The 115,343-nt window shown below is 62.4% G+C and carries 99 protein-coding genes and 1 other RNA gene (1 of these 100 running past the window's edge); 46 read left to right on the forward strand and 54 right to left on the reverse strand.

The features are described 5' to 3' along the window. Positions 1-305: 305 nt before the first annotated feature. The 5 genes from AADW18_RS06745 to cysD form a co-directional block, all read right to left on the reverse strand. The gene (locus AADW18_RS06745; protein ID WP_337342583.1) at positions 306-851 is read right to left on the reverse strand and encodes a GNAT family protein; all 546 of its coding nucleotides are present in this window, start codon (positions 849-851) and stop codon (positions 306-308) included. Further along, positions 844-3,978: an efflux RND transporter permease subunit gene (locus AADW18_RS06750; RefSeq protein WP_337342584.1), complete on the reverse strand. Its 3,135-nt coding sequence runs from the start codon at positions 3,976-3,978 to the stop codon at positions 844-846. The genes AADW18_RS06745 and AADW18_RS06750 overlap by 8 nt, the downstream gene beginning before the upstream one ends. Positions 3,979-3,983: 5 nt before the next feature. Continuing rightward, positions 3,984-5,063, reverse strand: a complete 1,080-nt coding sequence (locus tag AADW18_RS06755) for an efflux RND transporter periplasmic adaptor subunit (RefSeq protein ID WP_337342585.1) — start codon at positions 5,061-5,063, stop codon at positions 3,984-3,986. 234 nt (positions 5,064-5,297) lie between these two features. After that, a complete protein-coding gene (cysN, locus tag AADW18_RS06760; RefSeq protein WP_337342586.1) occupies positions 5,298-7,172 on the reverse strand; it encodes a sulfate adenylyltransferase subunit CysN in 1,875 nt (624 codons plus the stop codon). 466 nt (positions 7,173-7,638) lie between these two features. Next, on the reverse strand, positions 7,639-8,550 hold the full coding sequence (gene cysD, locus AADW18_RS06765) for a sulfate adenylyltransferase subunit CysD (protein WP_337342587.1): 912 nt from the start codon (positions 8,548-8,550) through the stop codon (positions 7,639-7,641). A 209-nt stretch (positions 8,551-8,759) separates the two neighbouring features. On the opposite strand from cysD, the gene AADW18_RS06770 reads away from it, so the two are divergent. Genes AADW18_RS06770 through AADW18_RS06780 form a run of 3 tightly spaced genes read left to right on the forward strand, consistent with a single transcriptional unit; the run spans position 8,760 to position 13,129 of the window. Continuing rightward, on the forward strand, positions 8,760-10,610 hold the full coding sequence (locus tag AADW18_RS06770; RefSeq protein ID WP_337342588.1) for an assimilatory sulfite reductase (NADPH) flavoprotein subunit: 1,851 nt from the start codon (positions 8,760-8,762) through the stop codon (positions 10,608-10,610). Between the two features lie 57 nt (positions 10,611-10,667). Next, on the forward strand, positions 10,668-12,407 hold the full coding sequence (cysI, locus tag AADW18_RS06775) for an assimilatory sulfite reductase (NADPH) hemoprotein subunit (protein WP_337342750.1): 1,740 nt from the start codon (positions 10,668-10,670) through the stop codon (positions 12,405-12,407). Further along, positions 12,404-13,129, forward strand: coding sequence for a phosphoadenylyl-sulfate reductase (locus AADW18_RS06780; RefSeq protein ID WP_337342589.1), 726 nt, complete (start codon positions 12,404-12,406; stop codon positions 13,127-13,129). The genes cysI and AADW18_RS06780 overlap by 4 nt, the downstream gene beginning before the upstream one ends. A 676-nt stretch (positions 13,130-13,805) precedes the next feature. Here AADW18_RS06780 and AADW18_RS06785 read toward each other — a convergent pair. Continuing rightward, complete coding sequence (locus tag AADW18_RS06785; RefSeq protein WP_337342590.1) at positions 13,806-15,470, reverse strand: amidohydrolase; 1,665 nt, start codon at positions 15,468-15,470, stop codon at positions 13,806-13,808. Between the two features lie 804 nt (positions 15,471-16,274). On the opposite strand from AADW18_RS06785, the gene AADW18_RS06790 reads away from it, so the two are divergent. Genes AADW18_RS06790 through AADW18_RS06800 form a run of 3 tightly spaced genes read left to right on the forward strand, consistent with a single transcriptional unit; the run spans position 16,275 to position 18,709 of the window. Continuing rightward, positions 16,275-17,534, forward strand: coding sequence for a sensor histidine kinase (locus AADW18_RS06790; RefSeq protein ID WP_337342751.1), 1,260 nt, complete (start codon positions 16,275-16,277; stop codon positions 17,532-17,534). Beyond that, complete coding sequence (locus tag AADW18_RS06795) at positions 17,524-18,294, forward strand: LytTR family DNA-binding domain-containing protein (protein WP_337342591.1); 771 nt, start codon at positions 17,524-17,526, stop codon at positions 18,292-18,294. Before AADW18_RS06790 ends, AADW18_RS06795 begins: the two co-directional genes overlap by 11 nt. Before the next feature lie 43 nt (positions 18,295-18,337). After that, a complete protein-coding gene (locus tag AADW18_RS06800; protein WP_337342592.1) occupies positions 18,338-18,709 on the forward strand; it encodes a hypothetical protein in 372 nt (123 codons plus the stop codon). A gap of 190 nt (positions 18,710-18,899) precedes the next feature. Here AADW18_RS06800 and AADW18_RS06805 read toward each other — a convergent pair whose 3' ends face one another. The 5 genes from AADW18_RS06805 to AADW18_RS06825 all read right to left on the reverse strand — a co-directional run bounded on the left by AADW18_RS06805 (position 18,900) and on the right by AADW18_RS06825 (position 22,223). Continuing rightward, a complete protein-coding gene (locus AADW18_RS06805) occupies positions 18,900-19,295 on the reverse strand; it encodes a GFA family protein (protein WP_337342593.1) in 396 nt (131 codons plus the stop codon). Positions 19,296-19,396: 101 nt separating this feature from the next. Next, complete coding sequence (locus tag AADW18_RS06810; protein ID WP_337342594.1) at positions 19,397-19,927, reverse strand: nuclear transport factor 2 family protein; 531 nt, start codon at positions 19,925-19,927, stop codon at positions 19,397-19,399. 81 nt (positions 19,928-20,008) lie between these two features. Then, positions 20,009-20,479, reverse strand: a complete 471-nt coding sequence (locus AADW18_RS06815) for a group II truncated hemoglobin (protein ID WP_337342595.1) — start codon at positions 20,477-20,479, stop codon at positions 20,009-20,011. Positions 20,480-20,789: 310 nt separating this feature from the next. After that, complete coding sequence (locus AADW18_RS06820; RefSeq protein ID WP_337342596.1) at positions 20,790-21,125, reverse strand: hypothetical protein; 336 nt, start codon at positions 21,123-21,125, stop codon at positions 20,790-20,792. A gap of 114 nt (positions 21,126-21,239) precedes the next feature. Beyond that, the gene (locus tag AADW18_RS06825; protein WP_337342597.1) at positions 21,240-22,223 is read right to left on the reverse strand and encodes a LysR family transcriptional regulator; all 984 of its coding nucleotides are present in this window, start codon (positions 22,221-22,223) and stop codon (positions 21,240-21,242) included. 503 nt (positions 22,224-22,726) lie between these two features. Between AADW18_RS06825 and cobA the strand changes: the two genes are divergently transcribed. Then, positions 22,727-23,920, forward strand: coding sequence for a uroporphyrinogen-III C-methyltransferase (gene cobA / locus AADW18_RS06830; protein ID WP_337342598.1), 1,194 nt, complete (start codon positions 22,727-22,729; stop codon positions 23,918-23,920). A gap of 22 nt (positions 23,921-23,942) precedes the next feature. Next, on the forward strand, positions 23,943-24,902 hold the full coding sequence (gene cysK, locus AADW18_RS06835; protein ID WP_337342599.1) for a cysteine synthase A: 960 nt from the start codon (positions 23,943-23,945) through the stop codon (positions 24,900-24,902). A 360-nt stretch (positions 24,903-25,262) separates the two neighbouring features. Here cysK and AADW18_RS06840 read toward each other — a convergent pair whose 3' ends face one another. From AADW18_RS06840 to gap, 13 genes are all read right to left on the reverse strand, one after another. Next, positions 25,263-25,721, reverse strand: a complete 459-nt coding sequence (locus AADW18_RS06840; protein ID WP_337342600.1) for a hypothetical protein — start codon at positions 25,719-25,721, stop codon at positions 25,263-25,265. Between the two features lie 44 nt (positions 25,722-25,765). Further along, a complete protein-coding gene (locus AADW18_RS06845; protein WP_337342601.1) occupies positions 25,766-26,152 on the reverse strand; it encodes a VOC family protein in 387 nt (128 codons plus the stop codon). A gap of 160 nt (positions 26,153-26,312) precedes the next feature. After that, a complete protein-coding gene (locus AADW18_RS06850; RefSeq protein WP_337342602.1) occupies positions 26,313-27,860 on the reverse strand; it encodes an MDR family MFS transporter in 1,548 nt (515 codons plus the stop codon). Between the two features lie 55 nt (positions 27,861-27,915). Beyond that, entirely contained in the window at positions 27,916-29,010 is a 1,095-nt protein-coding gene (locus AADW18_RS06855; protein ID WP_337342603.1) for an HlyD family secretion protein, read from the reverse strand. A gap of 3 nt (positions 29,011-29,013) precedes the next feature. Then, positions 29,014-29,490: a MarR family transcriptional regulator gene (locus AADW18_RS06860; RefSeq protein WP_337342604.1), complete on the reverse strand. Its 477-nt coding sequence runs from the start codon at positions 29,488-29,490 to the stop codon at positions 29,014-29,016. 270 nt (positions 29,491-29,760) lie between these two features. Next, complete coding sequence (locus AADW18_RS06865; protein ID WP_337342605.1) at positions 29,761-30,765, reverse strand: class I fructose-bisphosphate aldolase; 1,005 nt, start codon at positions 30,763-30,765, stop codon at positions 29,761-29,763. Positions 30,766-30,926: 161 nt separating this feature from the next. Continuing rightward, positions 30,927-32,393 carry a pyruvate kinase gene (pyk, locus tag AADW18_RS06870; protein WP_337342606.1) on the reverse strand — a complete coding sequence of 489 codons (1,467 nt, stop codon included), beginning with the start codon at positions 32,391-32,393 and terminating at the stop codon, positions 30,927-30,929. 230 nt (positions 32,394-32,623) lie between these two features. Next, positions 32,624-34,885, reverse strand: a complete 2,262-nt coding sequence (locus tag AADW18_RS06875; RefSeq protein WP_337342607.1) for a hypothetical protein — start codon at positions 34,883-34,885, stop codon at positions 32,624-32,626. An 8-nt stretch (positions 34,886-34,893) separates the two neighbouring features. Continuing rightward, positions 34,894-36,927 (reverse strand): DUF3857 domain-containing protein, encoded by a 2,034-nt coding sequence (locus AADW18_RS06880; RefSeq protein ID WP_337342608.1) that lies wholly within the window; start codon positions 36,925-36,927, stop codon positions 34,894-34,896. A 99-nt stretch (positions 36,928-37,026) separates the two neighbouring features. Continuing rightward, positions 37,027-38,220: a phosphoglycerate kinase gene (locus AADW18_RS06885; RefSeq protein WP_337342609.1), complete on the reverse strand. Its 1,194-nt coding sequence runs from the start codon at positions 38,218-38,220 to the stop codon at positions 37,027-37,029. A gap of 219 nt (positions 38,221-38,439) precedes the next feature. Continuing rightward, complete coding sequence (locus tag AADW18_RS06890; protein WP_337342610.1) at positions 38,440-39,795, reverse strand: DUF3999 domain-containing protein; 1,356 nt, start codon at positions 39,793-39,795, stop codon at positions 38,440-38,442. Further along, positions 39,792-42,485, reverse strand: a complete 2,694-nt coding sequence (locus AADW18_RS06895) for a DUF2339 domain-containing protein (RefSeq protein WP_337342611.1) — start codon at positions 42,483-42,485, stop codon at positions 39,792-39,794. Before AADW18_RS06895 ends, AADW18_RS06890 begins: the two co-directional genes overlap by 4 nt. Before the next feature lie 345 nt (positions 42,486-42,830). After that, entirely contained in the window at positions 42,831-43,835 is a 1,005-nt protein-coding gene (gene gap / locus AADW18_RS06900; protein WP_337342612.1) for a type I glyceraldehyde-3-phosphate dehydrogenase, read from the reverse strand. A gap of 161 nt (positions 43,836-43,996) precedes the next feature. On the opposite strand from gap, the gene AADW18_RS06905 reads away from it, so the two are divergent. From AADW18_RS06905 to AADW18_RS06935, 7 genes are all read left to right on the forward strand, one after another. Beyond that, on the forward strand, positions 43,997-44,620 hold the full coding sequence (locus AADW18_RS06905; RefSeq protein WP_337342613.1) for an OmpW family outer membrane protein: 624 nt from the start codon (positions 43,997-43,999) through the stop codon (positions 44,618-44,620). Positions 44,621-44,705: 85 nt separating this feature from the next. After that, the gene (locus AADW18_RS06910; RefSeq protein ID WP_337342614.1) at positions 44,706-45,509 is read left to right on the forward strand and encodes a S1/P1 nuclease; all 804 of its coding nucleotides are present in this window, start codon (positions 44,706-44,708) and stop codon (positions 45,507-45,509) included. 24 nt (positions 45,510-45,533) lie between these two features. After that, the gene (modA, locus tag AADW18_RS06915) at positions 45,534-46,304 is read left to right on the forward strand and encodes a molybdate ABC transporter substrate-binding protein (RefSeq protein WP_337342615.1); all 771 of its coding nucleotides are present in this window, start codon (positions 45,534-45,536) and stop codon (positions 46,302-46,304) included. 20 nt (positions 46,305-46,324) lie between these two features. Beyond that, the gene (locus AADW18_RS06920; RefSeq protein ID WP_337342616.1) at positions 46,325-46,573 is read left to right on the forward strand and encodes a hypothetical protein; all 249 of its coding nucleotides are present in this window, start codon (positions 46,325-46,327) and stop codon (positions 46,571-46,573) included. A gap of 9 nt (positions 46,574-46,582) precedes the next feature. Further along, positions 46,583-47,275, forward strand: a complete 693-nt coding sequence (gene modB / locus AADW18_RS06925; RefSeq protein ID WP_337342617.1) for a molybdate ABC transporter permease subunit — start codon at positions 46,583-46,585, stop codon at positions 47,273-47,275. Beyond that, positions 47,275-47,892 carry an ATP-binding cassette domain-containing protein gene (locus AADW18_RS06930; RefSeq protein ID WP_337342618.1) on the forward strand — a complete coding sequence of 206 codons (618 nt, stop codon included), beginning with the start codon at positions 47,275-47,277 and terminating at the stop codon, positions 47,890-47,892. The genes modB and AADW18_RS06930 overlap by 1 nt, the downstream gene beginning before the upstream one ends. 105 nt (positions 47,893-47,997) lie before the next feature. Then, positions 47,998-49,944, forward strand: coding sequence for an acetyl-CoA hydrolase/transferase C-terminal domain-containing protein (locus AADW18_RS06935; RefSeq protein WP_337342619.1), 1,947 nt, complete (start codon positions 47,998-48,000; stop codon positions 49,942-49,944). A 199-nt stretch (positions 49,945-50,143) separates the two neighbouring features. On the opposite strand, the gene AADW18_RS06940 is transcribed toward AADW18_RS06935, so the two are convergent. The 15 genes from AADW18_RS06940 to AADW18_RS07010 form a co-directional block, all read right to left on the reverse strand. Then, positions 50,144-51,523, reverse strand: coding sequence for an AcvB/VirJ family lysyl-phosphatidylglycerol hydrolase (locus AADW18_RS06940; RefSeq protein WP_337342620.1), 1,380 nt, complete (start codon positions 51,521-51,523; stop codon positions 50,144-50,146). Next, positions 51,520-54,105 carry a bifunctional lysylphosphatidylglycerol flippase/synthetase MprF gene (mprF, locus tag AADW18_RS06945; RefSeq protein ID WP_337342621.1) on the reverse strand — a complete coding sequence of 862 codons (2,586 nt, stop codon included), beginning with the start codon at positions 54,103-54,105 and terminating at the stop codon, positions 51,520-51,522. Before mprF ends, AADW18_RS06940 begins: the two co-directional genes overlap by 4 nt. A 136-nt stretch (positions 54,106-54,241) precedes the next feature. Next, positions 54,242-56,257: a transketolase gene (tkt, locus tag AADW18_RS06950; protein WP_337342622.1), complete on the reverse strand. Its 2,016-nt coding sequence runs from the start codon at positions 56,255-56,257 to the stop codon at positions 54,242-54,244. 212 nt (positions 56,258-56,469) lie between these two features. Next, positions 56,470-57,777, reverse strand: a complete 1,308-nt coding sequence (locus AADW18_RS06955) for a dicarboxylate/amino acid:cation symporter (RefSeq protein WP_337342623.1) — start codon at positions 57,775-57,777, stop codon at positions 56,470-56,472. 205 nt (positions 57,778-57,982) lie between these two features. Further along, positions 57,983-59,665: a BatD family protein gene (locus tag AADW18_RS06960; RefSeq protein ID WP_337342624.1), complete on the reverse strand. Its 1,683-nt coding sequence runs from the start codon at positions 59,663-59,665 to the stop codon at positions 57,983-57,985. After that, positions 59,662-61,440, reverse strand: a complete 1,779-nt coding sequence (locus AADW18_RS06965) for a tetratricopeptide repeat protein (RefSeq protein ID WP_337342625.1) — start codon at positions 61,438-61,440, stop codon at positions 59,662-59,664. Before AADW18_RS06965 ends, AADW18_RS06960 begins: the two co-directional genes overlap by 4 nt. Next, a complete protein-coding gene (locus AADW18_RS06970; RefSeq protein ID WP_337342626.1) occupies positions 61,437-62,477 on the reverse strand; it encodes a VWA domain-containing protein in 1,041 nt (346 codons plus the stop codon). The genes AADW18_RS06965 and AADW18_RS06970 overlap by 4 nt, the downstream gene beginning before the upstream one ends. Continuing rightward, on the reverse strand, positions 62,474-62,926 hold the full coding sequence (locus AADW18_RS06975; protein WP_337342627.1) for a DUF4381 domain-containing protein: 453 nt from the start codon (positions 62,924-62,926) through the stop codon (positions 62,474-62,476). Before AADW18_RS06975 ends, AADW18_RS06970 begins: the two co-directional genes overlap by 4 nt. Next, positions 62,926-63,822, reverse strand: a complete 897-nt coding sequence (locus AADW18_RS06980) for a DUF58 domain-containing protein (protein WP_337342628.1) — start codon at positions 63,820-63,822, stop codon at positions 62,926-62,928. Before AADW18_RS06980 ends, AADW18_RS06975 begins: the two co-directional genes overlap by 1 nt. 168 nt (positions 63,823-63,990) lie before the next feature. Beyond that, positions 63,991-65,007 carry a MoxR family ATPase gene (locus tag AADW18_RS06985; protein WP_337342629.1) on the reverse strand — a complete coding sequence of 339 codons (1,017 nt, stop codon included), beginning with the start codon at positions 65,005-65,007 and terminating at the stop codon, positions 63,991-63,993. Between the two features lie 257 nt (positions 65,008-65,264). After that, positions 65,265-67,205, reverse strand: coding sequence for a type IV pilus secretin PilQ family protein (locus AADW18_RS06990; protein WP_337342630.1), 1,941 nt, complete (start codon positions 67,203-67,205; stop codon positions 65,265-65,267). Positions 67,206-67,219: 14 nt separating this feature from the next. Next, complete coding sequence (locus tag AADW18_RS06995) at positions 67,220-67,759, reverse strand: pilus assembly protein PilP (protein WP_337342631.1); 540 nt, start codon at positions 67,757-67,759, stop codon at positions 67,220-67,222. Further along, a complete protein-coding gene (gene pilO, locus AADW18_RS07000; RefSeq protein ID WP_337342632.1) occupies positions 67,756-68,421 on the reverse strand; it encodes a type 4a pilus biogenesis protein PilO in 666 nt (221 codons plus the stop codon). The genes AADW18_RS06995 and pilO overlap by 4 nt, the downstream gene beginning before the upstream one ends. 10 nt (positions 68,422-68,431) lie before the next feature. Continuing rightward, positions 68,432-69,208 carry a PilN domain-containing protein gene (locus AADW18_RS07005; protein ID WP_337342633.1) on the reverse strand — a complete coding sequence of 259 codons (777 nt, stop codon included), beginning with the start codon at positions 69,206-69,208 and terminating at the stop codon, positions 68,432-68,434. Then, positions 69,208-70,266, reverse strand: a complete 1,059-nt coding sequence (locus AADW18_RS07010) for a pilus assembly protein PilM (RefSeq protein ID WP_337342634.1) — start codon at positions 70,264-70,266, stop codon at positions 69,208-69,210. The genes AADW18_RS07005 and AADW18_RS07010 overlap by 1 nt, the downstream gene beginning before the upstream one ends. A 217-nt stretch (positions 70,267-70,483) precedes the next feature. On the opposite strand from AADW18_RS07010, the gene AADW18_RS07015 reads away from it, so the two are divergent. Together AADW18_RS07015 and AADW18_RS07020 are read left to right on the forward strand one after the other, a co-directional pair. Further along, on the forward strand, positions 70,484-72,907 hold the full coding sequence (locus AADW18_RS07015) for a penicillin-binding protein 1A (RefSeq protein WP_337342635.1): 2,424 nt from the start codon (positions 70,484-70,486) through the stop codon (positions 72,905-72,907). A 110-nt stretch (positions 72,908-73,017) separates the two neighbouring features. Beyond that, positions 73,018-73,680: a hypothetical protein gene (locus tag AADW18_RS07020; protein WP_337342636.1), complete on the forward strand. Its 663-nt coding sequence runs from the start codon at positions 73,018-73,020 to the stop codon at positions 73,678-73,680. 89 nt (positions 73,681-73,769) lie between these two features. On the opposite strand, the gene AADW18_RS07025 is transcribed toward AADW18_RS07020, so the two are convergent. The 7 genes from AADW18_RS07025 to AADW18_RS07055 all read right to left on the reverse strand — a co-directional run bounded on the left by AADW18_RS07025 (position 73,770) and on the right by AADW18_RS07055 (position 83,921). Continuing rightward, on the reverse strand, positions 73,770-75,059 hold the full coding sequence (locus tag AADW18_RS07025; protein ID WP_337342637.1) for a citrate synthase: 1,290 nt from the start codon (positions 75,057-75,059) through the stop codon (positions 73,770-73,772). Between the two features lie 248 nt (positions 75,060-75,307). Beyond that, on the reverse strand, positions 75,308-75,550 hold the full coding sequence (locus AADW18_RS07030; RefSeq protein ID WP_337342638.1) for a type B 50S ribosomal protein L31: 243 nt from the start codon (positions 75,548-75,550) through the stop codon (positions 75,308-75,310). A gap of 84 nt (positions 75,551-75,634) precedes the next feature. Then, positions 75,635-76,573 carry a nucleoside hydrolase gene (locus AADW18_RS07035; RefSeq protein ID WP_337342639.1) on the reverse strand — a complete coding sequence of 313 codons (939 nt, stop codon included), beginning with the start codon at positions 76,571-76,573 and terminating at the stop codon, positions 75,635-75,637. A 253-nt stretch (positions 76,574-76,826) separates the two neighbouring features. After that, positions 76,827-78,932 carry an ATP-dependent DNA helicase RecG gene (gene recG, locus AADW18_RS07040; protein WP_337342640.1) on the reverse strand — a complete coding sequence of 702 codons (2,106 nt, stop codon included), beginning with the start codon at positions 78,930-78,932 and terminating at the stop codon, positions 76,827-76,829. A 104-nt stretch (positions 78,933-79,036) separates the two neighbouring features. Beyond that, complete coding sequence (locus AADW18_RS07045) at positions 79,037-81,472, reverse strand: TonB-dependent receptor (RefSeq protein WP_337342641.1); 2,436 nt, start codon at positions 81,470-81,472, stop codon at positions 79,037-79,039. A 52-nt stretch (positions 81,473-81,524) separates the two neighbouring features. After that, on the reverse strand, positions 81,525-82,688 hold the full coding sequence (locus AADW18_RS07050) for an SO2930 family diheme c-type cytochrome (protein WP_337342642.1): 1,164 nt from the start codon (positions 82,686-82,688) through the stop codon (positions 81,525-81,527). Positions 82,689-82,691: 3 nt separating this feature from the next. Then, complete coding sequence (locus AADW18_RS07055) at positions 82,692-83,921, reverse strand: parallel beta-helix domain-containing protein (RefSeq protein WP_337342643.1); 1,230 nt, start codon at positions 83,919-83,921, stop codon at positions 82,692-82,694. 154 nt (positions 83,922-84,075) lie between these two features. Here AADW18_RS07055 and AADW18_RS07060 point away from each other — a divergent pair, with 154 nt between their 5' ends. Beyond that, positions 84,076-85,122 (forward strand): AraC family transcriptional regulator, encoded by a 1,047-nt coding sequence (locus AADW18_RS07060; RefSeq protein WP_337342644.1) that lies wholly within the window; start codon positions 84,076-84,078, stop codon positions 85,120-85,122. A 130-nt stretch (positions 85,123-85,252) separates the two neighbouring features. Here AADW18_RS07060 and AADW18_RS07065 read toward each other — a convergent pair whose 3' ends face one another. From AADW18_RS07065 to AADW18_RS07085, 5 genes are all read right to left on the reverse strand, one after another. Then, positions 85,253-85,636, reverse strand: coding sequence for a RidA family protein (locus AADW18_RS07065; RefSeq protein ID WP_337342645.1), 384 nt, complete (start codon positions 85,634-85,636; stop codon positions 85,253-85,255). 171 nt (positions 85,637-85,807) lie between these two features. Continuing rightward, positions 85,808-87,979: a bifunctional (p)ppGpp synthetase/guanosine-3',5'-bis(diphosphate) 3'-pyrophosphohydrolase gene (locus AADW18_RS07070; protein ID WP_337342646.1), complete on the reverse strand. Its 2,172-nt coding sequence runs from the start codon at positions 87,977-87,979 to the stop codon at positions 85,808-85,810. Between the two features lie 119 nt (positions 87,980-88,098). Beyond that, complete coding sequence (gene rpoZ, locus AADW18_RS07075; protein ID WP_097121050.1) at positions 88,099-88,398, reverse strand: DNA-directed RNA polymerase subunit omega; 300 nt, start codon at positions 88,396-88,398, stop codon at positions 88,099-88,101. 246 nt (positions 88,399-88,644) lie between these two features. Then, positions 88,645-89,262: a guanylate kinase gene (gene gmk, locus AADW18_RS07080; protein ID WP_337342647.1), complete on the reverse strand. Its 618-nt coding sequence runs from the start codon at positions 89,260-89,262 to the stop codon at positions 88,645-88,647. Beyond that, complete coding sequence (locus AADW18_RS07085) at positions 89,259-90,119, reverse strand: YicC/YloC family endoribonuclease (protein WP_337342648.1); 861 nt, start codon at positions 90,117-90,119, stop codon at positions 89,259-89,261. The genes gmk and AADW18_RS07085 overlap by 4 nt, the downstream gene beginning before the upstream one ends. Positions 90,120-90,242: 123 nt before the next feature. Between AADW18_RS07085 and rph the strand changes: the two genes are divergently transcribed. The 15 genes from rph to AADW18_RS07160 all read left to right on the forward strand — a co-directional run bounded on the left by rph (position 90,243) and on the right by AADW18_RS07160 (position 102,683). Next, positions 90,243-90,968 carry a ribonuclease PH gene (gene rph / locus AADW18_RS07090; protein WP_337342649.1) on the forward strand — a complete coding sequence of 242 codons (726 nt, stop codon included), beginning with the start codon at positions 90,243-90,245 and terminating at the stop codon, positions 90,966-90,968. 85 nt (positions 90,969-91,053) lie between these two features. Then, positions 91,054-91,467 carry a VOC family protein gene (locus AADW18_RS07095; RefSeq protein ID WP_337342650.1) on the forward strand — a complete coding sequence of 138 codons (414 nt, stop codon included), beginning with the start codon at positions 91,054-91,056 and terminating at the stop codon, positions 91,465-91,467. Then, a complete protein-coding gene (rdgB, locus tag AADW18_RS07100) occupies positions 91,464-92,060 on the forward strand; it encodes an RdgB/HAM1 family non-canonical purine NTP pyrophosphatase (RefSeq protein WP_337342651.1) in 597 nt (198 codons plus the stop codon). The genes AADW18_RS07095 and rdgB overlap by 4 nt, the downstream gene beginning before the upstream one ends. Positions 92,061-92,082: 22 nt before the next feature. Beyond that, positions 92,083-92,379 carry an antibiotic biosynthesis monooxygenase gene (locus AADW18_RS07105; RefSeq protein WP_337342652.1) on the forward strand — a complete coding sequence of 99 codons (297 nt, stop codon included), beginning with the start codon at positions 92,083-92,085 and terminating at the stop codon, positions 92,377-92,379. Further along, positions 92,373-93,527 carry a radical SAM family heme chaperone HemW gene (hemW, locus tag AADW18_RS07110; protein ID WP_337342653.1) on the forward strand — a complete coding sequence of 385 codons (1,155 nt, stop codon included), beginning with the start codon at positions 92,373-92,375 and terminating at the stop codon, positions 93,525-93,527. Before AADW18_RS07105 ends, hemW begins: the two co-directional genes overlap by 7 nt. 147 nt (positions 93,528-93,674) lie before the next feature. After that, entirely contained in the window at positions 93,675-96,092 is a 2,418-nt protein-coding gene (locus tag AADW18_RS07115) for a DUF1631 domain-containing protein (protein ID WP_337342654.1), read from the forward strand. 13 nt (positions 96,093-96,105) lie between these two features. Further along, on the forward strand, positions 96,106-96,453 hold the full coding sequence (locus AADW18_RS07120) for a PilZ domain-containing protein (protein WP_337342655.1): 348 nt from the start codon (positions 96,106-96,108) through the stop codon (positions 96,451-96,453). A 370-nt stretch (positions 96,454-96,823) separates the two neighbouring features. After that, positions 96,824-98,179 (forward strand): Xaa-Pro dipeptidase, encoded by a 1,356-nt coding sequence (gene pepQ / locus AADW18_RS07125; RefSeq protein WP_337342656.1) that lies wholly within the window; start codon positions 96,824-96,826, stop codon positions 98,177-98,179. A 12-nt stretch (positions 98,180-98,191) separates the two neighbouring features. Then, entirely contained in the window at positions 98,192-98,515 is a 324-nt protein-coding gene (locus tag AADW18_RS07130; RefSeq protein ID WP_337342657.1) for a low molecular weight protein tyrosine phosphatase family protein, read from the forward strand. 556 nt (positions 98,516-99,071) lie between these two features. Next, positions 99,072-99,656 (forward strand): GNAT family N-acetyltransferase, encoded by a 585-nt coding sequence (locus AADW18_RS07135; protein ID WP_337342658.1) that lies wholly within the window; start codon positions 99,072-99,074, stop codon positions 99,654-99,656. Positions 99,657-99,686: 30 nt separating this feature from the next. Further along, on the forward strand, positions 99,687-100,223 hold the full coding sequence (locus tag AADW18_RS07140) for a hypothetical protein (RefSeq protein WP_337342659.1): 537 nt from the start codon (positions 99,687-99,689) through the stop codon (positions 100,221-100,223). Positions 100,224-100,300: 77 nt separating this feature from the next. Beyond that, on the forward strand, positions 100,301-100,726 hold the full coding sequence (locus AADW18_RS07145; protein ID WP_337342660.1) for a VOC family protein: 426 nt from the start codon (positions 100,301-100,303) through the stop codon (positions 100,724-100,726). Between the two features lie 132 nt (positions 100,727-100,858). Further along, positions 100,859-101,221, forward strand: a complete 363-nt coding sequence (locus tag AADW18_RS07150) for a VOC family protein (RefSeq protein ID WP_337342661.1) — start codon at positions 100,859-100,861, stop codon at positions 101,219-101,221. 78 nt (positions 101,222-101,299) lie between these two features. After that, positions 101,300-101,962, forward strand: a complete 663-nt coding sequence (locus tag AADW18_RS07155) for a hypothetical protein (protein WP_337342662.1) — start codon at positions 101,300-101,302, stop codon at positions 101,960-101,962. 73 nt (positions 101,963-102,035) lie between these two features. Further along, positions 102,036-102,683 (forward strand): DUF2306 domain-containing protein, encoded by a 648-nt coding sequence (locus tag AADW18_RS07160; protein ID WP_337342663.1) that lies wholly within the window; start codon positions 102,036-102,038, stop codon positions 102,681-102,683. 229 nt (positions 102,684-102,912) lie between these two features. Here the strand turns inward: AADW18_RS07160 and AADW18_RS07165 are convergent, their stop codons facing one another. After that, on the reverse strand, positions 102,913-104,238 hold the full coding sequence (locus tag AADW18_RS07165; protein ID WP_337342664.1) for an aminopeptidase P N-terminal domain-containing protein: 1,326 nt from the start codon (positions 104,236-104,238) through the stop codon (positions 102,913-102,915). Between the two features lie 44 nt (positions 104,239-104,282). Further along, positions 104,283-104,822, reverse strand: a complete 540-nt coding sequence (locus tag AADW18_RS07170; RefSeq protein WP_337342665.1) for a UPF0149 family protein — start codon at positions 104,820-104,822, stop codon at positions 104,283-104,285. A gap of 132 nt (positions 104,823-104,954) precedes the next feature. Between AADW18_RS07170 and AADW18_RS07175 the strand changes: the two genes are divergently transcribed. From AADW18_RS07175 to AADW18_RS07215, 9 genes are all read left to right on the forward strand, one after another. Beyond that, entirely contained in the window at positions 104,955-107,216 is a 2,262-nt protein-coding gene (locus AADW18_RS07175; RefSeq protein WP_337342666.1) for an EAL domain-containing protein, read from the forward strand. Positions 107,217-107,435: 219 nt separating this feature from the next. Continuing rightward, positions 107,436-107,657, forward strand: a complete 222-nt coding sequence (locus AADW18_RS07180) for a TIGR02449 family protein (RefSeq protein WP_337342667.1) — start codon at positions 107,436-107,438, stop codon at positions 107,655-107,657. Further along, complete coding sequence (locus tag AADW18_RS07185; RefSeq protein ID WP_337342668.1) at positions 107,654-107,950, forward strand: cell division protein ZapA; 297 nt, start codon at positions 107,654-107,656, stop codon at positions 107,948-107,950. The genes AADW18_RS07180 and AADW18_RS07185 overlap by 4 nt, the downstream gene beginning before the upstream one ends. 101 nt (positions 107,951-108,051) lie before the next feature. Then, a non-coding RNA gene (ssrS, locus tag AADW18_RS07190) (6S RNA) lies at positions 108,052-108,238 on the forward strand. Between the two features lie 240 nt (positions 108,239-108,478). Continuing rightward, entirely contained in the window at positions 108,479-109,066 is a 588-nt protein-coding gene (locus AADW18_RS07195; RefSeq protein ID WP_337342669.1) for a 5-formyltetrahydrofolate cyclo-ligase, read from the forward strand. Continuing rightward, a complete protein-coding gene (locus tag AADW18_RS07200) occupies positions 109,063-109,533 on the forward strand; it encodes an EVE domain-containing protein (RefSeq protein ID WP_337342670.1) in 471 nt (156 codons plus the stop codon). Before AADW18_RS07195 ends, AADW18_RS07200 begins: the two co-directional genes overlap by 4 nt. A 4-nt stretch (positions 109,534-109,537) precedes the next feature. Beyond that, positions 109,538-110,206: a ribose-5-phosphate isomerase RpiA gene (gene rpiA, locus AADW18_RS07205; protein ID WP_337342671.1), complete on the forward strand. Its 669-nt coding sequence runs from the start codon at positions 109,538-109,540 to the stop codon at positions 110,204-110,206. Positions 110,207-110,391: 185 nt separating this feature from the next. Then, the gene (locus AADW18_RS07210; protein WP_337342672.1) at positions 110,392-110,841 is read left to right on the forward strand and encodes a DUF192 domain-containing protein; all 450 of its coding nucleotides are present in this window, start codon (positions 110,392-110,394) and stop codon (positions 110,839-110,841) included. A gap of 130 nt (positions 110,842-110,971) precedes the next feature. Further along, positions 110,972-111,820 carry a SirB1 family protein gene (locus AADW18_RS07215; protein WP_337342752.1) on the forward strand — a complete coding sequence of 283 codons (849 nt, stop codon included), beginning with the start codon at positions 110,972-110,974 and terminating at the stop codon, positions 111,818-111,820. A 129-nt stretch (positions 111,821-111,949) separates the two neighbouring features. On the opposite strand, the gene AADW18_RS07220 is transcribed toward AADW18_RS07215, so the two are convergent. Then, positions 111,950-112,177, reverse strand: coding sequence for a rubredoxin (locus AADW18_RS07220; RefSeq protein WP_337342673.1), 228 nt, complete (start codon positions 112,175-112,177; stop codon positions 111,950-111,952). Between the two features lie 44 nt (positions 112,178-112,221). Between AADW18_RS07220 and thiE the strand changes: the two genes are divergently transcribed. The 4 genes from thiE to AADW18_RS07240 form a co-directional block, all read left to right on the forward strand. Beyond that, positions 112,222-112,899 carry a thiamine phosphate synthase gene (gene thiE / locus AADW18_RS07225; RefSeq protein WP_337342674.1) on the forward strand — a complete coding sequence of 226 codons (678 nt, stop codon included), beginning with the start codon at positions 112,222-112,224 and terminating at the stop codon, positions 112,897-112,899. A 105-nt stretch (positions 112,900-113,004) separates the two neighbouring features. Continuing rightward, positions 113,005-114,294: a glutamate-1-semialdehyde 2,1-aminomutase gene (hemL, locus tag AADW18_RS07230; protein WP_337342675.1), complete on the forward strand. Its 1,290-nt coding sequence runs from the start codon at positions 113,005-113,007 to the stop codon at positions 114,292-114,294. 52 nt (positions 114,295-114,346) lie between these two features. Next, positions 114,347-114,964: an HAD-IA family hydrolase gene (locus AADW18_RS07235; RefSeq protein WP_337342676.1), complete on the forward strand. Its 618-nt coding sequence runs from the start codon at positions 114,347-114,349 to the stop codon at positions 114,962-114,964. Positions 114,965-115,089: 125 nt separating this feature from the next. Then, a protein-coding gene (locus AADW18_RS07240) for a LuxR C-terminal-related transcriptional regulator (RefSeq protein WP_337342677.1) crosses the window boundary here: on the forward strand, positions 115,090-115,343 show its beginning. The gene runs 2,488 nt beyond the window's last position; only the first 254 of its 2,742 coding nucleotides appear in the window; it begins with the start codon at positions 115,090-115,092; the stop codon falls past the right edge of the window.

Here is a 115,343-nt window from a genome sequence, read left to right on the forward strand (position 1 = left end):
TTGATCACGTGTGCTGAATGGCTATGGAGGCGCGGAGCGGCGTCCCGCCGCGAGCTCTTCCTGACAGATCGCGGTAGAAGCGAAAAGCAGCGTGTTCGCCACCCGGACGCGCTGCGGCGCGCTCTTGATCGCGCGTGCTGAATGGCTATCGAGGCGCGGACGCGCTGCGGCGCGCTCTTGATCGGGTGTGCTGAATGGCTATCGAGGCGCGGAGCGGCCTCCTGGCCGCGAGCTCTTCCTGGAATGTCGCGATAGAAGCCAAGAGCTCGCGGTGGGGACGCCGCTCCTACAAAAATGGAGGCGATCTACAGCTCTCGCAACGTGGCGAACATGCGCAGGTCGTGCAGGCCGTCCTGCTTCATCACGACGCTGCGCAACACGCCTTCTTCGCTGAAACCGTTCTTCAGCAGCACTCGCGCCGACGCCGGGTTGATGTCCAGCACCGTGGCTTGCAACCGCAACAGGGACAGCTGATCCATCACCCAAGGCGCATAGATCGCCACGATGCGCGTCATCAGTCCCTGGCCCCAATGGGTGTGGCCCAGCCAATACCCGAGTTCGGCGCCGTGGCGGCGCTCGCCCGAACTGGGGCGAACGCCGATGCCGCCACAGGCCTCGCCGTCGATCTCGATGGCGAGCACCGGATCGCTCATATCCACCACCTTGCCCGCCAGGAAATCCTCGCCATCCTGGCGGGTATACGGAAAGGGAAAGCGATCACTGGTGCCACGCGACACCCTGGCGTCATTGGCATGGCGAAGCAGCGCTTCCAGGTCTTCGCCACGCCAGCGTCTCAGCACGAAGCCCTCGCCCGCCAAACGGACGTCCTTCCATGCTGACACCTCAGCCATGTCCACCCACCGAAGGCGTCTCCGCTTCCAGCTTCTCCAACTGCTGCGCTACCGCTTCAGGCGAACGCGTGAACGGCGCCAGCAGTGCGTAGAACGCCGGCACCACATACAACGACAGCAACGTGGAAAACGACACGCCGAAGATCACCACCACGCCAATGGTGGCGCGACTGGCCGAACCTGGCCCGCCTGCCACCACCAGCGGCAAAGCGCCCATCACGGTCGCCACCGACGTCATCAGGATCGGGCGCAAACGTACTTTCGCCGATTCAGCGATGGCCTCCGTCACGCTGCGGCCATCGTCGCGCAGCTGGTTGGCGAACTCGACGATCAGGATGCCGTTCTTCGCCGCCAGGCCGATCAGCATCACGATGCCGATCTGACTGAACAGGTTCAACGTGCCGCCAGTGACCCACAAACCGATCAACGCACCCAGCACCGCCAGCGGCACCGTCAGCATGATCACCAGCGGATGGATGAAGCTCTCGAACTGCGCCGCCAGCACCAGATAAACGATCAGCAAAGCCAACCCGAACGTCAGCAGCACCGCGCCACCGGCTTTCAAGTACTCGCGCGATTCGCCTTTCCAATCGACCTGCGCGTAGTCGGGCAGTTCTTCTTGCGCCACCTCCTGCGCCCAGGTCATCGCCTCGCCCAGCGTGTAGCCCGGCGCCAGCGACGCACTGAGGGTGATGGCACGCAGGCGGTTGAAGCGGTTATAGCTGCCGGGTTCGGCGACTTCCGACAATGTCACCAGGTTGGACAGCGGGATCAGCTCGCCAGCACCGCCGCGTACATACGTGTTGGCAAGATCCTCGGGCGAAGTGCGCCGGCTGCGGTCCGCCTGCATCAGCACGTCGTATTCCTCGCCGTTGTCGACGAAGGTGGTGACCTGCCGCGAGCCCATCATGGTTTCCAGCGTGCGGCCGATCTCCTGCACCGGCACGCCGAGATCCGCTGCACGATTGCGGTCGATGTTCACCCGCATTTGCGGGCGCGTTTCCTTGTAGTCCGAATCCACGCCATACAGCTGCGGATTCTGTTCCATCCTTTGCATCATGCGGTCGCGCCATTGCGACAGCTCGTTGTAGTCCGGCCCGCCCAGCACCATCCGGAACGGTTGTCCGCCACCGCGCACCAGGCCAGTACGCTGCGAAGGCTGCGCGCGGATACCGGGCATCTTGTCCAGTTGGCCGCGCACCGATTCCAGCACTTCGGTGGTACTGACATCGCGCTTATCCCAGTCCTGCAGGAATACGATCACCTGACCGGTATGCATTTCCTCGCTGGCGCCGAAACTACCCGGCACGCGCACGTTGGCGCGCTGGATCGGTTTGTCGTCGCCTATCAAGGTTGTGAACAGGCCTTCCACCTGCTGGATCTGCTTGACGGTGTAGTCGAAACCGGCGCCTTCCGGCCCCTGGATGGAAACGAAGAAGGCACCGCGATCCTCCTGCGGCGCCAATTCAGTCGGCACCCGCGAAGCCAACAGGGCGGTCAATCCAAGGCAAGCGATCATGGTGACCGCCAGCACGATCAGAATGCGTCGCGGACGCGTGGCGACCAGTCGCGCGATCTGCCCGCCGTAGCCGTCGCTCAGGCGGCCAAGCTGCCGGTTGATCCAGGCGTTGAGACCTTTTGGCTTGGTATGCGGCCTGACCAGCTTGGACGACATCATCGGCGTCAACGTCAACGCGACGAAGGCGGAAATCGCCACCGCCGCAGCCAATGCCACCGACAACTCGCGGAACAACCGTCCGGTATTGCCTTCCATGAAACCCACTGGCAGGAACACCGCCACCAGAACCGCCGTAGTTGCGATCACCGCGAAGGCCACCTGCGTGGTGCCGCGACGCGCCGCGACCAACGGCGGTTCGCCCAGATCCGCGCGACGCTGGATGTTTTCCAGCACCACGATCGCATCGTCCACCACCAGTCCGATACACAACACCAGTGCCAGCAAGGTCAGCAGGTTGATCGAAAAGCCGAACGCATACAGCGCGATGAAGGAAGTGATCAAACAGACCGGCACGGTCACCGCCGGGATCAGCGCCGCGCGCAGGCTGCCCAGGAACAGCCAGATCACCGCGAACACCAGGATCATCGCTTCGATCAACGTCGCATACACGCGCTCCACCGAGGCTTCGATGAAAACCGTGCTGTCGTAGGCAACGAAAATATCGGTGCCCTGCGGCAATGTGGGTCGGATGCGTTCGGCGGCGGCGCGTGCCGCGCGTGCGACGTCCAGCGCATTGGCGGTGGATGTCTTGACGATACCCAGGCCGACGTTGGGCTGGCCATTGCTGCGGAAATAAGCGCGACGTTCTGCGGTGGTCAGCTCCACCTTCGCCACATCGCCCACGCGCACCACGTAGCCGTCCACGCCCTTGACCAGCGGCATCTGCGCGAACTGCTCGGCGGTCATGTAGCCACGTTCGACGCGCAGGGTGAAATCGCGCGCGTCGGATTCTATGCGCCCGGCCGGTAGTTCGACGTTCTCGCGTCGCAGTGCTGCTTCCACGTCGGCGGCGGTAATCCCGCGCGCGGCCATGGCACCGCGGTCCAGCCAGACGCGCATCGCATAGCGTTGCGCACCGCTGATCCGCACCTGCGCCGCGCCGTCCAGCGCCGACAATTGGTCGACGATATAACGCTCGGCGTAGTCGGTGAGCTGCAGCGTGTCCATCTTGGTCGAACGCATGTTCAACCAGAGGATGACGTCCGCATCCGCTTCGACCTTCTGCACTTCCGGCGGGTCGGCCTCATCGGGCATGCGGTCCACCACCCGGCTGATCTTGTCGCGAACGTCGTTCGCCGCGGCTTCTATGTCGCGAGTGAGCTTGAACTCGATAGTGATCTGGGAACTGCCGTTCTGGCTGCGCGATTCGATGGTCTCGATGCCTTCGATACCCGCCAGCGCGTCTTCCAGAATCTGGGTGATGCGGGTCTCCACCACCGCCGCCGAGGCGCCGGGGTAGTTCACCTCCACCGACACCACCGGTGGATCGATATTGGGCAGTTCGCGCAGCGTCAGGCGCATGAAGGACATCACGCCCAGCACGATCAGCAACAGGCTCATCACCACGGCCAGCACCGGCCGCTTGATGGAAATGTCCGAAAGATTCATCGCGGTCAGCCCTGCTTGGCGGCGCCGCTGGCCGCGGGCTGCGGCTTGGCTTCGACCACCTTCATGCCAGGACGCAGCTTACCGCTGCCATCGACGACGATGCGGTCGCCGGCGGCGACGCCGCTGGTGATTTCCACTTTGCCGCCGCGACGGCCGCCGGTGACCACGTCGGCTCGCGCCACGCTGCCGTCGGCACTGACGCGGTACACGAAGGAATCGCGCCCCACCTGCACCACGGAGATCTCGGGCAGGACCAGTGCCTGGCGTTCTGGCCGGAACATCCGGACCTCCAGCAGCAAGCCGGGACGCAGGCTGTGGTCGGGATTGGGGAAGTCGGCGCGCACGGTCACTGCGCGCGTGGTCGGATCGATGCGTGCGTCGACCGTCGTGACCTTGCCTTCGAATTCGCGTCCGGGGTATGCCGCGGTGGTGGCGGTGACCACGTTACCGACCTTCACCGATCCCAATGCCGCTTCCGGCACCTGGAAATCCACGTACATCCGCGAGATGTCGTCCAGCGTGGCGATCACGGTGGTCGGCGTGATCAGCGAACCCGGGCTGACCTGGCGCAGGCCCAGTACCCCGGCGAATGGCGCACGAACCGTGCGGTCGCCGATGTCGGCACGCATCTGCCTCACTCGCGCCTCGGCGGCATTGCGCAATGCCTGCTGCGTGTCGAGCGCGGAGCGCGCGACCAGCTGTTGATCGGCGAGTTCCTTCTGGCGGCGATACAACTGGTCGGCTTCCAGGAATGTCGCTTGCGCCTGCACCAGCGCCGCCTGCTGGGCGTCGCCTTTCAGCGTGATCAGGCGTTCACCGGCGGCGACTTGCTGGCCGCTTTCAAAGTGCACGTCCTGGACGATCTCGCTGACCTTGGCGGTCAAGGTCACCGATTCGCGCGCCTTGGCGGTGCCCAGCGCCTCCAGCGTGTCATTCCACGCCGTTAGTTGAACCTTCTGGGTCGTGACCGAGACCGGCTTGTCGTCGCCACCCGCTTTGGCGGCATTCCCGTCCTTGCCGCAGGCGACAAGCAGGAACACCGACAAGACGGCCACCGCCGCAGACAAACCCGACCGGCTCAACATGGACAACCCCGTAATTTTCGTTATCCGGGAGTTTACCGGCCCTACCCTGTATCGGTGTTGCCGATCTGGGCCGGGGAGCCATGACTAATGGGCCTTGTTGCGGCGTAGTGGCTCCTCAGGGTCCTGAAGGCGATCCAGCAGGAGCGGCGTCCCACCGCGAGCTCTTTCTGTCAGACCGCGATAGCAGCGAAGAGCTCGCGGCGGGACGCCGCTCCTACACGAGCAAAGGCGCTCTTAATCCAATCCCAACTTCTCCAGCACGCGCAAAGCCAGCTGCTCCGGGCTTTCCTCGCCCGCCTGCAGGTGCAGGTCCGGATGCTCCGGCACTTCATAAGGCGAATCGATCCCGGTGAAGTTGGGAATCTGTCCAGCACGCGCCTTGCGGTACAGGCCTTTGACGTCACGCTGCTCGGCCACCGCCAGCGGCACGTCCACGAATATCTCCAGGAATTCGTCTTCGCCGAAGCGCTCGCGCGCCATCCGCCGTTCCGCACGGAAGGGCGAAATGAAACTGACCAACACGATGAGGCCGGCCTCGGTCATCAGCTTGGCGACTTCGGCGACGCGGCGGATGTTCTCCACGCGGTCCTCGTCGGTGAAGCCCAGGTCGCGGTTGAGCCCATGACGCACGTTGTCGCCGTCGAGCAGGAAGCTGTGATACCCCAGTGCGTGCAGACGCTTGTCCACCAGATTGGCGATGGTGGATTTGCCCGCGCCGGAAAGACCGGTGAACCACAACACCCGCGGCTGCTGGCCCTTGATGCGTGCACGCGCGGCCTTGTCGACATCCAGATGCTGCCAATGCACGTTGCCCGCACGTCGCAAGGCGAAGTCCAGCGTGCCCGCGGCCACCGTGCCATTGGTCTGCCGATCGATCAGGATGAAACCGCCCAGCGCGTGGTTGTGCGCATAAGGCGCAAACGCGATCGGTTCTTCAAGACTCAGGTTGCAGTAGCCGACCTCGTTCAAGCCAAGCCGCTTGGCGGCCAAATGCTCCTGCGTATTCACGTCGATGCGGTGCTTGATCTCGCTGACGTTGGCCGCCACGGTGCGCGTACCGATCTTCAGCCAGTACGGCCGGCCCGGCAGCAGCGGCGTGTCATCCATCCACAGCAGATGGGCGGCGAACTGGTCGGCCGACTCCGGCGGATCGTCGGCCGCGGCAATCACGTCGCCACGGCTGATGTCGATTTCGTCATCCAGCGTCAGCGTGACCGCCTGCCCCTCGCCCGCGCGGGATATTTCGCCGTCGACACCCAACACCTTTGCGATGCGCGACCGGCGCCCGGAGGGCAGCACGATGATCGGATCGCCCGCCTTCGCTTCGCCGGCCGCAATCGTGCCGGCGAAACCACGGAAATTCTGGTTCGGGCGGTTAACCCACTGCACCGGCAGCCGTAAACCCGCGCCAGTGTCTTGCCGGGAAATTTCCACCGTTTCCAGATGCTCCAGCAAACTGGGACCGGCATACCAAGGCGTGCGCTGCGAACGCTCCGACAGGTTGTCACCGTCCAACGCGGACAGTGGAATGCAGACCACATCCGGAATGCCCAGCTGTGTGGCCAGCGCGCGATATTCCTCGGCAATGCGGTCGAACACCGCCTGGTCGAAATCCACCAGATCCATCTTGTTCACCGCCAATACCACTTGGCGGATGCCCAGCAACGACACGATGTAACTGTGCCGATGCGTCTGCGTCAGCAGCCCTTTGCGTGCATCCACCAGCACCACCGCCAGGTCGGCCGTGGAAGCACCCGTCGCCATGTTGCGGGTGTACTGCTCATGCCCAGGACAGTCGGCCACGATGAACTTGCGCTTCTCGGTATCGAAGTAGCGATAAGCCACATCGATCGTGATGCCCTGCTCGCGCTCGGCCGCCAATCCATCCAGCAGCAACGCGTAATCAATCTCGCCGCCGCGGGTGCCATGACGCTTGCTGTCAGATGCCAACGCAGCCAGTTGATCGTCGAACAGACGCTTGCTGTCGTACAGCAGCCGCCCGATCAACGTGCTCTTGCCATCATCCACGCTGCCGCAGGTGATGAAGCGCAGCAGCGGCTTGGTTTCGTGCTGCTTGAGGTACGTAGCAATATCGGTGTTCGCGGTCATAAGAAGATTCCAACAAATTCCCGCGACTGTCCCTCAGCATGCTTGCTGTTGCTGTTGCTGTTGCTGTTGCTGTTGCTGTTGCTGTTGCCCTTACTCCCTCCGCGCTTTAGAGCGAACCGAGCATCGCAAGAGGGCGAGGCCGAAGAGGCGCCCTTGTTTGAGCGCAGCGAGTTTGGGCGCCGTGCCTCGCACTCTGAGAAGCGCAGGGAACCGGGACCGCTTTTTGGTCCCGGGTCGCGTCCGGCGCGGGCGCTTTTGGTTACTTTTGGCAAGACAAAAGTAACTCGCGCACCAGCGCGAAAGCTTCTGCTTTCGCTTATGCCGTCGTTGTCCCACGCCAGCACAGCAAACCGAGAAGCGAAGAGCAAATCCCCCTCAATCCCCCTTTTTCCAAGGGGGAGGTAGAAGCTGGACGGCAATCGGGCTGTTCCCATTCCCGATTCCCCATTTCCCATTCCCGGCTTCATCAAAAATACCCCTCCAACTTCTTCTTCTCCATCGAAGCCGTGGGATCCTGATCGATCACCCGCCCTTGGCGCTCCGAACTGGTCGCCACCAGCATCTCGGCGATGATCTTCTCCAACGTGTCCGCCTCCGACTCGATCGCTCCCGTCAACGGATAACAACCCAGCGTACGGAAGCGCACCTGCCGCAACTGCGGCACCTCGCCCGGGTGCAATGGCAGACGCTCATCGTCGACCAGGATCAACGCACCGTCGCGCTCCACTACCGGCCGCTCGGCGGCGAAATAGAGCGGCACCACCGGAATATTCTCGCGATAGATATAGAGCCAGATATCCAGCTCGGTCCAATTGGAAAGCGGGAACACCCGCACGCTCTCACCCTTGTTGATGCGCGCGTTGTACACGTTCCACAACTCGGGGCGCTGGTTCTTCGGGTCCCAACGGTGGTTGCCGTTGCGGAACGAGAACACGCGCTCTTTGGCGCGCGATTTCTCCTCGTCGCGGCGTGCGCCGCCGATGGCCGCATCGAAGCCGTATTGGTCCAGCGCCTGCTTCAGGCCCTGGGTTTTCATCACGTCGGTATGGACGGTGGCACCGTGGCTGATCGGACCGATGTCCTGGGCGATGCCGTCCGGGTTGATATGAACGCGCAGGTCCACGCCAGTCTCGGCAGCGCGGCGGTCGCGGAAGGCGATCATCTCGCGGAACTTCCAGCGCGTGTCCACGTGCAGCAGCGGAATCGGTGGCGGACCGGGTGCGAACGCCTTCAGCAGCAGGTGCAGCAGCACCGAGCTGTCCTTGCCAACCGAGTACAGCAGCACCGGATTGCGGAACTCGGCCGCGACTTCCCTAAGAATGTGGACGCTCTCGGCCTCCAGGCGGTCGAGGTGGGATAACGGGGGGGAGGCACTCATCAAAGGTCGGATCGCAGAAAGGTCGGCATCTGGGCCAGGAAGATTATCAGCCCCGGCCCAGCGCCGGCCGGGAAGGAGCAGCGAGTATTCCGGTTTTATGGGGTCCGGCAGAAATAAGCCACAGCGATAAGGCCATAACCACAAGTCCTTTCTGCTGACCTCCCCCTATAACTAGCCTAGGACCTCCTCCACCAGACCCAGGCCGGTCCGTGACCGCTTCCCAACCCGCGCTAGCCCCCAGTCCCTTGCCCGAAGAACGCAAGGCGTTACTGGCGCGGGTGGTGGATGGACTGGATGGCGCTTCGCTGTGGTGGCTGTCCGGTTACGCCGCCGGGCTGGCCCAGGTACAGCCCGCCGTGCAAGGCTCCCGGCCCAACCATGCGCTCCCCAATGCCGCCGCGGCGCCCGGCCAGCGGTTGACCGTGGTCTACGGCAGCCAGACCGGCAACGCCAAACGAGTAGCCGAAAAGCTGGCCCAGGATGCTGAAGCCGCCGGCCTGCAGGTGCGTCTGCTGCGTGCCGACGCCTACCCCCAACGCGAGCTGGCCAACGAGAGGCTGCTCTACGTGGTCATCAGCACCCAGGGCGAAGGCGACCCGCCGGACGACGCTATCGGCTTGGTCGAATTCATCGCCGGCAAGCGCGCGCCCAAGCTGCCGGAACTGAAATACGCCGTGTTGGGCCTGGGCGATTCCAGCTATGCCGACTTCTGCGGCATCGGTCGACGCCTGGACGCACGCTTGGCCGAATTGGGCGCCAGCCGCCTGCTTCCTGCTGGCGAAGCCGATCTGGACATCGACACGGTGGCAGCGCCATGGCGCGATCAGGCGTTGGAGCGTGCCCGCGATCTGCTGAAGAGCACGCACGCGCCGCTGGCCACCGTCACTCCGCTGCGTCCAGCCGCCGCATTGCCGGCGTGGTCGCATGACAAGCCGTTCGCCGCCGAACTGCTGCTCAACCAGCGCATCAGCGGCCGCGACTTCAAGGGCAGCCGGTTCCTGGAGCACGGCCCGTCCAGCAAGGACGTGCGCCACTTGGAGCTGTCATTGCAGGGCAGCGGCCTGCATTACGAGCCCGGCGACGCGCTGGGCGTTCGCCACCGCAATTCCGGCGCGCTGGTCGACGCGGTGTTGCAAACGTTGAAGCTGGATGGCGAAACCGCCGTCTCCGAGAAGGACGAAACACTGCCCTTGCGCGAATGGCTGGCCGCCCGCCGCGAACTGACCAAGCTGTCGCGCCCATTCCTGGCGACCCATGCGGCGCATGCGCGAGCGGACGAGCTGAATGATTTGCTGGCACCCACACAAAACGTCGGCCTGGCCGTGTTGCTCAACAGCCACCAATTGATCGACGTGCTGCGCCGCTGGCCTACGCAGTGGGAAGCGCAGGAACTGGTCGCCGCGCTGCGACCGCTGGCGCCGCGCTTGTACTCCATCGCCTCCAGCCGCAAGCGTGTGGGCGAAGAAGTGCACCTGACTGTCGACGTGCTGGACTACGAAGCCTTCGGCCACGCTCACTCCGGCGCTGCCAGCGGCTTCTTGTCGGCGTTGCAGGAAGGCGACACCGCGCCCGTCTACATCGAAGCCAACGAACGCTTCCGTGTTCCCGCCGATAGCGCGCGCGACATTCTGATGGTCGGCCCCGGCACCGGCGTCGCGCCGTTCCGCGCCTTCGTGCAGGAACGCGCGGAAGCCGGCGCCAAGGGCCGCAACTGGCTGTTCTTCGGCGCTCAGCATTTCAACCGCGACTTCCTCTACCAGACCGAATGGCAGGACGCCCTGCGCAAGGGCGAACTGCACAAGCTGGACCTGGCGTTCTCGCGCGACCAGCAGAGCAAGATCTACGTCCAGCAGCGCCTGCGCGAACAAGGCCGCGAAGTCTATGAGTGGCTGCAGAACGGCGCCCACTTCTACGTCTGCGGCGCCATCGCCATGGGCAAGGACGTGCACACCGCGTTGCTGGACATCGTTTCCCAGCACGGCGGGCTGGATGCCGAAGGCGCCACCGAATACCTGAGCCGCTTGCAGTCGGAGGGACGCTATAGCCGTGATGTGTATTGAGCGGAAGTTTCCTTGTAGGAGCGACGTGAGTCGCGATCACCCTTCCTGCCGCATGCCATCGCGACTCACGTCGCTCCTACAGAACAAAACACCATGAGCACCCACTCCGTAGAAGACATCAAATCCGAAAGCAAGCGCCTACGCGGCAGCTTGCTGGATAGCTTGGCCGATCCGGTCACGGGCGCCCTGCGCGAGTCGGACCAGACGCTCATCAAGTACCACGGCAGCTACCAGCAGGACGATCGCGACCTGCGCGACGAACGCCGTCGCCAGAAGCTGGAACCGGCCTATCAATTCATGATCCGCACGCGTACGCCGGGCGGCGTGGTCACGCCGGAGCAATGGCTGAAGCTGGATGACATCGCAACCCGCTACGCCAATCACTCGCTGCGCATCACCACCCGCCAGGCCTTCCAGTTCCACGGCGTCATCAAGCGTGAACTGAAAGCGACCATGCAGGCCATCAATGCCGCATTGATCGATACGCTGGCCGCGTGCGGCGACGTCAATCGCAATGTGCTGGTCGCGGCCAATCCGCTGGAATCGCGCGCGCATGCGCAGGTCCAGGGTTGGGCGGCGAAGCTATCGGAACACCTGCTGCCCAACACCCGCGCCTACTACGAAATCTGGCTGGACGAAGAACGCGTGGCCGGCAGCGGCGAAGAAGAAGAGCCGGTCTACGGCGCCACCTATCTGCCGCGCAAGTTCAAGATCGGCTTCGCGGTGCCGCCGGTCAACGACGTGGACGTGTTCGCCAACGACCTGGGCTTTGTCGCGGTTATCGAAAACGGCGAACTGATCGGCTTCAACGTCACCATCGGCGGCGGCATGGGCGCCACCCATGGCGATGCCGAAACTTATCCGCGCATTGCCAACGTCATCGGCTTCATAACACCGGACCAGTTGCTGACGGTCGCTACCGCGGTGGTCACAACCCAGCGTGATTTTGGCAACCGCGTGCTGCGCAAGCGCGCCCGCTTCAAGTACACCATCGATGACCACGGACTGGCTTTTGTTGTGGAACAGATTGAAAGCCGTGCCGGGATCTCTCTCCAACCGGCACGCGCTTTCCGTTTCGATCACAATGGCGACCGCTACGGTTGGGTCGAAGGTGAGGACAGTCGCTGGCACCTGACGCTGCACCTTTCCGCCGGCCGTATCGCTGATCGGCCGCATGCGCCTCATCTCACCGGCTTGCGCGAAATCGCCAACGTGCATCGCGGCGAGTTCCGGATGACCGCCAACCAGAACCTGGTGATCGCCGGCGTGCCGGCGGGCGAACGCGACCGCATCGACGCGCTGGTGCGCGCGCATGGCTTGGACACTGGCCTGCGCACCGGTACCGCCTTGGCGCGCGCCGCTGCGGCATGCGTGGCACTGCCTACCTGCGGATTGGCGATGGCCGAAGCGGAGCGCTACCTGCCCGATTTCACCACCAAGCTAGAGCCGCTGCTGGAAAAACATGGGCTGCACAACACTCCGATCCTGCTGCGCATTTCCGGCTGCCCCAACGGCTGCTCGCGTCCGTATCTGGGCGAGATCGCGCTGGTGGGCAAAGCACCCGGCCGCTACAACCTGATGCTGGGTGCCGATCACCGTGGCCAGCGTCTCAACACGCTGTACCGCGAGAACATTACCGAAGCCGAAATCCTCGACGCGCTAGAACCGCTGTTCGCGCGTTATGCGACCGAACGCGAAGACGGCGAAGGCTTTGGCGATTACCTCCATCGCAGCGGCATCGTCGCTCTACCTCCCTACCCCACTCACCGACAGATCGCACTGGAATTGCACGCATGAGCGCCACCCAACCAGCCACTGGGCCGTACGAAAAGGACAACACCGCGGAACAGAACGCCTGGCTCGAAAGCCGCACGGCGGAAGAGCGCGTGGCATGGGCACTCGAGCACGGGCAAGCCAATCCGGCCATGTCCTCCAGCTTCGGCGCGCAAGCCGCGGTTCTTTTGCACATGGTGACGCAACAGAAGCCGGACATCCCGGTGATCCTGATCGATACCGGTTATCTATTCCCGGAAACGTATCGCTTCGCCGACGAACTGCACGAGCGCCTCAAGTTGAACCTGCAAGTATTCCGCCCGCTGGTCAGCCGCGCCTGGATGGAAGCACGTCATGGCCGCTTGTGGGAACAAGGCCTGGTGGGTATCGAGGAATACAACAACCTGCGCAAGGTCGAGCCGATGAAGCGCGCCCTGGAAGAACTGGAAGTGAAAACCTGGTTCACCGGTTTGCGCCGGAGCCAGTCCAGCAGCCGGGCCAACACTCCCGTGCTGCAGCTGCGCGGCGAGCGCCTCAAGGTCAATCCCATCGCCGATTGGACCGACCGCGACATCTGGGTCTACCTGAAGAAGCACGACTTGCCTTATCACCCGCTATGGGAACAGGGCTATGTCTCCATTGGCGACTTCCACACCACGTCCCGCTGGGAACCCGGCATGCGCGAAGAAGACACCCGTTTCTTCGGCCTGAAGCGCGAATGCGGCATTCACGGCGAAGACCTGTAAGCGAACGAGAGCGATAGGTGTTCGGCGATACCACCCTGTAGGAGCGGCGTCCCGCCGCGAGCTCCTCTTATCAGATCGCAATATCAAGCAAGAGCTCGCACCGAGACGGCGCTCCTACAAAAAATCGGGTGCTTCGCAACCGAACTCAACGCAGTCGCTTCTCGTAGAGCCGAGCTTGCTCGGCTGCTCTTCGCGACGACGCATTGACCCCTAGCCTGCGAGGAAAGCAGCGGAGCAAGCTCCGCTCTACGCAACATCCGAAGCGGGCAATAAAAATTAAACAGGGATAGATCCCTTGTGGGAGCGACGTAAGTCGCGACGTTGATGTTTCCGGTCGCGACTCACGTCGCTCCCACAAGGAGATCATCCGTGCTTTCGTAGAGCCGAGCTTGCTCGGCTGCTCTTCACGACGATGCGTTGACCCCTAGCCAACGAGGAAAAGCAGCGGAGCAAGCTCCGCTCTACGCAACATCCGAAGCGGGCAATAAAAATTAAATAGGGATAGATCCCTTGTGGGAGCGACGTGAGTCGCGACGTTGATGTTTCCGGTCGCGACTCACGTCGCTCCCACAAGGAGATCATCCGTGCTTTTGTAGAGCCGAGCTTGCTCGGCTGCTCTTCGCGACGACGCATTGACCCCTAGCCTGCGAGGAAAGGCAGCGGAGCAAGCTCCGCTCTACGGGGCACGGCGGCGCGATGGCATGCAAGGCGCTCTAGGCGGCGGTGGGCTACCTACCTGATAGACCGTCTTACCTTCTTTGATGGTCTCCACGACCTTGATGTCGTCAATCCGCGGAGTGTTCTGGTCCAGTGGACTCCTGGAAAGGATCACCAGGTCCGCCAGCTTTCCAGCTTCCAACGAACCTTTCCTGGCAGCTTCGAAATGCTGGTGGGCGGGCCACAACGTCATGGCCTTCAACGCGACCGACGGCGCCACACGATGTGGCCGACCCAGCACATAACCAGACCGGGTCGTGCGGTTCACGGTGCTCGACATGACACGTATCGAATTGGGCAACGCCACCGGTGCATCATGATGTGTGGAGAACATCATCTCGCGCTGCACAAGCCAGCCCGTGGGAGAAATGTTCTCCGCTCGCTGTGGACCGAGAACGGACTGACGATGCCAGTCTCCCCAATAGAACGTGTGCATGGGAAACAACGACGGGAAAACGCCCAGGTCCTTCAGGCGATCAACCTGGTCTTCCCGCAAGGTCTGCCCATGGATAAGGACCGGCCGCACGTCATCCCCTTCCACGACCGATTGGGCTTCTTGCAGACGGTCTAGCATCTGATCAATCGCGCGATCGCCGTTGGCGTGTATCAGGATCTGCCAGCGATTGCGCAGCGCCATGGTGATCGCGGCAAGCGCCTGCTCGTCCGATACGACGCCGTGTCCCGCATAGTCCGGATCCTCGCCCGCCGGTGGCTTGAAATAAGGGCGAGTCAACCATGCGGTCTTGCCTTGCGGGGATCCGTCCAGGGTTAGCTTGACACCGCCTATTCGGAAACCGGAGACATATTCCGGCGGTTGCGAGACATCACGAAACCAGGGTGGCGCCATTAAAGCCGGAGTCGCCGGGTCGAACACATCGGGGTAAGCCACGATATCCGCTTTGAGCAGCTTGTCCCGCGCGGCCGTCTTCGCCACGGCGATTTGAGCAGCGCTGGCGCGCCCGTCTTGAATGGTGGTATAGCCGTAGCTCAGATAAAGGTCCTGCCCGGCGATAAGCATCGGCTGCGCCAGGTCTGGGCCAACGCCAGCGAGCAACGTGGACAGTGCATAGAAAAATGCGGCTTCTTCCACGACGCCGCTGGGCTCTTGCGAATCTGGCTCACGCCAGATTTTGCCGCCTGGCGGATCTGGCGTATCGGCGTTGAATCCCACAATCTCAAGCGCCTTGCTGTTGAGCGAGCCGAGGTGAAACGATTGGTGGATGGTCAGGATAGGCATGTCGCGGGCAACTTCATCAAAATCCCGGCGCGTCGGGTGCCGTCCTTCTGAAAGCTGCGAATCGTCATATCCAAACCCCACCACCACACCCAGGTCCTCCGGCATGGACGAATCTTCCATGTGCCGACAGAGCGTTTCATTCAAAGCAGCAATCGAGTTGCCCTGGCCATCCGGTGCCGGCAAAAGATTGGCCGATGCAGCCTGCAGCCCCACCAAGCTGACATGACCGTGCGGATCTATGAAGCCCGGCAAGAGTGCCTTTCCTTCCAGGTCGATCATGCGCGTTGACGGACTGCGATGAGTCAGCACATCGCTCGATGCGCCAACCGACATAATCTCGCCGTTGGCGACAGCCAAGGCTTCCGCCGTTGGTTGCGCGTCATTCATCGTCAAGATCGGACCGCCAAAATAGATGGTGTCCGCAAACGAACTGGCTCTTACCGGCCCGGGAAAAATCGCACTGAGAGCAGAGCCCATGGCGACCGCTGTAGCGAGTAGATGTTGTTTCATGTCGTTATCACTCCATCGATAAACCGACGCGATCTGTTCCAATACTAGATGCGCTTTGTAGCGCAGAGCTTGCTCGGCTGCTCTTCAGTCGCTTCTCGTAGAGCCGAGCTTGCTCGGCTGCTCTTCGATACGCGCGTGCAAATCAAAAGCAGCGGAGCAAGCTCCGCTCTACACTACGTCGCTCGACGAATAGAAGACGATGGTCGCACCCTGCCGCGGGGGAGGTACAGCGCGATCTCCCTTCCATTGATCACGCGCTGTACTTTGGCAGGAAACTCCTTTTCCACCATGCTGTTTTCCGACCCCAATTCGGGCCAGCATCCTTGCCGGCCCCGTGGGGGAACGCGGGCGGCGGAGCCGCGCGACACCGCGGCATTCCTGACAATCTCGGCCGCCGATCAAGAGCTCGCGGCGGGACGCCGCTCCTACCAAGCAGGCGCACAAGCGGCCGCGAGCTACGAGATGCTGGAACCATGTAGGAGCGGCGTCCCGCCGCGAGCTCCTTGCTCTTCGCCCCATCCAACCGAAAGCGGCTGCCCGCCGTAAACACTCCCAACCGCCCGGATTCACTCCCAAAACCCGGCGTTTCGTCGCCAGAATCCAAACCTCGTCGCTTCACCAGACACAGCGTCCGCGCGGCCCGTTATGCTCCCCAGCAATCCAGCAATGCCGGTACCTTCCGTGTTCGCCAGTCTCTTCCTCGTTGCTCGCATCATCGCCGCCTGGGTCGCCGCCATCATCGTGGCCGCTTTCCTGTGGAGCGGCGTCTTCAGCGGCATGGACGAATCACCCGGCTGGTTCTTCGGCCTGCTGGCCATGCTGGTCATGGTGTCGGTATTGATCAGCACCATCTCCCACCTGCGCCGGGTCTGGCTGGTGGCGGGCCGTTTGGATCACGGCACCTTGTCCAGCCGCCAGCGCCGCCAGATCGAAGTACCCTTCGAGGCTGGCGCGGCGTTCGACCTACTGGACGCGGCCATCCGCGAGTTGCCGCGCAGCGAGGATATTGAAAGCGCTCGCGATAGCTTGCAGGTCAGCGCCAAGGTCAAACGGGTTGACCCGTACGGTGGCAAACCACCCTCGCGCTTCAATGTATTTGCCCGTTTCGCGGTTACTCGCAACCAGGTGCTGGCGACCGTCACGCCGCGCAATGGCATCAGCAGCATCCTGTTGATCTGCGGTCCCGACGCCGACGCCTGGACCGACCTGTTTACCCTGGACGACGGCAGCAACTTGGAAAACGCCGAAGCGCTTACCCGCGCCCTCACCCGCCGCGTGGCCGAACACCGCCGCGGCGAGCAGGCTGCCGCCGAGCAGACCGCCACCGAAAAGGAACTCACCGTGGCGCGCCTGAACTTGTTGCATGCGCAGGTCGAACCGCATTTCCTCTACAACACGTTGGCCAGCGCCCAAGTGCTGACCCGCACCGATCCCGCGCGCGCCGACCAGATGCTGGGCCATCTCATCCAATACCTGCGCAGTTCGTTGCCGCGCACCGAGGATTCGCTTTCAACCCTGGGCGATGAACTGCAACTCACCCAGGCGTACCTGGAAATCCTGAAGATCCGCATGGGCGCGCGATTGAACCTGCATATCGAGGTGCCGGACTCGCTGAAGGCGCTGCCGTTGCCGTCGATGATGCTGCAGACCCTGGTGGAAAACGCGATCAAGCATGGCCTGGAGCCCAAGCCTGGTGGCGGCACCGTCTGGATACTGGCGCGCCAGCATGACGACCACGCCACGCTGACCGTGGCCGATGACGGCCAAGGCTTCAATACCCAGAGCAGCGGTACCGGCATCGGGCTGAAGAACCTGCGCGAGCGCCTGCGACTGACCTATGGCCCCGCCGCCTCCTTCGCCATCGTCTCCAATTTTCCGAACGGCGTAGCGGCCACGCTGACCCTTCCGAAGCCGGCCGAAGGAGCGCGCCATGTTGCTTAAGTGCGTCATCGCCGAGGACGAGGAACTGCTGCGGACTGCGCTGGCTTCGTTGTTGCGCGAGGTATGGCCGCAACTGGATATCGTGGCCGAATGCGAAGACGGCGCATCCGCGCTGGAAACCATTGCCGAGCATCAGCCCGATGTCGCATTCCTGGACATCCGCATGCCAGGCCTGACCGGTATCGAAGTGGCGCGTGCGATGAGCGAAGCCAGCCCGCGGACGCAGGTGGTCTTCGTTACCGCATACGATCAGTACGCCATCGATGCTTTCGAACAAGGCGCGGTGGACTACCTGCTCAAGCCCATCGCACGCGACCGGCTGCTGGCGACCGTGCAACGTGTACAGGCGCGCGCCGCCGTCGGGCATCCGGACGCCGCCACGCTGGACGCGCTGCTGCGTCATCTTTCTGCACGCCTGCCCAACTCCTCCAAACCTCCGCTGGTGTGGATCACCGCCAGCACCGGCAAGGAAACACGGCTGATCATGGTGGACGACGTGGCTTACTTCCAGGCCGACAACAAGTACACCACCGTGATGACCGCGGACGGCGAAGCACTGCTGCGCACGCCGATCCGCGAGCTGCTCGACGCACTGGACCCCAACACCTTCAAGCAGATCCACCGTTCCACCATCGTCAACCTGAAAGCGATCGCGTCAGTCACTCGCGACGACACCGGCAAGGGCAAGGTGAAGTTGAAAACCCGGCCGGAAACACTAACGGTCAGCCAGCCGTTCATGACCCTGTTTCGAAACATGTAAACCGCGGCACTCTGCGCCGCCCTCGTCAGCTCAAGGAATCGCCATGCGTATCATCACGTCCCTGATGTCCTGCCTGATGACTTTGGCCGGATGCAACGAAAAACCCAGCATCACCCACATCACCCGCACCAGCGGCGGCGATGCCGGCGCTATCTTCAGCAAGGCCACCCAGGTGGATGGCGTGGCTACCTTCCAATGTTTCGAAAGCGACAGCGGCCGCTGCCATTACCTGATCTATGCGGAACGCTGTCCAAAGGCCGCGCCAGGCGAGAACCCGAACTGCGCACGCGAGACGCTGGATCAGTTCGCACTGGCACCGGGCGAGCGCCGCGAAGTTCATGGCTTGCCTTCCGGTTTCCGGCTGTGTGTTGATCGGCGAGAATTTTCTGCGGCAGCTTCAGGCTGCGGAGGTTGATTACAACGGCCGCCATCCTAGGTGACACTCGAGACTCATTTCTCCCACCGGGGTGAAGGCATGCCGCCTGCGCGCCATCGGCTCGTGCGTGCCTGAACGCTCTGCGTGCTGCGCAGGGCTGGGGTGCGACGCGAGGTGGCGCAGCGATGAATGGGTAAATGGATTGTCCGCTTGACCAGCCACGCTTCACCTACCGATCCGCAGGATGATTGACGCCATCATTGGTAGGCACGTCCGCGATATCGAATGGATTGACGCCCTCCAGACAACCTACGTTGAAACCGTACTGCTCGGGATTTGATCGGCGCTGATGGTGGGTATAGATACCGCAGTTCGAGCAAAAATAGTGCTTCGCCGTGCGGGTATTGAATTGATAGAGCCTCAGGTTCTCCGCACCTTTGACGATGCGTATGCCGCTCAACGGCACCGAAGCGACGACAGCTCCCTTGCGCCTGCAAATGGAGCAATCGCATCGCCTGGGATTCACGATGCCATCGGGAAGATCCAGCTCAATCTCCACCGATCCGCAGTGGCAAGTCGCACGATGTTTAGCGCGTATCGGTACTCCACCCACTTCCTTGAGCATGCTCAGCCTGCCGAACTACCTGGAATGATTTCTTAGTTTAAGGCCGAAGCCCCAAGTTCGATTGGTGTGCTCACGAACATCAAGACATCTGCGGCGGGAAGTCAAGGTGCCGGTCCATGCGCGTAACTCATGACCCGCGATAGCTTCCATTCTCCATTCACCTGCTGCCAGACGTGGGAAAACTTGGCAACACCGGCGAGCGATTCAGGACCATCGCCCCGACGCTCGTAGAAGTGATGTGTTCCCACCTCCATCGCGCCGTAGCCGGGAATCGGGTAGACCTCCTGCGAGCTCTCCACCAGCTCGCGCCGCGACCGATAGCTGTCGGGCGCCTTCTGGCCTGTGCAGCGCTTTTCGATCGCACCGACGAACTCGCTCCCCGACCGCGCCACCACGCCGCCCTTGTCGTGATAGAACTCCATGTCGTCGGCCACCAGCGCGCGCAGCGCGACTAGATTGCAGGTTTCAAATGCCGCATCGAACACCGCCTGACTGCGAGCGCGAATGGAAGCCTTCAGCTCTGCTGGGGATACGGTTGGACTGGCGGCGGTCACGGGATCGGCGGCTTCTTCTGCCAGGCAAACCATGGGCAGACACAACATTGCTGACAGCAGCGGGACATGGAAATTCATGGCAGACCTCGTCGGAAAATCTGGAGCGCCGACGAACCACGGCCGGCATTGATTCGGCACCAGGAATGGCTGCCGCTGACATCAACCCGTATACGGACCCTTGACCTCTCCCCATCCCCAGCGCGGCATCGGCGCATGTGGATCAACCGTCGAACCGGGTTGCGAATTGATGACCGCCAGACGAGAACCCCATTCCAGGTAACCCACCAGTGCGGAACGGAACTCAGGATCATCGGGCAACCTCAATTCATCCGCCGTTTCTAGCAGCAAACCAACCCAACGCCGTCGCTGTTCCTGCGTGAGATGGCGATTGAGATGCTGCTGGATCATATGGGGATGGCCGCCGAATTGCGCGGAATATGTAGCGGGTCCACCCAATACCTCCGCAAGGAATGCGGCGACATGGGTCGGATGTTCGTCATCCATGTGCGCGAAGACCGGCGCAAGCACGGAGTCTTCCCTGACCCGCTCATAGAAGCGCGCGGTCAGCCGGTTCAACGCAGCGATGCCGCCGAGCCAGTCGTAAAGCGTGGGAATTGCTTGGGAAGACATGCGGCATGAGTTCCTATGACAATGGACCAGCGGTGATCAAGCGCAATTACTGAGTCCACCCATGTTCTTGTGTCCTTCAAAGTACGACTAAAGGACCTATCACTCGCTACTCATTTCTTACTGGCGGGAGCTTACGCGCGATGGCCTCAAGCGCATCCGCGCCGCGCTGGTGCGCCTTGACGAATCTCGCTAGAAGAACAAGGAGATAGACGCCGACACCAAAGATAGAAAGGAGATATAGCAACGCAAGAAGAATACCGGTCGTACCAGACATCACGTTTGATTTCCTTGTCGTTGATTGAATACGAATTCAATGCGCCGCATGCGCCGTCTTCCCCCCGCAAGCCAGACACTTGCGATACGCCTCGCCCTGCCGATCGGTACGCACGCGGGACATCAGGCCGCCGCAGGCGCAGCGCAGTTCGCGCCCACGGGCCCAGCGGTAGAGACGCCAGGTTGCGTACAGTGCCCAGGTGGTGCCCAGCAGGATGGCGAGCAGAAAAGATAAAGAAGCGATGCGGCCCGGCGTGAGCGTCGCGATCGCACTTTGCGTACGCGCCACGGTCTCGGCCACGGCGAATCCACCGGTGACGATGACCACCGGCGGCGCGTACATACGCAATACCATCTTCGAAATCGGCCTCATGCGCTCTTCCCCGACGCGGTCCTGCGGCGAGCATGCCCTGTGGCGAGCCCTGCTTGTGACAAGCCTGCTATGACGAGCCTGCTGTGAGGAGCGTGTACGAACTAAGCCTCAGCGTCAATTGGTGATGCTTTGGCTCAGCGATTCCCAGGTGGGAGGTACGGGCCAGTCCGGCTCCTGGTTGCCGTCGAGCACCCTGCGCAGGTCGCGGCGATCGACTTGGGGCGCCAACACATGCACCAGTTCCAGGGCGTAGTCCCGCAGTACCCGTTCGCGCGGCAGTACCGCCCAGGCGATGCATTCCTTCACTTCCTTGGGCGCGGGCCAGGCGCGCAGGTCGGTGTCGCTGGCGTTGACCGCCATTTCCGCCAACAGGCCCACGCCCAGGCCGGTGCGCACATAGGTTTTGATCAAGTCCGCATCCAGCGCGGTCAGCGCGATGGTCGGCTCCAATCCCACGCTGGCGAAGGAACGCTGCAACGAGGACTCCGGACGGGTCGATGATTCGTAGCTGATCAGCGGCTGCTGTGCCAGTTCGGCCATGCCGGGCGCCGGTCCGGGCCGATCCAACGCGTGCCCTTTGGGCACCAGCACCAGCCGGCGCCAACGGTACAAAGGTACGGCGATGCCGGCCTGCGGCTGTTCGCCCGCGGTGCTGATGACCGCGATATCGGCATCGCCCTCGCTCAGCAGGTCCAGCGCCGCGCTTTCCGCCGCGTGCTGCAGGTGCACGCTGACCTGCGGGTAGGCGCGCTTGATCTGGGCGATTGCCGGTGGCAGTACGAAACGGGCCTGGGTGTGGGTGGTGGCCAGGATCAACTGGCCCTGGCTTTCGTGGCGCTGGTTCGCGGCGTAGGTACGGATGTTGGAGGCTTCGGCCAGCACCGCGCGGGCGCGCTCGATCACTTCGCCGCCAGCGGGAGTGATGGATTCCAGGCTGCGGCCCTTACGGACGAACAGCAGGAAGCCCAGTTCATCTTCCAACTGCTTCAGCTGCTTGGACAACCCTGGCTGGGTGGCGTGCACGCGCGCGGCCGCCAGCGTGATGTTGAGATCGGCGTCGGCGATGGCGACCAGGTAACGGAGTTGCGTAAGCGTCATTTGTAGGGCCTGTTAACACTTATGGAGCATGCCGCGCCGAGCCTGTGGGCGTGCGAGGCAAGGAAGAACGAGGGCGCGTATGTCGATACGCAACCGAGTGATGACGCGGCCACGCGCGTCCACAGGCCCGGCCCCCGTATCAAGTACGGGGCAGGCTCTTCGGGTTGTTTCCCAATGGCCACCATGCGGCGCCGCGCAGCTTGACCCCTGCCCTTCGCAGGGGCAGGCTCTGGCCACCAGCAAGGCGCAGCGCTGCGCAACACCACCTGGCGGCCATTGGGAAACAACGCGGCATACTCCATAAGTGTTAACAGGCCCTAGGTCTCGATGGCTGCGTCCGGGCGCGGACAGTAAGCAGTCAGGGTGTTCCAAAGACTAGTGGATTTACCCGGACCGTAGCGGCCTGGGCTTATAACCGCAAGACATATGCTATTCGGGCCAAGTTATTTCCGGCGGTTATCACCCGGCGCTACGGTCAGCAACCCAATCCGATGATTACCCGCGTGAGCGCTCCGCTGTTTCCCTTGTTTACCGATCTGCGCCATCGCCCCGTGCTGGTGGTGGGCGGCGGCGCGGCGGCCGAACGCAAGACCGAAGCGCTGCTGCAATCCGGCGCCCTGCCCCGCGTCGGCGCGCAGGTACTTACCGCGCAACTAAGCGCCTGGGTACAGGCGGGCCGTATCGAATGGCTGGCTGGCGAATTCCAGGAAGGTTGGCTGGACGGCGCCTGGCTGGCGATCGCCGCCGGTGACGATGCAGCCGTCAATCGGGCGCTGATGAGTGCCGCCGAAGCCCGCCGCCTGCTGGTCGCCGTGGCGGACGATGCCGAATCATCCGATTTCAACGTGCCAGCAGAGGTCGATAAGGTCCCGTTGCGACAATCAATGCAGGCCCGGGGCTCGGTGATACTGGTCGGTGCCGGCCCGGGCGATCCGGGCCTGCTCACTTTGAACGCACTGCGCGCCTTGAACCAGGCCGATGTGATCCTCCATGACCGACTGGTCAGCGAAGGAATCCTGCGCCTGGCGCGACACGATGCCGTCCGCATCGAAGTCGGCAAGTCTGCCCAGGGCCATAGCATCCGGCAGGAAGAAATCCATGCTCTGATGCTGGAATACGCCCGCGCCGGCTACCGCGTGGTGCGCCTGAAAGGCGGCGACCCATTCGTATTCGGGCGCGGCGGCGAAGAGCTCCAGTTCCTGCATGCGCATGGCATCGCTTATGAAGTGGTGCCTGGCATCACCGCCGCGGTAGCGTGCGCCGCCTATGCCGGCATTCCATTAACCCATCGCGACCACGCGCAATCGGTGCGCTTGATCACCGCTCACTGCAAAGCGTCGCTGGATACGCTGGACTGGCCGGCCCTGGCTCGGGAGCGGCAGACGCTGGCGTTCTATATGGGGGTGGGCGAATTGGAAACGCTGCGCACGCGCCTGACGGACGAAGGCTGTCCGGCTTCCACGCCATTTGCGTTAATTGAGAATGGGTCCCGTGAGGAACAGCGTGTGGTGATTGGACAACTGGATGATCTGCCGCATACCGCTCGACATCATGGCGTCCGTTCGCCCGCCCTGCTGATCCTGGGAGAAGTAGCCGCGTTGGCCGAGACACTGCATTGGTTCGGTAACGCTCCGCTGCGGGCGCCCTTGCCATATTCCAACGCCCTTTCCGCGCCTACACTGTCGCGAGCCGCCTGACCCCTTTTTTCCGGAGAACTTCATGGCTATCTACAACAGCATCCTCGACACCATCGGCCGTACTCCGGTGATCCGATTGAACCGCGTGGCGCCAACGCACGTCACGCTGTACGCCAAAGCGGAATCGTTCAATCCGGGCGGCTCGGTCAAGGATCGCCTGGCGCTGGCGATCGTGTTGGACGCGGAAGCCAAGGGCCTGCTGAAACCGGGCGACACGATCATCGAAGCGACCTCCGGCAATACCGGCGTGGCGCTTGCGATGGTGGCGGCGGCGCGCGGCTACAAGTTCGTCGCGACCATGGTCGAAACCTTCTCCATCGAACGCCGCAAGCTGATGCGCGCCTACGGCGCGAAGGTGATCCTGACACCCGCCGCCGAACGCGGCAGCGGCATGGTGCGGCGGGCGGAAGAATTGGCGAAGAAGCACGGCTGGTTCCTGGCGAGCCAGTTCGCCAATCCCGCCAACCCGGCGTATCACCGACAGACCACGGCGGCGGAAATCCTGCGCGATTTCGCTGGCTTGCGACTGGATCATTTCGTCACCGGCTGGGGCACCGGCGGTACGTTGACCGGCGTGGGCGAAGTGCTGCGCGTGGCTCGGCCGGAAGTGAAGATCACCGCAGCCGAGCCGGCCGGTGCTTCGCTGCTGCAGGGCAAGGAATGGCAGCCGCACAAGATCCAGGGCTGGACGCCCGATTTCATACCGCAAGTACTTAACCGCGATGTCGCCGACCAGATACTCCCGATCACCGACGTCGATGCCATTGCTGTCTCACGCCGATTGGCGGCCGAAGAAGGCATCTTCGTCGGCATATCCGCCGGTGCGACCGTCGCCGCCGCGTTGCAGGTAGCCGAAAAGGCCACCGAAGGTTCGGTCATCCTGGCCGTGTTGCCCGATACCGGCGAACGCTACTTCTCGACGCCATTGTTCGAAGGCGTCAACGAAGGCTCGGATGACGAGTGGTTGGCGTCGCTGGGATGACGTAGAGCGGAGCTTGCTCCGCTGTGGCACCGGGTCAGTGGCAATGATGCCGTGGCGCTAAGGTTCTCGTAGAGCGGAGCTTGCTCCGCTGCTCTACCACAACAAGCTTCGGACACATCCAGCCGAGCAAGCTCGGCTCTACGAGAAGCAACGGGCCCCAACTCTGGGAGCGACGGCTTGACCCGCCGTTCGGCGGTTAAAAGCCAACAGCCGAATGGCGGGTCAAGTCGCGACATTGATATCCCCGGTCGCGAGCAGCTCAAGCGACTAGTCGCTATCGCCTGCCGTTGCGACGGCCTCATTGCTACCGGCTCGGTACTATCGCGAGGCGCAGCTCGGCTCTACGAGAAGCGACGGGCTTTATCGGAAGAAATAAAAAGCCGCCAGCAGCGCAAGGCCGAAGAAAATCCACCATCCCTGTGGCAGCATCCGATCGCGTTGCACTGTTGATGTCTTGATCGCCTGTCCGTCTCGCGACGGATGCTTGCCTAGATAAGCATCCACCTTGTCCTTGGCTTCCTTCAAATGCAGACCGTAATGCTCGCGGACTATCTTGACCGCCTCAACCCTCTTCCCCTTGGCAAGCGCGGCGAGCGCTTCGGAAGGTAATTCGCCCGTCTCTACATGGACTGCCGCGGGGCGCTCGATCGCATCGGTTGAAAAGTTTCGCTCTCCCAACAAATAGGCATCGACGGTGTTTTTGGCAGTGCGCAGATCCATGTCATTGGCGGAACGCACCAGCTTGATCGCGACGATGGGATTGCCTTTCTCCAACGCAGCGATCGCCTCGGGCGGGAATCGGATTTGACTGGGTGACATGCTGGGTGACCCGATAGTTGTCCGGCGTCACCATAGCCCGAGCGTCAGTCCGCGTACAACTCCAGCGGCAAGTCATCCGGATCGGCGAAGAAAGTGAAGCGCTTGCCGGTGTATTCGTCCACTCGGATGGGTTCGACAGGAATGTCATGGTCATTCAGATGTTTGACTGCCGCGTCCAGATCGCCCACACGAAACGCCAGATGACGCAGACCGCGCGCTTCGGGACGCGACACCCGCGGCGGCGGTGAAGGAAACGAGAAAAGTTCTATCTGCACCCCGTCGCCAACGCGCAGATCGAGCTTCCAGGAATCGCGTTCTTCCCGGTAAGCCTCGGCGACAATCGCCAGACCCAGTATCTCGGTGTAGAAGTGCCTGGAACGTGCATAGTCCGAAGCGATGATGGCGACGTGGTGGATGCCGGCGATTTTCATCACCGCATTGTAGAGCAGCTGCGCCTCTCGTAGAGCCGAGCTTGCTCGGCTGGGCGTGTCCGAGGCCCGTACGCCAAGAGCAGCGCAGCAAGCTACGCTCTACGCAGGACGTGAAGCAGCCGAGCAAGCTCGGCTCTACCAGAGCGATAGCTCTCAACGGTCAATGCACCGCAGCCGTGTCGGTGTCAGGCTTGCCACCACCGGGAGATTTCCCGCTCTGCATCAACAGCACCAAGGGCACCGACAACAACGTCAGCAGCATCATCAGTTTGAAATCGTTGAGATAGCCGATCGCAGCGGCCTGGCGCAGCACTTCATTGTTCAACAACGCAGCGCCGGCGGCGGTGTTCGGATCCCATAGCGACGGCAACAGTGTGGTTTCCGCACCGAATGCCGGAATGCGCGCGCCGATTTCGGCGTGATTGATCTGCGACGCACGCGACAGCAGCGTCATCACGACGGAGATGCCCACCGACGACCCGATGTTGCGCACCAGACTGAAAAGTCCCGCGGCTTCGGTGCGCTGATGCGGCTCCAGCGTCGCGTAGGCCACTGCGGAGATCGGCACGAACACCAGCCCCAATCCCATGCCCTGGATGACGCCAAGCCAGACGATCGCTTCCATCGACGCAGTCGGGCCGAACTGGGTCATGCCGTGTAGCGAGTACACCATCATGGCCATGCCGGTGAGGATGGGCCAACGCGCATCCACCCGCCCCATCATCCGTCCAACCACCATCATGCTGAACATCGTACCGACGCCACGCGGCGCCAATACCAAACCAATCGTCAGCACCGGGTAGTTCATCAAGGTGTTGAGGTACGGCGGCAACAGCGCCAGCGTGGCGAACAACACGATGCCCACGACAAAGATCAGCGCGCAGCCGACCGCAAAGTTGCCATTCTTCAGCAATCCCAGATCCAGCAAGGCATGCTCGCGCCGGCGCCACCACCACAGCCCGTACAGGTACAAAGCAAGGAAAGCGAGCGCGGCTTCGATCTGGATTTCCAGGCTGCCGAACCAGTCTTCACCTTGTCCGCGGTCCAGGAATAACTGCAGGGCGCCAATACCCAGTGCTAACAGTCCCAGGCCGATGCCGTCCAGCGAGCGCTGGTGCAGTTCGTCCTTCTTGACGCTGGCCATGATGCCGATCAGCGCCAGAATGCCGATGGGCAGATTGATGAGAAATACCCAGTGCCAGCTGTAGTTCTGCGTCAGAAAGCCGCCCAGCGGCGGGCCGAGAATGGGACCGACCATGATGCCCATGCCCCACATCGCCATCGCCGCACCATGCTTCTCTTTGGGAAAAGCGTCCAGCAACAACGATTGCGAAATCGGCACCAGTGAAGCACCGAACATGCCTTGCAGAATGCGGAACAGCACCATCTCGCCAATACCGGTGGCGATGCCGCACAACAACGACGCCACGGTGAAACCGCCGACCGCGATGATCAACAGACGGCGGCGCCCCAGTCGACCCGCCAGCCATCCGGTGACGGGCGTCAGGATGGCTGCGGCCACGATGTAGCTGGTGAGGACCCACGACACTTGATCCTGAGTGGCCGACAGTGAGCCCTGCATATCCGGCAGTGCCACGTTGGCGATGGTGGTGTCCAGCGCCTGCATCAGCGTGGCCAGCATCACCGACGCCACCAGCAAGGGGCGCTTGGCATCGGCGGCGTCGGTTTTCTTGTGCGGATCGCTCATGGCTCAACTCTTGCCTTGCTCTCCCGGGGAAACTACCTTCCGGGTAAATCGGGACTCACCGCGACGCGGTGGCACGCGTCGAACTGGCGCCACCATCGCGCAAATCGACGCTCACTTCCGCGCTCATGCCTGCACGCAATTGCGGTGCGTCCGCACGATCGGCGCTATCGATTTCAACGCGTACCGGAATACGCTGCACGATCTTCACCCAGTTGCCCGTAGCGTTCTGCGGCGGCAGCACGCTGAACTCGGCGCCAGACGCTGGCGCGATGGAGGCGACGTGTGCCTTCCACTTCACACCGGGATAGGTGTCGACTTCAATCGTTGCCGGCTGACCGATGTGCATCTTGGTCAGCTCGGTTTCCTTGAAGTTGGCTTCCACCCAGATCGGCGACGTGGCCACCAGCGGCATCGCTGTCTGGCCCACATTGATGTATTCGCCGACCTGCAAGTCATGCAAACCGACGATGCCCTCCACCGGTGCGCGTACTTCCGCGTGCGCCAGGTCCAGTTTCGCCTTGGCCAGCATGGCCAGCGCGGCGCGATACTCCGGCAGATCCTGTGTGGGCGTACCGATGCTGCCGCTCAAGGTGGCAGTGGCTTCGGACTGCGTTGCAATAGCCTCGGAAAGATCGGTGCGCGCTTCGGCGACGGCGTGGCGCGCGTCGTCCAGCATCTTGCGAGCTACCAGTTGCTGCGAAGCCAGGCTTTCCATGCGCACAAGGTCGCGTTGTGCCCAGACCAGTGTTTCCCTCGCGGCAGCGATGGAACTGCCGGTGCCCGTCACCTTCGCCCGGCTCGCGTTGGCCGTGTTGGCCATGCGCGCGACCAGCGCTTCGTTCTGCGCCACGGCGATTTCCAGCGGATCGGTATCGATCTTGAACAACAGCTCGCCCTTTTTGACCGGTTGGTTCTGGTCGACCGCCACTTCCACGACGCGCCCTCCGACTTGGGGCGCGATCAGGATGCGATCGGCTTTGACGTAGGCATTGTCGGTATCCACCTCGCGGCTGGACTGGATCCATTCCCAGCCGAAAAACCCGGCAACGGCCAACGGCCCGGCAATCCATAGCCAAAGAGGTACACGGCGACGCTTGGGAGCAGGAGGAGTAGCCGCCGCTTCGGCGGTTTCGTTGATCTTGGTGGTCATGGTTCAGCCCTTGCGGAGGGAGGATTCGCCGCGGCTGGCGCGGTCGAGCTGGGAGAGGGTTTCGCGGATCTGGGAAAGCACCTTGAGCGCGGTCTGCAGTTCGCCGGGATCGACACCGGCGATGCTGTCTTCGCGCACACCGACCGACACCTGTTCGATCGCGTCCATGATCTGGGTGGATTGCGGTGACAGGTGAAGACGCCAGACCCGGCGGTCATCGGGATCACTGCGGCGTTCGACGAAACCGGCTTTCTGCAGCCGGTCGATGACCCGGCCGACGGCGATGGGCTCCATGTCCATCAAGTCGGCCAGTGCCGTCTGACTGATGCCTTCGGCTTGGTGGATACGTTTCAGCGCGCGCCACTGCACCCGGGTCAGACCCAGGTGTGCCGCACGGCGGTCGAAGACTCGCCCGTAGAGGCGGCTGAGATCGGCGATCAGGTAGCCAATGGTCGAGGTAGAGTTCGGTGCTGCGTTCATAGGTGCCTATGATATAGCTGCTTAGGCAGCTATTTGTCGGAGAATCGTGAATTCACCCTGGGGTGTTGGGGTCTGTTCACGTGGAGCAGCCGGACTTGAGAACGGTTATGCAGGCTGGCGCGCGACCAGTAGTTCCCTAGGGAAAAGCTCGCGCCGGGGACGGCGCTCCCACAGGAGCCATGGAGTGCACAGGCCATCTATCGTTCAAAGCGCAAAAAAACGCCGGCATTGGCCGGCGTTTCTTCTTGGCGCTGAACTTCCAGGCTTAAATCAGCCTTCCCACTTACCCAGTGCTGCCAAGCCGTTGTCCTTGGCGCGGGCGTGGACGATGGCCTGGGCCTTGGTGAAATTGCCCGCCAGGTCTTTCGACCACAGTGCCAGTGCCGCGGATTGCATGGCGCGGCCATAGGAGAACGACAGCGGCCAGGGCAGATTGCCCAGCTGGTTCATCGCGTTGAGGTGCGCCGTGGCGTCTTCGTCGTTCTGCCCGCCGGACAGGAACACGATACCCGGCAGGATCGCCGGCACGGTGCTCTTCAGGCACATCACGGTGGATTCGGCGACTTCTTCCACGCTGGCCTGCTCTTCGCAGTCCTTGCCGGGGACGACCATCGAGGCCTTCAGGATGGTGCCTTCCAGCAGCACGTTCTGCTCGTACAGCGCGCCGAACAGTGAACGCAGCGTGGCTTCGGTGACTTCGTAGCAGGTCTGGATGTCGTGATCGCCGTCCATCAGGACTTCCGGCTCAACCATCGGCACCAGGCCCTGCTCCTGGCACAGCGCGGCATAGCGCGCCAGCGCGTGGGCATTGGCTTCGATGCAGGTGCCAGAGGGGATGTCTTCACCAATGGTGATCACAGCGCGCCACTTGGCGAAACGCGCGCCCAGGCTGTAGTACTCCTTCAGACGTTCGCGCAGACCGTCCAGGCCTTCGGTGACCACTTCGCCCGGGCAGCCGGCCAGGGGATGGGTACCCTTGTCGACCTTGATGCCGGGAATGATGCCGTTGGCGGCCATGTACTTGGCGAACGGCACACCGTCCTTGGTGGACTGGCGGATGGTTTCGTCGTACAGGATGGCGCCGGAAATGTAGTCGCCGAGCTTGGGGGTGGTGAGCAGGAGCTCGCGATAGGCGCGGCGGTTTTCTTCGGTGTTCTCGATACCCACGCCCGCGAACCGCTTGGCGATGGTCGTGGTGGATTCGTCGATGGCGATGATGCCCTTGCCGGCGGCCACCATGGCCTGGGCGGTTTCGGCAAGCTGTTCAATGCTCATGGGTTTCCTACAGGGCGACGGGGAAGATACCAATTATAGCCCGTTGTACGAGGCGCTTCGGCGTGAACGTGGCCCGGGCGACCACGACCTGCCACCATCCAGCGGCGCTTGGACTTGTATTCCCAAGCGGCTGCCTCGTCTGCCGCGCCGCGCTTACGCGCTCAGAGTTCGCCAAGCCCCTCGGGCTTGCCATCGCTGCCGATCTGCAACAGGCGCATGGTGTTGGTGGCGCCGTGCCGCTCCATGTGGTCGCCGCTGGTGAAGATGACGCGGTCGCCTTCCACCAGCAAGCCACGGTCACGCAGGACCTGCATCGAATCACGCGCGGCTTCGCGCGGAGCGAGACCGCGGCTGTCGAAGGCGATCGAGAACACATCACGCATCATCGCCATCTTGCGGCGCGCGCCGTCGTGACGCGAGAACGCGTAGATCGGTGCGCTGGAGCGGAAGCGCGACAGGTAGCGCGCGGTGCCGCCGGATTCGGTCATCGCCACGATAGCGCGCACGCCGATGTGTTCGGACAGGAACATCGTCGCCATCGCTATGGCTTGGTCGGCGCGCTCAAGGTTGCGCGGCGCCTTTTCGAAATCGGTGTCCATCTCGAACTGCTTCTCGGCGCCCAGACAAATGCGTGCCATCGCTTCGACCGCACGTACCGGATAGCTGCCCGCCGCAGTTTCGGCCGAAAGCATCACCGCATCCGTGCCGTCGATGACCGCGTTGGCCACGTCCAGCACTTCGGCGCGGGTGGGAATGGGGCTGTCCACCATGGACTGCAGCATCTGCGTGGCGGTGATCACCACGCGGTTGCGCGCCAGCGATTCCCGGATGATTTTCTTTTGCAGGCCCGGCAGCTCGGCGTCGCCGATCTCCACGCCCAGGTCGCCGCGCGCCACCATCACCACGTCGCTGGCGTCGATGATCTCGGCCAGGTTCTCGATGGCTTCAGTGCGTTCGATCTTCGAAACCAGCGCGGCGTCGCAGCCATGCTCCAGCGCGATGCGGCGGGCGTCGTGCATATCCTGCGCGTTGCGACAGAACGATACGGCGATGAAGTCCACGCCGATCTGCGCCACGATGCCGATCAACTCCTTGTCGCGTTCGGTCAACGCGCCCAGCGACAGACCACCGCCCTGCTTGTTCAAACCCTTGCGATTCGACAATGCGCCATCGTTCATCACGGTGTTGACGATGCGCTCGCCCTCCACGCGTTCCACACGCAGCTGCATCAGGCCATCGTCAAGCAGCAGCACGTCACCCGGGCCAACGTCGTCGGGCAGCCCCAGGTAACTGACGCCGACTTGGGTGGTATCGCCCAGAGGCGCGTCCGCACTAGCGACCAGATCGAAGCGATCGCCCGCCTTCAACATCACTTTGTCTTCGGCGAAACGCTCGATGCGGATCTTCGGGCCGGGCAGGTCGGCGAGGATGCCGACTTCGGCGCCAACGCGTTGCGCAGCAAGCCGAACCGCGGCGGCACGCTTGGCTTGCCCGGAGGGATCGCCATGCGAGAAATTAAGGCGTACGACATTCACGCCGGCGCGGAATAGATCCTCCAGCACGCCCGGCGGATCGGTCGCCGGTCCGAGGGTGGCGAGGATTTTGGTGCGGCGTTGGCGGTCGGTCACGGATTGATGCTCCCCTCTCTGAGAGCCGGAGAAATTAGCATATCCATGAGACCACTCGGCGCTATTCGCATAGAAATTACGAGATAGCGGGAATGTTCGAAGCAAACCTGATTCGCTGAACCCTTGATTGGTATTTCAATGGCATCCAATCGCTGAATTCATCAAGCAATGCCTGCGATGAAGAATGTTCCACAGGCAGTGATGGCTCGGGACAGGTTTTCGTCAACCACTCAGGAATCCGTTGCCGAATCTTGTTTATCGATGTAAGGCTTCTTCGCCTGGTAAAGCTTGAGCCTGCTCACGTAGCCATCGTCGTCGTCACGTTCGTAGATGTTCGCGCTGAGGCCCCAGTAACCGATGAATTTCGAGACCGCCCTTTGCTGGGTCTCCACCGCGCGCGGATAATCTTCGGCTGCGGCCTGGCATGCGGCGACGGTATCCAGCCAGGCAGCCGAAGGTTTCGCCTCCTTCAAAATAGTCTCGGACAGTTCCATGCCGCGCTTGATATTGCGAGCCGCGGGATCCTCCGCCGTGCACAGGGCCCAGGCCAGGTTGTTGGTTGCCCAGGTCACTCCAGCTGCACGCAGTTCCTCCAACATCCGCAGTCCGCGGGCGCGATCTCCAGGTGCGTTGCTCCTGAAGAGCCATCCCGCGTAGCCCATCTTGGCGTCGCTGTCGTCAGATGCCATGACGCGATCGATCCAAGGCTGTGCATCCTTTTGCCGTCCCGCACCGAGTTCACCATCCAGGTAGCCCAGCGCCAATCGCATCTGCGACGTCGTATCGCCTGCCTCGGCATCCTGCAAGAGCCATTGGAGCGCCTTGTCCGGATCCTTTGGCGTCCCTTTTCCCTGCATCGCAAGGCGGGCCGCCCTGCGCCGCGCTTCCGGCACGTTGCCAAGGCCGCCCAAAGCCACATACCAATCGAACGCTTGCTTGACGGTCTGCCCAGCGTCCTGATGATCCTGTTCGTAGAGTTGCGCGAGGTCGAGCATGGCTTCGATATCGTTCGCATCCACGGCTGCCATCAGCCAGCGTTCGGCGGCTTTCCAATCCTGCTGGATGATGGCCTGCTGAGACAGGTACTTCATGGCCGAGGCCTGGCCGCCGAAGGCTGCTTCCCGCATCCAATGCTGCGCTTGCGTGTGGTCCGCCTGCAGCGGTTCGCCCTGCAGCAGATGAAACGCATAAGTAGCTTGTGCGTACGGGTCGCCCGCTTCGGCCGCCAGATGCATCGCCTTGACATGCATATCCTGGTTTTCCCGCTGCCGCCAATGCTCGGACAGCCACGACTGACCGGTACCCAGTGCGTTGCTGGACGGCGCCGACAGCGCTTGCAACTCACGCTCGGATAGGTCCTTTTCGCTTTTACTTATGCGTTTTGCAGCCCTCGCAGCCACAACCGGGGTCTTCTGCATTGCTCCGGCCAACACCTTTCTATCGACCGCCTTCGGACGCTCGGCCAACTCGGCCAGTTCGAGATATTCGAGCGCGACTCCTTCTTCCGTCCAAAGGCGCATGGCGGCCGACAGCACCTGATCCGCAAGCGCGGCATCACGCTTTACACCAACGCCTTCCGCGTGAATGAAGGCAAGCAGGGTCATCGGGACCACCTGCTTCTTCTCCGACAAGCCGATCAGAATATCCGGGAGGCCATCCGAACAACCATCGAACGGAGCCGTTGCGCAGATCGCCATCCATACGCGCAGCGATTGAATACCGCCATACCCGGCACTGACGCGTACTGCTTTGACCCTGGCTTGCGGGTCTTCGAGTTTTGCGGCGGCGCTGACCGCCTGCAGGTCAACGGCGGCGATCTGCTGGCCGTCGACTTGCGCATTCAAGTAGAAATCGACCAGCAGGTTTCGATAATGCGGATAGCCGGCGTAGTCATTCGTGCCCTTAAGCGCCGCTGCCGGGGCCACGTAGTCGAATACCTGATGAACTTCCCTGCCTGCTTCTTCATCCCATGCGGCTATGGCCAGCGGATAGTGTCGGGCGGGCCGGGCAAGCTTGAAATATTCATAGCGGGATTCAAGCCCGGCCATGTTCAACAGCGCGTAGACGTCCGTGGGCCCCAGCACGCGTATCGGCTTCGGCCAGGGTTGCTGGCGACCGTTCTTCAGGGCCTCCCTGGAAAGCGACAGCAGTGCCTTCTCAAGTTTTTCCGCTTTCTGCGTGTCCTTCGTGCTTTCGGCGCAAAGCATCGCTCCGTGAAGTACTCCCACGCTTATCGGAGCTTTGGCTACCGCGTCGTCGAGTTCCGCACGGTGCTCGCTGCAGGCTTCGGCGTCGACGCCTTTGGAGGAGTAACCGACCTTCTCCAAGACCGCATACGCCGAATAGGCGCCTTCGAAATCACTGGACTGCAGGAATTCCTCCCAGGCAGCTTCAGGCGCCTGCGCTACCTTATCCAGACTAACGACGGCCGGTGCCGCCATCGCCTGAAGCGGCAGTGCCAGTGCAAGACACATGCAAAAGCGGAAACGCATGGTGACCATCATTCTGATTGCCCTTCCGTTTCCATCGCGCGCAGCAGCGCCTTTATGCGTTTTTCGCGTTCCTTGCCGCTACTGGGCGCCGACAACGCAAAGCTCAGCCGGGTCGAGATATCGTCGCGGACCATTCGCAGTTGATTGATATGCATGGAAGTTTCTCCAACAGCGAGCTCGCGCTGCTTGACGCTCAGGTCGTAGCGCACATCGACTTCCTCGGGACCGACCGTGAGCTTGCGCTGATAGTCGAACGCGCTGGAAGAATGACTTGAGGTATCGCTAACGAAAGTGGGCTGCCATCCTTTCGGGTAGACGACCTTGATCTCATGCGAATACTTGCTGGGTGAGGCGAAAAAGAGCGGGCTCTGGCGGTCCATCGATGACGGCAGTGCGGAAACGGACTGCAACGATTCCGCGAAAAGATCGATCGCCTTGGCGGCGCCCACGTCCTGGAACGGCGCTTTGAGCAGGTAGGTCTCGCTGACCTTGATCTTGTTGGCCCGACGGTCGTCCACCATCGCTGCCCCGGACACCACCGTCAATTCACCAAAGCGCTTGCGGTAGTAATCCGAGTAGCGGCGAACCAACTCGTCGGCGCGCTGCGAAGCGAGGGAGCGGCGAGCGTAATCGGCAGCTTCGCCCTGGAATACGGTCTCGATGGAAAGCTTCACACCGCTGCCGGTCTTGGGAATCTCGTAGCGTTCCTGCACGGTGGTGGATTTCAGTACGACCGACGGTGACTCCACCGCTTGCAATGCACCGTTACCCGATACCAACGGCAATGCCATGCCGTACACGCTCAGATCCACGGTAGCCGGATCGCCACCCTGTTGATTGAGGGTAGGGTCCAGCCACACCACACGCTCCTTCAGCTTGGCGCGCACGATAACGTGATCGAAATTCGACGCGGAAGGAACGAAATCCGCAATGGCCCGGCCTCGGTCGATCGACACCAATGCGGGCGCGGCTTCAATGCCCATGCGCTGCAATAACGTCACCAGCAGGTAAGCCTTGTCCTTGCAGTCACCGTACCTTCGTTGCCAAGTCTGCGAAGGTGGCGCGGGACGGTGCGTGTTCTCGCCCATCTCCACCCCGAAATAGCGAATCTGGTCCTGCACCGTACGCAATGCCGCTGTCATGCGTTCCTGATCGTCGGGCAGCGCACGCCATTGATCGAGCTTCGATTCGAGTTCCGCCGGAATCTCCTGCACCCGTGGATACAGCGGAAGCCCCCAGGACACTACATCCGCCCAGCGCTGATCCCGCCCTACCTGCGCCTGTGGGTAAGGTTCGTACCAGACGGGATAGCCTTCTTCATTGACGACCGGGGCCACCGCCGTGGCGCGCATCACGATCTCAGTCGAGGACGCCGTCTTGCGAATGACGGGTTCCGGGGATCCCTTGCTCCGGTAGATGCGCGGGCGCGCATCGGGCTCCAGCAGCACACGCAAGCTGGATTCCAGCATGGGATTCGACAACGCGAAACGTGCCCAGTCCGAGACCTGGCCGGCCATTATCGGATTGCTGCCGATCACGGAGTAGGTGATCCGCACGACATCGCCGATGCGCACATCTTCCAGCACGATCAGTGCGGTGACCACACCGTCGGCCATGTCGTTCTCGAAACCCGTTTCGCGGCGCGCCAGCGACACCTTGTCCACAGCGAAGCGTTGACTCCAGCGACCGTCACGGCGCAGGTCGGCACGATGAATGATCAGCCGCTGGTATTCGGGATTGAAAGAGATCTTGAACCGTCCCGCGTCGCCCAGGTAAGCAGCCGACAGTGGTTCATATGCGTAGTCCACGTAGACTTCGTCGCGGCCTCCACGGCGATCCGCCTGCACTTCATAGCGCCAATAGCGCCATCGCTCGTCCTCGGCACTGGGTGACTTGGCAGCCCATTTGTCTGGGATCGGTTTGCTTACAACGAAATCGGGCGTCGGCCCGACCTCAAACTCGAAATCGCCACGACGATGAATTTCCGTCGCCTGCGCTGTCGCTGCCACCCACAGCAGCATTGCCATGATGATTCGCTGCATCTTCCCTGTCTTCCCCTGGACCGTTGAAAAACCCGAACTACATATAGGCGGACGCTTGCCCCCAAACGTCCGCCTCCGGGTGATTACCTCACCCTTTTCTTATCCCGCTGCGCGCGCCTGCAGGGCAGTCACCGCTGGCAACTCCTTGCCTTCCAGGAATTCCAGGAATGCACCGCCGCCAGTGGAGATGTAGCTAATGTCGTCGGCTATTCCGTATTTGTCCACCGCCGCCAGCGTATCGCCGCCGCCGGCGATGGAAAACGCCGCGGATTCCGCGATGGCGCGCGCCAGGGTTTCGGTGCCTTTGCCGAAAGCATCGAACTCGAACACGCCCACCGGTCCGTTCCACACCACCGTACCGGCTTGCTTGATCAGTTCGGCATAACGGGCGGCAGTTTCCGGGCCGATATCCAGGATCAGATCGTCGCCACCTACGCCATCGACCGGCTTCACGACGGCCGGGGAATCGGCCTTGAATTCTTTTGCCACCACCACATCGGTGGGCACCGGGATGTCGGCACCGCGCGACTTGGCGTCGGCACCGATCTTCTTGGCGGTGTCCAGCAGATCCGCCTCATACAACGATTTGCCGACGGCGTGCCCGTCCGCGGCGATGAAGGTGTTGGCGATGCCGCCGCCGACGATCAACTGGTCGACCTTGCCGACCAGATTCGACAGAAGTTCCAACTTGGTGGACACCTTGCTGCCGGCGACGATGGCCAGCAACGGACGCGCCGGCTTGTCCAGCGCCTTGGCCAGCGCGTCGAGTTCGGCCATCAGCAACGGACCGCCCGCCGCGATCTTGGCAAAGCGGATCACACCGTGCGTGGATGCCTGCGCACGGTGCGCAGTGCCGAAGGCATCCATCACGAACACGTCGCATAACGCCGCGTACTTCTTCGACAACGCTTCGTCGTCCTTGCCTTCACCGACATTCATCCGGCAGTTCTCCAGCAGCACGACCTGGCCGGGTGCCACGTTCACGCCCTCCACCCAATCCTTGACCAGCGGCACATCGATACCCAGCAGTTCAGACAAGCGCTGTGCGACCGGCGCCAGCGAGTCCTCCGCTGTCCAGACACCTTCCTTCGGCCGGCCCAGGTGCGAGGTCACCATTACCGCCGCCCCTTTTTCCAGCGCCAGTTTCAAGGTGGGCAGCGAAGCGGTGATGCGCTGTTCGGAGGTGATGCGCGCGGGTTGTCCGTCCGCATGTTCGATGGGCACATTCAGATCCTGACGGATCAGCACGCGCTTGCCAGCGAGGTCGAGGTCGGTCATGCGGACGATGGACATAGGGTTTCCCGGTACGTGGACAGACCCTTATTGTCCGGGCTGGAATGCTGCGCGGCAAATGCACGCCGCGTGACGACAATCTCTCTGATGAACGCGTCGCCCTGTAGGAGCGGCGTCCCGCCGCGAGCTCTTCGCGTTTTTGCGCGATCTGACAGGAAAAGCTCGCGGCGGGACGCCGCTCCTACGACAGCAGATGGCTTGCATAGCAAGCCACAACTGTCATTTCACTGCCGGCTTGTTCCGCAACAGACTGAACGCAAAGCCCGCCACCAGCAGCGCGCCGCTGACCAACAGCGCCCACAGCAGCCAGTTTTTCCAGTCGCGCTTGGGCGGGGCCGGCGTCAAGGCGGCTTCCCCTGCCAGCGCTTGCGCTTGCCCGAGATAGGCAGGCGATGGCTGCCAGTCGTTGCCGCGTTCACGCCGCAGCGCTTCCACCATCTGCGGCAGCGGCGCTTCGGCCCGGCGTGCGCGGGCGCTACCGGCCAACAAGGCATAAGGCGGCTGTCCTTGCGCCAGGAACACCACTACTTCCGGTCGGTAGCCCAGTCGCAGTGTCGGCAACTGGCCCTGCAGCGGCTGCTTGGAAAACAACCGCCAGTAGCGGTGACGCGAAGTCCCGTCCAGCGTCTGCGGCGCCGACCGGTTGGCTGCGCCGGCACCTTCGACCTGATAGGTCAGCCAGGGCGCCGCCGCGAACTGCCACTCCGCCTTCGGATCGTCGCGGCTCTTCAGCATCCACTCGTTGGCGCTGTTGCCCGGCAGCGAGATATCGGCCACTTGGAAGGGAAACCGGCCCTGCACCTCGAACTCGTAATACTCCACGCCGGCTTCCTGCACACGCTGTGCCGACAATTCCTCCCATTGCCATTCAGGCGCCGTCACCCGCTCTGGCAACTCCGCCAATACCCGCGTCAGCTGCAAACCGCGTCGGTCATTCCCCACCGGCAGGACGCGCAGGTATTTCGCTTGCACGCTGTCCAGCTCGATACGGTTTTCGCTGATGCGTCGACCGGCGTTCGCCAGCTGGATCAGCCGGCCGTTCGTCTGCACGGTGCGCCAGGTCTTGAGATCATCCGATGCGGCGACTTGGTATGCGTGTTCGAACGATGGCTGCTCCGCTTTCCACTCGAACCGCAATGCGGAAACGGGTTCACGCAGCCGGCTGATGTCGATCAGGTATTCGTCACTGTCGCCGGGCGCTGTCGCATCTGCCATCACCACCCGCCGCAAGCTGCCGTCGCTGGCGATTTCGCTGATGGAAGAAATGTTGGACGGCTGACCATCGTTGCCGCGCGGCAGCGGAAACCAGGGCACCTCCACCGCATCCGCCGCTTGCGCCAACGGTTGTTCGGGACCAAACAACGAAGATGCCAGCGCGGTGCCATCGACGTTGATGATGTCCAGGTCTTCCAGCTTCGCCGACCGCAATTGGCGATAGACATCGCGGTTCAGCACCACCCGGTAGGCACCGCCGTCATCACGGCTGAGCGCCAGCGGCCACTGTTGCGCATAGTCGTCACGGATGCCGGCCATTGCGATCAGCGGCACCAGGGCAAGCCAGGCGAGTTTCTTCATGCGGGGGATTCCTCGGAAGCGGTACGCGGCGGCGCGGGCGCCAGATAACCCACAACCGTGCAAAGCAGGCCGTAAGCGATGAAGGAAGCGATGCCCAGCACGTCGCCCAGATTGCCGCGATCGACCAGTATCAATTTACCCAGCACGATGCCCATCAGCACTGCGCCAGCGAGCCACAGCATGCGTTGGCCACGGCGCGAGCCTGCGACCCAACCCAGCACGCCCAGTACGCTCCAGACCACCGTCAAGCTGGTTTGCGCCAAGCTGGTCGACAGCAGGCCGTCGGTCCATGCCACACCACCCCAGTGATGCACTGCATGCAGTACGACGGACGTGACGAAAATGAAAGCGACTGCCGACAGCTTCATCAATCGGATCGATTGCAGCAATTGCGGCGAATGTTCCGACCACAACCAGCGCGCCGCCAGCACCAGCACCGCCAACTGCGCCAGCTCCATCGGGTTGATGATCGGCAACCAAGGCAACGGCGCACTGCTGCCCGCTTGGGTCAGCGCATACAGCCACCAGACCGACAACACGGCGAAGTACACCGTCTGCAACCATGTGCGCGCAGCGTCGAACCGCTCGCCCAAAGGCGCTGCCAGCCACGGCCAGCGATACAGGCTCAATGCGGTCACCACCAACCACGGAAGCACGATGCCGACCAGGCGCCACCCATCGTCCAAGGCGAAGTATTGGCTCAGCCAGTCGAACAACATCGAGACCACGAGCGGCCACACCAGCAACCAGACGAATTGCGCACCCGCCGCCAGCCTGTGCTCGCTATTGCGCAAGCACACCAGGCTACGGATGCCCAGAACGGTATAGACCAGCCACGCCCACAAACCGTATTCCGCGAACGGCTGCTGGTGCACTTCAACCTGCACCAGCGCCAGCGGAGCCGCAGCGGCCAACGCCAGTAGCGTCGTCATCACCAGCGCCGTGCCGGGCCGACGGCGGTGCACTTCCGCCGCAAGCCAGCCAGTCAGAGCGACAAAGGCAAGCAACGCATCCACTCGGCTATCACGGACAACAAAACGTTCGATTTCATTCACGCCGCTACCGAGCCACCACAGCAGCCCCCACAGATAGAACAGGAGCGCAAGCGCGTTGCGGCCGGCGGACCGGTAGCTCCATGCACTGGCGAAGCCAGCCAGCGTGATCAGTAGCCCGCCCATGAACGTTCCATTGGCGACGACCATATCGACAGTCGAACCGCCGGTTTGCCCAATCGCAAAAGCGAATGCGGCGGCCAGCTGCAACCCCATGCCGGTGAGTTGAGGCAGTAGCCGCTGTTGACGTAGACCCAGCCAAACCAGGGCGGCCCCTTCGAGCGCAAACACGCAAGCGGTCGCCTTGGCCGAGAACGCCAGCGGTACCGCCAACGTGGAGAAGCCTACGGCCAGCAGTGCATATGACTGCCCCAGTGCGGCGAAGTTGAGGCGCCGCAGGAAGCTCCACGCCAATGCCGCATACAGCACGCCGAGCCCCAAGGCGCAAAACGCCAGTGGCATGCGTTCCCCGCGCAGCAATCCTGCCTGTAGCGAGAACGCGATCAACGGCGTGCCGAACACCAGGCAGCCGTCGATGAAATCACGGCGGCTGGCGGGTTGCCTGCGCGCGTAGAGCATGGGAATGATCAGGTAGAACGCGAAGAACAGCAGCAGGAAAGGTTGGGTGCTGTTGAAGTTCGCAGGCTTGTAATCCAGAACGCCCCACAACGTGCCGATACCAAAAGTGAAAACGAAACCCAGCAGGTTGAGCACGCGCCACGCGCGCCACCAGGCGATGACCAGGATGGCCGCATTCAATACCGCGTAGTAGGAAAACAGCGCCACGTAGTTGCCGCTACCGGTGGACAACCAGATTGGCGCCAGGAAGCCGGCCAGAACCGCGAACACGGCCAGCGCTTTCGCGTCCTGGAGCACTGCCAGCACACCGGCACCGGCTATCAGCCCGACGCTCAGCGCGAACGCACCCGCAGGTGGAATCATGCCCAGCTTGAACGCCGCGAATACCGTCAGCAACAAGATGCCGATGGCGCCGCCCTGCACGCTCAGCGCGAAGACCCGATTGCTTTCGCGCTTGCGCCAGGCGAACACGAGTGCCGCCATCGCCGCGGCGGCCACACCGGCGAGGCGCAATTCGACCGGCACCACCAGCATGCCCTGATCGCTGGCGTACTTCAGCAGCGCGGCGACGCCGGCGAACAACACCAGGATGCCGATCTTGACCGGCACGTTGCCCACGGTGAACCAGTGCTTCACCGCACGCACGGCGAGCGTCAGGATGTCTGGTTTCGAAGGCGCGCGGGGCGGCGGTGCTGGTCGTGGCGGTGGAGGTGGCAAAACCCCAGCCGGAGGTACCTCGAACGCGGCGGGACGCGGCGCTTGTGGCGGCAACGGCGGTGGCGCCTGGCTTACGACCGATGGAGGCGCGGTTTCTCGAACAGGCGCCTCCGAAGGTGGCGGTTGCCTCGTGAGTTCCGCCAGGGTGGGTCCGGATTCGGGTTCGGCAGCACGGCCGGCCCTCGATTCCGCGGACGCCGCGGGAGCCGCGGCCCATTCGGCAACCTGTCCCTCCAACTCGGTCACGCGCCGCTTCAAACCGCTGATGCTGACCAAAGCGACGATCAGCAACACCGGCACAGCCAGCACCGCCAGACCCAATAGAACCAGTATCCCTTCCACGCTCTTTCCCCTGACCGGTGCACTTTCCCTATTGATTCGGAACGAGTCTTGTCGAAACGACCAAATCAATTCCTCCCCGCCCTTGCCCGCCCCCATGACGGGGGGGAAAAGGAAGGCACTCAAGTTCGTTGAGTGCCACCTCTACGGCAAACGGCAAAGGTGCCGCTGGCGGGACGCCGGTGCAGCCTCAGCTAAGCACTCCCAATTTGCAACAGAGTTAGCCGCCAGTACCGTCATTAGCGTCCCAAGGTAGCGAAAAGCGATACCCCTGGCACGACAAAGGCGCCTTGCGGCGCCTTTGTCTGCTTGGATGCGGTCGCCTGGCGGCCGCATCGCCACGCTGGCTTACTTGCCGGCGACCACGCGCACCATTTCGAGGCACTTGGTGGAATAACCCCACTCGTTGTCGTACCAGCTGACCAGCTTGACGAAGGTCCCGTCCAGCGAGATGCCGGCATCGGCATCGAAAATCGAGGTACGGGTGTCGCCGCGGAAATCGGTGGCCACCACTTTGTCCTCGGTGTAACCCAGGATGCCTTTCAGCGCGCCTTCGCTTTGGGCCTTCATCTCGGCGCAGATTTCGGCGTAGGTGGCCGGCTTCTCCAGTTCGCAGGTCAGGTCGACCACCGACACATCGCTGGTCGGCACGCGGAAGGACATGCCGGTGAGCTTCTTGTTCAATTCCGGAATCACCACGCCCACCGCCTTGGCCGCGCCGGTGCTGGACGGAATGATGTTCTCCAGGATGCCGCGGCCGCCGCGCCAGTCCTTGTTGGACGGACCATCGACGGTCTTCTGGGTAGCGGTCGTTGCATGGATCGTGGTCATCAGGCCGCGCTTGATGCCCCACTTGTCGTGGAGCACCTTGGCCAGAGGCGCCAGGCAGTTGGTGGTGCAGGACGCGTTGGAGATGATCGCCTCGCCCTTGTAGGTCTTGTCGTTGACGCCGTAGACGAACATCGGCGTGTCGTCCTTCGACGGTGCGGACAGGATGACCTTCTTGGCACCGGCATCCAGGTGCTTCTGCGCGGTGGTTTTGTCCAGGAACAAGCCGGTGGACTCGATAACCACTTCCGCGCCCACTTCGTCCCATTTGAGGTTGGCCGGATCGCGTTCCTGGGTCAGGCGGATCTTCTTGCCGTTAACGATCAGGGTATTGCCTTCGACCTTGACGTCACCCTTGAAGCGGCCATGCACGGAGTCGTACTGCAGCATGTACGCCAGGTAGTCCGGTTCCAGCAGATCGTTGATGGCCACGATCTCGATCTCGTTGCCGAAATTCTGCACGGCGGAACGCAACACGTTGCGCCCGATGCGGCCGAAGCCATTGATACCAACCTTGATCGACATTGCTCAAAACTCCTGCGGCCGCGCAACGCGCGGCAGGGTTGACGGGACCGCCATTCTAGCAGGGGGTCGGAATGATGGCGGTGATTGATCTCCATCAAGGTGGGAACCGTCGGAGCGGCCGAAACTGGCGCTCGATCCCTCCAACAACATAAAAATCCCCAATGAATAGAACCCTGATTTCCGCAAGCCTTGCTATCGCTTTAGGCGCCTGCACCCTGCCCGCCCTGGCCCAGTCCAAGGGCGACTGGACCCTGGGCGTCGGCGCCCACCAGGTCAACCCCAAGTCCGACAACGGCAAACTGGCTAGCGGCACTTTGCCTCTGGACGTCGACAGCGACGTCAAGCCGACCATCACTTTCGAATACTTCCTGCGCGACAACCTGGGCCTGGAGGTGCTGGCCGCGCTTCCATTCAAACACGACATCGCCATCGAAGGCGTGGGCACCGTCGCCAGCGCCAAGCAACTGCCGCCCACGGTATCGCTGCAGTACCACTTCAACGGCAAGGGCAAGGTGTCGCCGTTCGTGGGCGCTGGCATTAACTACACGACCTTCTTCAGCGAAGACACCAAGGGCGCCTTGGCCGGCACCGACCTCAAGCTGGAAGACTCATGGGGGCTGGCCGCGCACGCAGGTGTCGATTTCGCGGTTGGAGAGCGCGGCGCCATTCGCGTGGACGTGCGCTGGATCGATATCGACAGCGATGTGAAAGTGGAAGGCGTGAAACTGGGCACCGCCAACATCGACCCGCTGGTCTACGGCGCTGCTTATGTCTTGAAGTTCTGAGTCCGAAGCGATACGCCACAAGCCCAGGCCGTCAAATTACCAGGACGTAACCTGGGATTCCGGTCATGTCGGTTAAAGTGCCGGCATGAACCGGATCTTTTTCTTTCTGCTTACTGCCGCCTTACTAATCCCCGCTCCCGCGCACGCCTGGGGCGCACTCGGCCATCGCCTGGTGGCGCGGCTCGCCTATGACCAACTGACACCGCAAGCGCGTGCACAGGTCGCCCAGTTGCTATCTGGTGAAGCCGAACCCACGTTGGCCGGCATTGCCAATTGGGCCGACGATCTTCGCGACAACAACCCCGGTCTGGGCAAACGCACATCGCGCTGGCACTACGTCAATATCGGCAGCCACGATTGCGCGTACAAAGCCGAACGGGACTGCCGCAATGGCGATTGCGTGGTCCAAGCCATCCAGCGCCAGAGCGCGATCCTGGCCGACCGCAGCAAACCGAAGGCCGAGCGTCTGCAAGCCTTGAAGTTCGTCGTGCATTTTGTCGGCGATGTCCACCAGCCATTGCACGCCAGCAACACCAACGATCGCGGCGGCAACGATTTCCAGGTCAATTACCGTGGCCAGGGCAGCAACCTGCACAGCGTGTGGGATAGCGGCCTGCTGAGATCCGCAGGCTTGAATGAAGAGGCGTATCTTCGCCATCTGCAGGCACTACCGCCACCGAAGGACGCTGCTCGATCCGTTCTGCCCGCGGCACCGGCTTTATGGGCGGAACAGTCTTGCAAGGCAGTAACCCAGCCTGGTTTCTATCCTTCGCGCGCGAAGTTGGACGATAGTTACTACTCCCGCCACCGCCCTGTAGCCGAACAGCGCCTGCGCGAGGGCGGCGCACATTTGGCTCAGTTGCTTAACGCTACGTTGAGCGGTAGTTGATCGACCCGCACCGAGGATTTTTCGATGACGACGAACCGATTCCTTGTGACGCTGCTGCTCATGTTGTCGGCATGGCCGCTGCAGGCCGCTGAGCGGGCAAAGCCGTTGACGGTATTTGCCGCTGCCAGCCTCAAGGAGTCTCTGGACGAAGCGGCGCGGGCCTACGAAAAGCAAACCGGTACGCCGGTGCGAATTTCCTACGCCGCCAGTTCTGCCCTGGCCCGCCAGATCGAGCAAGCTGCGCCAGCGGATGTTTTCTTTTCGGCCGACCTGGAATGGATGGACTACCTGCAGCAGCGACAGAAAATCGATCCGGCAAGCCGTCGCAACCTGCTGGGCAACCAACTGGCGCTGGTAGCGCCGAAAAACAGTCGCATGCAAGTCGACCTCAAGAAGCCGGCAGCGCTGTCGGCAGCGCTCGGTAACGGCCGTCTGGCCGTGGGTGAAACCCGCAGCGTTCCGGCCGGCAAGTACGCGCGTGCTTCGTTGCAATCGTTGGGTGCATGGGAAGGCGTGAAATCGAAGCTCGCCGAATCGGAAAGCGTGCGTGCCGCATTGATGTTGGTGGCGCGTGGCGAAACACCACTGGGCATCGTCTATCTTTCCGACGCAAAGGCCGAGCCGGCCGTGCGCGTAGTAGCGGTTTTCCCGGACGATAGCCATCCGCCCATCGTCTACCCCGTGGCATCGCTGCGCGATAGCCGGCATCCGCAAACCGGCGCCTTCCTACGCTGGCTGGCTTCACCTGCTGCGCGCGGCATTTTCCAGCGCCGCGGCTTCACCGTGCTTCCATAGAGGGTGTTATGGACGTTCGAATGAGTGCAAAGGCCACGGTTGCGGCGCCAGGCAAGATGGACGGCGCCGGGCACGCTGGTCGCCTGACTAGCGCGTGCGACGCTGCATGGTGCCGCAACCGCGACCTTCCCGAAGGGGTGTCCGCCAGCCCCGCCGCAGCCGCGTTGCCCGGCTTGCCTTGGACACCACCCAAGGTCGGCGCCGGGCGTGTTGCTGCAACGGCGTTGGCGAACAACACATCTCATCCCAACGTCCATAACACCCTCTAGGCGGCCCGTTTGCCCTGGTTCTCGCCCGAAGAAATCACTGCCATCACATTGAGCCTGAAAGTGGCTCTGGTGGCGTCGGTCGCCAGTCTGCCTTTCGGCGTGGCGCTGGGGTGGCTGTTGGCGCGACGCCGCTTTCCAGGCAAGGCCTTGGTGGACGCCATGGTGCATTTGCCACTGGTACTGCCGCCGGTGGTGATGGGTTACGTGTTGTTGGTGTCCTTGGGAACACAAGGTCCTGTGGGCGCATTCCTGGAAAATCATTTCGGTGTCGTATTCGCTTTCCGTTGGACCGGCGCCGCGCTTGCGTCCGCGGTGATGGGATTCCCGTTGATGGTGCGTGCGATCCGCCTTTCGCTGGAGAGTACCGACCGCCGACTCGAACAAGCGGCTTCGACACTCGGTGCCGGCCCCTGGCGGGTTTTCTTCACCATCACGCTCCCACTGGCTTGGCCGGGACTGGTGGCTGGCGCAGTGCTGGCCTTTGCCAAGGCATTGGGAGAGTTCGGCGCCACTATCACGTTCGTATCGAATATCCCGGGCGAAACGCAAACCCTGTCGTCGGCGATCTACGGACTGATGCAGATTCCCGGCGCCGAAGATGGCATATGGCGATTGGCGGCGGTCGCCGTCACCATCTCCCTGTTGGCTTTGATGCTGTCGGAATATCTCGTGCGGCGTCATCGCGGAAGCGAGGAACACTGATGCTGCGCCTGGATGTCGAACTGCGGCGCGGTGGATTCCGACGGCACGTGCGGTTGGATTCGGAGGCACGCGTCACCGCTCTGACGGGGCCTTCCGGCGCAGGCAAGACCACCGTGCTCAACGCGATCGCCGGTTTGCTCAAGCCGCATGCGGGGCGTATCGAAATAGATGGACGTTGCTTGTTCGATAGCGAGCTACGTATCGATGTGCCGGCGTATCGGCGCCATGTCGGTTACGTGTTCCAGGACGCGCGCCTGTTCCCGCACCTGGATGTGCGTCGCAACCTGCTGTACGGCCGCCACGGCCGAGACCGCACACCACGGTTCGGCTTCGATGCCATCGTCGAGCTATTGGGCATCGCCGCACTGCTGAAACGCCGGCCGACCCATCTCTCCGGCGGCGAAGCCCAACGCGTCGCGATGGGCCGTGCACTGCTCTCGCAACCAGCCATCCTGCTGTTCGACGAGCCCCTGTCCGCCTTGGACCAAGCCCGGCGCGAAGAACTGATTCCTTACCTTCAGCGCGTCCGCGATGAAATTCGCCTGCCCATCGTCTACGTCAGCCACCACCCGGAGGAAGTACGCCGGCTGGCGGATGAGATACGCACCCTGGAATAGCGTGGCCTGCAATTGCCGTCGGTTGTCCTGAGCGTCCGCGCGCCTGGGACATATCAATGGACCACCAAGTCGAAACGCCGGCCGACATCGCCTAAGCTGCCCGCCATGACTCTCCTACTAGAAAGCCTCGACGACGCCGTCGACTTCATTCTCCAGAATACGCCGGCCACCATCCGCATGGGGGCGCCGCTGGGCATCGGCAAACCGCATCGCTTGTTGAACGCGCTGTATGCGCGGATCGAAGGCGACACCACCCGGCGGTGGCATCTGTACACAGCGTTGTCCCTGGATCCGCCCGTTGGCGGTGCAAGTCTGGAAGGTCGCTTCATCGGCCCATTCGCCGAGCGTCACTTCGGCGGCGACTTTCCGCAGCTGGCTTACGTGCAGGCGATGAAGCGCGATGCGCTGCCGGCGAACATCGAAGTGGAAGAGTTCTACATGCAATCGGGCGCCCTGCTGCGGTCGGCACAGGCGCAACGTCATTACGCCAGCCTCAATTACACCCACGTGGCGCGGGCGCTGGCCGAACGGCAAGTCAACATCATTATCCAGAAAGTGGCACGCGAACCGGGCGGTACGCGCCTGTCGCTCTCCAGCAATAACGATCTGACCCAGGATGCGGTGGACGCCATCGTGGCACGCGGACTGCCGCGTCCGCTGCTGGTCGCCGAGATCGATCCGCAGCTGCCGTGGATAGGCGGTACCGCCGTAGTGGAAGCGGCGTTCTTCGACGCCGTTGTCACGCCGCCGGGACCGTATCCCAAACTGTTCGGCCTGCCGCGACAACCCGTGGCGGACGCCGAATACGCGATCGGCCTGTATGCCAGCACGTTGGTGCACGACGGCGGCACCTTGCAGATCGGCATCGGCGCCCTGGCTGACGCGCTGTGCCACGCGCTGGTACTCCGTCACGTCGACAACGGCACGTATCGCCGTGTCCTGGCAGCGCTGGATCCAGAGATCGAACGGCATCCGACGGTGATCGCCAGTGGTGGACTGGAACCGTTCGAGATTGGCCTGTACGGCTGCAGCGAGATGATCAACGAAGGCTTCAAACGGCTGGTGGAAACCGGCGTGATCCGCCGCAAGGTCGTGGACGACGAACTATTGATGCGCCGCCTCGCCGATGGCACTGCGAATCTCGGCGATCAGGCGCGGCTCGAACGCGACGGCGAATACCTGCATGGCGCGTTCTACTTGGGCTCGCCGGAGTTCTATGACTGGCTGCGGCAGCTCCCCGACGACCAACGCCGCGCCATTGGCATGCGCCGGATCAGCGAGATCAATCAGCTATACGGCGGCAATGAGGGGCTCGAGAGGTTGCAGCGCCACGAAGCCCGCTTCTTCAATTCCTGCATGATCGCAACTGCGTTAGGCGCGGCGACATCCGATGGCCTGGAAGACGGCCGGATCGTTTCCGGCGTCGGCGGCCAATACAACTTCGTGGCCATGGCGCACGCGCTGGATGGCGCCCGCTCCGCCCTGATGTTCCGCGCAGTACGCGAGGATGCTGGCAAGGTGCAATCCAATGTGCGTTGGAACTACGGCCACACCACCATTCCGCGACATCTGCGCGATATCTATATCAACGAATACGGCATCGCCGACCTGCACGGCCGCAACGACGAAGATTGTGTCATCGCCATGGCGATGATCACCGACGCGCGGTTTCAGGCGGAATTGCTGGAAACAGCGAAGCAGTCCAAGAAGCTGCGAAGCGACTTTGTCGCGCCTGACGACTGCCAGGAAAACCTACCTGCGCTCCTGAGCGCAAAGCTGGCGGTTTTCCGACGTGACGGGACGCTGCCAGACTATCCATTGGGTAGCGACTTCACCCCGGTGGAGCAGCGTTTGGTGAAAGCCCTGGGTTGGTTGAAGGCCGAAACCGCAACACTCCCCCGGAAACTGCGAACGCTCTGTGGCGCAGTGCTGTCGGGCAAGCAAACGGATGGCGAGGCATTGCAGCGGATGGGACTCGAGCGACCAGCCAACAGGAGCGAATGGTTGTATGCCCGACTGGTTTCGCGGGCATTGTCGAAAACGGCCGGTTAGGGCGTTTCCACTTCAAGCGCTGACGAACCATCGCCCCTGCGGACCCGTGTTTTGCCTTGATGATCTACCTGAAACCGGCGTTTTCGCGCCGGGTTGGGCACTACTTTTCTTGCGCCACTAAAGACAAAAACAAATCCTCCTGACTGCCATTTTATAAAGGGGAGGCGAAGCAAAGGCCTTTCAGCTGGCCGCTTACCGTCTACTGCTCGGCGCGTTGCACGATGAGTTCGGCGAGCTTGTCGTAGGCACCATCGAAATGATGACCTCCTGCCAGCGCTTGCGCGTGCACATGCCCGTGCGGAATTTCAGGGCATAGCGAGTCTTCTTCGTCCTTTCCGTAAAGGCATAGCGTGTCCGCTTCGTGCAGCCTGATCACCTCCGGCAGTATAGGCAGGCCGTCATCCTTGCCAATCCAGTTGGCGAGATGGAATTCGAACGATGCGTTTTTTCCTAATCCCATGAGCACGGTTTGCGCGACCAGCGCGCGGGATGCCGCGGGCAAGCGATTGACTGCGAAAGGCAATACATCCGCGCCTTGCGAGTAGCCAATCAGCAAGACCCGCTTCTTGCCCCAATGCCCTGCGTAGTAGCGGACGATGCGGTCGATATCGATCCCCAATCCGTTGGGGTCACGCGCTTTCCAGAAGTAGCGCAGTGAATCGAATCCCACGACGGGAACACCCTTGGAGACCAGCGAGGCCGCTACTTGCTTGTCCAGCCCGGCCCAGCCGCCATCGCCGCTGAGCAGGACCGCGAAAATATCGCTGTTGCCGGTGGCTGGCATCTCTATCAGAGGAAGATCGACCAGCTTCGCGGGTGGCGGTGGCAGCGCGACTTTGTGATGGGCGGCCAGTTCGCGGTAGCTCGCGAGGAGCGCGGGCAAGGCTGTTTCCGTCCAGGCATTTCGGCCGGTAGCGGGCAATACCGACAAAGCCGCACCCTTGGTCCGGACAACGAAATCGTGCACACCCGCCACGGCACAGCGATGGTCATTCGTTGCCTGCAACACCACCCAAGGTTGAGACAGTTCCGGAACCGGCGCCAGCATCGAGATATTGCCTTTCGTTTCCTTCAGGAGATGCCTGTCGGCGCGCTCGCACAGCGGCTTACCCAGATCTAGCCGCGGGCAGAAGGATATCGAGATCGCACCGGCAAACGTGTCCTTGTCCGCTACCGCTTGCATGGCGTAGGCCAGCGTGGCGCCGGTTCCGTAGCCGGCGAGCAAGGGCGTACGGTACGTCGGCTGACGTGCATACCCTTGCAGGTAATGCGAAAGATTTTCCAGGTCGCCATCCGGTAGTGCGCAGTCGCCGGCGCTCTTGCCCAGCGCGGTGCGAAATCGGGGCATATCGATGCCGGCCACCATCGCGCCTTCTTTGGCCAACGCGCGTGCCGCAGAATCCATGCTCTGGTCCCAACCGCTTTCACCGGAGAGGAACAGTACGACCTGATCAGCCTCTGTCGATGGCCGGTACAACGCAACGCGATCGAAAGCGCCATGCGAAATGTGCTCCTGCGCGTGCACTGCAGGCACAAGCAAGCATGCAAGCCACAGTGCCACCATCAGGTTCTTGATCATTTCGCGACGACGCCCTTCAAACCGCCACTGATCAAGGCGGCGATATCGGCCAACAGAAGCAACGGAGCCACTCCACCTGGCGACGCCAGATAACGCGCTTCCCATTGCGGATCGAATTTTTCCTTGAATGCGCGCAAGCCGCGGAAGTTATAGAAGTTCTCGCCGTGCGCAAACAAAAGCCGACCGCCGCGATGCCAGAACGGGGCAAGTGGATGCTTGGCCATGCCCGACAGAGGCGCCATCCCCAACCCGAACCGCTGGAAGCCAAGCTCGCGAAAATGCAGCATAAGCTCGGCGAACAGGAAGTCCATGGTGCCGTAGGGCATCTCCGGCTGGTGACGCATAAGATCGACGCTGACCTCCGCTTTCGTATCGGTGGTCAGCAACGTGGCGAAGGCGACGATGCGGCCTTCGTGACGCACCACTGCCACCGGCTGCCTCAACACGTAGCTGTCGATGAAGGCGCCGACCGAGAAGCGTTTCTCCGCCGCGCGATGTTCGGCCAACCAAGCATCGGAAACGGCGCGCAGCTCTTCAAGAATCGCAGGCACTTGTTCCAGCGGCACCACTTCGAATTCCGCACCTTCGCGTGCGGCACGCTTGGCGCTGTAGCGCAGGCCGGAACGCGGTTTTCCTTCCAGAGAGAAACCGGCCAGCGGCACATGGGCGTACTCGCCCAATTTGAACAGGCGCAGGCCAGCATCCAGATACATCGATAGCGACTGCGGGCGCACCTGATAGAAACATGCGCGTCCTCCCGCCTCCCGCGCGACCTCGACGAAGCGCCACACCAATTCGGCCTGTTCGTGCTCCGGCCCTATCGGATCAAACAAACTGACCCACGAGCGTCGCTGACGCCCGAACATCACCAAGGCGTTCCCTGCTTCGGAAAATAGAAACTGTTTGTCGCCGGTCAACCCCAGCACACCGTCGGCATTGTCTTGCTGGCGGATGATCTGTTCAGCGCGCGCCAAAGTGTCCGCGTGGGGCGGCTGCCAGGCCGAAGATGCAGGACGCAATAATTGGCGCACCGCCAGTACCAGCGCCAATAAAGCGATGCCGACCAGTGCGCGCAACGAGCGCGGTGCATCGCCATCGAATTCGAACTGCCACCACAACTCGTGGGTGTAATCCACGCTTTGGTAAGCAAAGAACAGAAGCGCGATCAGCGCGGCGAGAATGCCGCCGATCGCCAGCCACCAGCCACCGGTGAACGCCACCGAAAATAGCGAGGCCTTGCGCTTGAACTGCTTGCGAGATGCAGTCAGCGCTATCACCAGCGAGATCAGAAGCGCCGCTTCCCCCAGGGCAATGCCTTTGGGGAGCGCCATCAACAGGCTCATCAGCGCCAACCCCAACCCCGCCCACCAGGCCGCATCCAGTCGCGACAACATGCCGCGCGCAACGAACAACAACGCCAGCCCCGCCACACTGCTGAGAAAGTGCGAAGCCTCCACCAGCGACAACGGCACGTGCAGCGCCAGCAATGCCGTGGCTTCTTCGCTGGCCGGGGTCACGCCCGATATCAGCACCACCACCGCCACCACCAGCGTGTAAGCGGCAAGCAGCAAAGGCGCCAGGCTGCTAATCGCCCCAGTCAGCGGCGCGGCAACGCCGCGGCGCAGTTCGTGCAGCATCATGAGCAGCAGGGCCAGCACCAGCGGCAACACGTAGTAGATCAGGCGATAGAGCACAAGCGCGCCCGCGAGCGCCTCGCCAGGCACTCGCCCACCAAGCGCGACCAGCATGACCGCTTCGAATACACCCAGTCCGCCGGGTACATGGCTGACTACGCCCAGCACCAGTGCGGCGGCATAAAAACCAACGAAGGTCGGAAAGCCGATGGCGCCATCGGGCAACATCACCCACAACGCAGCACCTGCCGCCAGGATATCCAGCACCGACCACAGCAATTGGCGCAACGCCAGCGACGCGGGTGGCAAACGCAGGGTTAAACGGCCGAACAATCGGCGTTCGCGGCCGTCGCGACACCACACCAGCAAGGCACCGATGGCGGTTAGCACCACGCAGGCGCCCATCGACAGCAGCCAGGCCGGAACCCGTATCAATGAAGCGAGTTCCTGTGCATCCCACAGCAAGCCCAACGCTCCGACCGTACCGATGCCCAACCCAAAGGCCACTGCATTGAAAGCGATGGCTCGTGAGATCAGGCCCGCCTCCACGCCGGCGGCACCATAAAGGCGCATCCGCACCGCACCGCCGGTGAACACACCCAGGCCGATCGTGTTGGTCAGCGCATAAGCGATGAAGGATGTCTGCGCTACTAATCGATAAGGCACCGACACGCCGACATAGCGAAGCGATGAATGGTCGTATCCACTCAGTGCCAGGTAGCTCGCGGCCGTGGCCAGCAACGCCAGCGCGACGTCGGCCGTAGCGACGCCGCGCACCGCCGCTACGACTTGGTCGTAGCTGATTTCCTGCCACAGGCTCTTGAACGCGAATGTCAGCAATCCGGCCAGCGCAACGACGCCGACGGCCACCCACCAAGGCTTACCCCGCTGCAACCAGGGCAGCCATGATGCCGTCTTGAAACCGATGGTCCATTGCCTGCGCGACATGACCCCTAACCGTTGAGAGCACCTATGCGACAGATTTCCATCTGTCGCAGTTCCCTGCTTTCCAGCAAACGTCGGGCGAGCGGTGAAATTTGCCTGTGGTGTCGCAAATATCAGGTATCGGACGGACCGCTGGCGATCAGCGCAGCGACTTCGCCGCTTCGACTACTTTCTCGACGGTAATACCGAAATGCTTGTACAGCGCCTCGGCCGGAGCGGAAGCACCGAAGCCGGTCATGCCGATGACCGCACCATCCAGGCCGACATACTTGCGCCAGAAATCGGTGATGCCCGCTTCCACCGCCACGCGCTTGCGCACGGCGTTCGGCAGCACGGATTCGCGGTATTCGGCCGGCTGGCGGTCGAAAACATCCGTCGACGGCATCGACACCACGCGTGTCTTGAGGCCTTCCGCGTCCAATACTGCCTTGGCCTGCACGGCCAATCCGACTTCCGAGCCAGTGCCGATCAGGATGACGTCCGGAGTACCCTCCGCGTCCGCCAGCACGTAACCGCCGCGGGCGATGTCCGCCACCTGGGCTTCGCTACGCGGCTGGTGCTGCAGGTTCTGGCGCGAGAACACCAGGCAGCTGGGGCCATCTTTACGCTGGATCGCAGCCCGCCACGACACGGCCGACTCCACCGCGTCGCAAGGACGCCATACGTCGTTGTTGGGGATGTAGCGAAGCGACGCCAAGTGCTCGATTGGCTGATGGGTCGGGCCATCTTCGCCCAGGCCGATCGAATCGTGCGTGTAGACGTGGATGTTGTGTGCCGGGATCAGCGCGCCCATGCGCACCGCGTTGCGGGCGTAGTCGCTGAACACCAGGAAGGTGGCATCGAACGGAATGAAGCCGCCGTGCAGCGCCAAGCCATTGCTGATCGCAGTCATCGCGAACTCGCGCACGCCGTAATACACGTAATTGGCGTCGGGGTCGTCGGTGGCGACCGACTTGCTGGCCTTCCACAAGGTCAGGTTGGAATGCGCCAGGTCGGCCGAGCCGCCGATCAGTTCCGGCAGCAGCGGCGCGAAGGTTTCGATCGCCATCTGCGACGCCTTGCGCGATGCGATGGTGAGGCCGTCAGCCTGCAACTTGGCGATGTATGCGTCGGCAGCGGTGGCGAAATCTTCCGGCAGCTCACCGTGCGAACGGCGCGACAGTTCGGCCGCTTCACTGGCGTACTGTGCGGCGTATTTGTCGAACAGCATGTTCCACTGTTCCTCGCGCACCAAGCCGGTATTGGCGGCACGCCAGCCGTCGTAGATCTCCTGCGGAATCTCGAACGGACCGTAGGACCAGTCCAGCGCCTTGCGGGTAGCTTCCAGCTCTTCCTTGCCCAGCGGCGCGCCGTGGGAGGATTCCTTGCCGGCCTTGTTGGGCGCGCCAAAACCAATCGTGGTGCGGCAGCAGATCAGCGTGGGCCGGTCGTCGGACTTCAGCGCGGTTTCGATAGCGGTCTTGATCTCGACAGGATCGTGGCCGTTGACGTTGCGCACCACCTGCCAGCCATACGCTTCGAAGCGCGCCGGCGTATCGTCGGTGAACCAGCCGGCGGTATTGCCATCGATGGAAATCTTGTTGTCGTCCCAGAACGCGATCAGCTTGCCCAGGCCCCAGGTGCCGGCGAGCGATGCCGCTTCATGCGAAATGCCTTCCATCAAACAGCCATCGCCCATGAACACCCAGGTGCGGTGGTCGACGATGGCGAATTCGGGACGGTTATAGCGCTGCGCCAGCAGCTTCTCAGCCAGTGCGAAGCCGACGGCATTGGCGAAGCCTTGGCCCAGCGGACCGGTAGTGGTTTCGACGCCGGGGGTTTCATGGCGTTCCGGGTGGCCGGCGGTTTTGCTGTGCAGCTGACGGAAATTCTTCAACTCTTCCAGCGGTAGGTCGTAGCCGCTCAAATGCAGCAATGCGTACTGCAGCATCGAGCCATGGCCGTTGGACAAAATGAAGCGGTCACGGTTGAACCAGTGCGGGTTCTTCGGGCTATGGCTCAGGTAATCGTTCCATAGCACTTCGGCGATATCGGCCATGCCCATCGGCATGCCGGGATGGCCGGACTTGGCGGCCTCCACAGCGTCGGCGGCAAGGAAGCGGATGGCGTTGGCAAGCTGGCGGCGGCCAGGCTTATTGGAGGCAGGCGTCGTCATAGCGAGTTGGGGTGTTCAGGCGGCACCCGGCGGTCTGCGGGCAGCTCATTGTCCCACAGTCTTCCATCGGCGCAGAAACCGACTGCGTGTTACGTACTCCGGAAAGACCCACCGCTCGCAGGAATCGCGCTTTGTCTTCACGTACCACACACACCGGAAATGACGACGCCCCGCAGTGGCGGGGCGTCGTCGGGCCGATACCAAAAGGAAACCTATTCCCTGTCGGGCAGCCGGACTTCGCTTTTTTCGCCTTTGGCCACCAGGGTCGCCAAGGTCAGGTCACCGGTGACATTCAGAGTGGTGCGGCACATATCCAGGAAGTGATTCACGCCCAGAATCAACCCGATACCGACCGGATTCACACCCACCATGGCGCAGATCAATGCCACCACGGGCAGTGAACCGGAGGGCACACCCGCCGTTCCAATACCGCCCAGGATGCACACCAGCATCACCATGAACTGCTGAGTCAGGGTGAGGTCCACGCCAAAAAACTGGGCCAGGAACAGTACGGTCACGCCTTCGAATAGCGCCGTGCCGTTCTGATTGGCGGTGGCGCCGACGGTCAGCACGAAGCGCGATACCTGCCGCGGCAGGCCGAGTTTCTCGTCGGCCACACGCAGGGCGGTGGGCAAAGTCGCGTTGCTGGATGCCGTGGAGAACGCCATCACCATGGCTTCCTGGCTGCCGCGGAAAAACTTCAGTGGCGAAAAACCAGCCAACTTCAAAGCGATCGAATAGTTGACGAACAGGTGCAGCGCCAACGCCAGCACCACCACGCCCACGTAGGCACCAAGACGTAACAGCAGATCGAAGCCAAAGATCGCGGCCAGATTGAACATGAAGCAGGCCACCGCGTAGGGCGCCAGCCGGATGACGAGCCCGATCAACGTCATCGAAATCTCGAACACACCTTCGATGATCCGCTTCAGGACATCCGTATTCTTCGACGGCGTCAGCACCAGACCGACACCGAACATCACCGCGAAGAACATCAGCGCCAGGATGGAGCCGTTATTGGACGCCGCGCTCAACACATTGTCAGGCACGATGGACAGCAGCATGTCCAGGCCTTTCGGCTGCTTGTCGATGCTGGCGACGATCTGCTGTGCTCGTTCGGCGTTCTCGCGCAGCAACTGCTGGGCCAGCGCCTGGTCCACGCCGACGCCCGGCTTCAACACATTGACCAGCACCAATCCCAGCAGCACCGCCACCGCCGACAACACCACCGTGTAGGCCAGCGTCTTCCAGCCGATACGGCCCAGCGCGCGGATATCGCCCATCTCCGCGATGCCGACCACCAGCGCCGAGAACAGCAGCGGCACGATCAACATGAAGATCAGGTTGAGGAATGTCTTGGAAAACGGATTGGTGACGTACGTCGTGAAGTTTTGGACCCAGCCGGCTTCCGCGTTGCCGGTGACATGCACGATCAGACCAAACAGCAGGCCCACGCCAAAGCCGATGGCCATCTTCCAGTGCAGCGGAAGTTTGGATTTGGGGTTTTTGGCTTCGGTCATGGGGTTGCCCTGCGAGTGAAGGCAGAAGCTTAGCAAACCCGGCGCAGGCGGCTGTTGCGCGGCGCGCCAGAGACGAACGCCCCATCGATTTTCGAGATTCCTCTCGTCACAACATCGAAAGCGGTTCTTTGGGTGACTTCGTCTTCAAGAACCGCCCATTGCGCCATCCACGCATCAGTAGCATGGGTAGCGGATGATCCTCGCGCTACGCCCTTGGATATAGCGGCGGCAAAGGTTCCTGCGGCGGCTTCGGGGTGACTTTCCATGCCGCGCCTTGGCGAAAAGCCTGCCACACAGCGGCCCGAGCGGCGGAAATGTCGCCTCCTGCCCAGCAAGCCCGCCGTAGTTGCTCGACCGCATCACGCTGGCTCGGGTTATCCAGGCGTGCGATCAATTCATCCAGGTCCTTGGCAGGTGGCGAGGCCATGGCGCAAAGCACTTCACCCGCTTCGACCAGATCGCCAGTGTCCAGTACACGCTTGAGATCGGACAGTGTGCGGGTGGCAGTGGATGCGGTTGGCGTTTCGCCGGAGGACGGCGACAAGGCGGCGCGCGGACGTGGCATTGGAGTGCGTTTCCGGAGCGCCCAGACCAGCGTGACCAGCCACAGCAACCCGAAGCCGGCAGCCAGCCACGGCCAGAGTTGCGAAGGAATATTCCGCTGCGCGCCATCAACAGTGAACACGCCGTCTTCGCTCACGTCGCCGGAGGGATCCGGCACCGCGGAGGCCGGCGCAGAAACGCCGCCACTACCTGCGGCCACCTGCAAATCAAGATCCGGCAGCGACGCCGTTTTGGCCGTGCCGGCGCGCACATCCCACCACGCCATCGATATCCCCGGAATCACCAGTCCGCCCGTCTTGGAGGGCACCACCGAGTAGCGTCGGGTCAGCTTCACCTGCGGGGTGCCACCCACGAATGTTTCATCGTACTGCGGTGGTTCGGCGAACACTTGCGCGCCAGGTACCGAAGGCGTGGGCAACTCAGGCATCTGCGCTTGGGTGGCGCCCAGTGCGGTGACTTCGACGGCCAATGTCGCCGCTTCGCCGGCATGCAACGATTGCGGTGCCGCCACGTAGCGCAGGCGCAGATCACGCAGCGGTAGCCACGGCTGCGGCGCAGCTGCCGGTTGCGCGCGCACTTGCAGGGTGCGAGGTGCGCCGTTGATGCGCATCTCGCGGCTATTGCCGCCCAGCAGGTCATCCATCCAATTGCCTGCACCCCGCCCTTCGAAGCGCGGCCCGGGAATGGTCAGCGAACCACTGCGTTCGGGCACTAACAGGAAACGACGCTCGGCGGTGCTGTAGCGGCGGCCGTTGATCTCCCGCGTGGACTGCGTGATCTCGCCCACCCGCTGCAGTAGCGCTCCTTCCGGCGGATCCAGATCCAACTGGCCAGATACCAATGGCACCGCGTAGTACAGGCGCACGGTCACGCCGACCGATTGCTGCACATAAGGATTGGCATCGTCGATCTCGGTTTCCAGGAACGCCATGGCGCTGCCGTTGGCGGAGGGCGTCGTAGCGCTCGCATTCGCGCTTACTGACAACGTCAGCGGCGCCGTCTGTTGCCCGCCGATACGCAGCGGTGGTATCCGCAGCTCACCAGCACGCTTGGGTGCAAGGATGACGGCGTACACCGTTTTCGAAGTCATCTGCCCATTGATCAGGCGCACGCTGCGACTATTGGATTGGCCTTCCAGCGCGAAATCGGCCATCAAAGGCGTGAGATCGGGAACGGCGGATACTTCGTCGGTCTCGACATTCAGCGTTACCGATTCGCCCAGCGCGACCTGCGGCTGTTCCAGCCAGGCACGTGCGGCGGCGAGCGCGGTGTTGGAGAACGGCGCCAGCAGCAACAGCACCGCGAAAACAAAAGCGCGCTTCATTGTCCTTCCCTTTGCCGACGTTCGTGTTCCAGCCGGAATTTGGATTTCAGCAGACCGCCCGGCTCGTCCGGCACGCGCCGCAACCAGGTTTCCAAAGCTTGCCGGCGTTCGCGTTCTTCCGCAGTTTCCGACTGCACTGCCTTGCTGGGTGGTTGGCCGTTCTGTTCCTCTCCCTGCTTGCCCGCCATGGCCTGCCGCATGCGTTCGCGCTGGGCGGCATCGGCTGCCTGCTGCGACTTCGCGTCCTGAGGATTGTCTGGCTGCGGAGCGGTGGGCGCATCCGAGGTCTTTTCATCCTTCGGCTGTCCTGGTTCAGCCGGCGGTGATGATGGCGGTGGCGAGCCGGTGTTCTGCGGATCGCCTTTCGAATCTTCATTCTTTTCGGCGTCCGGCGGCGGCGGCTGCCCGCTTTGATCCTGGCCCGACTTCTGTTTCTGATCCTTGCCTTCGTTGCCTTCGCCCTGCTGGCCTTGGCCACCTTGTTGCTGGCGTTTGCGCGCGGCTTCCACCGCGGCGCGGTTAGCGATGGCATCCTGCATGCCCGGCTCGCGACCGAGCGCCTTGTCATAGGCGGAAATGGCTTCGTCGTATTTGCCTTGTTTTGCCAACGCATTGCCACGGTTGTACCAGCCGGTAGCCGTGTCGATGTCGCTGAAGGTTTTTTCAGCCGCCGCGAAATCGCCCTTGCGATAGGCCTCCGCACCCGAGGCGATTTGCTCGTGCTGCCGCTGATCGGGACGCTGCCACCAATCGCGCTCCGCGGCGTGTGCCGGCGCGGATAGCGGCAATCCCAGGCACAGCACCAACGCCGCGGCAGCGCCACCACGGCGGAACGCAAACAAGGAAAGCAGCAACAACGGCAACAGCAGCCAGTAACCTTCGTCTCGCCATGTCTTGCCGGCCGCGCCATCGGTAGTGGCCTCGGACGCTTGCGGGTTCAACACGCCAAGCGCGCGCAGATCGCCGTCGTCGCGGCTTAGCACTTCATACTTTCCTCGCCCCGCTGAGGCCAGCGCACGCAGTGAGCCATCATCGCGCGCGGCGTGACCAATGCTGCCTTCGGCGTTGCGATACGCCGCGCCGGAGGGCGTACCCAGGCCCAGGACGGAAACCCGGAATCCCTGCACAGCGGCAGCCTGCGCCGCATCACGCGCTGCCGCATCCGATCGGTCGGTCATTACCAGGATGTCGCCGGTGTCGTAACCACCCTGCTTCAGCAGTCGGACCGACCATTCGATCGCGCGGTCCGCACGCTGTCCGTCAAGCGGCATCACGTCAGGCGACAGATCATCGAGGAAGAGCGAAACATTGGCGGGATCGTCGGTCAACGGGGTTACCGTGAATGCATCGCCCGCGTAAGCCACCAGCGCCACCTGCCCGCCAGTGCGGTCTCGCAGCAGGCGCGCGAGCTTGGCACGTGCCTGCAGCAATCGCGATGGCGGCAAGTCCGCCGCGCCGATACGGCTGGAAAGATCCAAGGCCAGCACCAGTGGCGCGCTGGACCGCCACAGCGGCTGCTCTTCCTGCCGCCAGCTGGGGCCCGCCAGCGCCGTTACAGCCAACACATACGCCAACGTCATTCCCACGAATGCACCACGCACGCTACGGTCGTTGGGCGCCAACAGATGTGGCAGCAAATGCGGGTCGACCTGATTACGCCATACATTCTGGCGTTGTCGGCGCCTCCTCCACAGCGCCCATAGCAACGGCAGTGCGAGCAGCGCCCAGAACCAATGCGGGCGCAGAAAGTGAAGCGAGGACAGCCAGATGCTCATGAGCGACGTCTCGCCCCATTGGTCCAACTCAACCATGCGAAACCCAGCAATGCGACTAGCAGAGCGCCACTTAGCGGCCACGGATAGCGTTCTATCCGCGGGCGAACGGCTTGCCCGGCACGTTTCACGGGTTCGATGCGATCCAACTCCGCATAGATCTGCACCAGCTCATCGGTATCGCGGGCGCGGAAGGAACGCCCACCGGTGAGCTGCGCGATCTGGCGCAACGTCGCTTCATCGATCGCCTCGGGCGCGCTCTGCGGTATTGCCAGACCGAAAATACTCATCGATCCGCCATCGCTGCCGAAGGCGATAGTGTGCACGCGCACGCCCTCCTGCTTCGCGAGTTCCGCCGCCTTCGACGGCGTCAGTGTTCCCGTGGAATTGACGCCATCCGTCAACAGGACCAGTACGCGTTGGCCTTCCGGTTGCCTGCGCAACCGCTTGACCGCCAAACCAATCGCGTCGCCGATCGCAGTCTCGCGTCCAGCCAGACCGGCAACACTGTCGCGCAGTTGTTGACGCACGGTATCCAAATCCAATGTCAGCGGCGCCATGACATAGGCGCGCTGACCGAAGACCAGCAGCCCGACCCGATCGCCAGTGCGTCGATCCAGGAAGTCGGCCAGCACTGCTTTGGCTGCGGTCAACCGATCCACGACGCCGCCGCCCAGTTCCATGTCCGTCTCGGTCATGCTCCCGGACAGATCCAGTGCCAGCATCAGGTCGCGTCCGCTTTGCGGCGGCGAGATAGGTTCGCCGAATTCCTGCGGACGCGCCGCCGCCGTGCACAGCAGGAACCAAGCCAGCCAAGCCACCGCGGTCGCGCGCGTCGCTCGGCCAACACCGCTTCCTGCTCCGGCAATGGCGTCCAGATGCCAGCCGGTGGGAACCTTCAATGCATCGGAATCGCTGCGACGTGCTGGCAGCAGCCACCGCGCCAGCCAAGGCAACGGAAACGCGAGCCATAACCATGGCCAGGCGAATCCCGCGAAACCTTGATATAAATCCTGGATGTCAGGCAGCGGCAGGTTCATCGTTTGCTCGCCATCAGTTCCAGAAACCGCGCACGTGCAGCGGTTTTCGCCTGTGCCAGCTGGCGTTCGTCGAGCTCGCGGCGATACCCACCATCCTGCAGTACGCGGCCAGGCCCACGCGAGAAGTCGGTTCCCTGTTTGCCGTCGAGAAAGCGCAGCCACTCTTCGCCGTGCAAGCGATCGGCTTTGGCATCCACGCGCCGCGCGGCACGGCGCAGCAGTTCGGAGATCGCCGCCGCTTGAAGCGCGGGCTGTGGGGCGAGGCTCGCTTCATCGAACATGCGTTGCCAGGTCCGCAAGCGTCGGCGACGACGCCATAGCAGGATGGCACCGAAGACCAGCACCAGCGCCACCACACCGATGACAAGCCACCAGCCGGGTGCTGGCGGCCACAACGACGGTGCGGGCGGCACATGCACATCGCGCAGGACCAAGGCTTCTGCTTGCATCAGGCCACCTGCGGTTGCGCACGGCCCAGCAACGGCAGCCATGATTCACTCGGCGCGTCGTTGGCCAGCGAATAGGCGCGAACGCCTCGCTGCGGGAGTTTTTCCAGCGCAGACTCCATCGGCCGCACGAATTCATCGCGCCATTGCTGGCGTTGCGCTGCGACACTCAGGTCGAGTTCCACCCGGCGGTCGCCCACCACGAATGGCAGCACGTCCGATGGCGGCTCGCGTTCCAGCGCATCGGTCAGCAGAAGCACTACGACCTCGTGATGGGCTGCCAGCGCCGGCCAGCGCGTTTCCGGTACAGCGGCAATGCTGCGTGGGTCAGCCAACACGATCAGTCGCGAACCCGGACGCAATAGCCGGCCCGCGTTGTCGAGCGCCGCCGCCAAGCCCGCGTCATCGCGAGGCGGCTGGGCATACCAGCGCACCAGCGCATCCAGCACCCGCAGCGCACCGCGCGGGCCGGATGCCGGCGGCACCGGGGCTTCTTCTGCGCTGCCGCGGATAATCGCGACGCGGTCTCCGTCGCGAATCGCCGACCACACCGCTACCGCGCCAGCTCGCGCCGCCTGCACCGATTTGAAGCGCACGCGGGTTCCGAAGTACAGCGCTGGCGAGGTGTCCGCAACCAACAGCGTCAAGCGCTCGCGCTCGGCCTGAAACAGTTTGGTATGCGTACGCCCGCTGCGCGCGGTCAGGCGCCAATCGATATGCCGCACATCGTCGCCGGCGACATATTCGCGTGACTCTGCGTATTCCATGCCACGCCCGCGCAAGCTGGATGCGGACGGCCCGGTCAGATTGTGGCGCCCCTTTCGTGCGGGCGCCCGACGCTGCGCGACGCGGCGCAACGCCGTCAGTTCGGCCAGCGTGGGTTTTAGACCGTCAGCCACCCGGTACCGCGCCTCGCGAGAATACCCAGTCAGTAACGATGAGGCCGTCGCAACGGCCGGCGATCACGTAGAGCGGAGCTTGCTCCGCTGCTCTCATACGAAACAGCCGCGAAAAACAGCGGAGCAAGCTCCGCTCTACATGCCTTGAAGACGATCGTGAACACGTTCTCATGGCAGCGGCACGATATCGAGCAGGGCCGTCGCCAGCTTGTCGCCGTCCCATCCTTCGGCGGTAGCCTCGTAGCTGGGCAGCACGCGGTGACGCAACACATCGGGTGCGATGGCGCGAATGTCGTCCGGCGTGACGTAATCGCGCCCCGCCAGCCATGCACGCGCCCGTGCGCAACGCTCAAGCGCGATCGAACCGCGTGGGCTGGCACCCCAGGCGATACGCCGGGCCAGCTGCGGGTCGTAGCGCCGGGCGTCGCGCGAAGCCAACACCAGTTCAATCAAGTAGCGCTCCAGTTGCGGCGCCATGTGCAGGTCCAACACGGCGGCGCGGGCCGCGAAGACGTCCTCTATCGGCATCTTCTCAAGCACAGGAGCCACCGGCCGCAGCGTGTCTCGGGCACGAGCACGAGCGAGATTGAGGATCTCCGCCTCCGCTTCCGCCGCCGGATAGCCGATGCGTACATGCATGAGGAACCGATCCAGCTGCGCTTCGGGAAGCGGGAAGGTGCCTTCCTGTTCGATCGGGTTCTGGGTGGCCATCACCAGGAACAACTGCGGCAATGGATAGGTCTGCCGGCCAACCGTCACTTGGCGCTCACCCATCGCCTCCAGCAGCGCCGACTGCACCTTGGCGGGTGCGCGATTGATTTCGTCTGCCAGCAGAATGGGGTGGAAAATGGGCCCGGGCTGGAATTCGAAACGCCCGTCCTGCGGACGCCAGACTTCGGTACCGGTCAGATCGGCCGGCAGCAGGTCCGGCGTGAACTGCACCCGCGCGAAATCCGCTTCCAACCGGGAGGCCAACGCCCGAACAGCCGTGGTCTTGGCCAGGCCCGGAGCGCCTTCCACCAGCAGGTGACCGTCCGCCAACAGCGCGATCAAGAGACTTTCGACCAGCGCCGATTGCCCCACGATCGTTTGCGACAAACCATCGCGCAATGCGCTGAATGCCTGGTGCAGACGAGCGTGATCCGAGTCGAGCAAAGAGGGGTTTGGGCTGGCGGAACTATCCATCGGCAAGGCTTCGCTGCGGTGACCAGCCGATTTTGACCGATGTACGCGCCGATGGTTCAGGTATTTCGCGTTGTGGCGCAGTGCGATTCAGGCTTGCCGCTCGAAAACCAAAGCGGGTGCCACATGACCGCCCGTCCGTGGTCGCGTTTGGATGACTCGCTCCCTCGACTCAGTAATCAGCTACTTGGTTCAGACGCTCAACCCAGCTCCATAAAAAAGGGGGCTTACGCCCCCTTTTTAAACCCATCTTCCGGTTCTTACGGCTTTGCGGCTGCGCCACTCACTCGCAGCACCTTGGGCGTGATGAAGATCAGCAGCTCAGCCTTGTCTTTGGCGCGGCCTTTCTTCTTGAACAGATTGCCGAGGAAGGGCACGTCGCCCAGGAACGGCACCTTGGCGATGCTGCTGCGGTCGGAGAATTCATATACGCCGCCGATCACTACCGTCTGGCCATCATCCACCAGGACCGCGGTGTTGATCTCGCGGCGGGCGAGCTCTGGGACCGAGCCAAAGTCGCCCAAGCTGATGAAGCGGATCACTTCATCCTTTTTCACGTTCAATGACAGGAACACCCGGTTGTCGCTGGTAATGGTGGGAACGACCTTCAGCTCAAGCAGGGCTTCCTTGAACTGCACCGTCGGCGTGGCGACGCCGGTGCCACTGCCGGTGACGGTCAGATAACCAACTTCGCGACCTTGTTTGATCACCGCCTCTCGCTGGTTGGTGGTGACCAGGCGCGGGTTGGAAATGACTTCACCGCGACCTTCTTCCTGCAATGCCGACAACTCAAGATCAAGATCGAAATTCCGCCCCAGCAGCGTGTAGGCAATGCTGGCAGCTGAGTTGGTGATGAAACCGCTGGCAGGCAGGTTGACGTTCAAGTCACGCGGCAGCTCGCGATCATCGCCGTTGCCAACATTGACGTTATCAACGACGTTGCCACCAATGATCTGAGTGCGATCGCCAGAGCGACGACCAGAAAGGCCGAACCGTGCACCTAAATCCCGTGCGAAGGAGTCGGTAGCGATCACGATCCGGCCTTCGATCAGCACCTGATCCACAGGTCGGTCGATAACCGCGATCAGTTCCCGCATCTGCGCAATCTTCTTCGGGATGTCGCTGATCATCAGCGTATTGGTGCGTTCGTCGGCGACAACACGCCCACGTGACGAGAGGAACCCGTTATCGTTCTGGCTGTTGCCAGTGCCGCCACCGCCACCACCACTGCCACCAATGCCTTTGGCTTCAGTCAGTGCTTTGAAGATCACGCCGGCATTGTGATAGTTGATCTGGATGTAGTCCGTGACCAGGTCTTCGCGGTTCTCGATCGCGATGCGCGCGTCTTCTTTGTCCTGTTCGAACTTGGCCAGTTCCGGCTGCGGCGCTACCCATACGACACCACCGTCGCGGCGCTTGTCCAGCCCTTTGGCGCGCAACACGATGTCCAGCGCTTGGTCCCAGGGCACATTGACCAGGCGCAGCGTGACGTTGCCCTGCACCGTATCGGAGGCGACGATGTTGAGATTGGATTCTTCGGCGATCAGCTGCAGGACGGTCCGCACCGGCACATCCTGGAAGTTGAACGTTACCGGCCGGCCGCTATACGGACGCGCGGTCGCAGCCACCTTGGCAGCCGCGGTGGCTACCGCTGTGCTGGCAGAAGAAGAACCGCCAACGGCCTGCTGTGCAGCCCGCGGCACAATCTCCACCACATATTCGTTGCCGGTCTGATACGCCAGGGATTCGAAGTTGCCCTGAGTGCTGAGCACCAGTTGCGTACCGTTGCCTTTGACGCTTGCGTCGATACGCTGCACCGGGGTGGCGAAATCCACCACGTTGAGCGGCCGCTGCAAGGAAGCAGGCAATGTGGCATTGCCGACATCCACGATGACATTGGCGCCTTGGTTGCGCAGGTCCGGCATGGCGCCCTGTCCATCGAAACGCAGGATCAAGCGGCCCGCGCCGCCATCGCCCCGACGGAAATCGATGTTGGACACCGAAACGGTGCCGGGTGAAACAGTGGCAGGCGTTGCCTTGGTCGTAGCCGCCACATTAGGCGTGGCAGTCTGCGCTCCCGGAGATCCGGCACTGGCAGCGCTGGCGGCAGCCAACAAGCCGATTGCCAGTCCCAAAGAGCAAACCCGGTGCAAGGCCAGGCGCCGGGACGGCCGCAGGCTGTAGGCATTCAAAGCGGTCATCGTGTATCCCCCAATCATTGATCTTCAAGCGCGATAGCAGCAGGCCGTTCCAGCCAACCGCCTGCGCCATCCGGCACTAGTTCGACAAGTTCCATGCCATCTTCCCGGACCGCGGTGACCCGGCCATCGCTTTGTCCCATGTAAGTGCCGGGACGTACCCGATAGGTCACTTTGTCCGGAGCCATTACCAGTGCAATCAAACCCGCTCCGCGGCCGATGGTGCCGACCATGTCCAGGCTGTCCAGCGGATACTGTTCCAACGTTTCCTTGCGCCGGTTCGGATCCGGACGCAATCCAGGACTATCGCTGTTGTTCCAGGCATCGCTGAAAGGATCGCGCAGCCCTTGTGCGGCGTACTCGAAGGTTTCGAACTGCTGCATCACCGGCAAGGGTTCCAGCGGCGGCGCCGGCCGCGCGCGAATGTCGGCAATCCATTTTTCCAGATTAGGTGCGTCACCCGGCGTACTGGTAATGCCACGGGCGCAGCCGGCCAACAACAACACCAGGCAGGTGAACGCAGTCAGTCGAAGCGTGCTATTCGTCCGCTTGCTCATTTCGCGCCCGCCTTCGCCGCGTCGGCAGCCGCCTGTTCCTGTTCTTGAATTTCCTTCTCATCCAGGTAGCGGTAGGTCTTGACCGTGCCGGAGAGCTCCAGCGCACCCCGGCTGGAAATGGCGCCTTTGCTTTCCTTCGGCTTCAGCGAGATGTCGTGCATGGTCAGGATCACCACCCGCGGCAACGAAGCTACGCCGCTGACGAACGCACCGAACTGATGGTAGCTGCCCACCATGCGTAGCGAGATGGGCTTCTCGGCGTAGAACTCTTTGGGTGTTTCGGGCCCTGGCTGGAACAATTCGTTCGCCAGGCCGCTGGACAGCGCGGTCTGTGAAATATCGATGATCAGATCCGGCATTTCCGTCTTGCTGGGCAGCTGGCGCAACATCTGCTGCAGCACCTGCTCCATCTGTGCCAGCTGTTGCTTCAGTGGTTCCAGATTGGCGGCTTTGCCTTGTTCTGTTTCGAACTTGGTGCGCAAATCGACTTCTGTTCGCTCCAGTCCTTCCAGTGTTTCCACCTTGCCCTTGATCAGCAGCAGATAGGCGAATGCCAGAATGAATATGGAGAGCAACACGCAGAAACCGATCTTGGCGTTCTGCGGCCAACCGCCGATGTTGTTGAAATCGAGGTTCTTAAGCGATGTCTTTTTCTGATTCATGGTCGCTTCCTCAATTCGCCGGTGCCGTACTGGCAGGTTGAGCCGGCGCCGAAGCTGGACTTGCGGCGGGTGCTGGCGGTGTCGCGGCCGGGTTTGTGGAACCCGGCGCCGCGGCTTGCGGCGGCGTAGCAGCCGGTGCGGGAGCCGCGGGCCCAGTCTCGACAGGCGTCACCGCGCCATCTACAGGAACGGTGCCGTCGTCTTCCGTCTTGGCATTCGGGTTGGCAAGCCGGACCTGAAGCGTGAATGCGTAAGGCAGTTCGCGGCTCTGGCTGGTCGCCAACGGGGTTTTGCCGTCTTCCGGCTTTGCCTCGATGATCGACAGATCAGGCTTGGTCATCCAGCCGGAGCTTTCCAGGTTGCGCATGTAGGCGCTGACGCGCGCATTGGATTGGGCGCGGCCTTGCAGCGTCAGCACTTCGCCTTCCTGCTTGATGTTGGCCAGCGCCAGGCCGTCCGGTACCGTGCGGACAAGAGAGTCGAACAAGTGGACCATCTGCGAACGATTGGCCTGCAGTTCCTCGATGACTTTCTTGCGAGCCAGCAAACGGTCTTTCTGCTTGTCCAGTTCCTTGATCTGTTCGTTCTGCGCTTCGACCTTCTTGATCTCCGCTTCAAGAAACTGGTTGCGTGCCTGCTGGCCGCTGATCTGGCGGTCATAGTGGAACCAGAGCAGGAAAGACAGCAGCACGCCAGCGAAGGCCGCGACGCCCAGCATCGCGTAGAACTCGCGCTGCCGCTGGACGCGCCGCTCGGCACGCCAGGGAAGTAGGTTGATTTTTGCCATCAGTCCAAGCTCCTCAAAGCCAAGCCGGTGGCGATCATCAGAGCCGGAGCGTCCTGCGCCAGCGCATGCGCCTGCACACGCGGGCCGAGGGTCATCTGGGCCAGCGGATTGGCGACGACCGTGGGCACGCCCAACTGTTCCTCAACCATCTCCGGCAAACCTTGCAGCGCCGCGCAACCACCCGCCAGCACAACTTGATCGACCCGGTTGAATTCGCTACCGGCGTAGAAGAACTGCAGCAGACGGCTGATCTGCTGGACGGTGGCTTCCTTGAACGGCTCCAGCACTTCGATTTCGTAACTTTCCGGCAAACCACCCTGGCGCTTGGCCAAGCCGGCTTCCTCGTAGGTCAAGCCGTAGCGGCGCATTACTTCGTCGGTGAGCTGCTTGCCGCCGAACACCTGTTCGCGGCTGTACAGGCTACGGCCGCGGCGGAGAACATTCAGCGTGGTCATGGTGGCACCGACGTCGACCAGGGCGACCACGCCGTCCTGGGGGATCGGCAGATCGCTGGCCAGCAACGCGAACGCGTTCTCAACCGCGAACGCCTCCACATCCATGACCCTGGCAGTCAATCCGCCCAGCTCCAGGGCTGATTGCCGCAGCTCCACATTTTCCGAGCGCGACGCTGCCAGCAGCACCTGCACCATTTCGGGATTGTTGGGCATGGGACCCAGCACCTCGAAATCGAGGTTCACTTCCTCGATCGGGTATGGAATGTAGTTGACCGCTTCAAGCTCGATCTGGGCTTCCAGATCGTTTTCGTCCAGATCGGCCGGCATCGGGATGATCTTGGTGATCACCGCGGACCCTGCCACCGCGGCGGCAGCGTATTTGGCCTTACTGCCGGAACGCGTCACCGCTCGGCGAATGGCTTCGCCCACCGCCTCGACCTCGACGATGTTCTTTTCCACCACCGCGTTGGGCGGCAGCGGCTCGACCGCGTAGTGCTCCACGCGATAGCGGTTACCGACGCGGGAAAGCTGAAGTAGCTTGACCGCAGTCGAACTGATGTCGACGCCAATGAGCGGCGACTGGCTTTTTGGGATTAGCCCCACGGTCTTTCCCCTTCCGACGGGCACTGGGCGATATTGCTGACGCCCACATTAATAACTAACTTTTTACGCTTGGCAACCTATGTTTTCGTGGCTGTGCGGCTTGTCACGTTTCACGAAGGTTGTCCCCCAAGTCCCTGTTTCCCCCGGGATCGCCTCAGGCGGCCCCGCCGCTCATCTATACTCTGCCCCCAAGAATTCTGCAATCGGAAAGCACTGGATGCCCCGTTTCCGTCGCTTGATCCGGTGGGCGCTGATCGCGTTCGTCGGCGTCTCCCTGCTGGGCCTCATCGGCCTGGGTAGCCTTTATTACGTGGTTTCCTCCAAATTGCCGGACGTTCCATCCCTGCGCAATGTGGAACTGCAGGAGCCTCTGTACGTCTACGCCAGCGATGGCCGGCTGATTGGCCTGTTCGGCGAGACCCGGCGCTACCCGGTGGCGATCGCGAAGGTGCCGGACAAGGTCAAACAGGCCTTCATCGCCGCCGAGGACTCCCATTTCTATACCCACAACGGCATCGACTACACCGGCATCGGCCGCGCGGTCTGGCAGATCGTCAGCCGCAAGGAAGGCCGGGTCGCCGGCGGCAGCACCATCACCCAGCAGGTGGCGCGCCAATTCTTCCTCAGTTCCGAGTACAGCTATACCCGCAAGCTGGTGGAGATGATGCTGGCGATGCGGATCGAGGAGGATCTGACCAAGGACGAAATCCTTGAGCTTTATCTCAACAAGAGCTTCTTCGGCAATCGCTCCTATGGCGTGGCCGCCGCTGCCGAGTACTACTACGGAAAGCCGCTGGACCAGCTGACATTGGCGGAAACCGCCACGTTGGTCAGCGCATTGAAGTTCCCGTCCAGCGGCAACCCGATCAGCAATCCGGAACGGAACCACCAGCGCAGCGTCTACGTCATCGACCGCATGCTCGAAGACCGCTATATCAGCGCTGCCGAGGCCGCCCAGGCCAAGGCCGAGCCGATGCATGCGAAACCGCACGAGCGGCCGGTGGAGGTCTACGCACCTTTTGTAGCTGAAATGGTGCGCCAGGAAATGATCGCCCGCTTCGGCGGCGACATACTGACCAAGGGCTATCACGTCACCACCACGATCGATGCCACGTTGCAGGTGGCCGCCGACCAGGCAGTGCGCGATGGCCTGGAACTCTACGACCGCCGCCACGGCTGGAACGGCGTTGAACGCCATTTCGATATTGCCGCCGACGCTGACACCGCCACCCTGGCTGCCCAGCTCAACGGCGTTCCGCCACAGGCGGGCCTGATTCCCGGCATCGTGGCCAGTACCCACGGCGACGGCAGCGTGACACTGGTGTTGGCCAACGGCAGTGAGCTGGTGTTGCCGGCGTCGGCGAGCCAATGGACCAACCGCACCCCCGCCAAACTGTTCAAACGTGGCGATGTGGCTCGCATCAAACCGGGCAAGGCCGAGGGCGAATTCGTCCTGACACAGGTGCCGCGTGCGCAGGCGGCGCTGGTGTCGCTGGATGCCAGCAACGGCGCACTGCGGGCGCTGATCGGCGGCTACAGCTTCGCCGGCAACAAGTTCAACCGCGCCACCCAGGCTCGTCGCCAGCCGGGCTCCAGCTTCAAGCCATTCCTCTACGCGGCGGCCTTCGACAAGGGCTTCAACCCCGCTTCGATCGTGCTGGATGCGCCGGTGGTGTTCCGCGACCGTCGTGGCCACATGTGGCGGCCGCAGAACGATGGCGGCGGGTTCCGCGGACCGATGCGTCTGCGCGAAGCACTGGTGCAATCGCGCAACCTGGTGTCGGTGCGACTGTTGGACGGCATCGGCGTGCCGTTCGCGCGCAAGTACATCAGCCAGTTCGGTTTCGATGAAGCCGAACTTCCACCCAACCTCTCGATGTCGTTGGGGACGGCTTCGTTGACGCCGCTATCGGTTGCGCGTGGCTATGCCGTGTTCGCCAATGGCGGCTCCCGGGTCACGCCATGGTTCATTGATGAAGTGAAGGACCGTGAAGGCAATGTGGTTTTCAAGGAGAATCCGGCGGTTGCGTGCCGCGGTTGCGGACAATCGCAGCACGGCGGCGCCGGCCCCGCCAGCAATGTGGTGGATGGCTTCAATCTCGGACCGCTGCAATCCGCCGCGCCCAAACCGGAAGCGGTGGCGAAGCCTGTCGAACCCGAGAAGCCCGTGGATCCCAACACCGTCACCGCACCACGCGCCATCGACGAACGCACGGCCTACCAGCTGATCTCCATGATGCGCGATGTGGTTCAACGCGGAACCGGTACCGCGGCCAAGGTACTGAATCGCGAGGACGTGGGCGGCAAAACCGGCTCGACCAACGATCACCGCGACGCGTGGTTTTCTGGCTTCGGCGGCCCGTATGCGACCACCGTTTGGGTAGGCCGGGATGACTTCCGTTCGTTGGGTTACCGTGAATACGGCGGCAAAGCCGCGTTGCCCATCTGGATCAACTACATGCGCGTGGCGCTGAAAGACAAGCCTGTAGCCACGAACGATCCGCCCGAGGGAATGGTGCAAGTCACCCTCAACGGCGCCACCGAATGGGTCAAGGTCGAAGACATGGAGCGCATCCAGAACTTCGATCTGTTTGGTCCGGAAGATGCCGTGCCGGACGAAGCGGCGTTCGATATCTTCTGAGAACCTGTTGATCACGAAACATTGACGAGGAAGGCGGATGCTCCGCCTTCCTCGTTGTTCATCCAATATCGTGTACAGTCGCCGCAAAAGTCACGACGCGGAGGCTCACTATGCACCACGCTCGTCAGCACGCTGAGACCCGCACCCGCGAACGTCGCCGCCGGCTCGCCCATGAGGCAGCCCGATTGATGGCGGAAGGCGGCATTCGCGATTTCCATCAAGCCAAGCTAAAAGCCGCCAGTCGACTGGGCATCCATGACGATGCGTCGCTGCCGCGCAACCGCGAGATCGAAGATGCGCTGCGCGAATACCAGCGCCTGTTCGCGGGCGAATCGCATGCCGCCGGCCTGCGCATGCGCCGCGAAGCGGCCGCGCGTGCGCTGGCATTCTTCGAACCGTTTTCGCCCCGCTTGATCGGTCCCGTCCTCGACGGCACGGCGGATGCCAACTCCCCCGTACATCTGCACCTGCATAGCGACGACCTTGATGCGGTCGCACGCTTCCTGGAAGAGCACCGCATTCCCGCCGAATCGCGCAGCCGCCGTCTGCGCATGGACCGGGAGCGCATTGCCGACTTGCCGGTATGGATTTTCAGCGCCGAGGACCTGACCTTCGACATTACGGTGCTACCACACGACGCGTTGCGCCAAGCGCCGTTGTCCACTATCGATGAAAAGCCGATGAAGCGCGCATCGGCAACGCAGCTACGGCAGCTGCTGACGGATGAGGAGATCGCGACTTATGAAGCTGATGCCGGCGATGAAGCCACTTAAGTGAACTTCGTTTCTTCAGCCGCATGCAGATAAAAAAAGCCCCGCGATGCGGGGCTTTTTTACTGAAAGACAAGATCAGTAGCTGCGTTTCAGCGCTGGTCCAGGCTCTTGTAATCGCGCACGTCATAGCCGGTGTAGATCTGGCGCGGGCGGCCGATCTTGGCTTCGGGATCGACCTGCTGTTCCAGCCAGTGCGCCACCCAGCCGGCGGTGCGGCCGATGGCGAACATCACCGTGAACATCTCGGTGGGAATCTTCAGCGCCTTGTAGATGATGCCGCTGTAGAAATCGACGTTGGGATACAGCTTGCGCTGCACGAAATAGTCGTCCTTCAGCGCGGCTTCTTCCAATCTCATCGCCACTTCCAGCAGCGGATCGTCCACGCCCAGCTCGCCCAGCACCTTGTGGGTCATCTCGCGGATGATCTTGGCGCGCGGGTCGAAGTTCTTGTACACGCGATGGCCGAAGCCCATCAGCCGGAAGCCGGACTCCTTGTCCTTGGCCTTGGCCACGGCGGACGCGACGTTCTTGGCGTCGCCGATCTCTTCCAGCATCTTCAGCACCGCCTCGTTGGCGCCGCCATGCGCCGGTCCCCACAGCGCGGCAATGCCAGCGGCAACCGAAGCGTAGGGGTTGGCGCCGGTGGAACCGACCAGACGCACCGTGGAGGTGGATGCGTTCTGCTCGTGGTCCGCGTGCAGGATGAACAACAGATCCAGCGCCTTGGCGACCACTGGATTCAGTTCCAGCGGCTCGCTGGGCACTTCGAACATCATGTGCAGGAAGCGGCTGACGTAGTCCAGGTTATTGCGCGGATAACGGATCGGCCAGCCGATCGAATAGCGGTACGCGGCAGCGGCGATCGTCGGCACCTTGGCGATCAGGCGAATCGCGGCCAGGCGGCGTTGTTCCGGATCATTGAGGTCCAACGTGTCGTGGTAGAACGCCGACAGCGAAGCCACAGAGCCACAGAGCATGGCCATGGGATGAGCGTCGTAATGGAAGCCGCCCAGAAAGTTCTTCAGCGACTCATGCATCATCGTGTGATGCGTAACTTCGTGGTCGAACGCTTCGAACTCCGCCTTGCTGGGCAGTTCGCCGTTCATCAGCAGATACGCCACTTCCAGGAAGCTGGAGTTCTTCGCCAACTGCTCGATGGGATAGCCGCGATACAACAGGACGCCGTTGTCGCCATCGATGTAGGTGATGGCGGACTTGCAACTCGCGGTAGCGGTGAAACCCGAATCGTAAGTGAAAAGCCCGGTTTCTTTGGTCAGTTTGGAAACATCGATGCAATCGTTACCAAGCGTGGGCTTGAGTACTGGCAGGGCTACCGATTTGTCGCCTGCATTCAGCGTGACCTGGTCAAGTTCGGACACAGTGTGCGCTCCTTCATGGGGGTTCGCCGACCAGTTACCCAGGCGACGTGTGACGGGAGTCCATGGAATTAACCTTGGATAACCAAATTATCGCATACCGGATTTGGAGCCGTCGCTCTGAAACGGACCAAAATCAGACCAAAGAATGAGGCCACCCGGGTAGCGGGTACGCGGTGCCTGTTTTGTTTTCCGCGCAAACGCAAACGGCCGCGCAATGCGCGGCCGCTGTGCAGCGAAGACAGTACTGATCAGCGCGCGTAGCGCTTCTGGAACTTGTCGATACGGCCGCTGGTGTCCATGACCTTGTGCTTGCCCGTGTAGAACGGGTGCGAGGCCGAGGAGATTTCGACCTTGATCAGCGGATACTCTTTGCCGTCTTCCCACTTCGTGGTTTCCTTGCTGCTCAGCGTCGAGCGGGTCAGGATCTTGAAGTCGGAAGTGACATCGAAGAAGACGACGTCGCGGTACTGGGGATGGATGTCGGCCTTCATGGCGGGCACCGGGTTTCAGGAAGGGAAGAGCGGCATTTTAGCCCGCCCTCCCCTCCAGTGCAACCCGGCCCTCCGGCGGAATCCTCAGACTGCTGCCAGTGCGGCCCGGATCAGGCCCTCGAACCGCTCCTGGTCATAGCGCATCAGGATGTTGGCTTTATCCGGATGCCCGCCTTCCCGCCGCCAATCGACCACGGTGGCGCCACGCGCATGGCTGCCCTGCAGTTCGACGGCCACCGGCCGCTCCAGCAGCTCCTGGGCGCCTTGCGGCTCCAGCGCGAACGCCATCGCCAGCGCATCGGCGGCATACCAGTAGTCGCCGCGGCGATCGATCGACCATAGGCGGGTCTTTTCCGAGATGACGGCATAGAAGCGGGCACGAACCGAATCGGCGTTCAGCCAATCGACCACCTTGTCGTGGTGCAGGCCATGGGCGATGGTCGCCTCCCAGTCAGCCAGGTCGAAGCGGTCGAAGGCCTCGAAGACGACGTGGGCGGCTTCGGGATCGAAATAAATATTGAACTCGGCGGCCGGGGTGATATTGCCGTGCCCCGTCACCGCACCGCCCATCACCACGAAGCGCGCAATACGCTGCGGCAGAGTGGGATCAAGCTTGAGCGCCAGCGCGATGTTGGTCAGCGGCCCCAGTGCCACCAGCACCAGTTCGCCGGCGTGCGCATGGGACAGGCGCAGCAACGCCAACGCTGCATGCTCGCTTTCCGCCGAACGTGGTGAAGGTGCATAGCCAATGTCGCCATAACCGTCGCGACCGTGCACGTATGCCGCATCACGCGCCGGGTGCAGCAAAGGCTGGGCGCAGCCGGCGAAGACCGGCACATCGTCGCGGCCTACCACTTCGCATAACTTGAGCGCGTTGCGCACGGTGTGTTCCAGGCCGACGTTGCCGGCGGCAATGGTCAGACCGACGATTTCATGCCTGGGATCGTTGAACGCCATCAGCAGCGCCAGCGCGTCGTCCACGCCGGGATCGGTATCGATCAGCAAGGGAATTTTCTTCGCCATGTCTCTTCGCTCAGTGTGAGCCGCCGAGTCTCTCACTACTGGGTTGCGGGGGAAAGTCGTTGGGTTTGCTTCTTGTAGAGCCGAGCTGCGCCCCGCGATAGCAACAAGTCGGTAGCAACCGGGCCGTCGCAACGGCAGGCGATAGCGAATAGCCGCCTTTCAGCCCTTAAGGTGCTTCTCGTAGAGCCGAGCTTGCTCGGCTGCTTTTGGATTGACGCAAAGAGCAGCGGAGCAAGCTCCGCTCTACGACATGCTACGCCGACGCATACCGCGCTGCGCCGCCCACCCAGCGGCCAATGATGCGATCGGCGACATCCGGCGATTCGGACAGTAGGCGATCGGCCAGTTCCCGCACTTGAGGCAGCAACCCTGCGTCGCGCGCCAGATCGGCCACGCGGAAGGTGGCAAGCCCAGTCTGCCGCGTACCTAACAATTCGCCCGGGCCACGTAGCTCCAGGTCTTTTTCCGCGATAACGAAGCCGTCGTTGGTCTGGCGCATGGTCGCCAGCCGATGCTTGGCCATCATCGACAGCGGCGGCTGGTACAGCAGCACGCAGTTGGAAGCCATCGCGCCGCGCCCCACCCGCCCGCGCAGCTGGTGCAGCTGCGCCAGGCCCAGGCGCTCGGCGTTCTCGATGATCATCAGGGATGCGTTGGGCACATCGACGCCCACTTCAATGACCGTGGTGGCTACCAGCAGATCCACCTCCCCTTGCTTGAACGCCCGCATGGTCGCCTGTTTTTCTGCAGCCTTCATACGCCCATGCACCAACGCGATACGCAGTTCCGGCAGCGCAGCGGAGAGTTGTTCGTAGGTGGTCTGGGCCGCCTGCGCGACGACCTCATCACTATCGTCGATCAACGTGCAAACCCAATAAGCCTGGCGGCCTTCGGCGCAAGCGGCGCGAATGCGTTCGACCAGTTCCGGCCGGCGCTCCGCGCTCAGTGCCACGGTATGCACCGGCGTGCGGCCCGGCGGCAACTCGTCAATCGCCGACACATCGAGATCGGCGTAGGCGGCCATTGCCAGCGTGCGCGGAATCGGCGTGGCGGTCATCACCAACTGGTGCGGCACCGACGTGCCCAAGGCACCCTTGTCGCGCAGCGCCAGCCGCTGGTGCACGCCGAAGCGATGCTGTTCGTCGACAATGGCCAGAGCGAGATCGTGGAAGGCCACCGCCTCCTGCATCAGTGCATGAGTACCGACCACCACCTGCGCCGCACCGGATGCAATTTCCGCCAATACTGTTGCCCGCGCCTTGCCGGTCACCTTGCCGGCCAGCCAGGCCACCTTTACGCCCAACGGCTCCAGCCAGTTGCGCAGATTGACCAGGTGCTGTTCCGCCAGGAGCTCGGTCGGCGCGGCCAACGCAGCCTGCCGGCCCGATTCCACCGCCAGCATCGCCGCCAATGCGGCGACCACGGTCTTGCCGCTACCTACGTCGCCCTGCACCAGCCGCAGCATCGGCATCGGTTGTTTCAGGTCGGTGCGGATCTGCTTGAATACACGCTGTTGCGCGCCGGTCAACTTGAATGGCAGTGACGCCAGCAAATCAGCCGCCAGCCGGCCTTTGCCGGTCAGCGCGGGCGCCTTGTGCCGCTGCATGGCGATACGCTGCCGGCGCAGGCTGAGGTGGTGCGCCAGCAATTCTTCCATCGCCAGCCGGCGTTGTGCCGGATGGGTGCCCACTGCCAGCGCGGCGAGATCGGCGTCTCGCGGCGGGCGGTGCATGATCAGCAAGGCCTCACGCAACGAAGGCAGGTTCAAACCGCCCAGCGATTCCGCCGGCAACAGTTCCAACGCGGCCTCGTCCGGCAACTTGTCCAATGCCTGCCCGATCAGCCGGCGCAACGTCGCCGGACCGATGCCCTCGACGGCTGGATACACCGGGTCCAGTTCGTCGCCCAGCTCGGCCTCGTCGGCGTCGCCCAGCACGCGATAGCTCGGGTGCACGATCTCCAGGCCTTGGTGGCCCGGCTTGGGTGTGCCGTAGCAACGCACGCGCGTGCCCACCGAAAACTGCGCCACCTGCGCTGCACGAAAATGGAAGAAGCGCAGCACCAGCGTGGAATGCGAGTCGTCGGCGATCGCCACGCGCATCATCGGCCGGTACCGGAAACCACGCTCCACCGCTTCCACGCGGCCTTCCACCTGCGCCGGCGTGCCCGGCTGCAAGAGCCGAATGGGCGTGAGCGAGGTGCGGTCTTCATAGCGCAGCGGCAAGTGCAGCCACAGGTCCTGCAACGTGCACAAACCGCGCGCCGCCAATTTCTCGGCCACGCGCGGCCCCACTCCGGGCAAAGTGCTCAAGGACTGCTGTTGAAGATCGACGGACGCTCCGCCTTTTCGAATCGGCATCGGCTAAGCATGCCGGGATCGCGTCGAAATCAAAACCCTGACGTGCGATGCAGCGCTTTTCGACCGCTGCGGACATGGTGTCCGCAGCGGTCCGTTTGCCTGCTTCAGAACTTCAAGCCAACCTCAAGACCGTAAGTCCGCGGCTCGCTGACCACCGCGCCCACGGTGCCGAAAGCTTCCCGGCCGTAGACATTCAGTTGAGTGACGTAGCGGTTGTCGAACACGTTGTTGCCGTATACGGCCCAGCTCCAATGCCCCTGTGCCGATGTCCAGCCCAGCCGCACGTCGGTGCGGTTCTGCGATTCCCCTGTGGAAAATGCCGGGTAATCCGCGCAGTCACCGGAAGACCGGCTGTAGTCGTTGCTCCGGCAGGCGCCGCGGAAGGCGTGGCGCAACGCCAGCCGAATGTCACCCGCATTGCCTAGCTGCCAAACGTAGTGGCCACCCATCGCCGCCGACCAATTCGGTTCACCGGTGGGCTGTCCGTTCAAGTCGAGCATGCCCGCCGGGGTATCGATGCCGTAGTCGCGGTACTTGGAATCGATATAGGCCGCGTTGAAATCCAGACCAAATGCATCGGTCACCTGCCAGCGCATATCGAAGTCCACACCGTAGGCCTCCACGTCGCCGGTATCGACAACGAAGCGCGGGATGGAACTGGTGTTGTCCAGGCGGATCGACTGGCGGTTGTCGTAGCGGTAGTAGTAGACCGACAGGTTGTAGGCCAGCCGCGCGTCCGGGAACGATTGCTTGATGCCGACCTCGGCGTTCCAGACATCCTCGTTGTCGAACGCGCTGCCGATCTGCAGCGCGTTGAACCCACCCGCCTTGTAGCCCTTTGCCAGCGAGGCGTAGCCCATCATGTCGTCGGTGAAGTGGTAGTCGATCACCAGCCGCGGGCTCCAATCGCTCCATGATTGCTTGGCGCGATTGGTGACGCCTTTGTTCATCATCGCCGGCGGATCGATGAAGGCGAGATCGAAAATGAAGGTTTCCTTCGGTACGCCGGCCAGCGCGAAGAAGCCGGCGGCATCCAGCGCATCCAATGTGGCGTCCAGCGTGGGCGCGTTGCGGATGTCGTTGAACCAGGTGAAGTCTTTTTCGTCGCGGGTGTGGCGCAGGCCGACGGTCAGATTCAGCTTGTCGTTGACGTGCCATATGACATCGCCAAACCCGGCATAGGCTTTGGTCTTTAGCGTGTTGTTGAAGGACTCGTTCCAGCCATGGTCCAACAGACTCAGCGGAATGCCGTTGGCGGCGAGCACCTGCGAAAAGAATCCAAATAACGTGCCGTCCGGCGTCGGCGCCAGGCCCAGGTTGGCGACAGCGGTGTCGACGGCGGTAGTGGTGGTGTCGATCTCGCTGGTCTGGCGCGCTTCTTCTTCGTAGTAGCTCATGCCGGCGACCCAGTCGATCTTCTCGGTGGCGCCGCTGAACTTGAATTCCTGATATTTGTTTTCGTTTGATTCGCTATTGGTGGAATCGAGATAGAGATCAGGCCGGTTGGTACCATCTTCTTCCACACGATTGAGCGAATCGAACTGACGCCAAGCCGTGGTCGAGGTCAGATGGCCCCACGCGAACGCGTGGTCAACGATCAGCGTTACGCCATCGAACGTGCGCCATTCCGCGCTGGCGGTGGTGTCGTTGAACGTGCCGATATCACGCGGATCCCGATATTCGAGCGGATTGGCGGGCGCGGTCGGCCGGCCCGGCGGTGGCGGCAAGGGCACGATACCGGTGGTGGGACGGCCGCGCTGATCCAGGTTTTCATGGTCCCAACTTAGTAGCGCGGTGGTGTTGTCACCCAAGCCCAGCTGCCACGCTGCGCGCGTGGCCCAGACGTTATCGCCGGCCAGATCTTCGCCGGTCGCGCCATCCTGCACCCAGCCATCGCTGTGATTGATCAGGCCGTTCAAGCGCAAGGCCGAACGTTCGCCGACCGGGATATTCGCCATTGCTTCAAGATATTGTTTACCGTGATTGCCCAGTCGCAGTTTGGCGGCGGCTTCGGTTTCATCGCTCGGTCGCTTGGTGATCACCGATACCGCGCCTGCAGCGGTATTGCGACCGAACAAGGTGCCTTGCGGACCTTTCAGCACTTCGATGCGTTCGACATCGGTCAATGGCAGCAGGATGCCGCCACTGCGGCCGGTGTAGACGCCATCGATAAATACACCCACCGCCGGATCGGTGCCGATGCCGAAGTCGTCGGTACTGATGCCGCGCAGCGCGATTTCCGGCTGGGTCGGCTGCACGCTGTTGATGCGCAAGCCAGGCACGAAACTGTCCAGATCGCCCATGTCCTCGGCGGCGACGTCGTCGATCAGTTGGTCGTTCAGCACCTGCAACGCGATGGGGACGTCCTGCAGCTCCTGTTCACGGCCCTGGGCGGTCACGGTGATCGTGTCCAGCGTGGTGGCATCGGCAGACGTCGGTCCCTCTTGGGCCCAGGCCGTGCCCGTAGCCGCCAGTACCGCCCATCCCCCGAACAAGGCACGGCGCATGCCGATGACCAGATCGCGTTGCATCAGTTTCATCACTCTCTCCCAAAAAGGTTGTGCGTTCTGACCGCCACAGGTGGTTGCTGCATCACGTTCCTTTCCCCTGACTTTCGCAGCTACCCTGCTGCGCTTGTATCCACTCGCGTATCAATGCCACGCCCTCGCGATGAATCACCGAGCGTCCCAGTTCCGGCATCATCACCGACGGATCATCGCTATCCATGCGGAACGCCAGAATCGACGCGTCCGGGTCACCGGGAACGATGCCGTAAAGCCGATTGCCCGTGCCTTTGCCGGCGGCGATCGGCTGTTTGCAGAAACCCAGCTTCAGCCGGTCCCGAGTTGATGCGTCCAGCCACATGCCCGATGTGATCGCCGGGCCAGTGGCGCTATGGCAATGGCCGCAGTTGATGTCCAGATATGCGCGGGCACGATCATCCAGGCTGGCATGCGCTGCGTTGGTCCAATCCGCTGCCTTGGGCGCTTGGCCAGGTGCAGGCGCGCCGGTGAGATAGCCGATTCGCGACAAATGGGTGAGTTGGTTCTCCGAACCCTCCGCATAAGTGAAATCGCGATTGATGTGCCGGGCTTTCAGTCCGATCGGCAGTAGCTTCCGGGACCGGTTGTCGGTGGCATGGCAACCCGCGCATTGGTTCTGGTCAGGAACCTGATAGTCGGCCCCTTCGCGAGCTCCATCCGCACTCACCAGCTCCAGAGGAATCACCGCACCCGTGCGTTGCAACGTAGCTTCCGTTTGTGCGTCGTTCCACACGTAGGGCAACGCGATCCATCCCTCCTTGCGATGCACCAGCAATCGGGTTTCGATCAGTCGCACCTTGCGCAGATCGAGCGATTCCTTTTCCAGTCCCGCTTCGCCTTTCGGCGCTGTGCGCGCCACCGATTTTCCGTCCCACGACTGCCCGGGCGGCAGCGGGTAATAGAACGTCTTGCTGATGATGGTGCCGACCGGCAAATCGAAACTACTGGTGTCGCTATAGCGGGCCGATACGCCCGCCGGCATCCAGATGGTGCGTAGCTTGTGTGCGTAGTCGCTGAACAAGGGCGTGTTGAGGTCATAAGGAACAACGCCTTCGTTGAGTACCAGGCGTCCGTCCTCGCGTTCCAGCACATGCCACTCACTAAGCGAGGCCGGCTGGCCTTCGGCAAGAAAATGTACCGGCTCGCTCGTCCCACAAGCGGCAAGCGTCGCCAGCGACAGCAGCATCGCCAAGCCGCGCAGCGCTTCCAGCATGGATCAGCTCCGGCCCAGATCGACGGCGGGCAGCCGTGGCAACTCACAGTCGAATCGTTTCGCATCCTTGTCCGGGTTCTTGTAGCCGCCGGGCCCGTCGGCGTTCACCACGCCGTTGACGTCGCGCAGGCAGATGTCAGGCCCGCGGACCTGATCGCCGACCTTGCGCTGCGCGTTGTAATAGCCATCCCACAACACGTCCGGAAAACTCCCGCGCAATCCGAACAGCGCCACCTTCAAAGCCTTCAGGTCCAAGCCGTCTGGCGAATCGCCGCCGCCGGACAATTTGTTGCTGTGTACGTAGATGTTTTCCGGATAGGGATCGAAGGTCTCCGACCTGCTGGAGTCCTTGTAGCCCGCCGAATACACGCTGGAGATGATGATATTGGCGGTGACGTTATCGGCGATGGTGTTGCCAAAGATCTCGATATTGTCGTTCGAGTTGACCAGCACGCCGGACCCTGCCGGCACACTCGCCACGGGCGTGCCTTTGGCGCCGAAATTGTCGGTGTTGTTGGCGATCACCTGATTGTTGAACACCCGGATGTTGCCACCCTGCTGCGACAGGCCCGGCATGTTGAACACCAGGATGCCGCCGGTGTTCTTGATGGCCACGTTGTCGTACACGTCGGCATTGATGGTGTTTTCGATCTCGATACCGGCCACGTTGGATTCCGCGCGGCTGCGGCGCACGATCACTCCGTCGGACTGGCCCACGTAAATGCCGGCGTCGGAAGCGGCGATGGAGACCGAATCCTCGATCAGCACGTTCTTGCAAAGCACCGGGTACAGCCCATACGCGCCGTTCTTGGTGCTGGGCCCACCGGTCCATTGCACCTTCACACCACGGATGGTGACGTTTTCGGATTCGCTGATCTTCAGTCCGTCACCTTTGGAATCTTCGATGGTGAGGTTCTCGATGGTGAAATCATCACCATTCACCAGCAGCCCTTCGGCGCCGGCTTTCTGGCCTTTGAAGGTCAACACGCTCTTGTCCATGCCGGCGCCGCGCAGGGTGACGCCATCCGCGCGCAGGCTCAGGCTGCGGTCGAAGGCGTGGCGTCCGGCAGGAATCTCAATGACATCGCCGGGTTTGGCATCCAGCAGGCGTTCCTGGAGCGTCTTGGCGAATGCGGCATCGCCAGCAGCCACCTCCGGGCCCGGCTCCGGCTCCGACTGGCTGCATCCCGCTACCGTCAGCACCGCTGCTACCGCCAGAATCGATCGCCGCATCTCGCCCTCCCGTTGACCCGAACGGCACAGGTGCTCGGAAGTCCTCCGGACGCCTGCGTATGTGAAAAGGCAGTCTTGTCCGCGGGGCCGATCACGCGAGAGGGCAGGAGCGGCATACTAAGGGGGGCAAAGCGGACAAGCTGGAGGGGCTTCGATGCGACGCAATCAGGGCCAGGGGGAGGACGCGCGGCTATCCGTCGCCAACCTGCCAACCAACATGCTGTGCGGTCTGGTGCTGCTGGCGAGCGAGTTGGGAGTGAACTGCGAAGACTGGTTCACTGGCTTGCGCCTCAATGCGCGCGAGGTGCAGGAACCTGACGCGCGGGTTTCCTACCGCCAGGCCATCGAAGTGATCCGTCGCGCGTTGCGCTCGCTACCGCTCGACGGTGTGGGCCTGGCGATGGGAGCCAAGCAGAACGGCGGCAACTTCGGCTTGTTGGGCTTGGCGATGAAGACGGCGCCAAACTTCGGCGAGGCGGTGTCCATCGGCTTGACCTATCAACATGCCATCGGTCCGCTGATGGATCTGGACATGCCGTCGCCGGAGGGCGGCGATACGGTGACCGTGGCAGCCTCCGCTCCGTCCGCACCGGCCGACATCCTGCCGTTCCTGTGTGAGGAAATGTTCTCCAGCGTGCTGATGCTGGCGCGCGAACTGGCGGGACAGGAGTTCCGTCCCTTGCGGCTGGATCTGGCGTATCCGGCACCAATGTACGCGCACAAGTACACCGAGACGTTCGAATGCGAAGTGCGCTTCGACCAGCCTTACAACGGCATGGTGGTGGACAGCCGCTGGATGGTGCTTCCCTTTCCCAGCTACAACCCGGTCACCTCGCGTCAAGCACTGGCGATGTGCCGCGCTCAGTTGGATGCGCTGTCGCTGCAGGGTGAAACCACCGCCGCGGTGGGTCGCCAACTGCGTCCACGACTACGCGATAATCCTCAGATGGCCGACATAGCGGCGCTGCTGCATCTCAGCGAACGCACCCTGCGTCGCCAATTGGCGGAGGAAGGCACTCGTTTCACTGCTCTGCACGATCACATTCGCACGCAACGCGCCTTGGAATTGCTGCACGACCGCGGGCTCACCATCTCGCGAGTCGGCAATCAGGTCGGCTTCACCGATGTACGCGAGTTCCGCCGCGCGTTCAAACGCTGGACGGGCTACACGCCCAGCGAGGCACGTGAGCGCATGGCGTAGTTCCAAGGGTTAGGGGGCTATGCATATGGCGCTGGGTTCCCGCGTACGCCGGCATGACGATTCCCTATTCCCTTATTCCTTGTCCCCAGTTAGGACCGCGCATAAGTAGTCGATACGAACGCTCCGTTGCTCAGTCGAGCACCATCACCGCATCGACCTCAAACACGGCGCCCTTGGGCAGACCGGAGACTTCCACGGTGGAGCGCGCGGGAAATGGTGTGGAGAAGTATTCCTGCATCACCGCGTTGACAGCAGCGAACTGGCCCAGATCGGTCAGATACAGACCCAATCGCACCATGCGATCCAACGATCCACCAGCCGCTTCGGCTACGGCTTTCAAATTATCGAACGCACGTCGTGCCTGTACCGAGATGTCCCCTTCGACCAGCGCGCCGGTGGCCGGGTCCAATGGAATCTGTCCGGAGAAATAAACGGTATTGCCGGTGCGAACCGCTTGCGAATACGGACCAATGGCAGCGGGCGCGTGGTCGGTCTGAACGATCTGGCGGGTCATGGGAATTCCTGTATTCGGCGTTGCACGGATTCTAAACCGTTCGATGTGGAAGCGGTCTCGGCAGTTCGTTGTAGGAGCGCCGTCTCGGCGCGAGCTCTTCCTGTCAGATCGACGCACGATGGAAGCGAAGAGCTCGCGCCGAGACGGCGCTCCTACACTGAATGGTTGCGCCTATTGGCGACGTACGCCGTGCACCACGTTCAGTCGACGTAGGCGGCGCATCACTTCCGCCAGATGGTTGCGATCGCGGACTTGAATGGAAAAGCGCAACACGGCAACGTTGATGTCGCGTTCCAGGTATTCCACGCGTTCGATATTCGATTGGCTCTTGGCCACCGCGGCGGCGACTTGCGCCAGCACGCCAGGACGGTTTTCCACGTCGATGAGCAACGAAGCATCGTAATCGCCACTGACGTTGGCATCCCAGTCGATCGGCACCCAGCGATCCGGCGACTTGCGGAACTCGGTGACGTTGGGGCAATCCAGCCGATGCACCACGATGCCCTTGCCCGCAGTGTGATAACCCATGATCTCGTCGCCGGGAATCGGCTGGCAGCAATTGGCGAAGCTGACCACGCCGCGCTCGGTGCCGTTGATCAGGATCTTTTCCTGCGAATGACGCGAATGGCCGCCACTGCGCAGTTCGGCGAAGGCGGTGAGCGCCTGCGCGGCCTGCGAGGGCATCCAGTTGCCCAGCGCGATGTCGGCCAGCAGCGCTTCCAGACGGGGGTAGCGATGCTCGGTCAGGAACGCATCCAATCGCTGCGCCGGCAAGCGTTCCAACGAACTGTCCAGCTCTTCCAACGCGCGGTCCAGCATGCGGTGGCCCAACTGCACCGCGTCTTCGTGTTCCAGCTGCTTGAGCTGATGGCGGATCGCCGTGCGCGCCTTGCTGGTCACCACGAACTCCAGCCATTGCGGCTTGGGCGCGGCCGACTTGGCGGTGATGATTTCCACGCTCTGGCCGCTGGCCAGCTTGGTTCGCAACGGCACCAGCTTCTTGTCCACGCGCGAGGCCACCGCGCGATTGCCGACATCGGTGTGCACGGCGTAGGCGAAATCGAGCGCGGTGGAATTTCTCGGCAGTGCCAGGATCTTGCCCTTCGGCGTGAACAGGTAGACCTCATCCGGGAACAGGTCGACCTTGACGTTATCCAGGAACTCCAGCGAAGAACCGGCGGCACGCTGGTTCTCTATCAGCTCGACGATCCAGGCATGCGCGCGACTCTGCGCACTGTTCGGGGTATCAGCACCGAACTTGTAGGTCCAATGCGCCGCGATGCCGCGTTCCGCTATCAGATCCATTTCCTGCGTGCGTATCTGCACTTCGATCGGCGAACCGTAAGGGCCAAACAGCACGGTGTGCAGCGACTGGTAGCCGTTGGCTTTGGGAATGGCGATGAAATCGCGGAAGCGTCCGTCCAGCGGCTTGTACTGCGAGTGCACCGCGCCCAGCGCGTGATAACACGTCGGCACCGAATCGACCACGACGCGGAAGCCGAATACATCCATCACCTGGTCGAAGCTTTTTCCCTCGCTGCGCATCTTGTTGTAGATGCTCCAGGGCGTCTTGATTCGGCTGACCAGCCGGTGCTCGATGCCTTCCTTGGTCAGCCGCTGCGACAGGTGCGCTTCGATCTGCGCCATCGATTCGCGCCGTACCACTGGCTGGCTGCGGATGTGCTTGTCGATGATGGCGTGTCGCCATGGGTGCATGGCGCGGAAGCCCAGGTCCTGCAGCTCCGACTTGACCAGGTTCATGCCCAGGCGTTGGGCGATGGGCGCGTAGATGTCCAGTGTTTCGCGGGCAATGCGCTGTCGCGCTTCCGCGCCCTGCGCTCCTAGTGTGCGCATGTTGTGCAGGCGATCGGCGAGCTTGATCATGATCACGCGCAGATCGCGCGACATCGCCAGCAACATCTTGCGGAAGCTTTCCGCCGCGGCTTCCTGGCGATCGCGGAACTTCAGCTTGTCGAGCTTGGTGACGCCGTCGACCAACTCGGCGACCGACTCACCGAACTCGATGGCGATCTCATCGCGCGTCAGCGGCGTGTCTTCAATGGTGTCGTGCAGGATGGCGGCGATAAGCGTTTCCGCATCCATGCCCAGTTCGGCCAGCACGCGCGCGACGGCAATCGGATGGGTGATGTAAGGTTCGCCGGACTTGCGGGTCTGTCCGATATGCGCGGCCGCGCCGAGTTCCCACGCGTGCCGCAGCAGCGGCAGCTGTTCGGCCGGCAGATACGAGGCAGCGTGTTCGAACTGCAGAACATAGTCCGGCGCCGCTTCGTCGCGCGACGGAGCGCTGGCTTTGATTGCCTTGGCGGTGCGGCCTGGGTTCATGCCGCCAGCCTATTCCAGACGCGGCTTGACGGCAAACGGCCAAAACAGGAAAAGCCCGCTGGCGCGGGCTTTTCCAAAGGCTGACAAACCGAACGATCCGCTCGGCTGTTGGCCGTGGTTCAGTCGTCGCCCTTCGACAGATCGTCGTCGGCGACCACTTCGGCAGCGGCCCACTCCAGCGCTTCGCGCTCAGCGCGCTCGCGTTCGGCCTTCTCGACGCGGTCGATCAGATCGTTGTCGATCTTGCGGGCAGCGATTTCGCGCAACGCCAGCACGGTCGGCTTATCGGCGCTTTCGCTGTTGTCGATGGTGGGTTCCACGCCATTGGCGAGCTGACGGGCGCGCTTGGCGGCCATCGTTACCAGATCGAAACGGTTGTTGACGACTTCCAGGCAGTCTTCGACGGTGATGCGGGCCATACGGGCTCCCGGCGACCCGTTGGGCCGCGCGATTGAATGGGGAAAGGGCCGCGATTGTAGGCAGGCCGCCTCGCGATTGCAAGCCTTTTCTTAAAAATCAATCACTTAGATTAGGCGCACTCCCCGTAGCGTGCGCTATGCGCACGCACGCAACGCCGGCACATGCAAAGCGGCGCCGGTGCACGGGCTTGAGCGCTGGCGTGGAAAGCCCAAACGTGCGCACAGCGCACGCTACTCGCGAAGGGCCTACGCCAGCAGCGTCTGGATCAAGCCGGCGTGGCGGACTTCCTGCGCTTCGCGGCGCAAGCGGCTCGCGGTGAAGATGGTCTGCATCTCGTCCACCGCTTTCTCGAAAACGTCGTTGACGATGACGTAGTCGAACTCGTCGTAGTGCGACATCTCTTCGCGCGCGGCGGCCAGCCGGCGCTGGATGGTTTCCTCGCTGTCCTGGCCGCGCGTACGCATGCGCTGTTCCAGCGCGTCGCGGGACGGCGGCAGGATGAAGACACTGACGGCGTCCGGCACTTTTTCGCGCACCTGCCGTGCACCCTGCCAGTCGATTTCCAGCAGCACGTCCTTGCCGGCGCACAGCTGCGGCTCCACCGACTGCCGTGCGGTGCCTTTCCAATCGCCGTGCACCTGCGCGTACTCGAAGAACTCGCCAGCGCGGATCATGGTCTTGAATTCATCCGCGCTGATGAAATGGTAGTGATGTGCGTGACGCTCGCCGGGGCGTGGCGCTCGCGAAGTGAACGAGATCGACAGCGCGATTTCCGAATCGCGCGCCAGCACGGCATTGACGATGCTGCTTTTACCGGCGCCGGACGGTGCGGCCACGATATACAAGGTGCCGCGCTTGCTCATTCGATGTTCTGCACTTGTTCGCGGATCTGGTCGATCAGCACTTTCAGTTCCACCGCGATATTGGTGGTGCGGGTGTCCACTGATTTGGAGCCCAGCGTATTGGCCTCGCGGTTGAACTCCTGCAGCAGGAAATCCAGGCGCCGGCCGACCGGGTCGGACTGTTTCAGGACGCGGCGGATTTCCTTGACGTGGCTATCCAGTCGATCCAGCTCCTCGTCGACGTCAAGCTTCTGCAACGACATCACCAACTCCTGTTCCACCCGTCCCGGATCGGCTGGCTGCGCCAGATCGGCGAGCCGTGCTTCCAGTTTCTGCCGCTGGCCGGTACGGATGGCGGGAATCAGCTTCCTCGCTTCAGCCGCCTGCGCGGCGATTCCGTCGACACGCTCCAGGATGACCTGCGCCAGCTTTTCGCCTTCACGTTCGCGCGCCGCGACGAACTGGTCCAACAATGCATCCAACAGCGCCAGCGCTTCGGCCTGCAACGCGACCGGGTCCACGGACTTGTTCTGCAGTACGCCGGGAAACTGCAGCAGATCGGTCAGTTCGGTACGCAGCCCGGGAAAGCGCGCCGACATATCCAGCGCCAGCTCGGACAGCTGCGCCAGCATGTGCGGATTCAGCTGCAGGCTGCCTTCACCTTCCGGTCCACGGAGGCGCAGCGTGAAATCCAGTTTGCCGCGAGCGATGCGAGCGGAGATGCGTTCGCGCAGAACGGATTCCAGCACGCGCAACTCTTCCGGCAGGCGCATGCCCAATTCGAGGAAACGGTGATTGACCGCGCGCAGTTCGCAGGTCAGCGTACCGCCGTCGGTGGAGCGCTCGGCGGTGGCGAAAGCGGTCATGCTGCGAATCATGGGCAGGTCCGGTCGTAGCGAGAGCGCGAATGTTACCCTAGCGCGCCTCCGGAACCCGCACGCCTCCGCACGCGCGGCTTCTATTTCCTGGCTCCCAACTCCCCACTCCCCCGGAATCCCCACATGTCAGTGTTACGTCCCAGCGGTCGCCTGCCCGATCAGATGCGCGAAGTGCGCATTCAGCGCGGTTATACCCGCCATGCCGAAGGCTCGGTGCTGATCAGCTTCGGCGAGACCCGCGTACTTTGCACCGCCAGCGTGGACAATCGGGTGCCAGGCTTCCTGCGTGGCAAGGGCGAAGGCTGGGTGACCGCCGAATACGGCATGCTGCCGCGATCCACTCATACCCGCAGCGATCGCGAAGCCTCGCGTGGCAAGCAGGGCGGCCGCACGCTGGAAATCCAGCGATTGATCGGCCGCACACTGCGCGCCTGCGTGGACCGCGGAGCGCTGGGCGAGCGCACCATCACGCTGGACTGCGACGTCCTGCAGGCGGATGGCGGTACCCGCACCGCCGCCATCACCGGGGCCTACGTGGCACTGGTGGATGCGATCAACTTGCTGAAGAGCCGCAACGAGATCAAGCGCGAAGTCATTCACGGCGCAGTCGCCGCGGTGTCGGTCGGCGTCTATCGCGGCGTTCCGGTGCTGGACCTGGATTATCCGGAAGACAGCGATTGCGACACCGACATGAACCTGGTGATGAACGACGGCGGCGGCTTCATCGAGCTGCAAGGTACGGCCGAAGGTCACGCCTTCCGCCGCGATGAACTGGACGCGCTGCTGGTACTCGGCGAAAAAGGCATCGGTGAATTGTTCGCCGCGCAGCGCGCCGCGTTGGCGGGTTGAACCTTTCTCTCCTTCCTCATTGCCCAGGTAGGAGCCGAGACGGCGCTCCTACAATAGGAATTCCACCGGATTGCCTTGGCGCCCGATGAAACAAACCCTCAGCCTGATCACTCTGGTCGTCGACGACTATGACACCGCCATCGCCCACTACACCGGCGACCTGGGATTCGCACTGCTGGAAGACACCGACCTGGGCGACGGCAAGCGCTGGGTGCGCGTAGCCCCGCCCGGCAGCCAGGAAACCGGCTTGCTGCTGGCGCAGGCCAGCGATGACGCCCAGCGGGCGCGCATTGGCGACCAGACCGGCGGCCGAGTGGGTTTCTTCCTGCAGACCGACGATTTCTGGCGCGATTACCAAGCCATGACAGCACGCGGCGTGACATTCCTGGAAGCTCCCCGCGAGGAAAGCTACGCCACCGTGGTGGTGTTCCGCGACTTGTATGGCAACCGCTGGGACCTGCTGCAACCCCAAACGCCATCGAACAGGACAATTCCGTGAAGCTGGTACTCGCCTCCTCCAACCACGGCAAGCTGGAAGAACTGCGCAGCCTGCTGGCCGACAGCAGCATCGAGCTCATCGCTCAATCCGACCTGGGCGTGAGCGATGCGGATGAAACCGCCACCACCTTCGTCGAGAATGCGCTGATCAAGGCACGTCACGCCTGCCAGATCACCGGCCTGCCCGCATTGGCCGACGACTCCGGCATTTGCGTGGATGCACTGCATGGTGCGCCTGGCCTGTATTCGGCGCGCTATGCCGGCCAGCATGGCGATGCCGCACGCAATATCGACAAGCTGCTGGAGGCGATGAAAGATGTACCGGACGGCCAGCGCAGCGCACATTTCTACTGCGTGCTGGTGCTGCTGCGCCACGCCAACGATCCGCAGCCGCTGATCGTGGAAGGCGAATGGCGCGGCCACATCCTGCACGAACGGCGCGGCAGTGGCGGACACGGTTATGACCCAGTGTTTTTCGATCCGCGTCACGGCCAATCCGCCGCCGAAATGGCGCTGGATTTCAAGAACAAGCTGAGCCACCGCGGCCAGGCGCTGGTGCAGTTGCGTGACCGGTTGCAGACTGTCGCTCTGTAGCCTGCCGCACAATCGAACCGCCATGTACCTCGTGATCTGGGAATACCAAACCCATCCAGGATCGGAGCCCGCCTTCGAACAGCTGTACGGCCCAGCCGGCGCCTGGGCCCAGTTGTTTCGCGAGTATCGTGGTTACGTGGGCACCGAACTGTTGCGCGACGAACGGCCGCAACGCTACATCACGATCGACCGCTGGGAAAGTGAAACCGAATACGTGGCGTTTCTTGCAGATGCCGCATCCCGTTACGCCGATATCGATGCCATGGGCGATGCGCTGACCGCCGAAGAACGCCGCATCGGTCGCTACACCGCATGCTGATGCCGCCGCCCCTGTCGCTGTATGTGCATCTGCCCTGGTGCGTACGCAAATGTCCCTACTGCGATTTCAATTCGCATCAGGGCAAAGGTGCGTTGCCGTTCGATGAATATACCGATGCGCTGATCCGTGACCTCGACCAGGATCTGCCACTGGTTTGGGGCCGCACTGTGCACAGCGTGTTTTTTGGCGGCGGTACGCCCAGCCTGTTTCCGCCGGAGACCATCGACCGTTTCCTGCAAGCCGCCAGCAGCCGGCTGCGCTTCGCACCGGGCTGCGAAATTACGTTGGAGACCAACCCGGGCACCGCCGAGCACGGCCGGTTCGACCGTTATCGGGACGCCGGGGTCAACCGCATCAGCTTCGGTATCCAGAGCTTCGACGATGATTGCCTGAAGCGGCTGGGCCGCATCCACGACAGCACTGAAGCCGAGCGCGCGGTGAAGCTGGCGCAGGATGCCGGCTACGACAATTTCAACCTGGACTTGATGTACGCCTTGCCGGAACAGACGCTGGCGATGGCCGAGCGTGATCTGGAACGCGCCTTTGCCTTGCAGCCGGCGCATATTTCCCACTACCAGCTCACCCTGGAACCCAACACCATCTTCTTCGCACGGCCGCCGAAAGGCATTCCCGACGACGACCATGCCTGGGATATGCAGGAGCACTGCCAGGCCATGCTGGCCGAGGCTGGCTATGGGCATTACGAAGTCAGCGCCTATGCGCGACCGGGGCGCCAATGCGCTCACAACCTCAACTACTGGCGTTTCGGCGACTACCTGGGCGTCGGTGCCGGTGCACACGGCAAGATCACCTCCGGCGCGGAACAGACGATCCTGCGGCGCTGGAAAGTGAAGCACCCAACGACTTACCTGGAGGCTGCGGGTACGCCGCAAGCCATCGGTGGCGATGACCGGATCGCACCGCAACGGCGTCCGTTCGAGTTCATGCTCAATGCCTTGCGGCTGCACGAAGGCTTCGCGCTGTCAGATTTCGAGGCCCGGACCGGTTTATCCGTAACGGCGATTGCCTCTTCCTTGGAGCAGGCCCAGCAGCGCGGTTGGCTGATGCTGTCGGAAGACCGCGCCGTTCCCACGGAACTCGGCCGGCGCTTCACCAATGACGTGGTCGAACTGTTCCTTACAAGCTGACCCTGACAAGTTGATAGGCGCCTGACGGGCGTCCGATCAACGGTTTCATCACACACTGGCTACAAACCGCTTGTAATCTCGCCGGCATGTGATAATCGTTGCCCAAAGGGGAGTGCTGCCGCACTGATGTCTGCGATAAAACCCAACATGACTGGCGCGAAACCCACCACGATCGCTTCGGCTTCGCTGCCCCCGCGAGTGCGCCGCATTCTGCAGAACCTCTACGACCACATCACCGTCGACTTCGTCGCGGCGCTCAATGGGATGCTGGTCGAGTTCGAGCAACAGCTGTTCAAACAGGCCGAAAACGCTCGCAACAACAACCGCCAGGCCGAGCACTTCGTCGATCTGCGTGCGTTGCAAAAAAACCGCGGCGAACTGATCCCGCACTACATGTTTGGCCTGGAAGCGGAATTGGCCGGCATTCGCCTGCCCCAGGCGAAGCCCGCCGAAAACGCCCATGCCTTGGTGGACTACCAGACACTGACGCTGGTGGAAGACGCGGCAATGGATCAGGAGATCGTGCTGAGCGACGTAGCTCGCAGGCATGAAAGCCGCGCCGCCACGCAGATACTGCTGATGGGCCAGCGCTTCGGCGTACTGGCCGGCAGCCCGGCCTTCGACGCGGAAAACCTGCCGCTTGGCCCACAGCGCTTGGCGCATATCTTGAAGGACGCCGCGGTCACGCTGGATCTGAGTTTGGGCGCCCAGTTGCTGCTGTACCGCAGCTTCGATCTCAAAGTGATGTTCAACTACGTCGAATGGGCCGGCACGGTAAACCAGTTCCTGGCCAGCCAGGGTGTGTTGCCAGGGCTGACCGTCTACCTGCCACGCATCGTGCGCGCAGCCGATGTGGGCGGACCGCAGCGGGCAGGAGCATCCGGCCCAGCCGCCAACCGGCCGATGACCGGATGGCAGGGGCAATCGTCGCCTGACAGCTGGGCCACGCTTGGTTCCCAACCCGCTGCTGCAGGCACAGGGAGCGCGCCAGCGGCATCCGTCGAACCCACGCTTGCTCCCGCAGTTCCGGCAACGCCGACCGCCGCCGACATCGACGCATCGTTCGCCGCGCTGCAGCAATTGCTCTCGATCCGACGCACCGCATTGGCTGCTGATGCGGCGGCGCCCTCATCGGCCGCTGCCGGGCAGGTCAATCCACCATCTGCTGCGCCGGCCGCCAGCGCAGAACAGTTCCAGCGCCCACCGCGTACCGCCGATGCCGTCGCGGCATTTCGCAAGAAGTTGCTACCCACCTCAGATGTACTGACCACGTTGCAATCGCTGCAGACCGAACCGATGCTGCCGCACGCACCCGATCAGCAGCGGCGCACCGTGCAGGATCTTCAACAGGCCATGCTGGCGCAGGCACGGGAAAAACATGGCCCGAACGCCGCCTTGGCCAGCGCTGACTCGGATACCTTCGAACTGCTCGGCTTGTTGTACAACGAGATCGAACGCGAGGTGCAGCAGGACGCGCCGGCGGCGGATCTGCTGGTCCGCTTGCAAGCGCCGGTCGTACAAGCGGCGCTACGCGATCGCGATTTCTTCCTGCGCCCGCAACATCCCGCCCGCGAACTGCTGAATGCCGTCGCCGAATCCGGCGCCACCTGGCTGGGCAATGACGATGTGGATCCACAACTGGTGCATAAGTTGCACCAGGCCGTGGAGCGGGTGGTCGCCGAATACCAAGGCGACGAAGCGGTGTTCGAACGCGCCAACCAGGATGTGCAGCAGCATTTCCAGGTATTGGCCCGCAAAGCCGAACTGGCTGAGCGCCGGCAGGTCGAAGCGGCGCGCGGCAAGGATCGTTTGGAGGTCGCCAAGCAGAAGGCTGCGGAAACCATCCAGACCGCCCTGCGCGACCAGCAGCCGCAGAAATTCGTGCAAGCCTTGCTGAGCCAGGCCTGGGCGGACGTACTGACGCTGACATTGCTGCGCAATGGCGAGAACTCCAATGATTGGCACGAGCAGCTTCAGACCACGCTGCGGATCGTGGCAGCCACCACGGCGGGCGAGGATGTACCCGCCGATCCGGAACTGACCGAACGGATCGAAAAATCGCTCGTACAGGTCGGCTATCACGAAGACGAGGCATCGGCCATTGCCCGGCGGCTATCGAGTACCGCGGAAGACGAAAGCACCTCCCGCACCGAACTGACCGCACGCCTGAAGGCGCGCGCGCGCCTGGGCGAGCAAACGCCGGCCAAGAAAAAGACGCCGCACCCGCGCACGGAGCAGGAACAGGAATGCTATGACTACCTGCGCACGCTGCCGTTCGGCACCTGGTTCGAGTTCACCAGGAACCAACAGGGCGATGTTCATCGGCAGCGCTTGTCCTGGTTCAGTCCGGTGACGGGCAATGCGTTGTTCGTCAATCAGCGCGGCCAGCGCGTGGGCGAGCAATCGCTGGACACCATCGCCCATCTGATGGCGCAGGGACAGGCACTGGTGGTGACGGAAGACAAAGGACGCCTGATCGACCGCGCGTGGAACGCGACCCTCAAGGCGCTGCGCAGCCTGACCGGTACGCAGCGACCGAGCGATGTTTCCGGAGCAGACGCATGAAGGAAGCACACCTATGAAGGAATATCGCCGCGCCCGCCGACGCCACGTTCCCGAACCGGTGACCGTGGTTGATCTGATGACCGAACAAGCCATCGGCCGCCTGGGCAACGTGTCCGAGTCGGGCATGTTGCTGGTCGCCAATGCGCCGGTCGTGGAAGACGCGCTATACCAGCTGCGCTTCCACATCCGCGACAACCGCGGCCGCGAAACGCCCATCGAGGTCGGCGCCCACCTGCTATGGGCCGCCCAGGCCAATACCCCCGGCCAGTCATTCGCCGGCCTGCGTTTCCTGATCATCGACAAAGAACCGCTGGAAGCCCTGCGCGCCTGGGTCAATGCCCCGGATGCGGGTACCGGCTGAATTGGCGCGCGAGCGGCGTCCCGCCGCGAGCTCTCTCAGATCAGGACAGACATCGAAGCTGCTGTTCGCCATATGGGCGCGCTGCGGCGCGTTCCAAATCGCGTGCACTGAAAGGCTACCGGGGCGCGGAGCGGCGTCCCGCCGCGAGCTCTTACTGTCAGATCACGATCTCTTGATCACCCACATAAAAGCGACAACCACGAGACCACCTTAGACAAGGATCAATAGGGATCACCGCGGATAAAGCACATTGGATGCCTCTGACTCTTGATCATCGGCGTTGAGCCGTATCCAAGGCCCTTTGTGTTCCCTCAAGGAAATAGTCGCCCGAATACGGCAAAATCAGCGCATCCTCGAATGAGCCGCCGCAATGACCGTATCCTCCCCGAACGTCGATTTCGCCCTGTTGTACGCCAATCACTTCGCCACCATGAAGCAGCGCGCGGATGAAGCGCTGACGCGCGGTGGGTTCGATCATCTGGTCGTGCCCAGTGGCACATTGCATTACCAACTCTTCGACGACCGGGATTATCCCTACGCGGTCAATCCACAGTTCAAGGCCTGGCTGCCGCTTACCCAGGTGCCCTACAGCTGGCTGGTCTACACGCCGGGCCAACGGCCGAAGGTGATCTTCTACCAACCATTCGACTACTGGCACGTGGTGCCGGATGCGCCCGGCGGCTGGTGGGTGGAGCATTTCGACATCCAGATCATCCGCAAGCCAGACGAAGCGCTTGCGCTGTTGCCCAAGCCAGCGGCCCGTTGCGCCATTCTGGGAGAGCCACAGAGCACGCTGGGCGCAGCTCCGAACGAGAGTTACATTCCGAACAATCCGGACGCGGTGATCCACTATCTGGAGTATCAGCGTTCCTATAAGACCGCGTACGAAATCGCCTTGATGCGCGAAGCCCAGCATCTTGCGGTGCGCGGCCACCGCGCTGCCGAGGCGGCATTCCGCGAAGGCAAAAGCGAGTTCGCGATCCACATGGCTTATTGCGGCGCTGTTGGCCAGGATCCGAGCGAACTGCCTTACAACAACATCATTGGCTTGAATGAACATGGCGCCGTGCTGCACTACCACGACCGACGCCACACCGCGCCCACGCCGGTGCGCAGTTTTCTGATCGACGCCGGCGCCAGCTTCCATGGCTACGCCAGCGACATCACCCGCACCTATGCCACGGACACCTCCGGCGAGTTCCAGGCGTTGATCAATGCCGTGGACGCCGCGCAGATCAAGATGGGCGAAGGCGTACGCGCCGGTGTGGACTACAAGCAACTGCACATCGATGCCCATCTGAGCCTGATGGCCATCCTGAAGGATCACGGCGTCATCAAGGTCTCGCCCGAAGCCGCATTGGCAACCGGCGTCAGCGCGGCATTCTTTCCGCACGGTCTAGGTCATCCCATCGGCTTGCAGGTCCACGACGTGGCCGGCTTCGCCGAAAGCGACCGCGGAGGAAAGATTCCGCGCCCGCCAGGCCACCCTTACCTGCGCATGACACGTGTGCTGGAACCTGGGATGGTGGTGACCATCGAACCGGGTATCTACTTCATCGACATGCTGCTGGACGAAGTTAAGAAGAACGGCCATACCGACAGCGTGGACTGGTCGCGCGTGGATGCATTCCGGCCCTACGGCGGCATCCGCATCGAAGACGAAGTGCTGTGCACCGAAGGCGACGCGGTCAACCTGACTCGTCCGGCATTCGCGGCAATGGTCTGACTGTAGGCACCAATGAAAAAGCTGCTGTTCGTCTGCAGTCAGAACCGCCTGCGCAGCCCCACGGCCGAACAGGTGTTCTCCCTGCGAGATGATGTGGAAACCGCCTCCGCCGGATTGAATCAAGACGCCGAAGTCCCGCTGTCTGCAGAGCTGGTGGAGTGGGCGGACCTGATATTCGTCATGGAGAAAACCCACCGCAACAAACTCCGCAGCAAGTTCAAACGCCATCTGCATGGCCATCAGCGCGTGATATGCCTGGATATTCCGGATGACTACGACTATATGGACCCGGCGTTGGTCCAACTGCTGACGAGCAAGGTCGGCAGGTATCTGTAAGCGTAGCGGGCGGTCACTGACTGGGCGATGCCCACGTGACCACAACGCCGCGCGCGCATCGCCGAACTCATGAAATTTTGATGGTCTAATTCAAGAGTAGGTCCGCAAGCATGCAACCCTGGTTCTCCGAAGCAAAAGTGCTCCGCTCGCTGCAAGCCGAGATATGCTTTCCAACTAAAGAGGCGCTCTACTCGGTCCCGATACGCTTTCTAACCCATTGGGCCGTGAGAGGCTGGTAGAGAACCTTGTCCCACCCAGAATCCACCTTGCAACTCCTTCACTCATCAGAACCTCCGAGGCGATAGGGCAGGAGCGAGAACTGGCGGAGTACTACCAGCAGATCGTCCTCGGCTACTGATTATTTACGTCGTCGTCACAATTGCCGCTGTGGGAGCTGCTTCTGTTCCTGGCAGGTACTCTCAACAGCTTGCGGACGCCTTAGCGCAAGAGCCGGAGCCTTTGCTGTTGCGCAACGTTTGGTTGGCGCCTCGCGAGTCGGCTTGGTTTCGGCGTTAGACTTTCCGCCATCCTGGATGTTTCCCCTCGGAGGCAAACCATGGCAACACCAACAATCAAGATTGCTACGACGACCGAAGAGGCTTCGGCCATCGCAACCGAAGTACTGGCGTTTAGCGCGGATCCCGCTGCGCGCTGGACGTGGCCCGATCCGCAGCAGTACCTCATGCATTTTCCTGATTTTGTCAGGGCATTGGGGGGCAAAGCGTTCGCACATGGGAGCGCGTATTGCGCGGACGGCTATGCCGGCGCGGCACTGTGGCTACCGCCTGAGGTCGGCCCTGACGAAGACGTGCTGATTGAACTGCTGCAACGCACAGGCTCTGCGTCAGTGCAAAAGGACCTTCTCGGGGTCTTCGAACAGATGGGCCGTTACCACCCGCAGGAGCCGCATTGGTACTTGCCGTTCATCGGGGTCGACCCTTCCCAACAAGGCAAAGGCTATGGCGGGGCTTTGATGAAGTACGCGCTCATCCCATGCGACCGTGACCACACGCCGGCCTATCTTGAATCCAGCAACCCAAAGAACATTCCTCTCTACGAAAGACACGGTTTCGAGCTATTGGGCACCATTCAAGTGGGGTCGTCACCGCCCATATTTCCAATGCTCCGCAAACCACGGTGACGCGACCGATATCATCTGACAGCGGAACGGATGGGAGACAAGAAAGCCTTTTACCCGTGCGGCGCCGCCAACGTTGGGCATCAGCTTAAGGAGCAAAAGTTGACTGAGAACCCGTATGCCACTCCGAACGCAGAAGTTCGAGATGCTTTTGGATCTTCGAAGATAGTGAAACTCTATTCCCCGATACAAGTTGCATGCGGAACGATCGGCGGGCCTGTCGGCTTGATCTACTTCCTCAAAGCAAATTTCGCCGCGCTTGGATATCACCAGCTTGAGAGAAGAACCCTGTTGGCTGGTTTTGTCCTTATGCCAGCACTGCTTATCAGCACCATCTTATTGCCAGAAGATTTCCCAGGCTTTCCTTTCGCAATCGCATACATCGTATCGGCCCTGTACGTGAGCTCAAGGCACCAGATGACGAGGAAAGCGATTCTTGATTCTCCCAACCACGAGTTTCACTCGAACTGGCGTGTTCTTGGAATTGGAATATTGTGCTTGGCCACATCTGCCATCATTCTGATCGCTCCGATCACTGCGCTCTTTCTCTTCGGAGTCTCGGATATTTAAGGGGTGCCGGATCGTTTACTCGATCGGCGACCGTTCGGCAGCGTGGCTAAATTCAAGCTTGGACAGGAGGATTTGCCGTGAAGCCTAGAATTTCCGTCATTACGCTGGGCGTGGATGACCTGAAACGTTCGGTGGCGTTCTATCGGGACGGGCTTGGACTCAGTACCGCAGGCATCGTAGGGGCCGAGCTTGAACACGGTGCCGTCGCGTTCTTTGACCTTCAGCACGGCCTGAAGCTCGCGGTCTGGCCCCGTCGCAGCCTGGCACATGACTCGGGCCTGGAAGTGAGTCCTCCCAGCGCTACCGACGTTTCCCTTGGTCATAATGTATCCAGCAAAGCCGCGGTGGACCTGGTCATGGAGCAGGCATCGACCGCCGGCGCCACTATCGTAAAAGCGGCGCAGGATACTTTTTGGGGTGGCTACGCGGGCTACTTCCAAGACCCCGATGGGCACCTATGGGAAGTGGTATACAACCCCGACCTGTTGCCCGACGGGGACTAACCGCCTTATACAAGCCGCGATAGTCTGGCAGCCGGCTCGTCCCGGTATCGGCAACGTGCGTGTTCCGGCCTGGCTGACCAACTCATCACGGGCTCAAGCTTAAATGTGGAAGCACCCACCGGAGATTTCCCAATGAGATTGGACCGTCTGGTACCGATGCTGCCCGTGAGGAGCATCGCCTCGAGCATCGAGTTCTATCAGAAGCTTGGATTCAGCGTGGAGCAACGAAATGATGACTGGCGCTGGGCGATGCTCTGCTTTGGCGAGTGCCGTCTGATGGTCGATCAGTCGATCAACCTGCATCCGGAAGCGCCCCGTCAATCCATTCTTTATTTGTACCCCGAGGATATAGTGGAGTATCACCAGCAGGTGCGCAGGAATGGACTGACTGTTCCTGATCTGGACGTCACCTTCTACGGCCTGACCGAATTTCGGCTCGACGATCCGGATGGCAATCGATTGTGGATTGGGCAGAACAGATCTGCGGCAACCTAGCCAGTTAACCAGGCCCGGTTCGGGCCGGTTTCGCGAGTTATCACAGACATGCCGATACGACATCTATCAACGTTCCTCATGGTGGCCGCGTTCTTGGCTGTGCTCGCGCCATCGGTGCAAGCACAGCACACCGAGGGTCAGTTCGCACGCGTGGTCGTCATCAAGCCGAAGCCTGGCCAGGCAGATAGGTTTACCGCCGGCTATGAGCAGCACCTCGTTTGGCACAAGAACAACAAAGATCCATGGACTTGGTATGGTTGGAGATTCGTCCTGGGCGACCGTATTGGCCAGTTCATGGACGGAACATTTGGCCATGCCGCCACTGATTTTGACCACGCGGTCAATCCTGCCGAGGACGCAGCCGACAACAACAAGAACGTCACCCCATACGCGGACTTTGTCAGCCATGCCGTCTACGAGCGCTTGGAAAGTGCGAGCAAGGGTGCACTGCTCCCTGATGCCTCTCCCTATCTGGTCATGACCACCTATATCGTGGTGCCTGGCCGGGAGGCCGCATTCGAACTGGCTATAGCCGAGCTAGCAGCGAAAGCGGGTGACCAGCGGATATCGTGGTACAAGCTGCGGGTAGACGGCCCGTTGCATCAGTACGTCTTGACGCGCGCCGCTCGCACCTTCTCCGATGGCGCCCTGCTTCCCAGGATTGATCTGCCCGACGGTCTTGTACAGAGCGCGCAGAGTGAGCTTTTGCGGTATCAGCCCAATTTAAGTTATGTGCCGTAAGCGGCAGGTGGCCATTTAGGCCGAACTGTTTCGCGTCTTCCTCAATTCACCCGGAAAAAGCGAGCTTCTACGCATGATCAAGAAACTAGTCGGCTGGTCGGTCATGACACTGCTTGCGCTGGCGGTGGCGGCTTATGCCTTTGCCATCCTGGCCTTGCCTGGATTTCGTCCTGGACTCGTTCAAGTTCTGCTTGCGGAGCGGCCGGTGGCTGCATACGCACACTTCCTGGGCGGGGCGGTTGCACTGGTGGCGGGAGCCTTCCAGCTTAATGCCTGGCTTCGGAATCGTTTTCTGGGATTCCATCGCTGGCTGGGCCGGCTGTACATGGTCGCAGTGATTGGCGGCGGGGTTGCTGCACTTTTCCTGGCACCACATTCGTCCGCCGGCCTGGTCGCCCAATCGGGATTTGGATTGCTGGGCGTCTTTTGGATATTCACCACGGCGAACGCTTATCGTCACATCCGGCAGGGCCATGTGAGCCAGCACCGGAGCTGGATGATTCGCAGCTATGCGCTTACGTTGGCGGCGGTGACGCTTCGCTTGTATTTGCCGGCGAGCCAAATCGCTGGATTTTCGATGGCGGTGGCTTACCCAGCGATCGCGTGGCTGTGTTGGGTTCCGAACCTGCTTGTCGCGGAATGGTTTGTCAGGTCGCGATATTCGTTTGCGATGGTGCCTGACGGCTCGGTTGGGGCGAAGCCGCTTCGTAGCGCGGCGTAGGGTTCACGGAGTTTTTGTGCGGCAGTGGCTTCGGATGCATTGCGCCTAGAACAGCGGAGCAAGCTCCGCTCTACGAAAAGCGTCTTAAGCGGCGATCATCATCGTCTGCCGTTGCGACGGCCTTATTGTTACTGACTCGGCGCTATCGCGAGGCGCAGCTCCGCTCTACGAAAAGCACCCTCGCTCTACCAGGCTCTGTAGAGCCAAGCTTGCTCGGCTGCTTTTTTGCTCATTGCTGTGCCATCTCAGCTTCTATCTCGTCCGCGCTGCGTGCCAGCGCGTCGGTGAGGACGCGGTGGCCATCGCTGGTGATCAGCACGTCGTCTTCGATGCGGATGCCGATGCCGCGCCATTTTTCGTGCACCGTGGTGTCGCCGGCGCCGACATACAGGCCGGGTTCAATGGTGAACACCATGCCCGGCTCCAGCTGCCGTGATTCGCCGTCGATGCGGTAATCGCCAACGTCATGCACGTCCAGGCCCAGCCAGTGGCCCGTCTTGTGGCGATAGAAGCGCCGGTAGTGGCCTTCGGCGATGTTCTTTTCCAACTTGCCTTTCAGCAGGCCCAACTTCAGCAGGCCTTCGGTCAGCGTTTCGACAGCAGCGTTGTGGCCGGCTTCGTAAGCGACACCTGGCCGGGCTTGCGCCAAAGCGGCTGCCTGCGCTGCGCCGACGAGATCGTGCAGCGCGCGTTGTTCCTTGCTGAAACGCCCGGTGACCGGAAAGGTGCGGGTGATGTCGGCCGCATAACCGCGATACTCCGCACCGGCATCGATCAGCACCAATTCGCCCGCTTTGGCCTGGCCATTGTTGGCACGGTAGTGCAGCACGCAGGCATTATGGCCAGCGCCGACGATACTGTTGTAAGCCGGCCAGGCGTCGTTGGCACGGAACACGCGTTCCAGGTCCGCCTGCAACTCGTATTCGCGAACACCCGGCTTGGACGCGTGCATCGCTACCCGATGCGCTTCCACGCTGATGTCGGCGGCGCGTTGCATCAGCCTTATCTCGTCCTTGGACTTGAACAGCCGCAACTCGTGCAGCAGATGGCCCAACTCCAGGAACTCATGCGGCGGTTGCGCACCTTGCCGCACCTGGGCCCGCACATGGCGTACCCAGCCGATCAGCTTCAGATCGAAATCGGCGTCGCGGCCGAAGTGGTAGTAGACACGCGAACGTCCTTCCAGTAACCCGGGCAGGATTTCGTCCAGGTCATCGATGGGATAGGCGTCGTCCATGCCGAAGTCTTCCACCGCGCCTCCCTGGCCCGCCCGCGGACCGTCCCAGCTTTCCCGCTCGTGATCGCGCTCGCGGCAAAACAGCAGCGCTTCCCCGTGCTTGCGGCCAGGTACCAATACCAGGACGGCTTCCGGCTCGGGAAAACCGCACAGGTACCAAAAATCGGAATCCTGACGGTACGGGTAAAAGGTGTCGTGGCTGCGTACGCGCTCCGGCGCAGCCGGCAGCACCAGGATCGCGTCATCGCCGACCATGCGCATCAATTGCTTGCGCCGACGGGCAAACTCGCCCGCTGTGATGCCGGCCAAGGCCTTCATCGGGACCTGTTAATGCGAGTGGGTTGAGCCACGTTGACCGGCCCCTAGTTCAGGCTCTGGCGGTGGCGCGGCCCCATGACGCAATCGCCGTGCAGCAAGAGCACGGCGACGCGGACGAACTCTTCAAGTTCCGCCAATGCATCCTCGTCTTCCTCATCGTCGCTGCTTTCGGCCGACGCCTGCGCCAGGCGCGCCATATCCTGCAATGCTTCCTGCCCCTCTTCGGACAGCGGCGGCTCGGCGCCGGCGGCCAAGCCGAAGCCGCCCAGGAATCCACGGCACCATCCAAACAGCCCTTCCGCGCGTTCGCTCAGCGACGCGTCTTCGGGAAGCAGCAGATCGAAACCGAAGCTGCGATCTTCCAGCTGCGCCACGCTGGTCAGCCGCAATTCGTCCAAGGTGCTGCCGGCCTCCGGAACGGACAACTGGTCATCGACCAGCACACGCGCCAGCCATGCCGGCGAATTTTCGCCGCCACCGGCCAGCCAGCCGCAAAGCGAACCGTGCAATTCGGAGGGGTCCACGCCAAGGCCCAGGCGCTGGGACACCTTGGCCACATCGGCGGTATTGGGAAGTTGGGACATATAAAACGCAATCCGCCAGGGGATACGGACAAGTGGGAAGTGTAGCAACGAAAAGCGCGGGGATCGCTTGTTGTGCGCGCCGTCACATGCCTACACTCGCCAAACCCTTGGCTCGGGACGGCCAAAGACCCCATGTCGTTAAACCTCGCCGCCGTAGTGACCGCAACGGCTTCGCCGTTGTCGTCCCGCTTGCCCTGGATACTACTCGCGGGCGCTGTCCTGTTGATCGTGCTGGGCATTGCCGCTTTCCGCTATCTGCTGGCCTGGCGGGAATCCCGGCACGCGTCATCCGACTCTTCCCGCAGTGAATTGCTTCGGGCTCGCGACGAGCGGCTGAAACTGGCCTTGTGGGCGTCCGGCGAACAATTCTGGGACTACGATCTGGTGCAGCGCAAACTGCACGGCATGCGGGCCGACGAGAGCGCACCGGACGCCGCCGACATCACCGTACTCACGCGCCACGGCGAAGTGCCCGCGATCCATGAAGACGACCTGCCTTATGTGATGGAGCGCCTGCGCTTGCACCTGCAGGGCAAGTCGTCGATTTTCATGTCCGAACATCGCATGGACCTGCGGGGCGACGGCCACTGGGTATGGATACGCGCGCGTGGCCGGGTAGTCGAGCGTGATGAGGAAGGGCACGCACTTCGCATCGCCGGGACAGCCCGCGACATCACCATCAGCCGCAATGCGGAGTACGAGCACCGCATCGCCAGCGAAGTGATGCGCAGCATGAACGAAGCCGTGGCGGTGCTGGACTGGGCGCATCACTTCATCACCATCAATCCCGCTTTCACGCGCATCACCGGCTATTCGGAAGAAGAAATCATCGGCAAATCGGTGCGGATGCTGGACAGCGATCAACACGATGAGGCGTTCTTCGAACGTTTGAACAACGACCTGCGGCGCACGGGGCATTGGTCGGGAGAGATATGGAAAGTGCGCAAGGACGGCGAAGAGATTCTCTGCCGTATCGAAACCAATGTCGTGCCGGATGCCAGCGGCGAACGGCCGCTATATGTGCAAGTGCTCACCGACATCACCGAACAGAAGCGCGCCGAGCAGGAGCTGCGCTACCTGGCCAACTACGACACCCTGACCAGCCTGCCCAACCGTTCGCTGCTTTCCGAGCGCCTGTCGCGCGCCATCGTCCGCGCCCGTCGCGAGCACGGCCGCGTGGCGGTGTTGTTCATCGACCTGGACCGGTTCAAGGACATCAACGACTCACTGGGCCACGCCACCGGCGACCGCATCCTGCGCGCCGCCGCCGCGCGCGTGCAGCAAACGGTGGGTACGGAGCACACCGTGGCGCGCTTGAGTGGCGACGAGTTCACGGTGGTACTGGAGGACATCGCTTCCATCGAGGAGGCCGAAGCCATCGCCCAGCGCATCATCCAGGCGTTCCGGTTGCCGCTGAATTTCGGCGAGCGCCTGGAGCTGTCGGTAACGCCGTCGATCGGCATCAGCCTGTATCCCGAACACGCGCAGGTACCCACCGAGTTGCTGAAGCACGCCGATACCGCCATGTACCAGGCCAAGGCCATGGGCCGGCACACCTATCAGGTGTACGCGGAATCGATGGACGAAAAGAATCGGCACCGCGCCATCCTGGCCAGTGCCCTGCGCCGCGCAATCGATCGCAACGAGCTGTCCCTGGTATTCCAGCCACGCCTGGCGATCGCGCAGCAACGCATCACCGGCGTCGAGGCATTGCTGCGCTGGGACAGCCGGGAGTTCGGCGTGGTTTCGCCATCGCAGTTCATTCCGTTGGCGGAAGAGTCCGGCATGATCCTGGAGCTGGGTGCATGGGCCTTGCGCGAAGCCTGCATGACGTTGCGGGAGTGGCATAAAGCCGGCTTTGAAGATCTCAGTGTCGCGGTCAATGTCTCGGCCACTCAGCTACAGCGTGGCGACCTGCAACTGGTCGTTGCACGCACGCTGGCCGAAACCGGCGTGCCTGCGAACCGGCTGGAACTGGAACTGACCGAAAGCGTGGTCATGGCCAATCCCGCACAGAACGCGGACACGTTGCGCGCCTGCCGGCGGCTGGGCATATCGCTGGCCATCGATGACTTCGGCACTGGCTATTCATCGCTGGCCTACCTCAAGCGCCTGCCGCTGACGACCCTGAAGATCGATCGCGAATTCATCAGCGACCTCACACACGACATCGACGATGAGGCCATTACCAGCACCATCATCACCATGGGGCAATCGCTGGCACTGAAAGTGGTGGCCGAGGGCGTGGAAACCTCCGATCAATACGAATTCCTGCGCAACCACGGCTGCGACGAGGTGCAAGGCCACTGGGTCTCCGCCGCGCTGGAACCGGAGCAATGCCTGCGCTTCATCCGCGATTACTACCCCGGCTCTGGCGTCAGGGCGGCTTCTTAGAGTGGAATTTGCTCGGTTGTTCCGCCCCTGGTGAGCGAGGCGGGCGCAACGGGGGGGCGACGGCGAATCGCCGCCTAAGTGCTTTTCGTAGAGCGGAGCTTGCTCCGCTGCTCCCATGGGGTTGCAAGAAAGAGCAGCGGAGCAAGCTCCGCTCTACAAGGGCGCGACGCCCCCACCACTCCCTTGACCGCTTGGCGCGCCCATGCCTATCGTGGCGGCATGGACAACGCCGACCTCCTCGACCAGCTTCGCAGCCTCAGCGCACGCATCCAGGAGTTGGTTGACCGCTGCCAGCGCCTGAACGACGAGAACCGCAGCCTGCGCAGCCAGCAAGAGCAACTGGTCGGCGAACGTTCGCAGTTGCTCGCCAAGAATGAACAGGCGCGTTCGCGCGTGGAAGCGATGATTGCCCGCCTCAAGTCACTGGAGCAGCACACATGAGCGCCACAGAACCGGTCAGCGTCCATATCCTGGACCGCGAGTACACCGTGGGTGTGGAACCTGGCGAGCGCAACAGCCTGATGTCGGCAGCCAAACTGCTGGAAAACAAAATGCGCGAAGTGCGCGGCAGCAATCGCATGGCAGCGGTGGATCGTGTCGCGGTGCTGGCGGCACTGAATCTGGCACACGAGTTGCAGCAGCTGCGCAATGAAAGCAGTGCGCGCGAAAAAGAACTGTCGCGCACGCTGGCCGATCTGCATCGCAAGTTGGACGGCGTTCTCGGCGCTCCTTAGTGCTGCGGATAAGCGCGCACCATCACGCTCCAGACCGCGCACTGAATACTGACCGACGAACGGGCTATGCATTTGCGGCCAGGCCGCTATACTTCTGCTCGCGTCCTCTGCTGTGTACGACAGCGCGCGCAAACATTCGCCTTGTCCCTTAATGACGACCACGGGAAGGCCACGGAAGCCGGGAGTGCATGTCTGCCTCGCAGCGGAAAGCCCGATGGCCCCCAAGCTTTCCCACTTGAACCCCGGGTTCAAGGTCGTTTACGCGAGCATCGCCATGGCGGAGGACGTATTTCTTTTCTCACGCACGCTCTCTGCAGGAGCGACGTCAGTCCGGTAGGAGCGCCGTCTCGGCGCGAGCTCTTAGTTCCTACCGCAATCTGACAGAAAGAGCTCGCGCCGGGACGGCGCTCCTACATGGACGACGATCCCACACGATCACGGTCCTGCGGCTGCCATAAAATCCCCTCCAGCGGCATTTCCCCGCTTGCCTTAAAATTCCACGCATGAATGCCTTGCGCGGAACCACCCATGATCTTTGAACGCGACGCGCTGCGCCGCGAACTGCGCCAACGCCGCCGCGCGATTCCCGCTGCGGAACGTATCGCTGCCGCCGATGCCTTGGCGCAACGCTTGCTATCTGTGCCCTTCGCACCCGCAACCGGCTACGTCGCTGGTTATTGGGCGATGGATGGCGAGATCGCGCTGCATAGCTGGCAAATCCGTCTGCCGCGCGAACTGGTGTACTGCTTGCCGGTGTTGCATGAGGACACACGGCTGCGATTCGCACCCTGGCGTCCGGGCGATCCCCTGGTCACCAACCGCTTCGGCATTCCCGAACCGGATGTCGCCTCGACCTCAGCGCTGGAACCCGAGGAGATGTCGATGATCGTCGTGCCGCTGGTGGGTTTCGACGAGCACGGCAATCGGCTGGGCATGGGCGGTGGCTGGTACGATCGCACCCTGGCATTCCGGCGAGCACTGTCCGCGCCGCCTTGGCTGGTCGGCGTGGGATTCTCCGCACAACGCATCGACGCCTTCGGCCAGGAATCCTGGGACGTACCCGTCGATGCCCTGTGTACCGAACGCGACACGCTGATCATCGGACAACCGCAATGACCGCACGCAAACGCTACTGGCTGATGAAGTCCGAACCCGACACCTTTTCCATCGATGACCTTGAACGGGTCGGTGTGGAACCGTGGAACGGCGTGCGCAACTACCAGGCACGCAATTTCATGCGCGATGGCATGCAGGTAGGCGATGGGGTGCTGTTCTATCACTCCAATTGCGCGGTGCCGGGCATCGCTGGCATTGCCAAGGTGGTCAGCCGCGCGTATCCGGATCCAACCCAGTTCGACAAGAAAAGCGATTACTACGACCCCAAAAGCACCCCGGAAGCACCGCGCTGGATGCTGGTGGACGTGGCGTTCGAGCGCAAGCTCAAGCGCACCATCGCGCTGGACGAAATCAAGCAGCACACCGATGCGTTAGGCGAAGGCTTCGCCTTGACCAGCCGCGGCAGCCGGCTGTCGGTGATGCCGGTGACCGCTGCGCAATGGAAATATCTACTGTCTTTGGAGTAAGCACGTGTCCCAGAACACCGCGTCGCAGAACGAAGCCAAGCGCCTGGCCGGCGAAAAAGCCATCGAGTTTGTCGAGGACGGCATGGTCATCGGCGTGGGCACAGGCTCTACCGTCGCCTATTTCATCGACGCGCTGGCGCGGGTCAAGGACCGCATCGGCGGCGTCGTGTCGAGTTCCGAACAGAGCACCCAGCGCCTGCGTGGGCATGGCATCGAAGTGATGGAACTCAATCACACTGGCAATCTGGCGCTTTACGTGGACGGCGCCGACGAATGCGACAGCTACAAGCGGCTGATCAAGGGCGGTGGCGCTGCACTGACCCGCGAGAAGATCATCGCCGAGGCCAGCAAGACGTTCGTATGCATCATCGATCCGGCCAAGCAGGTGCCGGTATTGGGCAAGTTCCCGCTGCCGGTGGAAGTGATTCCGATGGCACGTAGCTTGGTAGCACGCGAGATCCTGGCGATGACTGGTGGCCAGCCTGTCTGGCGCGACGGCGTGGTCACCGACAATGGCAATTGGATTCTGGATATCCATGGCCTGGCGATCACCGACCCGGTGGGAATGGAGCGCGAACTGTCGCTGATTCCCGGGGTGGTAACCGTGGGCCTGTTTGCCCGCCGGCCTGCCGACGTGGTCATCGTCGGCGGTGAGCCGCCGCGGGTGCTTTGAACGACCACCCGTAGAGCGGAGCTGCGCCTCGCGAGGACACCGAGTCGGTAGCAACAAGGCCGTCGCAACGGCAGACGGTAGTGAATAGTCGCTTATAGGCCCTTCTTGTTGTAGAGCGGAGCCGTCCACTCTTGACGGCGAGAAGCCGTTGACCGAAGGTGCCGCGTCAACCCCGGAGCTCCCCCATGCCGTTATTCCGTCATCTCTTACCCGTTTTACTGTTGCTGCTAGCCGGCTGCGCGAACGCCGGCAGCTGGGTAGAGATTGGCGGTGAGCGTTTCACGGTGGAAATCGCCGACAACGATGCCGAGCGAGCGCGCGGACTGATGTTTCGCGATCAATTGGCCGCCGGCACCGGCATGTTGTTCATCCACGACCGCGAAGAACCGCAGGCCTACTGGATGAAGAACACTCGGATTCCCTTGGATATCCTGTATTTCGACAATGGCCGCCGGCTGGTGGCCCAGCAGCGCGACGTCCCCCCGTGTTCGGCCGGCAACGCCTGTCCTCCCTATCCCAGCGGCGGCAAGCCGGCGCGCTACGTGCTGGAACTGAACGCTGGCGAAGCCAAGCGGCTGAAGCTGGAAAACGGCGCTGAATTGCGTTTCAGCCCAGACATCCCGGAAGCGCCCTGAAACACCCATCCGCTCACAAGCGGATCGTACCGCCCGCCGCTGACGGCCCGCGAAACCCGCGCGTCCACCGATGAAATAAATGACACGTCCGACCCTTGATTGTGGGCCGGATTGGCCGCAGTCTTTGGGCATGGGGGAAAGACTGACATTGCCGGATTGGAGTTCCCTGGCGACGCTGGCCGATGAGACGGTGCCGCTACTGGAAACTGCGCTGCTGATTGCGCGCGACGAGTATCCCGACCTGGACGCCGATCTGTACGACACGCTGGCGCAAAGCCATGCCGAACACTTGCGCCCGGAGATCGAGGCCATCGATGCGTGGCCGTTGAAGATGGCCGCCATCAATCGTCATTTGTTCGAGGAACTGGGCTACACCGGCAATCACGAGGAGTATTACGACCCTCGCAACAGCTATATGAACGAAGTATTCGAGCGCCGGTTGGGCAATCCCATTTCGCTGGCGATGGTGCAGATTGAAGTGGCGCGGCGCCTGGGCGTACCGCTCGACGGGGTGTCATTTCCCGGCCACTTTCTGGTGCGTCTGCCGGTCGATGACGGGCTGCTAGTGATGGATCCCTTCAACGGCGGCCGCCCACTGGGCGTCGATGAATTGCGCGAACGCGCCAAGCCGCACCTGGGCGGCGATATTCCCGACGACAACGCACTGCTGCACATCCTCGATCCAGCCTCACACCGCGCCATCCTGGTGCGCATCCTGCGCAATCTGCATGGCGTGTATGCCGAGCGGGAAGAATGGGATCGTGCCGCCCGCAGCGCCGATCGGGTGCTGAAGCTGTCGCCTGACCAGCCGGAAGCGATGCGCGACCGTGGCCTGGCCTACATGCACATGGATTACCGCCGCGGCGCACGCCACGATCTGGCGCGCTATCTGCATCTGGCGCCGGAAGCTCCTGACGCTCACGCCGTGCACGAACAGCTGGTGGAACTCAACGCCGGCGGCTCCGGGCGGATGCATTAAACCGCCCACGTTTTTTGCCCTACCGTAGGAGCGGCGTCCCGCCGCGAGCTCTTCGCTTTTATCGCGATCCGACAGAAAGAGCTCGCGGCGGGACGCCGCTCCTACCAGTCGGGCCCGAATCAACGGCTATTAGACTTCCGTCATCTCGAAATCGTCCTTGGTCACGCCGCAGTCGGGGCAGGTCCAGGTATCGGGGATGTCCTTCCAGCGCGTGCCAGGGGCGATGCCTTCTTCCGGCAGTCCGGTGGCCTCGTCGTAGATGAAGCCGCAAACCACACACATCCAGGTGCGGTATTGGGTGGTAGCGGAGGCTTCGCTCATCGGATAATACGCATACGCATCTTGGGGGGTCGGCATTGTCCCACTCTTGAGGTGTGTCATCCACACCGGAAGTCTTGCCGATGAATCGCCGCTGGCCGCACGGCCCTGTCCCGTCCGACCCCAAGTTCGTTGCCTCCTCGCCCCGCGGTCTATACCTGATCACGCCCGACGACGATGACACCATGCGGCTGACCCATCGGGTGGCACCCCTGCTTGCCGAAGGCGTGACCTGGCTGCAGTACCGCAACAAGACCGCCGGGCAGGCGCTGCGGCATGAACAAGCCTCGGCGCTGCAGGCGCGCTGCGCGGCGGCAGGCGTGCCGTTGATCATCAACGATGATGTCCGGCTGGCGAAAGCCGTGGGCGCGACCGGCGTGCACCTGGGCGAAGACGATGGCGACATCGCCGCCGCGCGCGTGCTGCTGGGCGACCACGCCATCATTGGCGCCTCCTGCTACGACGAACTCGCACGCGCCGAACGCGCGGTCGCCAATGGTGCCGATTACGTCGCCTTCGGCGCGTTCTTCCCGACCCGCAGCAAGACCGGCACGCGCCAGGCTTCGCCCGACTTGCTCGCTGCGGCCGAGGCATTGAACGTGCCGCGGGTGGCGATAGGCGGCATAACGCCGGACAATGCCGCTTCACTGATAGCTGCCGGCGCCGATCTGGTGGCGGTCATCGGCGGCGTTTTCGACGCCGCGGACCCGGTCGCGGCGATACGTGCGTATCGCGACTGTTTCGCCCTCGACGCCTCGTAGGAGCGGCGTCCCGCCGCGAGCTTTTGTTTTATCGCGAGCGGACAGGAAGAGCTCGCGGCGGGACGCCGCTCCTACAACATCCGACCCCTTTCATAGGCAATATCGATGAACCACGACAACTCCCACGCCCTGTTCGCCCGCGCCCAAGAGCTGCTTCCCGGCGGCGTCAATTCGCCGGTGCGCGCTTTCAAGTCGGTGGGCGGCGAACCGTTCTTCGTCGAGCGCGCGGATGGCGCCTATCTGTACGACGTGGATGGCAACCGCTATATCGATTACGTGGGTTCGTGGGGACCGATGATCGTCGGCCATAACCATCCGACGGTACGCGATGCCGTACAAGCTGCGATCCAGAACGGCCTGTCTTTCGGCGCGCCCTGCGCCGCCGAAGTGACGATGGCTGAAACCCTGACCCGACTCATCCCCTCTTGCGAGATGGTGCGCATGGTCAACTCCGGCACCGAAGCCACACTGTCGGCGATCCGGTTGGCGCGCGGCGCCACCGGCCGCAGCCGCATCGTCAAGTTCGAAGGCTGCTATCACGGCCACGGCGATTCTTTCCTGGTGAAGGCCGGCAGCGGCATGCTGACGTTGGGCGTTCCAACTTCGCCGGGCGTGCCGGTCGGTCTGAGCGAGTTGACGCTGACGTTGAGCTACAACGATTTCGAAGGTGTCAGTCGTTTGTTCGAACAACAAGGCGGCGAGATTGCCTGCGTGATCGTGGAGCCAGTGGTGGGCAACGCCAACTGCCTGCCGCCGCGCGCCGGCTATCTGCAGCACCTGCGCGAACTGTGCACACAGCACGGCGCGCTGCTGATCTTCGACGAAGTGATGACGGGCTTCCGTGTCGCGCTAGGCGGTGCGCAAGCGCTTTATGGCGTGGTACCCGATCTCAGCACCTTCGGCAAGATCATCGGCGGCGGCATGCCGGTGGGCGCGTACGGTGGCCGCCGCGACCTGATGGCACAGATCGCACCCAGTGGGCCGATTTACCAGGCCGGCACGCTCAGCGGCAACCCGGTGGCGATGGCCGCGGGCTTGGCAATGCTGGAACTGATCCAGGCTCCCGGTTTCTACGAGCGTCTGACCGCCGCAACGAATGCGCTCTGCGATGGCCTGGAAGCCGCCGCGCGCGAAGCCGGTGTGACGGTGACTACCACGCGCGTTGGTGGAATGTTCGGCCTGTTCTTCACCGATCAGTACGTGGATACCTATGCGCAAGCCGTGGCCTGCGACGTCGCCGCGTTCAACCGCTTCTTCCACGCCATGCTGGAACGCGGCGTGTACCTGGCGCCGTCCGCGTTCGAAGCCGGCTTCCTGTCCAGCGCGCACGACAGCGACGTGATTGCGCAGACAGTGGCGGCCGCGCGCGAGGCGTTCCAGGTGGTGGCGGCGTAAGACAATCGCTGGAAAGCGACGTGACCTATCCAGACAGCGTTAACAAGCCCGAATGACTCGTCCCAACATCCGCCAGGTGCTGTTCGATTTCGACGGCGTCCTGGCGCACTACAGCCACGAGCTACGCATCGCACATCTGGCGCAGTTCGCGTATGCCGAACACGAACGCGTCCGCGAAGTGTTGTTCACCTCGGGACTGGAAACCGAATACGACGGCGGGCTGATCGATACCGATACCTATCTCGGCAGGCTCGGCGCTGGCATTGGCGCGGTGATCGATATCGAAACCTGGATCGGGTCGCGTGTGGCGGGAAGCCGCGCCGATGACACGGTGCTTCGCCACATCCAGTCACTGGACGCCGGATTGCCACTGGGCGTGCTGACCAACAACGGCCTGCTGATGGCGCAGGCGATTCCGCGCATCGTGGCGCCGCTGTATTCACGCGTCGAAGGCCGCGTGCTTTGCAGCGGCGCGTTGCGCATCCGCAAGCCTGAGCCGGAGATCTACCGGCTGGCGCTGGCGCAGCTGGGCTGGAACGCCGCCGAGACCCTGTTCGTGGACGATATCTTCGCCAACGTGCAGGGCGCCCGCAGCGTGGGGTTGCACGCTGAAACGGTGACTGATGGTCGTTCGCTGGGGAAGGTACTGAGGCGCTATTCGCTGGTTTGACGCAGAGGAGCCTGTCCCGCGACTACCTTCCCTGCCCGCCCATTACTTCCCTCACTTGCCCTTCCCAGGGAAGCTGGATCGTGTATCTTTGCTGCATCGCAGCAACTTTGTCACATTCTCCTCCCATGCCACTTGTTGAGAGCAAGCTCGGCCAGTTCAGCATGGAAGCCCACTGGGCCGTAGCAGGAAAACTCGCGCCGCCGCCGCAGCATGTGGCCACGGCGCCGCGTACGGCGCTGCTGGGCCGCCTGGACCGCGCTTCCCGGCTCCCGCTGACGGTGGTCCTGTCACCGCCCGGTTTCGGCAAGACCACCCTGCTCAGCCAGTGGCACCACCGCCTGCGGAATGGTGGAGAAACCGCCGTGGCGTGGCTGTCGGT

The sequence above is a fragment of the Pseudoxanthomonas sp. CCNWLY206-1 genome, from assembly GCF_039710385.1.
Lineage (GTDB): Bacteria > Pseudomonadota > Gammaproteobacteria > Xanthomonadales > Xanthomonadaceae > Pseudoxanthomonas_A.

Bases quoted from the DNA above. Each gene is read 5' to 3' on its own strand.
- AADW18_RS06930 (WP_337342618.1), top strand. From the start codon at position 47,275: ATGCTGCGCCTGGATGTCGAACTGCGGCGCGGTGGATTCCGACGGCAC.
- AADW18_RS06800 (WP_337342592.1), top strand. From the start codon at position 18,338: ATGCGTATCATCACGTCCCTGATGTCCTGCCTGATGACTTTGGCCGGA.
- AADW18_RS06940 (WP_337342620.1), bottom strand. From the start codon at position 51,523: ATGATCAAGAACCTGATGGTGGCACTGTGGCTTGCATGCTTGCTTGTG.
- AADW18_RS06810 (WP_337342594.1), bottom strand. From the start codon at position 19,927: ATGAATTTCCATGTCCCGCTGCTGTCAGCAATGTTGTGTCTGCCCATG.
- AADW18_RS07185 (WP_337342668.1), top strand. From the start codon at position 107,654: ATGAGCGCCACAGAACCGGTCAGCGTCCATATCCTGGACCGCGAGTAC.
- AADW18_RS06850 (WP_337342602.1), bottom strand. From the start codon at position 27,860: ATGAGCGATCCGCACAAGAAAACCGACGCCGCCGATGCCAAGCGCCCC.
- AADW18_RS07155 (WP_337342662.1), top strand. From the start codon at position 101,300: ATGGTGGCCGCGTTCTTGGCTGTGCTCGCGCCATCGGTGCAAGCACAG.
- AADW18_RS07195 (WP_337342669.1), top strand. From the start codon at position 108,479: ATGATCTTTGAACGCGACGCGCTGCGCCGCGAACTGCGCCAACGCCGC.
- pilO (WP_337342632.1), bottom strand. From the start codon at position 68,421: ATGAATCAGAAAAAGACATCGCTTAAGAACCTCGATTTCAACAACATC.
- hemL (WP_337342675.1), top strand. From the start codon at position 113,005: ATGAACCACGACAACTCCCACGCCCTGTTCGCCCGCGCCCAAGAGCTG.
- AADW18_RS06875 (WP_337342607.1), bottom strand. From the start codon at position 34,885: ATGCGTTTCCGCTTTTGCATGTGTCTTGCACTGGCACTGCCGCTTCAG.
- AADW18_RS07085 (WP_337342648.1), bottom strand. From the start codon at position 90,119: ATGATTCGCAGCATGACCGCTTTCGCCACCGCCGAGCGCTCCACCGAC.
- AADW18_RS07130 (WP_337342657.1), top strand. From the start codon at position 98,192: ATGAAAAAGCTGCTGTTCGTCTGCAGTCAGAACCGCCTGCGCAGCCCC.
- AADW18_RS06755 (WP_337342585.1), bottom strand. From the start codon at position 5,063: ATGTTGAGCCGGTCGGGTTTGTCTGCGGCGGTGGCCGTCTTGTCGGTG.
- recG (WP_337342640.1), bottom strand. From the start codon at position 78,932: ATGCCGATTCGAAAAGGCGGAGCGTCCGTCGATCTTCAACAGCAGTCC.
- AADW18_RS07120 (WP_337342655.1), top strand. From the start codon at position 96,106: ATGAAGGAATATCGCCGCGCCCGCCGACGCCACGTTCCCGAACCGGTG.
- AADW18_RS07015 (WP_337342635.1), top strand. From the start codon at position 70,484: ATGCCCCGTTTCCGTCGCTTGATCCGGTGGGCGCTGATCGCGTTCGTC.
- AADW18_RS06795 (WP_337342591.1), top strand. From the start codon at position 17,524: ATGTTGCTTAAGTGCGTCATCGCCGAGGACGAGGAACTGCTGCGGACT.
- AADW18_RS06865 (WP_337342605.1), bottom strand. From the start codon at position 30,765: ATGAGCATTGAACAGCTTGCCGAAACCGCCCAGGCCATGGTGGCCGCC.
- hemW (WP_337342653.1), top strand. From the start codon at position 92,373: ATGCTGATGCCGCCGCCCCTGTCGCTGTATGTGCATCTGCCCTGGTGC.
- AADW18_RS06890 (WP_337342610.1), bottom strand. From the start codon at position 39,795: ATGAAGAAACTCGCCTGGCTTGCCCTGGTGCCGCTGATCGCAATGGCC.
- AADW18_RS06955 (WP_337342623.1), bottom strand. From the start codon at position 57,777: ATGACCGAAGCCAAAAACCCCAAATCCAAACTTCCGCTGCACTGGAAG.
- AADW18_RS06920 (WP_337342616.1), top strand. From the start codon at position 46,325: ATGAGTGCAAAGGCCACGGTTGCGGCGCCAGGCAAGATGGACGGCGCC.
- AADW18_RS06780 (WP_337342589.1), top strand. From the start codon at position 12,404: ATGAGCGCCACCCAACCAGCCACTGGGCCGTACGAAAAGGACAACACC.
- AADW18_RS06785 (WP_337342590.1), bottom strand. From the start codon at position 15,470: ATGAATGACGCGCAACCAACGGCGGAAGCCTTGGCTGTCGCCAACGGC.
- AADW18_RS06805 (WP_337342593.1), bottom strand. From the start codon at position 19,295: ATGCTCAAGGAAGTGGGTGGAGTACCGATACGCGCTAAACATCGTGCG.
- AADW18_RS06985 (WP_337342629.1), bottom strand. From the start codon at position 65,007: ATGGATAGTTCCGCCAGCCCAAACCCCTCTTTGCTCGACTCGGATCAC.
- rpoZ (WP_097121050.1), bottom strand. From the start codon at position 88,398: ATGGCCCGCATCACCGTCGAAGACTGCCTGGAAGTCGTCAACAACCGT.
- gap (WP_337342612.1), bottom strand. From the start codon at position 43,835: ATGTCGATCAAGGTTGGTATCAATGGCTTCGGCCGCATCGGGCGCAAC.
- AADW18_RS07055 (WP_337342643.1), bottom strand. From the start codon at position 83,921: ATGCGGCGATCGATTCTGGCGGTAGCAGCGGTGCTGACGGTAGCGGGA.
- AADW18_RS07170 (WP_337342665.1), bottom strand. From the start codon at position 104,822: ATGTCCCAACTTCCCAATACCGCCGATGTGGCCAAGGTGTCCCAGCGC.
- AADW18_RS06885 (WP_337342609.1), bottom strand. From the start codon at position 38,220: ATGTCCATCGTCCGCATGACCGACCTCGACCTCGCTGGCAAGCGCGTG.
- AADW18_RS07175 (WP_337342666.1), top strand. From the start codon at position 104,955: ATGTCGTTAAACCTCGCCGCCGTAGTGACCGCAACGGCTTCGCCGTTG.
- AADW18_RS06825 (WP_337342597.1), bottom strand. From the start codon at position 22,223: ATGACGCTTACGCAACTCCGTTACCTGGTCGCCATCGCCGACGCCGAT.
- AADW18_RS06975 (WP_337342627.1), bottom strand. From the start codon at position 62,926: ATGCAAGCAGAAGCCTTGGTCCTGCGCGATGTGCATGTGCCGCCCGCA.
- AADW18_RS07115 (WP_337342654.1), top strand. From the start codon at position 93,675: ATGACTGGCGCGAAACCCACCACGATCGCTTCGGCTTCGCTGCCCCCG.
- AADW18_RS06995 (WP_337342631.1), bottom strand. From the start codon at position 67,759: ATGAGCAAGCGGACGAATAGCACGCTTCGACTGACTGCGTTCACCTGC.
- AADW18_RS06965 (WP_337342625.1), bottom strand. From the start codon at position 61,440: ATGAGCATCTGGCTGTCCTCGCTTCACTTTCTGCGCCCGCATTGGTTC.
- AADW18_RS06860 (WP_337342604.1), bottom strand. From the start codon at position 29,490: ATGAACGCAGCACCGAACTCTACCTCGACCATTGGCTACCTGATCGCC.
- cysN (WP_337342586.1), bottom strand. From the start codon at position 7,172: ATGACCGCGAACACCGATATTGCTACGTACCTCAAGCAGCACGAAACC.
- AADW18_RS07020 (WP_337342636.1), top strand. From the start codon at position 73,018: ATGCACCACGCTCGTCAGCACGCTGAGACCCGCACCCGCGAACGTCGC.
- cysD (WP_337342587.1), bottom strand. From the start codon at position 8,550: ATGAGTGCCTCCCCCCCGTTATCCCACCTCGACCGCCTGGAGGCCGAG.
- AADW18_RS06990 (WP_337342630.1), bottom strand. From the start codon at position 67,205: ATGACCGCTTTGAATGCCTACAGCCTGCGGCCGTCCCGGCGCCTGGCC.
- AADW18_RS07095 (WP_337342650.1), top strand. From the start codon at position 91,054: ATGAAACAAACCCTCAGCCTGATCACTCTGGTCGTCGACGACTATGAC.
- AADW18_RS07030 (WP_337342638.1), bottom strand. From the start codon at position 75,550: ATGAAGGCCGACATCCATCCCCAGTACCGCGACGTCGTCTTCTTCGAT.
- rph (WP_337342649.1), top strand. From the start codon at position 90,243: ATGTCAGTGTTACGTCCCAGCGGTCGCCTGCCCGATCAGATGCGCGAA.
- AADW18_RS06845 (WP_337342601.1), bottom strand. From the start codon at position 26,152: ATGAAAATCGCCGGCATCCACCACGTCGCCATCATCGCTTCGGACTAT.
- AADW18_RS07220 (WP_337342673.1), bottom strand. From the start codon at position 112,177: ATGCCGACCCCCCAAGATGCGTATGCGTATTATCCGATGAGCGAAGCC.
- AADW18_RS07005 (WP_337342633.1), bottom strand. From the start codon at position 69,208: ATGGCAAAAATCAACCTACTTCCCTGGCGTGCCGAGCGGCGCGTCCAG.
- AADW18_RS07050 (WP_337342642.1), bottom strand. From the start codon at position 82,688: ATGCTGGAAGCGCTGCGCGGCTTGGCGATGCTGCTGTCGCTGGCGACG.
- AADW18_RS06820 (WP_337342596.1), bottom strand. From the start codon at position 21,125: ATGAGGCCGATTTCGAAGATGGTATTGCGTATGTACGCGCCGCCGGTG.
- AADW18_RS07235 (WP_337342676.1), top strand. From the start codon at position 114,347: ATGACTCGTCCCAACATCCGCCAGGTGCTGTTCGATTTCGACGGCGTC.
- tkt (WP_337342622.1), bottom strand. From the start codon at position 56,257: ATGACGACGCCTGCCTCCAATAAGCCTGGCCGCCGCCAGCTTGCCAAC.
- AADW18_RS07210 (WP_337342672.1), top strand. From the start codon at position 110,392: ATGCCGTTATTCCGTCATCTCTTACCCGTTTTACTGTTGCTGCTAGCC.
- AADW18_RS06815 (WP_337342595.1), bottom strand. From the start codon at position 20,479: ATGTCTTCCCAAGCAATTCCCACGCTTTACGACTGGCTCGGCGGCATC.
- AADW18_RS07045 (WP_337342641.1), bottom strand. From the start codon at position 81,472: ATGAAACTGATGCAACGCGATCTGGTCATCGGCATGCGCCGTGCCTTG.
- AADW18_RS06840 (WP_337342600.1), bottom strand. From the start codon at position 25,721: ATGTCACCCAGTCAAATCCGATTCCCGCCCGAGGCGATCGCTGCGTTG.
- AADW18_RS06880 (WP_337342608.1), bottom strand. From the start codon at position 36,927: ATGCAGCGAATCATCATGGCAATGCTGCTGTGGGTGGCAGCGACAGCG.
- AADW18_RS06905 (WP_337342613.1), top strand. From the start codon at position 43,997: ATGAATAGAACCCTGATTTCCGCAAGCCTTGCTATCGCTTTAGGCGCC.
- AADW18_RS07160 (WP_337342663.1), top strand. From the start codon at position 102,036: ATGATCAAGAAACTAGTCGGCTGGTCGGTCATGACACTGCTTGCGCTG.
- AADW18_RS07150 (WP_337342661.1), top strand. From the start codon at position 100,859: ATGAGATTGGACCGTCTGGTACCGATGCTGCCCGTGAGGAGCATCGCC.
- AADW18_RS06970 (WP_337342626.1), bottom strand. From the start codon at position 62,477: ATGAACCTGCCGCTGCCTGACATCCAGGATTTATATCAAGGTTTCGCG.
- AADW18_RS07070 (WP_337342646.1), bottom strand. From the start codon at position 87,979: ATGAACCCAGGCCGCACCGCCAAGGCAATCAAAGCCAGCGCTCCGTCG.
- mprF (WP_337342621.1), bottom strand. From the start codon at position 54,105: ATGTCGCGCAGGCAATGGACCATCGGTTTCAAGACGGCATCATGGCTG.
- gmk (WP_337342647.1), bottom strand. From the start codon at position 89,262: ATGAGCAAGCGCGGCACCTTGTATATCGTGGCCGCACCGTCCGGCGCC.
- thiE (WP_337342674.1), top strand. From the start codon at position 112,222: ATGAATCGCCGCTGGCCGCACGGCCCTGTCCCGTCCGACCCCAAGTTC.
- AADW18_RS06960 (WP_337342624.1), bottom strand. From the start codon at position 59,665: ATGAAGCGCGCTTTTGTTTTCGCGGTGCTGTTGCTGCTGGCGCCGTTC.
- AADW18_RS07105 (WP_337342652.1), top strand. From the start codon at position 92,083: ATGTACCTCGTGATCTGGGAATACCAAACCCATCCAGGATCGGAGCCC.
- AADW18_RS07200 (WP_337342670.1), top strand. From the start codon at position 109,063: ATGACCGCACGCAAACGCTACTGGCTGATGAAGTCCGAACCCGACACC.
- cysK (WP_337342599.1), top strand. From the start codon at position 23,943: ATGGCTATCTACAACAGCATCCTCGACACCATCGGCCGTACTCCGGTG.
- AADW18_RS07165 (WP_337342664.1), bottom strand. From the start codon at position 104,238: ATGAAGGCCTTGGCCGGCATCACAGCGGGCGAGTTTGCCCGTCGGCGC.
- AADW18_RS06855 (WP_337342603.1), bottom strand. From the start codon at position 29,010: ATGACCACCAAGATCAACGAAACCGCCGAAGCGGCGGCTACTCCTCCT.
- AADW18_RS07065 (WP_337342645.1), bottom strand. From the start codon at position 85,636: ATGACCCGCCAGATCGTTCAGACCGACCACGCGCCCGCTGCCATTGGT.
- AADW18_RS07135 (WP_337342658.1), top strand. From the start codon at position 99,072: ATGGCAACACCAACAATCAAGATTGCTACGACGACCGAAGAGGCTTCG.
- AADW18_RS06745 (WP_337342583.1), bottom strand. From the start codon at position 851: ATGGCTGAGGTGTCAGCATGGAAGGACGTCCGTTTGGCGGGCGAGGGC.
- AADW18_RS06750 (WP_337342584.1), bottom strand. From the start codon at position 3,978: ATGAATCTTTCGGACATTTCCATCAAGCGGCCGGTGCTGGCCGTGGTG.
- AADW18_RS06910 (WP_337342614.1), top strand. From the start codon at position 44,706: ATGAACCGGATCTTTTTCTTTCTGCTTACTGCCGCCTTACTAATCCCC.
- AADW18_RS07180 (WP_337342667.1), top strand. From the start codon at position 107,436: ATGGACAACGCCGACCTCCTCGACCAGCTTCGCAGCCTCAGCGCACGC.
- AADW18_RS06935 (WP_337342619.1), top strand. From the start codon at position 47,998: ATGACTCTCCTACTAGAAAGCCTCGACGACGCCGTCGACTTCATTCTC.
- AADW18_RS07060 (WP_337342644.1), top strand. From the start codon at position 84,076: ATGCGACGCAATCAGGGCCAGGGGGAGGACGCGCGGCTATCCGTCGCC.
- modA (WP_337342615.1), top strand. From the start codon at position 45,534: ATGACGACGAACCGATTCCTTGTGACGCTGCTGCTCATGTTGTCGGCA.
- pepQ (WP_337342656.1), top strand. From the start codon at position 96,824: ATGACCGTATCCTCCCCGAACGTCGATTTCGCCCTGTTGTACGCCAAT.
- AADW18_RS07215 (WP_337342752.1), top strand. From the start codon at position 110,972: ATGGGGGAAAGACTGACATTGCCGGATTGGAGTTCCCTGGCGACGCTG.
- AADW18_RS07140 (WP_337342659.1), top strand. From the start codon at position 99,687: ATGGGAGACAAGAAAGCCTTTTACCCGTGCGGCGCCGCCAACGTTGGG.
- AADW18_RS07035 (WP_337342639.1), bottom strand. From the start codon at position 76,573: ATGGCGAAGAAAATTCCCTTGCTGATCGATACCGATCCCGGCGTGGAC.